Origin of the sequence: Sphingomonas gei (assembly GCF_004792685.1) — a bacterium.
GTDB classification, from domain to species: Bacteria; Pseudomonadota; Alphaproteobacteria; order Sphingomonadales; family Sphingomonadaceae; genus Sphingomonas; species Sphingomonas gei.
Genome location: NZ_SRXT01000005.1, coordinates 1 through 115,343, shown reverse-complemented (window position 1 = coordinate 115,343; position 115,343 = coordinate 1). Strand labels below are relative to the sequence as shown.

Here is a 115,343-nt window from a genome sequence, read left to right as displayed (position 1 = left end):
CGTGGGGCAGTGGCGGCGGAAGCGGCGGCAATGGCGGCGGCTCCGGCAATGGCGGCGGCTCCGGCCCACGCAATCCCTGGTCCTTCCCGCCCGGCGGCAAGCGCCCCCGCCCCGGCGCATCGAGCCTCGACGAATTGCTCAAGCGCGCCCGCGGCGGCGGCGGCGGCGGCCCGGGCATCCCCGGCCTGCCGAGCGGCACGCGGTTGTGGTCCTTGGTGATCGGCGCGCTGCTGCTCGTCTGGGTGCTCTTTACCAGCATCCATCCGATCGGCCCGCGCGAGCGGGGCATCGTCACCACGCTCGGCAGCTATTCGACCACGCTGACCCCCGGCGTGCGATTCACCCTCCCCGCCCCGCTCCAGCTCGTCGACGTGATCGACGTCGCCAATATCCGCACCGAGAATTTCCCGACCGGCGGCGAAAATCTGATGCTGACCGGCGACCAGAACATCGTCGACCTCGCATATTCGGTGCGCTGGGACATCAGCAGCGCGGTCGACTACAAGTTCCAGATCGCCAAGCCGGAGGACACTGTCCGTGCCACGGCGGAGAGCGCGATGCGCGCGATCGTGGCGACCACCAGCTTGAACGAGGCGATCGGCCAGGGCCGTTCGCGGATCGAAGGCCAGGTCCAGGCCTCGATCCAGCAGATCCTCGATCAATATCACTCGGGTATCCGCATCCAGGGCGTCGCGATCCAGAAGGCTGCCGCGCCCCAGGCCGTCGATGAGGACTTCAAGCAAGTCACCGCCGCGCAGCAGGAGGCCCAGGCCAACAAGAACAACGCCAATGCCTATGCCCAGCAGGTTCTCGCCGCGGCACAGGGCGAAGCGGCCGAGTTCGACAAGATCTACGAGCAGTACAAAGCGGCACCCGAAGTGACCCGCCGCCGGCTGTATTACGAGACGATGGAGCAGATCCTGTCCCGCACCAACAAGACGATCGTCGAAGCCCCGGGCGTGACGCCCTACCTCCCGCTGCCCGCGATGCGTGGCGGCGGCGGGACGCCAGCGGCTGAGGCTCCGGCCCAGCCCCGCGCCCAGACGGGAGCACCGCGATGACCGCCAGTTGGTTCCGCAGCCCGATCGGCATCGCCGTCGCCATCATCCTCGCGCTCGTCGTGCTGATGAGCACGGTCGCGATCGTCCCTGAGAGCAAACAGGCAGTGATCCTGCGGCTCGAGCAGCCCTATCGCACGATCAACGCCTACAAGCCCAACGAGCAATATGGCCGCACTCAGGCCGGGCCGATCTTCCGCATCCCGTTCATGGATCGCATCGTCTGGGTCGACAAGCGCGTGCTCGACATCGACTTGCCCAACCAGCCGGTGCTGTCGACCGATCAGCTCCGCCTCGAAGTCGATGCCTATGCGCGCTTCCGCGTGGTCGATCCGCTGCGCATGGTGGTGACGGTTGGCTCCGAAGAGCGCGTCCGCGACCAGCTCCAGCCTTTGTTCGGCTCTTCGCTGCGCAACGAGCTCGGCAAGCGCACTTCGGCGATCCTGCTCAGCCCCGAGCGCGGCGAAGTGATGGACAATATCCAGAACTCGCTCCAGCGGCTCGCCAGCCAGTACGGCGTCGAGATCGTCGACGTCCGCATCAAGCAGACCGAGCTGCCGAGCGGTTCGCCGTTGGAAAGCGCGCTTAATCGCATGGCGACCGCGCGCCGCCAGGAAGCCGCGACGATCAAGGCGCAGGGCCTCAAGGAAGCGCAGATCATCCGCGCCACGGCGTCGGCCACGGCCGCGCAGGTCTATGCACAGGCGTTCAACAAGGATCCGGCTTTCTACGATTTCTACCGCGCGATGCAGTCGTACCGGACGACCTTCCTCGCCCAGGGCGACGGCAAGGGCGACACGTCGATCATCCTCTCGCCCCAGAACAGCTATTTGCGCGAGTTCATGGGGCAACGATGATCCTGCAGCTTCGTTCATATTCAATCAGCGTTCAGCAATCGCGCGCAACAACGTCGCGCGACCGCTTACTCGTCCTTTGAGAGGATTCGCCCACGTGCGTTACGTCTACGCTCTTACCACTGCCCTTGCCCTTGGTGGCGCCGCCACTGCCCTGACGCTGAACTACCCTGCCGGTGCGCAGACCGCGCAGAACGAGCCGGGCGCGATCCAGGCAGCGGTGCCGCGCGGCGGCGCGCCGATGAGCTTCGCCGACATGGTCGCCAAGCTGCAGCCGGCGGTGGTCAACATCTCGACCACCCAGCGCATCACCGCCAACGCCAACCCGTTCGCCGGCACGCCGTTCGAAGCATTCGGCGGCCCGGCGCGGCCTTCGACCCAGCGCGCGGAGTCGCTCGGCTCGGGCTTCATCATCTCGGCCGATGGCTATGTCGTCACCAACAACCACGTGATCTCGGCCGGCACCCGCGGCGCAGTGGTCGAAACGATCACCGTCACCCTCGCCGACCGCAAGGAATACAAGGCCAGGCTGATCGGCCGCGATCCCGCTTCGGATCTCGCGGTGCTCAAGATCGAAGGCGCCAACTTGCCCTTCGTCCGCTTCGGCGATTCGCGCCAGGCGCGCGTCGGCGACTGGATCGTCGCGATCGGCAATCCGTTCGGCCTCGGCGGCACCGTGACCGCGGGCATCATCTCGGCGACGCACCGCGTCACCGGCGGCGGCGCCTATGACCGCTTCATCCAGACCGACGCCTCGATCAACCGCGGCAATTCGGGCGGCCCGATGTTCGATCTTCAGGGCAACGTCATCGGCATCAATTCGCAGATCCTGTCGCCCACCGGCGGCAATGTCGGCATCGGCTTCGCGATTCCGGCCGAACAGGCCAAGCCGATCGTCGACACCTTGATGAAGGGCGGCGCAGTCAGCCGCGGCTATCTCGGCGTTGGAACGCAGGATTTGACTTCAGACACCGCCGACGCACTCGGCCTTCCAAAGGATCGCGGCTCGCTCGTTTCGCGCCTCGAGCCGGGTGAAGCCGCCGAGAAGGCCGGAATCCGGCAGGGCGACGTCATCGTTCGCGTGAACGGCCAGGACGTCACTCCGGAACAGTCGCTGAGCTATCTCGTCGCCAACATCGCGCCGGGCTCGCGGGTCGCGCTCGACTTGATCCGCGACGGCCGCCCGCAGACGGTAACCGCCACGATCGGCAAGCGTCCGCCCGAGGAGCAGCTCGCAGGCTTCAACGCAGACGACAACGATGCTCCCGTGCCCAACGACGAGGATGGCGGCGCGACCGGCAACGCGTCGATCGGCGTCGCGGTGACGCCGCTGACGCCGCAGATCGCGCGCAGCATCGGCGCGGATCCAGCGGCGCGCGGCGTGGTCATCACGGCGGTGGATGCGTCGAGCGATGCCGGCACCAAGGGTCTTCGCCGCGGCGACCTGATTGTCTCGATCAACCGCACCCCGGTGGCCAGCGCGGCCGACATTGCCCGCCTCGTCGGTCAGGCGAAGAGCGCTGGGCGCAAGAACGTATTGCTCTTTGTCCAGCGTGGTCCGCAGGGATCGTTCATCCCGGTGCAGATCCCGAACTGATCGGCAACGCTTTCGAACCGAGCCTTTTAGGCTGACGAAATGCCCGTTTCTCCCTAGAACCGCGCTCTGGAACAGGAGTTCGGTAATGGCAGGAGAAACGGGCATTTTCGTGGGCAGCGCCGACGGCGTGCGGCAGGAGCTGGTGCTGCGCCGCGCCAATCGCCACGGGCTGATCGCCGGCGCCACCGGCACCGGCAAGACCGTCACGCTGCAGGTCCTTGCCGAAGGATTCTCGGCGGCAGGCGTGCCGGTGTTCGTGTCCGACGTGAAGGGCGATCTCTCCGGCCTCGGCATGGCCGGCTCGCCGACTGCCAGGACCCACGCCATCTTCGCGGCACGCGCGCAGGAGATCGGCGATACCGAGTGGCGCTATGGCGAATTGCCGGTGCAGCTGTGGGACCTGTTCGGTGAACAGGGCCATCCGATCCGCGCGACGATTTCCGAGATGGGGCCTTTGCTCCTCGCCCGGTTGCTCGATCTCAACGAGACCCAGGAAGGCGTGCTCAACGTCGCCTTCCACGTCGCCGACGAGGAGGGCCTGCTGCTCCTCGACCTCGACGATCTCCAGGCGATGCTCGCGCATTGCGCCGAGCGCGCGAGCGAGCTGTCGACCAAGTTCGGCAACATCACCAAGGCCAGCGTCGGCACGATCCAGCGCCAGTTGCTCCAGTTGCGCACGCAGGGCGCGGCAAACTTCTTCGGCGAACCCGCGCTCGATATCAGCGAGTTCATCCGCACCGACGACCGCGGCCGCGGCGTGGTCAACATCCTCGCGGCGGACAAGCTCATGGCGTCGCCCAGGCTCTACGGCAGCTTCCTGCTGTGGATGCTGTCCGAATTGTTCGAGACGCTTCCCGAGATCGGCGACCCCGACAAGCCGGTGCTGGTCTTCTTCTTCGACGAGGCGCATCTGCTGTTCGACGATGCACCCAAGGCGTTGCTCGACAAGATCGAACAGGTCGTGCGGCTGATCCGCTCGAAGGGCGTCGGCGTCTATTTCATCACCCAGAACCCGATCGACATCCCCGAGGACGTCGCCGGCCAGCTCGGCAACCGCGTCCAGCACGCGTTGCGGGCGTTCACCCCGAAGGACGCCAAGGCAGTCCGATCGGCCGCGGAGACCTTCCGCGCCAATCCCAACCTCGATGTCGCGACCGCGATCACCGAGCTGAAGGTCGGCGAGGCTCTGGTGTCGGTGCTGCAGGAGGACGGTTCGCCCTCGCCGGTGCAGCGCACATTGATCCGCGCACCGGGTACCAGGGTCGGCCCACTCGCGCCCGACGAACGCGCTCTGCTGATCACCACCGACGCAGTGGCCGACAAATACGATACGCTGATCGATCGCGAGTCCGCCGAGGAGATGCTCGCGGCCAAGGCCGATGAAGCCGTGGCGGCGGCGGCGGAAGCACAGGCGGAGAATGCGGAGGACAAGGCCTCGGCGGCGCGCGCGAAGGAGCAGGCGCGGATCGCCAAGGAGGCCGAGCGCACCCGCCTCGCCACCGAACGCGCGCAGGCGACCGCGACATCGCCCTGGGCCAAGGTTGCGACCTCGGCGGCGCGCTCCGCTTCCTCCTCGCTCGGACGCCAGGTCGCCAACGAAGTCGGGCGCGAAATCTTCGGCAGTCGCGGGCGCCGCTCGTCCAGCCTCGGCGCGCAGCTGGTACGGGGCGTGCTGGGCGGGCTGTTCAGAGGCTGACAAGCGCGCCATAGTCTCGTTCGATACTTTGGGGAGATCAGGACTTGGCGACCGACGCCGCGGCCCGCGCGCCGCTCGAACTCACGCTTCGCGGCGTTCTGCTCGGGGCTGCGATCACATTGTTGTTCACTGCGGCCAACGTTTACGCCGGTCTCAAGGTCGGGCTGACCTTTGCCACTTCGATCCCCGCGGCGGTCGTGTCGATGGCGATCCTCCGCTTCTTCCGCGGCAGCACGATCCTAGAGAACAACATCGTCCAGACGATCGCCAGCGCGGCGGGCACGCTGGCGGCGATCGTGTTCGTGCTACCGGGACTGATCATGGTCGGCTGGTGGTCGGGCTTCCCGTATTGGACCACGGTCGCGGTGTGCATCACCGGCGGTGTGCTCGGGGTGATGTTCTCGGTACCGCTGCGCCGCGCGCTGGTGACCGGAACCGACCTTCCCTACCCTGAGGGCGTCGCGGCCGCCGAAGTGCTCAAGGTGGGCTCGAACAGCCGCGCCGGCGACATCGAAAACGCCAGCGGGCTGCGCGTATTGGTCCTCGGCGCGCTCTTCTCGGGCGGCTTCGCGCTGCTCGCCAAGATGAAATTGGTCGCCGAGGAAGCCGGCAAGAATTTCGCGGTCGGCGGCACCGCCACCGGCTTCTCGACCAGCTGGTCGATGCTGCTGATCGGCGTGGGGCATCTCGTCGGCATTTCGGTCGGCGCGGCGATGTTCTTCGGGATGCTCATCTCGTGGACCGTGCTCGTCCCCTATTTCGCCTCGAGCGGCGATTTGTCGGCGGGCATCGACGCGCTGGTCGGCGGCACCTTCCGCGGCCAGGTGCGCTTCATCGGCGCGGGCACGATCGGCGTCGCGGCGATCTGGTCCTTGCTCAAGATCATTGGCCCGATCATCGCCGGCCTCCGCTCGGCGCTCGCCGCATCGCGCGCCCGGGCCGGCGGCGCGACGCTCGACATCACCGAGCGTGACTTGCCGATCGGCGTAGTCGCGCTGGTGTCGGTGGCGACGCTGTTTCCGATCGCCTGGCTGCTGTGGAGCTTCTCGGCAGGCGGGCCGGTGCACGATTACCCCGTCGCCGTGATCGGCGGCACGCTTGTCTATCTCCTCGTCGTCGGGGTCCTGATCGCCGCGATCTGCGGATATATGGCGGGACTGATCGGCGCGTCGAACTCGCCGGTCTCGGGCGTCGGTATCCTCGCCGTGCTCGGCGCGTCGCTGCTGCTCGTCGCGGTGTTCGGGCACGAGGCAGATCCGACCCGGACCAACGCGCTGATCGCCTATGCGCTGTTCACCACTGCGATCATCTTCTCGATCGCGACGATCTCAAACGACAATCTCCAGGATCTCAAGACCGGCCAGCTCGTCGGCGCGACGCCGTGGAAGCAGCAGGTCGCACTGGTGATGGGCGTGGTGTTCGGCAGCCTCGCGATCCCATTGGTACTCGATCTTCTCAAGGACACGCTCGGCTTCGTCGGCATGCCCGGCGCCGGCCCCAACGCGCTCTCCGCACCGCAGGCCGCGCTGATCTCGTCGATCGCCAAGGGTGTGCTTGGCGGCGACATCGACTGGGGGCTGATCGGGATCGGCGCCGCAATCGGCGCCGGCGTGATCGTGCTCGACGAACTGCTCGGCCGCTCGGGCAAGATGCGCTTGCCGCCGCTCGCGGTGGGCATGGGCATTTACCTGCCGATGGCGCTCACCTTGCTGATCCCGGTCGGCGCGGTGATCGGCTATTTCTACAATCGCTGGGCCAAAAGTAGCGGCAATCCCGAATTCGCCGAGCGGATGGGCGTGCTCGCGGCGACCGGACTCATTGTCGGTGAGAGCCTGTTCGGGGTGGCGTTCGCCGGAGTCCTCGCCTGGGCCAATCGCAATTCGCCGATCCCGCCCAACGACGCCCCGCTGGCGCTGATGGGCGAGAGCTTCGAAACCGTTGCCCTGTGGATCGCGCCGTTGCTGTTCTTCGGGCTGATCGCGCTGATCTACGCGCGCACCCGCAGCATGGTGCGGCGCGCACCGCCGGCTTCCGAGCCGCCAGTGGATCAGGACATCGCGACCTATCGGTGAAAACTAGGAGCCCCTCCCTGCCAGCAGGGAGGGGCGTAAGATCAATCCATCTGCTCGAGCAGCGCCTTGATCGGCACGAACGCGAACGCCACCGAGCTGTCCGCAACGCCGTACGGAATGAAGATCTTCTCGCCGTGGCGGATCGCGCCGCAGGTATAGACGACGTTGGGCACATAGCCCTCGCGGTCCTGATCCGCCGCAGCCAGCAAAGGCTCCTTCGAGCGCGCGAGCACCTTCGACGGGTCGTTCTTGTCGAGCAACGCCGCACCGATCGAATACTTCCGCATCGCGCCGACCCCGTGGGTCAGCACCAGCCAGCCCTCGGCCAGCTCGATCGGCGGGCCGCAATTGCCCATCTGGACGAGCTCCCACGGATATTGCGGCTTGATCAGCAGCTCGCCGCCTTCCCAATGGGTGATGTCTTCCGACGTGTGGAGGAAGATGTTCTCGCCGTCCTGCCGGCCGAGCATCATGTACTTGCCGTCGATCTTGCGAGGGAACAGCGCCATGCCCTTGTTGCGCGACGCGCCGCCGCTCATCGGCACCAAATCGATCGCACGCCAGTCGCGCGTGCGCATCAGCTCGGACTGGATCACCGAGCCGTTATAGGCGGTGTAGGTCCCGATCCATTCCTCGCTGCCATCGTCATGGTGGAAATGGCAAATGCGCAGATCCTCGAGCCCGTTCGACTGCGCCTTGGTGATCGGGAAGATGACCGTGCCCGACAGCGTCGAATCGCGATGCCGATACACCGTCACCGGCCCCTCGGGCATCGTGTCTTCGTCCTCCTCGCGCGCATCGGCAGCGGTGGCGAAGGGCGGCTCGGGGGCGAGCACCAGTTCGTTATTGTCGGTGATGATGCCTTCGCGAAACGACACCGACGAGATGTGCCCTTCGCCCACGGCGCGCAGCGACATCAATATGCGCATGCTGCCCTTGGGCATCCCCGACTGGTCGTAATGCGGCACTGCGCTGGGGTTCATCAAAGCTGCGGCGGCATAGCTATATTCGTGGCAGAAATAGGCGCCGAGCAATTGACGCTTCTCGTCACCGATCGCGCTGCCGTCGAGCTTGAGCATCGTCTCGATCTCGTCGTAGCGCGTCATGAACACGCGACGCGTCTGCCAGTGCCGCGCCTCGAAATCCTTGAGCACGATCTCCAGCTGCGCGCTCGCTTCGCCCGGAGACATCGCCAGCACTTCACTGACGATGCGTTCCGAACGGCTCGGCCCCGCGCCGTTCTGCGCCCAGGCGATATGGAACGGACGAACCACCACGCGCGAGGGATCGGCGCGAAGCCGCAGCGTGTGATTGAACAATTCGTGCATTAGTCCCCCAACGTCCCGGATTGCCGGCGCGCAGGGCTACGCGACGGCGGTGCGGGGGGTGCTTTCCACGTTTTCGGCCGGCTTTGAAAGTACGGAAATCGCGCAATTCGCCAATTGCAGCGCCAGAATCGACTCGGCGCCCTGATTTCGGTTCAAACCGGTCGGCATCAGCCCGTCGAAACAGCCGCCATCCTGCGCGGTCGCGAGCGGGAGCTCGAGATCGTTGGCGCCGAGATACCAGCGATAGGCTTTCATCGCCTCTTCATACCAGCGCTTGTCGCCGGTAACTTCATACGCCGCCACGCAGGCGTCGACCGTAGCCTGTGCCTCAAGCGGCTGCTGGTCAAATTGCAGCGGCTCGGAATAAGGCGGGCGGCCGAAGCTCTCGCTGCCGACGGCGCGGAAGCGCCCCTCGGGCGAGGTCTGGCGTCCGACGATCCAATCGAGCGTCTCGAGCCCGACCTGGATGAAGTCCTGCCGGCCGAGCACCTTGCCTGCGTGCAGCAGCGCTTCGGGCAAACGCGCATTGTCGTACGCCAGCACGATCTCGAACCATTGCCATTCGGGCCGGCGCGCCTGATCAAGCAACGTGATCAGCTCGTCGCCATAGCGGGTGAGGATGTCGCGCGACAGTGCGTGGCCCGGATGCGCCTCGATCATCGCGGCGGCACCCAGCATCGCGAAGGCATGGCTGCGCGGCGCATCGAGCTCGAGCGCGATCGACGCGGTAGTGTCGAACATCATCGACGCCCAGTCGCGATGCTTCTGCGCCCGCGCGTCGCGCGCCGTGACGCCCAATGCCCAGATCGCGCGGCCGTTCGAATCCTCCGACCCGATATCCTCGCACCACGTGCGATCGAAGTTCATGAAGTTGCGGAAGCGGCGCTGGTCGGGGTTCCACGCATATTGGACGAAGGACGCATAGATGCTCGTCCATTTGTCGCGGATGACTTCGTCCACGTCGTTGATCTTGCACATCAGAATCAACGCGCGGGCATTGTCGTCGATGCAATAGCCGTGGCGACGATCGGGCACCGAATAGATCGAATGCTGGAGCATGCCGGTGGAGTCGCTCATCCGCTCCACAGCCGCAATATCGGGCTTGAGCGTCGCCAGCTCGGCCGTGGGCTTTGCGAACCGGCGCGGCTTGGCGGCGATGATCGCGCCTAACTCGGCCATCGCATTCTCCGCGAGGCGCGGCCAGATCATCGTACGGCCGCGGGCATAAGCTCGCTGCCCCAGAGCAAGCCGTTCGTCTTTGTCGGTCAACAAACGGTCGATTTCGCGGGCAAATGCCGCGCTGTCGCCGAAATCAACGAGCACGCCGTGATCGTCGGCGAGGATCTCGGTCGCATGGATATAGGGCGTCGAGATCACCGGCTTGCCGACGCCGACGGCATAAGAGAGCGTGCCCGACGTGATCTGCGCCGGATTATTGTACGGCGTGACGTAAAGGTCGGCCGCCTGAAGATAATCGATCAGTTCGTCATGCTCGACAAACGCGTCGACGAACTGGACGTGCTCGGCGACACCCTTCTCGGCAGCGAGCGCCTTCAGCCGGTCGCGATATGCCTCGCCCTCGTGCGCAACGAGGTTCGGGTGCGTTGCACCCAGCACCACGTACAGCGCCTCCGGATGATGCGCGACGACCTGCGGCAGCGCCGCGATCATCGTCTCGATGCCCTTGTTGGGGGCGAGCAAACCGAACGTCAGAACGACCTCGCGGCCTTCCCAGCCGAATTGCGGCTTCATGCTGTCCGGATCGGCAAAGGCGCGCTCGGGCACGCCATGAGGGATCATGACGATGTTCTTACCGTTCGCGCCGTGAATGCGCTTGAGGATGTCGCGGCCCTTCTCGGCCATGACGATGATCCGCGACGAGCGCCGCAGCAGCAATTCCATAACGCGGCGTTCGTCGACGCTCGGCTTTTCGAGTATGGTGTGAAGCGTCGTGATCACCGGGATCGACAGGCGATCAATCAGCGCGATCAGGAAATCGCCGGCGGGGCCGCCATAGATGCCATATTCGTGCTGGATCCACAGCGCCTGCGCGCCGCTCGCCTCAATCGCGCGCGCCGCGTCGAGATAGGCGGCGCGTTCGTCCTGCGGGATCGCGCGGGTGACAGCATCGGGATAATCGTAGCGACCGGGATGGTCGTCCATCGCATAGACGTCGACTCGAAGCTCCGGGAAACGCTGCTTGAGCGCGTTATAGGTGTCGGTCGTGTAGGTCGCGAGTCCGCACTTGCGCGGGAGAAAGTTCCCCAGAAGTGCAAGGTGGGTGATCCCAGGACCAATCATGAACGGCGCCATCCCTGTTCCTTCGCTACTGCAAACAATCAGGCTGTCGAAAACCTGTTTCGTGTCTCCCAACTCTCGCAAAGCTATATGGTTTCATTCTTGTTGCAATGCAACATACGCGAATCGACGAACCGTGCCGTAAATGTGAGGTTCAGCCGCGGCCGCGATATCCGGGCACGTCCTGGGGCGGGATCCACACCCCGGAAGGGGCCAGGCCGGACTGCCAGAATATGTCGATCGGGATGCCGCCGCGCGGATACCAATAGCCGCCGATCCGCAGCCATTTCGGCTTCATCTCCTCAAACAATCGCTCGCCGATGCCGACGGTGCAGTCCTCGTGAAACGCGCCGTGGTTGCGGAAGCTGCCGAGGAAAAGCTTGAGCGACTTGGATTCGACGATCGTGTCGCCGGGCACGTAATCGATCACCAAATGCGCGAAATCGGGCTGGCCGGTGATCGGGCACAGCGACGTGAATTCCGGCGCCGCGAAGCGGATCATGTAGCGGCTGCCGGGGCGCGGATTGGCGACGTAATCGAGTACCGCTTCTTCCGGGGTGGCGGGAAGCGCGGAGGTCTGGCCGAGATGCTTGGGTTCCATCGCCGCGATGTAGGCGTTTGCCGAGCGCTTTGCATCCTTCTAGGAGCAGAGGATGGATGCACTCGTAACGACAGCATGGCTCGCCGACCAACTCGGTGCCAATGACCTGGTGGTGCTCGACGCCACCTATACCTCGACCTTGCCGGGGTCGGCGAAACAGGATCCGCGTGCGGAATATGCCGCGGGGCATATCCCGGGCGCGCTGCTGCTCGATCTCGACACTCTGGTCGATGCGGAGGACCCGCTCCCTTCGATGCTGCCGCCGCGTGACCTGTTCGAGGCGCGGATGGCGGAGCTGGGCGTATCGGTGCACAGTCGGGTGGTGCTCTACGACAGCAGCCCGCACCATACCTCGTGCCGGGCATGGTGGGTGCTCGGCCGCTTCGGGGTCGAGGCGGCGTTGCTCGATGGTGGCATCGCCAAATGGCAAGCGGAAGGTCGGCCGCTCGAACACGACGCCCCCTCCCCCGTCCGCAGCAATTTCGAAGCGGGCATGCCGCGGACCCAGGTGCGCAGCCTCGCCGAGATGCAGGCCACCGACGAGCAGATCGTCGACGCCCGCTCGGCGGCACGCTTCACCGGCGACGAGCCCGATCCGCGCGCCGAATGCGCGCCCGGCCACATTCCGGGCTCGAAGAACGTCCCGCAGGGCCGCTTTTTCGAGGCCGACGGTAGCTGGAAGCATCCCGACGCGATCCGCACCCTTTTCGCCGATGCCGGACTTGAGCCGGACAAGCCGCTGGTCGCCACTTGCGGCTCGGGAATCACTGCCTGCGTCGTCGCCTTCGCCGCGCATCTCCTCGGCCGGGACGCGCCGGTCTATGACGGCAGCTGGTCCGAATGGGGCGCGGATCCCGCGACGCCCAAGGCATTGGGGCCGGCATGAGCGAGAAGAAGGACGCAACCAGGATCGTCCAGGCCGGGCGGCGCGACGAATGGACGCAGGGGGTGGTCAACCCGCCGGTGTGGCGCGCCTCGACGATCCTCTATGATTCGGTCGCCGAGCTGCGCGCGCGCGGCGCGGCCGACACCCACCATAAACTATTCTACGGCCGCCGCGGCACGCCGACCCAATGGTCGCTCGCCGACGCGCTGACCGAGCTCGAGCCCGGCGCCGAGGCCACCCTGCTCTATCCCTCGGGCGTCGCCGCGATCGCCTCGGCATTGCTCGCGATACTCGAACCCGGCGACCAATTGCTGCTGACCGACAGCGCCTATGACCCGACCCGCAACCTCGCCAACGGCCTGCTCAAGCGATTCGGGATCACCACGACCTTCTACGATCCCTTGATCGGCGCCGGGATCGCCGAGCTCTGCACCGAGCGGACCAAGGCGATCTTCATGGAAAGCCCGGGCAGCCTGACCTTCGAGGTGCAGGACATTCCGGCGATCGTCGCCGTCGCCAAGGCGCGCGGGATCACCACTTTGCTCGACAATACCTGGGCGACGCCGCTGCTGCTGCCCGCAATCGGCATGGGCGTCGATTATTCGATCCTCGCCTGCACCAAATATATCGTCGGCCATTCGGACGTGATGCTCGGATCGGTGACCGCCGCCGAAGGCCAGTATCAGCGGCTGCGCGCGGCGACCTATCAGCTCGGTCAGACCGCCAGCCCCGACGACGCCTGGCTCGGCGCGCGCGGCCTGCGGACGATGGCGGTGCGGCTCGATCAGCACGGCCGCTCGGCGCTGAAGATCGCCGAATGGCTCGAGGATCGGCCCGAAGTCGCGCGCGTGCTCCATCCGGCACTGCCCGACTGCCCCGGCCACATGATCTTCGCGCGCGATTTCCGCGGCGCCTCCGGCCTGTTCTCGTTCGTCCTCAACGGCGGCGGCGAAGCGGCGCGCGCCGCGCTGATCGACGGGCTCGCGCATTTCGGCATCGGCTATAGCTGGGGCGGGTTCGAGAGCCTCGCCATCCCGGTCGACCCGCAGCTTCATCGCACCGCGACCAAATGGGAAGCCGAAGGACCGGTGGTGCGGCTGCAGATCGGGCTCGAGGATTGCGACGATCTGATCGCCGACCTCGAAGCGGGCCTCGCGCGCTTCGCCGAGGTGCGGGGATGATGGAGCGGCTCGGGGCCTGGCTGGCGGGACATAATCTGCCGGGCGCCCCCGAGCTTTCGGAGGCCGCGATCGCAGGCGGGCTCGCGGCGCTCGCGCTCATCCTCGGCTGGATCGCCGGGCGCTACATCGGCACCCGCATCGCCGCCGCCTGGGCCGAGCATGTCAGCGGCAATGCCGCGCGCTTCCATCTGCGGGTGCGCGCGATCGTACGCTGGGGTGCCGCCGCGATCCTTCTCTCGATCGTCGCGGTGAGCTGGCCGTGGGGCCCGCTCGCCGCTTTGATCCTCGGGCTGCTCGAGGGGTTTGCCGTCGCGATGCTCGTCGGCGGCGTGCTGCGCGGGCTCAATTTGCCGCGCTGGGCCGCCTGGACGCTGGCGGCGCTCGCCTTCACCGCGATCCTCAGCAACGCGATCGGCGGGTTCGCGATGGTCGAGGCGACGCTCGACCGCGTCGGCATCCAGATCGGCCAGCGGCGCCTGTCGCTGCTGTCCGGTTTCACCCTCGGCATCACCGTGCTCCTGCTCTTCGCCGGCGTCCGGCTGGTCAATCGCGTGCTCAGCCATTCGATCGCCACCGCCCGGGGCTTCGACGCTACCCAGAAATTGCTCGTCCAGAAGCTCGCCGCGATCACGGTGGTGGTGCTCGCCTTCTTCATCGGCGTCGACCTGCTCAAGATCGACCTCACTGCCTTCGCCGTCTTCTCGGGCGCATTCGGTCTCGCAGTCGGTTTCGGGCTGCAGAAGACGATCGGCAATCTGATCGCCGGGATCATTCTGTTGATGGACCGCTCGATCAAGCCCGGCGACGTCATCGTGGTGGGCGACAGCTTCGGCTGGGTGAATAAGATCGGCGTCCGCGCCGTCTCGGTGATCACCCGCGACGGTAAGGAGCATCTGATTCCGAACGAGAATCTGATGACGCAGGAAGTCGAGAACTGGTCGTACACCGATCGCAACGTCCGCGTCCGCATTCCGGTGACCGTCGCTTACGACTGCGATCTGAAGCTCGCACAGGAGTTGATGCTGCGCGCCGCCGCCGACAGCCCGCGCGTTCTCGACAATCCCCCGGCCAACGTATGGCTCACTGCTTTTGGCGAAAAGGGCGTCGAGCACGAAATCCTGGTCTGGATCAACGATCCGGAGAGCGGCGTCGGCAGCGTCAAGAGCGACGTGCTCAATCGGCTATGGCTGCTGTTCAAGGAGCACCGGATCGCCATCCCCTATCCGGTTCGGGACGTGCGCGTGACCGCATGGCCCGCGTTGGAGCGCGAAACGCCATCATAAACGCACAGCGCCCCTCCCGCTTCGCGCCCGCCGCGCCTATCTTGAACTGGTGAGTTCCCAGCCCGTTACCGCCCGTATCGCCGATGGCGTCGCCTCGATCCCCTCGGCGGAGTGGGACGCCTGCGCCGGCATCGGCAACCCGTTCGTCACGCACCGCTTCCTGTCGATCCTCGAACGCTCCGGCTCGGTGACGGCGCATGCAGGCTGGCAGCCGCTGCCGATCCTGGTCGACGGCGCCGATGGCCGCGCCGCGGCGATCGCCCCGGCCTATGTCAAGGCGCACAGCCAGGGCGAATATGTCTTCGACCATGGCTGGGCCGACGCATGGGAGCGCGCCGGCGGCGAATATTACCCCAAGCTTCAGGTCGCAGTGCCATTCACCCCGGTGCCCGGCCCGCGGCTGCTGCTACGCGACGACGCCGCCTCCCCCGCGCTGATCGCGGCGATCGAGGCAGTGACCGACCAGAACCAGCTGTCCTCGGCGCATGTGACCTTCGTCGATGCGGCGCAATTGCACTGGTTCGAAGCGGCCGGCTGGCTGGTCCGCGCGGGCACCCAGTTCCACTGGCAGAACCACGATTACGCTGGATTCGACGATTTCCTCGCCGCGCTCTCCAGCCGCAAGCGCAAGGCGATCCGCAAGGAACGCGCGGCGGCGCTGGAAGGGCTGGCCGTCCGCCATCTGACCGGCGGCGAGATCGGCGAAGCGCATTGGGACGCTTTCTGGGAATTCTATCAGGATACCGGCGCACGCAAATGGGGCCGGCCCTATCTGACGCGCGCCTTCTTCTCGCTGCTCGGCGCCGAGATGGCCGACGAAGTCCTGCTGATCCTCGCCGAGCGCGACGGCGTGCCGATCGCGGGCGCGCTCAACCTGATCGGCGGCGATGCGCTGTACGGACGCTATTGGGGCGCAGTCGAGGAAGTGCCGTTCCTCCATTTCGAGCTCTGCTACTATCAGGCGATCGACGCCGCGATTGCGCGCGGGTTGGCGCGGGTAGAGGCCGGCGCGCAGGGCGAGCACAAGCTCGCGCGCGGCTATGCCCCGGTGACGACCTGGTCGGCGCATTACATTCCCAATCCCGGCTTCCGCCAGGCGGTCGCGGATTTTCTCCACCGCGAACGCGAAGCGGTCGAACGCGAGCAGGAATGGCTGGGCGAGATGATGCCGTTCAAGCGCGAGGGGTGAGCTGGCGCGGCCACGGTGCGCAGGACAACCCCGCCCCGTTCGTGCTGAGCTTGTCGAAGCACCGTTCTTCTTCGCTGGCCGGCCAAAAGAAGAATGCCCTTCGACAAGCTCAGGGCGAACGGAGATTGCGCACCGTCCTTACTACTCCACCACCGGCGAAGGCGAAGCCTCGGGCTCGGGCAAATTGCTGGTGAACTGGCGCCCGTCGTTGAGGATGATCTGCCGCTCCCATTTGGGCAGCGGCAATTCGCCAGGCAGGATGATCGGCGCGGCGACCTTGTGGTCGACCTTGTAGAGCCCGCTATTGCTGTGGCCGTCGACATAGACCGGCACCAGCCCCTGCAGGAACTTCGCCGGGAATTGCGGCGGGCGGATCATCCAGACATAGTCGAACGCGTCGCGCGGGAAGCGTGACAGTGCCCAGGGAACCGGCCGCCACCATTCGCGCGGGCATTGCACGTCGGTGACGATCTGCGAGGGATCGTGCGCAAAGCGCTTGGCGGCGGCGTAGCGCACCGTGAGCAATTGCGCCCCCGGCATCGACCATTGATCGTTGGTATATGCCAGCCTGCGTTCCAGCGCGAGCGCGGGGACGTGCTGGAGCCGCGTCATCTTCCATTCGTTGTAACAGGTCTCGCCGACGAAGCTGATCAGCCGCGCGCCGACCGGCAGATGGTCGAGCGCCTTCAATTCGCGATCATAGGATTTGTCGTAGAGGAAGAAGCTCCACGTCGTCGACACGATCCGCGCCGTGAAGAACGCCATGCCGAGCGCCGCGACCAACGCCGCACCGCGCATCGACATGCCGGGCTTGGGCCGGATCGCAATGATCCCGATCGCCATCAGGAACGGCACCAGCCGCATATCGGCATAGGCCGATCCGAACACGATCCGCGGCAGCAGGATGTAGACTGCGGCGAGGAACAGGAACGACAGCCCGAGATTGCGCGAATATTGAAGGTTCGGGTCGCGGATCGCCTTGAACAGCAGCAGGAACAGCACGCCGACCGAGGCGATGTCGAACAATTGCCAGCGATCGCGGAACACCTGGGTGATCCACAGCATCTTGGCGCGCCAGTTGAACCAGTCGGCGGTCTGCCCGGTGACGTGCCCGCCGCTGCGCCACATCAGCATCAGCAGCGCCGGCGGGGCGAGGACGAGGCACTGGATACCCGCCTTGAACCACGGCAGCAGCCAGGCACGGGCGAAGCCTTCGCGGCGATGCGCATCGTGATGGCGGACCAGTTCGGCCGAGAAAGCCAGCACGCCGAGCACCCCCCAGCCGAAGGTATGGGTGATCCAGATCAGCACCGACAGCGGCAGGAACACCAAGGATCGGAACTGGAACTTGCCGAGCCTTGCCAGCCGCAGCCACCAGCCGAAGGCGAGCAACGCCATTCCCATCGACAGCGCGAAATTGACGAAGCCGAAATGGAACGGGAAGGCATATGCCAGCGGCAGCGCGAACAAGGCCGTGGCGGGGATGCGCCCATGCACTTCGCGCGCGATCATCAGCAGCCCGGCGACGGTCATCGCGGGAATCGAGATGACGATCAATTTGACTGCGAGTTCGAGCCCGAACAGCTTGGAGAGCGGGATGACCAGAAGATCGACCCCGAGATTGCCCATCAGGCTCCAGTTGAAATTATACCATTCGTGGAGATGCGGAAACTGCTCCCAGACGAGCTGGACGCGGTAGCGCCCCATATGCCCGGGCAAGTCGACCAAAGGCGGGATTTCGGGCCATAGCAGCGGCACGATCGCCATGAATGTGGCCAGCGCCACGAACCACCGCGTCTGCCACCAATGCCGTACTTCGCCCCTGTCCATTGCGCGGCTTTAGGGGAGCAGCCCCCCCCGCCGCAAGCCGCCGCTCACCGAACCGCGTAGAGCGCCGATACGTTGTTCGCCCAGACCAGCACGACATCGTCCGCCAATGCGGGTTTTGCAGGGAAATCGAGCGTCCAGACATAGCGGAAGGTGCCGCGATCGAAGCCCTGCACCGCCTCGCCGAAATGCGTGGTCTTGTATTCGCAGCTCGCCGGATAGACGAGTTGCGATGGATCGGCGCGATAGGGCTCGGCCTGCGGATGGCGCGGTCGCAGCAGCTGCTGGTCGGCAAGTGCCCATTGGCCGTTCTCGAAGGCGTCGCGCCGCGCCACGGCGATTCCGGCGATGTGGCCGAGCCGGTCGCTATGCCATTGCGACGAGCAGGCCTCGTTGACCAGCACCAGCACCGTCGTTCCGCGCGGGATATGCGACACCGCCTCGAGTGCCGCCTGCTGCGTGCCCGCAAAGAGCAGGAACGCGATCGACGAAGTCGCCATGCGCAGGACGAAGAAGCTCGTGCCGGCAATCGCCAGCGAAGCCTCGAAGCGCGCATGTCCCGGCTGCACCCGGATCGCGACGAGCGCGAGCGCGACCGCGGGCGCCAGCATGCGCATGTCGACATAGGCGCCGCCGACGATCAGCCGAGGCAGCGCCACGAACGCGATGAGGCAGAGCAACGCCGCGGTGCCGGTCAGCGGATCGAAGCGCAGACGCCGATCCCGTACCGCGGCCCAGAGCAGCCCGAACAGCAGGATTGCGCAGCCGACATCGTACCATTTCCAGCGTTCGCGCAGCAGCGAGGGAAGCCAGCTCACTTTGGCCTTCCAGTCCCACAGCGCGCCATCGCCCGGCGCAGCCCCGACCATCAGCGCCGCCGGCCAGGCGAGCGGCAGGCACCAGCCGATCGCACGCGCCAGCGACTCTCGGTGGCCGTGTCCAGCCTCCCGCAGGCGTACCCATTCGGCGGCGAAGGCGAGCAGTCCGAACATCCCCCAGCCGAAGCTGTGCGCGATCCAAAGGACGAACGCGATCGGCAGGAACAGCAGCGCACGCACCACGGGTCGATGCGCCAGCGCCACCCAGAGCAGCAGCGCATGCAGCGCCAGTCCTCCGGCCAGCATGAAATTGACGAAGCCGAGCTGAAAGGCATAGCCATAGACCAGCGGAAAGGCGAAGCCGGCGGCGGGTGACAGCGTCCCCCCTGCCCGGCGCGCGAGCAGGATCAGCCCGCTCACCCACAGCGGCGGGATCAGGATCACCACCAATTTGGTCGCATGCTCGGCGGTCAGGATCGGCGACAGCAATTGGACGATGAGGTCCACCCCGAGATTGCCGACCAGCCCCCATTCGAAGGTCCAATGCTGCTGGAGATCGGCCGATCCACGAAGCGCCGCGGCGATATGATAGCGCCCGATATGTCCCGGCAGATCGGCGAGCGGCGGCAGGCCGGGTGCCAGCAGCGGTACGCAGGAAAGCAGGATCGCCGCCACGGCGAACCACCGCGTCTCCCACCAGGCGGTCTGGGTGCGGCTCATTGGCGCGCCACCGCGAACAATGCAGGTGCCTCGCCGGGGGCGGAGATCGGTCGGAGCCATGCGGGTGGCCGGCCGGCGGCAAGCGCGCCGCTCAGCCGCGCCGGATTGCCTGCCTGCGCGCCGAGTTCGGCGAAGTCGCCGGGGCAGAGCGCGACGTAATCGACGTGCCATTGCCGTGCGATCGCCTGCGCGTTGCCGGTCGGGCCGAGGAAAAAGCGGTACATCGCCAGATTGCCGGCAGTGTTGCGATGATAGGGCGCCGCGACCACCCGGTGCGGTGTCGCGGCGAGCGTCCAGGCGCCCATATCGATCGGCGCCATGAGAGTGCCCGGGGCCAATGCGGCGAGGTGGGCGAGCGCGGCGGGACCGCTGCAGCTCGCGGTGGCGGGGCCAATGGCGGCTGGCGGCGCGAGTGCGTCCGCGGCGAGCGGGTAGAGCAAGCCGGCCGAGACGAGCCATGCCGGAAGCAATGCGATCAGCCCCTTGGCGCGCGCCGCGGTGATCAACGCGGCGAGCGCGGGAGCGGCAAACAGCGCCCCGGCATAGGCACCGCGGAGCTGGATCAACGCCAGGCCAAGCGCGGCCAGCTGGAGCGCGAGCAGGACCAGCCAGCGCCCCTCGCGCGTGCCGCGCCATGCCCAGCCCGCCGCGGCGATTCCAACGAGCATCGATCCGGCATAGCCTATGGCATGCGCCAGCGGCGCGCCGAACAGCGGCTGCGCCTCGGCGACATTGGCAAGCCAGAGCCGCGCTAGCAGCGGATCGACCTGACGATAAGGCCGCAGGCAGCCGGGCGAGAGCGCAAGGGCTCCCACTATCGCAACGGAGGCAGCCACCAGCACGGCGATCCCTCGTGCCTTGGATGACTCGGCTGCGAAGCCGAAAGCAACCAGCGCCAGCGGTGCCAATGCGGCAAGCTGCGCCGCGCGCCAGAGTTCGGCCGTAAAGCCGTCGCAGCCCGGCCAGTTCCAGCCGCTGGTGCGCAGCAGCGCGGATGCGGCGGCGAGCGCGAGGACCAGCGCCACCGCATAGCCGGCAAGCCGCGCCTGCCCTTCTCGGCCGTCAAGCGCCCAGCGAACCACGATCGCTGCCCCGCCGACTGCAAGCAAAGGCGCGGTCTCGATACCGATGACGAGCGAGGCCGCACTGGCGATTCCCGCCGCGGCGCCCGCGACGAGCGTGCCCCGCCCGATCGCGGTGCGCGCGACGACCAGCAGCAGCACCATCTGGAGCCCGTGATGGTCGATCCGCCCCGGCATGAACAATGTCGTCGCAGGATAGGCCAGCGCCGCGACCAGCGCGGCGAGCGGGCCGGAGGTGCCAAGCGTGCGCGCGATGCCGGCCACGAGCATCAGCGCCGCGGCGAACAGCAATGCGGGCCAGAGGATCACTGCAGTCAGCTCGGCGGCATGCGCCCCGACGAGCGGCGAGAGCAAGGCGATCAGCGCGCCGGGGACAAGATCGGGCAGCCGCGACCAGTGCATCTCCAGCCCCGGCTGCGCACCCAGCCGGTGCTGGGCAAGGTAACCGAACGCCTGCCCACCCAGCCAGTCGCGGATCTGCTGGAGGCGGACCACATCGTCGGTGTCGGGAAGCCGCAGCGCCGAAAGGTTCGTCCAGCCCTGCACCGTCCAGGCGACACTGAGCAGCCCCGCGAGGAGCAGGGCGACGCCAAGCTCGCCCCAATGCCGATCCTGCTGCTGCGCGGGCATGGCACTTGCCTAACCGCGCATGGTTAAGGCGGCGTTAGCCGTCCCGGCGCCCCAGCAAACGCAGCCGCAACGCGTTGAGCTTGATGAAGCCCGCCGCATCGCGCTGGTCGTACGCGCCCTGATCGTCCTCGAAGGTAACGACCTTCTCGCTGTACAGGCTGTGCGGCGAGCGCCGGCCGGTGACGATGACATTGCCCTTGTAGAGCTTGAGCCGGACCGTCCCGGTCACCTTCGCCTGGCTGTGGTCGATCGCCGCCTGGAGCATCTCGCGCTCGGGGGCGAACCAGAAGCCGTTATAGATCAGCTCGGCATAGCGCGGCATCAGCTCGTCCTTGAGATGCGCGGCGCCGCGGTCCAGCGTGATCTGCTCGATCCCGCGATGCGCGAGCTGATAGATCGTGCCGCCCGGCGTCTCGTACATCCCGCGGCTCTTCATCCCGACGAAGCGGTTCTCGACCAGATCGAGCCGGCCGATGCCGTGTTTGCGCCCGAGTTCGTTGAGCGCGGTCAGCAGCGCCGCGGGCGACAGCGCCTCGCCGTTGAGCGCAACGCCGTCGCCACGCTCGAAATCCACCGTGATCGTCTCGGGCGCGTCGGGCGCGTCCTCGGGATTGACCGTGCGCGAATAGACGTAATCGGGTACCTCGTCCCACGGGTCCTCGAGCACCTTGCCCTCGGACGAGGTGTGCAACAAGTTGGCGTCGGTCGAGAACGGCGCCTCGCCGCGCTTGTCCCTGGCGACTTCGATCTGGTGCTGCTCGGCGAACTCGATCAGCCGGGTGCGGCTGGTGAGATCCCATTCGCGCCACGGCGCGATGACCTTGATGTCGGGGTTGAGCGCGTAATAGCCGAGCTCGAAGCGGACCTGGTCGTTGCCCTTGCCGGTCGCGCCGTGGCTGACCGCGTCGGCGCCGACTTGGCGGGCGATCTCGATCTGGCGCTTGGCGATCAGCGGTCGCGCGATCGAGGTGCCGAGCAGATACAGCCCCTCATATTGCGCATTGGCGCGCATCATCGGGAAGACGAAGTCGCGGACGAATTCCTCACGCAGATCGTCGATGAAGATATGCTCGGGCTTGACCCCGGCGCGCTCGGCCTTGCGCCGTACCGGCTCGAGCTCCTCGCCCTGGCCGAGATCGGCGGTGAAGGTCACCACCTCGCACTGATATTCCTGCTGGAGCCATTTCAGGATCACGCTCGTGTCCAGCCCGCCCGAATAGGCAAGGACGACGCGGTTGATCTTGTCGGACATGGGGCAGGCAACTCCAGTGCGGGAAACCGGGGCGCTCTAGGGTTCCATGCCCGGTCGTGCAACCATTGTGCTGTCGCGGCGGGAGAGTTGGCTGGCTCAGCCCGCCTCGCGCAGCGCCTCGGGCGCGTCGGCACGCAACGCCATCTCGCGCTCGACCATATAGTCCCGCGTAATCGGCAGCGCCGTCCGCGAGCGCGAGAACTGGAGCTGGTAATTGACCAGCCCGCCATTGAGGAACCCGACATACGAGCCGGCCAGATAGAAGGTCCACATGCGGAAGAACCGCTCGTCATAGAGCGCGACGATCTCGTCCTTCGCCGCGACGGTGCGATCATACCAGGCCTTGAGCGTGTGCGCGTAATGGAGCCGCAGCACTTCGATGTCGGTCGGGAACATGCGCAGCCCCTCATAGCCCTGCGCGATTTCCGAGAGCGCCGGGATATAGCCGCCGGGAAAGATATATTTGAGCGTGAACGCATCGGTGACTCCCGGCGCGCCGGCACGGCCGATCGTGTGGAGCAGCATCACGCCTTCGGGGGTGAGCAGCTCGCGCACCTTGCGGAAGAAGGTGCGATATTGTGGCGTGCCGACATGCTCGAACATGCCGACCGAGACGATCCGGTCGAACTGCCCCGTCATCGCGCGATAATCGATCAGCTCGAAACGCACCTTGCCGTGCACTCCGCGCGCGGCGGCGCGTTCGCGGGCGACCTTGAGCTGTTCCTCGGAGAGTGTGATGCCGACGACTTCGGCGCCGGTCTTCTCGTGCAGATAGAGCGCCATCCCGCCCCAGCCACAGCCGATATCGAGCACGCGCATCCCCGGCTCGATCGCCAGCTTGGCGGCGATATGCGCCTTCTTATCGAGTTGCGCCTGTTCGAGGCTGTTGCCCGGATCGGTGAAATAGGCGCAGCTATATTGGCGGTCGGCGTCGAGGAAGAGATCGTAGAGCCGGCCCGAAAGGTCGTAATGGTGCGCGACGTTGCGCTTGGCCTGCCGCGCCATGTTGTAGCGACCGATGCGGTGCATGACATTGTTGAGCAGCCGGCTGAACGGCTTGGGCTCGAGCGCGGCGGTGGCATCCTCCCAGCGGTTGTTGCCGGTCATCAGCGCAAGCAGGTCGAGCACATCGCCCTGCTCGATCACCAGCCGGCCGTCCATAAAGGCTTCGGCGGCGCCGAGGCTCGGATCGCGCAGAATCGCCGAAGCGGCGCCCGGGCCGAACTGGATCGTCACGGGCTGCAGCGCGGGATCGGGTGCACCGAAGTCGCGGTGCGTGCCGTCGGCATGGATCACGGTAAGTTCGCCGCGCTTGACGGCACGTTCGAAGAAGCGGTCGATCAACGCCATAGCTCGTCCTGCACACAGCCCCCGCCGACCCGCTAAATTAGGTGCGTAACGAGTTTCCGCAATGCGGAAAAAATCGAAACGCAGCCGATCATCGTCATTCCGGCGAACGCCGGGACCCCAGGCGGAGGCACGATGCGCCACGGAAGCGTAGGCCGTAGACATTCAGCCCTTTACTTCCCTCGCCCCCTGAAAGGGGGAGAGGGTTGCGCAGACTTAGTCTCTGCGCAGCAGAGGCTTAGTCGGAGCTGGGGGAGGGGGTGCGGCCGCAAAGCGGCCGCGCGGAGCAAAGCTCCGCACTACCCCTCACCAAGCTACGCTAGGCTGCAAGCTGCGCTATCCTCTCCCCTAGCTAGGGGAGAGGAGTTTAAGCTGAATGTCGATGCCGCCTAGATCCCCGCATACCATTCATAGCCGTTCGAATCCTCCCAATAGCCGCCCTTGCCCGCCCCGATCCCGGCAAGGCTGGCCACCGCTTCGATCCGCATGACGTATTTCGCTTGCTTGTAGCCGAGCTGACGCTCGACCCGCAGCCGCAGCGGCGCGCCGTGGCCGACCGAGAGCGTGGCGTCGTTCATCGCCCAGGCGAGGATCGTCTGGGGATGGAAGGCGTCGATCAAGTCGACCGATTCGTAATAAGGCGTGCCGCCGAAGCGATCTGCGCAGTGAAACACGATGTAGCGCGCGCTGTCGCGGATCCCGGCAAGCTGCAGTACCGTCTCCAGCCGCGGCCCCTGCCATTTGCCGATCGCGCTCCAGCCCTCAACGCAATCGTGGCGCGTGATCTGCGCGCGCTGCGGCAGCGACTGGATCTGCGCGAGGCTGAGGCTCAGCGGGCGCGCGACGAGCCCGTCGACGCGCAGCCGCCACTCGGCGAAGCGGTTCGCCGCCAGCGCATTATATTCCGGGGTATTCGGATTGCCGGTGCCGTTGACGCGAAAGATCGGGCTGCGCTGCTCGGGCCGGAATTGCCGCGCGAGCGCCGCGCGGCCGGTGACCGAGCGCTGGAGGAAACGATGCGCATCCTCCGCGCGCAGCAGCGCCGGACTATCGGTGAGCGAGTCGCAGCCGGCGAGCAGGCTCGCGCCGGTACCAACGAGCAAGGTGCGCCGAGTGATCATCGGTCCTCCTCGGGCACGCGCCACCAGCCGGTCACCATCGCGCGCACTTCGTTGATCGGGCCGGCTAGGATCACCAGCGTCAAGTGGACGACGACGAACAACGTCATCCCCGCCATCGCAAGAAAGTGCACCGAGCGCGCCGATTGCCGTCCGCCGAAAAGGTCCGCGAGCCACGGCCACATCCCCGGCGAAATCGCCAGCCCCGAGACGATCAGCAACGGGATCAGCCCGAACACTATCCCGGCATAACTGAGCTTCTGGAAGATGTTGTACGCCCGCGGGTGTTCGGAATCGTGGAAGCGCAACGCGAGATGCGCCTTGAAGTCGGTCCACAGCGCCCGCGGCGCCAGCTCGCGGCGGCGGATTCGCAGGTCGCGCTGGATGTGCCGGTTGATAAGCCCGACGATCACGTACGCCAGCAGCCCGAAGCCGAGCACCAGCGCAAAGAACAGATGCCAGTGCCGCGCGCCGGCAAGGCTGTAGTGGCTCGGGATCGTCGCCCAGCCGGGAAAGCGCGGCAGCTCGAGCCAAGCGTGATCGAAGTTCGCGCCGTAATGCCCCCAATAGAGCCGCGGATGCGCGTTGAAGATCATCAGCCCGCTCGGGATCAGCACGAGGATCGCGAGCGCATTGAGCCAATGCCAGACACGCGTGAACAGCCGGTGCCGATAGACCGTGCGGGACTGAGAGCCATCCATCGCGTCGCCATAGCGCATCAGCTATAAGCGCGCACGAAGAAGACGACGGTCGTCGCACCCGTCACCAGCAAGGTCCAGCCGCGCACCACGCCGGGCGACAGGCGCTTGCCGATCACTGCGCCGAGCCACCCGCCCAGGATCGACCCGGCGAGCATGGGGAGGGCCGCCCACCACCACACCATCGCGAAGCCGATGAACACGAACGCCGCCGCGAAATTGGCGACCGCGAGCATCAAGGTGCGGATCGCGAACAGCTCGCGCGGGCGGATATTGGCGAGCAGGCCGTACACCGCGGTGGTGATCAGCCCCACGCCGCCGCCGAAATAGCCGCCATAGATGCCGAGAAACGCCTGCGTGACGAGCAGGGTACGCCGCCCGATCGTGACTCGCGCATGGAGCCAGTCGGCCGCGCCTTTGCCGAACACCATCACCACGAAGGCGAACAGCAGCAGCCACGGAATGATGACGTCGAAAGTCTCGCTCGGCGTGAGCACCAGCAACAGGCTGCCGACCAGCCCGAAGCCGAAGGTGGTCGCCGCGAGTAGCTTGACCGACATGCCCGCCACCGGCCCCAACTCGTCGCGATAGGCCCAGGCGCTCGTCGCCGCCCCGGGGAGCAGCGCGACGTTGGAGGTCGCGTTGGCGATATTGGCAGGGAGTCCCAACGCGATCAAAGCCGGCAAGGTCGCGAAAGTGCCACCACCGGCGAGCGCGTTCATCGCACCGCCAAGAATGCCGGCTGCGGCGGCGAGCGCTGTCGAAGAATAATCCAAACCTTGATCCGTTCGCCCTGAGCTTGTCGAAGGGCCGTACTTCATTTTCCAGCGGTGAAAAGGCAGAGCGGTGCTTCGACGAGCTCAGCACGAATGGAAGAGAGGAGCGCAAATGAACGAGGTGCTCGCCGATTATGCCGCGGCAGCCACCCCGGCGTTGATCGCCGGCTACGACGCGCTTACTTCCGCGCAGATCTATGCCTCGGTACATGACTGCCTGCCGCGCGAGCCCGCCCGGATCGCTGATATCGGCGCCGGCACCGGCCGCGACGCGGCGTGGTTCGCCGAGCAGGGGCATCGCGTCCTGGCAGTCGAGCCGGTCCGCGCGTTCCGCGAAGCGGGGATCGCGCTCCACGGAGACCGGATCGCGTGGCTGGACGATCAGCTTCCTGATCTTGCCAAGCTGCGGACCTGTGAGCCGTTCGATCTGGTGACGCTGTGCGCGGTCTGGCATCATCTCGATGCCGCCGGCCGCGCACGCACGATGCCGAACCTGGCGCGAGCCACCGCGCCTGGTGGCAGATTGATCCTGTCGTTACGCCACGATCCGGATCCACCTGGCTGCGGCACCTTTCCGGCGCCGCCGGAAGAAGCAATCGCCCTCGCGCGCGCGGCGGGCTTCGCTCTGACTCGCCGGGCCGATGCCGAATCGGTGCACGCCGAGAGCCGCGCCAAGGGAGTCCGCTGGACCTGGCTCGTTCTGACGAAAAGCGGGCGCGACTCGACTGGGAAATGAAAGAAGCCTGCGGTTACTCTCCGTTTACGCCCGTCGCCTAGTTTGGTGGCAGCAAGGGAGCGCAGGATGCCCGGAAAGCTAGTGATCGCCATCGGCGCGATGTTGCTCGCCGCGAACGGAGCGGCAGCGCAAGTGCCGACCGCGGCCGCCACCGTGGCGGAGCTGAGCAATTCGGCCTGTTACGCGCTGGCGAGCGGCGCCGTCGCGATGCCAGCGGGTCCGGACGCGCTGGATCGTACGATCAAGACCGTCGAATCGTTCGGCCTGAGCTTCGGCGTGCCCAACGACGCCACGGCGCAGGGCCCCGCGGTCACCACGCTGATTTCCCGCGCGACGCTCGGCTCGAAGACATTGCCGGATGGCCAGATCCTGTTTGCGGACGGTGGCGCTGCCGGTTGCCGCATCATCCTGCTCGCCGATCCCCGGCCCGACCTGACCGACGCCGTCGCCGCCGGGCTGGCGGCAGGCGGGTGGCGCGCGATTCCCGAGATGACGGCGACGCGCGGCACGATCGAACGGCGCGCGTTCCTCCGCCGGGACAAGGCCGGCACACCCTATCTGCTGAACCTGATGACCGTGATCGGTCAGCCCGGCAGGTTGCGGCTGTTCACGACCGTGGCGCGCATCCCGCCCAACGTGACGCTTCCCGCCGGCTATTGAGCTTCAGCCGAGCGCCGTCATCTTCTCTTCGGCCAGCCGGTCCATCTCGGCGCGGCTCTTCTTCTCCGACGCGGTCTTGAGCTGGCCGCACGCAGCGTCGATGTCGCGCCCGCGCGGGGTGCGGATCGGCGCCGAATAGCCCGCTTCGAAGATGATCGTCGAGAAGGCGCGGATCCGCTCGGGCGCCGAGCATTCGTACGGCGCGCCGGGCCAGGGGTTGAACGGAATCAGGTTCACCTTGGCCGGAAGCTTGTACTTCCTGATCAGCCGGACCAGCTCGTGCGCCTCGGCATCGCTGTCGTTCTTGTCCTTGAGCATGACATATTCGAAGGTGATCCGGCGGGCATTGTTCGCGCCGGGATAATCGGCGCAGGCCTGGAGCAGTTCCTCGATCCCGTATTTCCGGTTGATCGGCACGATCTCGTCGCGAACTTCCTTGGTCACCGCGTGGAGCGAGACCGCGAGGTTGACGCCGATCTCCTCGCCCGCCCGCGCCATCATCGGCACCACGCCCGAGGTGCTCAGCGTGATTCGACGCTTCGACAACGCCAGCCCGTCGCCGTCCATCACCAGCTTGAGCGCGTCGCGGACATTGTCGAAATTGTAGAGCGGCTCACCCATTCCCATCATCACGATGTTGGTCAGCATCCGCCCCTCGGGCTGGCTCGGCCATTCGCCGAGTGCGTCGCGCGCGAGCATCACCTGGCCGACGATCTCGCCCGGAAGCAAGTTGCGCACCAGCCGCATCGTGCCGGTGTGGCAGAAGCGGCAATTGAGCGTGCAGCCGACCTGCGAGGAGACGCAGAGTGTGCCGCGGTCCGCATCGGGGATGAATACCATCTCGTAGTCCTGGCCGTCGTCCGAGCGGAGCAGCCATTTGCGCGTCCCGTCGGTCGAGACCTGCGCCTCGACGACTTCAGGACGTGAGATCACGAAGCGCTGCTCGAGCCAGGGCTGCATCACCTTCGAGATGTCGCTCATCAGCGCGAACTCGGTGACGCCGCGGTTGTACATCCAGTGGAACAGCTGCTTGGCGCGCAGCTTGGCCTGCTTGGGCTCGAGCTGCGCGGTCTCGAGCGCCATGCGCAGATCGGCCTTGGACAGCCCGAGCAAGTCGATGCGGCCATCGGCGCGCGGCTTGAATTCCCGCGGTACGGGCACGGGATCGATGTGCCCCGGGATGGGCATGAGGGCGGCCGACTCTGTCTGCATGCCCGCCATGTAGGCGATTTCGCGCCGCTTTTCCACTCCCGCGCGTGTGGGACGCGAACCGGCCGCAAGCGCTGCCTTATCCCGCGAATCGAACGACGCATCGCGCAACGGGTTGCCACTCGGGACCCCGACTGCCCAGCTTGCGTTCAACAGGGGCAACAATTCGGAGTGACCTATGAAGTTTCGCAATTCCACGCTGATCCCCGCAGTGGCGCTGCTCGCGACGCCTGCGGCTTTCGCCCAGACCGCGCCGACCCAGGCTCCGGCGCAAACCAGCCCGGCGCCCACCGAGGCGCCTGCAGCCCCCGCATCCGGCACGACCGGCGCAGGAACCGCGGCAACCGCCACGGTGACCGATTCCGAAGTCTCGCAATTCGCCACCGCGGCGCTCGCGATCGGCAAGATCCGTGACGATGCGGCGGTTCCCGAGGCCGACAAGAACGCAAAGTCGGTGACCGCGATCACCTCGACCGGGCTCACCGCGGTGCGCTTCAACGAAATCGCGCAGGCGATGGCAGCCGATCAGACGCTCAACAAGCGGATCCAGGCTGCCGCCGCCAAGCAGCAGCCCGCGGCGGCAGCGGCCCCCGCGCAACGCTGAGCTTTCGGGGCGGCGGTGCGGTCGCCGCCCCAGCCTCTCGATCAGGCGCCGATGCCAAGCGCAGCGAAGCTCGCAACCAGCGATTCGACGAGCGGGGTGTGCGGCTCACTACCCAGCAATTCCACCAACTCGCGATTGTCGAGCCGGACCGGGTGCTGCCAATAGGGTCGCATCTCGATCAATTCGCGCATCGTAGGATTGAACGGCGCGATCAGCGGCAATGCCCACCACGGCAGGCTGCCGACCGGCAATTGCTTGCCCAATGCCTCCCGGATCGCCGCGACGAAGCGCGTGCCGTCCGCGTCCCAATGCCCCCCGAAATGATAGCGCGCGAAATGCGGCAATTCGCGCTCGCGATCCAACAGCCGGGCAAAGGTCTCGCCGACATCGGGTAGATAGGCCCAACCATGGCCGGCTCCCTTCGCCCCCGGATACACGATCGAGCGCGCCTGCGGCTTGACCATGCCCTGTGTCAGCCAGCTATTCCCCGGCCGCGGCCCATAGAAATCCCCCGCACGCAGGATCAGCGCCGGCACCCCCGCCGTCTCCAGGCTTTGCTCCATCTCGACTCGGATGCCGCCCTTGCGGGTCCGCGGCTGCTGGGGCGAATCCGGCTCAGCGACCGGCGTGGCGGCGGGATCGTAATTGTAGATCGTGCCGGGCAGCGCCAGCCGGGCACCGTTGGCGCGCGCCGCCGCGATGCTGTTGGCCAGCATTGCCGGCACCTTATCCGGCCACCCCCGATATCCCGGCGGATTGACCGCGTGGACGATCGCCGAAACGCCCTCTGCCGCGCGCAGCACCGCGGCCGCATCCAGCGCATCGCCTTCGAACCAGGCGATGTCCGGATCGAGGTGCGGCCGCAGCATGCGTGCCAGCCCGCGCACCCCCCAGCCGTGGCGGACCAGCGCCCGCGCCGTCTCTCCACCCACTCCACCAGTCGCCCCAAGTATCAAGGCCGTCTTCGTCATTGTCCGTCTCCGTGTTTGCCCGGCAAGAGATGCAGCGCCCACGGCTCGAATGAAATTGTCGCGCATGTGTAGCTCGCCTATACAAATTTGATGAGCGCGCTCGACACCGGGATCGATTGGGAGCGTCAGCGCGCGTTCCTCGCTGTAATCAGCGAAGGCAGTCTCTCGGCCGCGGCGCGGCGGATCGGCGTGGCACAGCCGACCGTGCGGCGACGGATCGAAGAACTCGAGACCGAGATCGGCACGCCCTTGTTCACCCGCAGCCCGAGCGGCCTCCTCCCGACCGCGCAGGCGGAGGCGCTCGCCGAGCATGTCCGCGCGATGGCGCTGGCCGCGGAGGCGTTCGTGCGTTCGGCGTCGGCGGAGGCGCGCGAGATCGCCGGACGGGTGCGGATCACCGCGAGCGATGTCGTCGCGATCGAAGTGCTGCCGCCGATCCTCGCCGCTCTATCGCGCCGATATCCGGCTCTGGTGATCGCGCTCAGCCCGAGCAACCGCAACGAGGACGTGCTCCGCCGCGAAGCCGATATCGCAGTGCGGATGGTGCCGCCGCAACAGGAAGCGCTCGTCGCCCAGCGCATCGGTGCGATCCCGCTGGGGATGCATGCGCATGCCGACTATCTTGCGGCGCGCGGCACGCCGCGCTCGCTCGACGAAGCGCGCGGGCATGTTCTGATTGGGGTCGAGCACGACACGCCGGCGCTCCGCATGCTGCAGGCCGACGGGCTGCCGATCGGCCGCGACGATTTCGCCTTCCGCAGCGACAGCGACCTTGCCCAGCTCGCCGCGATCCGCGCGGGAATCGGCATCGGCTTCTGTCAGGTCCCCCTCGCCGCGCGTGACGGGCTGGTGCGGCTGCTGCCCGACGCGTTTGCCTATGATCTCGAGACCTGGGTCGTCTGCCACGAGGATTTGCGCAACGTCGCCCGCGTCCGCGCGGTGTTCGATGCGCTGGTGGCCGGGTTGCGGGAATATATCAATTTCCCTCTCCCACCGGGAGAGGGAGCGTAACCTAACCCCGCCCCGCGCACCCCAAAGCCGCCGCATCGATCGCGGTCGCCGCGCCCTTGAGTGCGTAGGTATCCGCGAACGCCGCGCCATTGGTGGCGATCGTCTCGACGCTCATGCTGCGGCCGTCGCGGATCGCCGCCACCACCGCCGCATCGGTGCGCGCATCGGGCGCCCAGGCGTCGGCATCGCCGGCGCGCAGATCGAAGCGGCGCTCGCCGATCGCGAGAGTCACGCGGGCATTGGGCGCCCGCACCCGGCTCAGGCGAATATGAAGCTGGTTGCGTACGCCCTGCCCCGGCCAGCCGGCGATGCTGGCAAAGGGCTGGCCGCTGCCACCCACCGGCTTGGCGATCGCGAAGCAGCGCAAGGGCGAGGCGTCGCGAAACGCGCCCCAGCTGCCGAAGATGCCGAGCACGTCGCGCGGCGGCATCGCAAGAAGCAAGGCCAGCGCGATCATGCCGGCGCGGCACCGTGCCCGGTGCCGCGATGGACGACGCGCTCCACGCCCTGCTCGATCAGCACCACCGATCCCTGCGGCAGATCGGGCGCCACCGGTGCGCCGAATTGCGGCATGACGTCCGCGCCCGTCATCACCCCGCGCAGGATCCGGCTCGACATGCCGTGCATGATCACCAGCCGATCGCCGGGGTCCTCGTCCGTGTCGGCGAGCCAGCCCGAAACCCGTTCGGCAATCGAATCATACCATTCGCCGCCTTCGGGCGGGCGGCTGTACAGCCCGTGCTCGAGATCGAGAAAGCTGCCGACCTCCTGCTGCAGATCGGCATAATAACGCCCGCTCCACGCCCCCATCCCGATCTCGACGAGGCGATCGTCGGTCTTCGCCTGATGCCAATCGAGCTCGAGATGTTCGGCGATGATCGCCAGCGTCTGCAGCGCCCGGCCGGCGCTCGACGACCACAGAGTCAATTTCGGCTTGGCTCCCAGCAATGCGCGCAACGCCGCCCCCATCGCATCGGCCTGCGCGAAGCCCGCGCGCGTGAGCGGCGTGTGCGGATGATCGCCCTGCATCCGGCGCGCGATGTTGAACACCGTCTCGCCGTGACGGGCGATGAAATCGCGTCCCTTGCGGTTGCTCGTTGGCATAGACGTCTCCTCAGCGCCTCCCGACGCCGAAGGCAATGGCCAAGTTCCATCGGCCACGATTTAGCCTCGTTTCATTCATGCAACGAACAGGTGCGTTACGTCATCAGTACACCGCTCGGCAACGGGCTCTTACCAGTAATCGGGAGTATCATATGCGTAACCTCATCCTCGCCGCGCGTACGGCGCCCGCCGAGGCGCCCCCGTCCTCGCGAACGACGCCAGTTCGCTTCTGAACTGATCTACGTGCCCCTGTTGCAGAAATGCCACGATTCTCGCTGTTTATGTGGCGTTCATGAAACTCGGGACTCCAATCCCCAGTTATGCCCCGGCCCGCTCGAACAAGCGGGTCGGTACCCAAGGAGTAGTTATGCGTAAGCTTGTTTTCGTCGCCGCCCTCGTCGCTTCGTCGGCCCTGTCCGCTCCCGCCTTCGCGCAGGACGAGGCCCCCAGCGCCCCCAGCGGTTTCCGCGTCGGCGTGGTCGGCGGTCTCGATATCCTGCGTCCGGGCAGCTCGGAAGACACCGACATCGACGGTGACGACCAGAGCACCGAAGGCTTCCTCTACGGCGTCGAGGCCGGTTACGATATTCCGCTCGGCGGCGCCGTGCTCGGCATCGAGGCCGAACTCACCGACTCGACCGGCAAGACCCGCGTCAACCGCGCCGATCCGAACACCTTCGGCTATGGCTCGGTCGCTGCCGGCCGCGACATTTATGTCGGCGGGCGTCTCGGCTTCGAAGTGAGCCCAGGCACCCTGGTCTATGCCAAGGGCGGTTACACCAATGCGCGGCTGAACGTGCTCGCCTCCGACGGCGCGACCGAGCTCGAGGACCGCAACTTCCAGCTCGACGGCTGGCGTGCCGGCGCGGGCGTCGAGAAGTCGATCGGCCGCAACACCTATGCCAAGGTCGAGTATCGCTACTCGAAATACACCGACGCCGACTTCCAGTTTGCGAACGGCACGACCACCGACACCTTCTCGGTCGACACCGATCGGCACCAGATCGTGGCGGGCGTCGGCTTCCGCTTCTGAAGCCTGCCGCACCATTTAGGTGTGCATGAGAGGGTCGGGGCGCTTGCCCCGGCCCTTTTTGCCGTTAGACACTATGTTCGAGCCAATTCGCCAGCGCCCGGATTCGTGCGCGGCACCGGGGGTTTTTGAGTGATGAAGGCGACGATCGAACGCGCAACTCTGTTGAGGGGCCTCAGCCACGTCCAGTCGGTGGTCGAGCGGCGCAACACGATCCCGATCCTGTCCAACGTGCTGATCGAGGCGCAGGCCGGCGGCACGATGCGGCTGATGGCCACCGATCTCGATCTGCAGATCGACGAGACCATCGCCGCCGCGGTCGACCAGCCGGGCGCGATCACGCTCTCGGCGCACACCTTGTTCGACATCGTCCGCAAACTTCCCGAGGGGTCGCAGGTCGAGCTCGCCGCTGCCGAGGGGCGCATCACGGTCAATGCCGGTCGCGCCAAGTTCACGTTGTCGACGCTGCCGCGCGACGATTTCCCGATGATCGCCGAGGGCGAGCTGCCGACGACGTTCGAGCTGCCGGCGGAGACGCTCAAGCAGATCATCGACAAGACCCGCTTCGCGATCTCGACCGAAGAGACGCGTTATTATCTCAACGGCATCTTCCTCCACGTCACCGACGACGCCCAGCCGCTGCTCCGCGCCGCGGCGACCGACGGCCACCGCCTCGCCCGCGTCACCGTCGCGCGCCCCGACGGTGCCGACGGCATGCCCGACGTTATCGTGCCGCGTAAGTGCGTCGCCGAGTTGCGCAAATTGCTCGACGAAGTCGATGGGTCGGTCGGCGTGTCGCTGTCGGCCTCGAAGATCCGCTTCGATCTCGGCCAGGCGATCCTGACTTCCAAGCTGATCGACGGCACCTTCCCCGATTACAGTCGCGTCATCCCGACTGCGAACGACAAGATCCTCAAGATCGATCCCAAGAGCTTCATGCAGGGCGTCGACCGCGTCTCGACGATCGCCACCGAAAAGACCCGCGCGGTCAAGATGGCGCTCGACCGCGACAAGATCATCCTTTCGGTGACCAGCCCGGAGAACGGCGCGGCGGCGGAGGAAGTACCCGGCGAATATGCGGCGTTGCCGTTCGAGATCGGATTCAACAGCCGCTATCTGATGGACATCCTCGCCCAGATCGAAGGCGACCTGGTCGAGGTCCACCTCGCCGACGCCGCGGCACCGACGCTGATCCGCGAGAATGACAGCTCGCCGGCGTTGTACGTGCTGATGCCGATGCGTGTCTGAATCGCGACGAGCGACTCCGACTTATCCACGTATTTCCGCGAGTCGCATCAATACGTAGGACTTTATTTGCCGGTCAAATGCTATGGCGTCGTCCATGCAGGGATTGGAAGCACTGGTAGCCTTCAACGACCGCCGCGCGCGCGAAGAGCGCGAGCGCGCGGAGCGCGCGGCCAATGCGCGCGACCGCGCATTGCATCTCGAAATGGCGTCGATCTTCGCGCGCCGTGCCGAGATCCGCAAACGACTGGTCGCATGATCACTCCGCCTTGACGGCGCTCACATCGGCCCGCGCACGATCGCGTACCGCCTGAACCTTCGCTTCGGCATGCTGCTCGACGATCTTGGCATCCGCGCGCAGTGCCTCGGCCTTGGTCCGCAGCCGCTCGGCATCGAAGCCGTTGGCGATTTCGGCCTGCTGCGCCAGCGTGTCGCCTTCCGCACGGATCTGCGCGATCTGGTTCTTGGAAGCCGATTCGATCGCTTCCGCCTCGGCCGTTGCCGCGCCCTGTATATTGTCGATCCGGGCCTGTTCAGGCGTTCGCGGGCCGCAACCGGCGAGCGTCAGGCCCAGCAATGCGACGGGCGCGATCCAGCTTCGCATTACATTTCTCCCTGTTTCGTTGGGGCAACAGCCTAGCGCCCGCTTTGGTTGCGCGCGATCCGGATTGAACTTTGCTCCGCCATCTGCTATTTACACTCATGTAAGTAGCACGAGCAGGCAGATCATGGCGACTCAGGCACAACCGCCGTTCAACCCCGGGATCCCGATGAAGCGCGAATGGGGCACTGCCCTTTCCGCACTCCGCCGGCTGCTCGCCAATGGCGACGACACCGAGCAGGTGTTCCGCATCATGCGCGCGTTGAACGGCGACGTCACTCAGAAGAATTACCGCAAGCTGCTCACCGTCCCCGGCGGCGGCAAGCTCGCTTATCATCGACTCGAGCTGGCCGAGCGGCTGTCCGACCGCGGCTGGATCGACGGTTTCGCCCCGGGCACCGTCGGCGGCACGTATCGCAGCTTCCTCGATGCGACCGGCTATACCGCCAAGGGACTCGAACAAGTCAGCCTCGATGCGATCGGCGTCGACGCCCTCGCGGTCGAGCATCCCTATGCCTGGATGGGCCGCCGCGAACGCGACATCCACGATCTGTGGCACGTGCTCACCGGCTACAAGGCCGACGAGCATCTCGGCGAGGCGTGTCTCGTCGCCTTTTCCTATGCCCAGACCGGCGGGCTCGGCTGGGCATTCATCGCCGCCGGCGCGGCGCTCAAGAGCATCCGGATCACCGGCAAGCTCGATTTCTTCCGCGCCGTGATCGAAGGCTATCGCCACGGCAAGGCGGCGCGCTGGCTGCACGGCGAGGATTATGAGGCCTTGCTCGCCGAGCCGATCGAATCGGCCCGCCGCCGGCTCAACATCGCCCAGCCCCAGGCTTATCGCGTCGCCCAGGCCAGCCTTGCGGCAGCGGGACTGAGCGGAATCTGACGCTTCAGGGCAGCGGCGGCGCCTCCGGAACCATGCTCGTCGTCGCATCCGTCGCGCCCGGAAGATCGAGCAAGGCGCTGTCGAGCACCGGGCCGGGAAGTTCGAAGCGTTTCGGATCGATCTCGGCAGTATTCACCGAACGCAGCACGATCAACGGTGCCGCGCTGAGCGGAGTACCGCTCTCGAACAGCCGGCGAACCGTGGCGACGAAGTTCGATTCGGCGCCGAACTGGCCGGCGGCCAGCCCTTCGACACGCTGCTCGAGCGCCCGGAACACCGCGCCGATCGGCGCAAGCGCCGGATCCTTGCTTGTCACGACAGCGAGGCTGGGTCCGTTCGGATCGGCCTTTTCGGGGCCGAAATTCCAGCGAACCCCCTTATAGCCGGCGACTTCGCTAGCGCCGCCATCGGTCAGTGCGAACCTGGCCGTTGTGAACGGATCCGAAGGCTTGTGCGCGCCGAACAGCTTGGGCTTGGCCAGCGCGATCAGATCGTCCAGCTTGAAGACCGTGGTCTCCTTGTCCTGGACGAGCACGATATAGTCGAGCTTGTCGCGGCGGATCAGCGAAAACTGTCCGGGCACCTCCACCCGCCAGTCGCCGCCATCGTCCGCCTCGATCGACAGCCCATCCTTGCCGACCGCGTAATGCGCGGTGACATCGGCGAGCGCCGGCAGCGGGACCAGCGCCAGCGCCGCCGACAATAACAGCCTTGGCAGCATCGCGGTGTTCACTTCGCCTTGGGTGCGGGCGTCGGCGCGGGCGCAGCCGCCCCGGGTGCCGGCGCGGGCTGCCCCTGAGTCGGACCGCCCGGCATCGCCTTCGCCGCGGCCTGGGCGCGGTCGCGCTCGGCGGTCATCCGGCCCTTGAGCCCGGCCTTGTCGACCAAGGTCGGCAGTTCGAAGTTCTTCGGATCGATCGCCCCCTTCTCAACCTTGTCAAGCTTGAGCGCGTCGGCGAAGCGCAGCACCATGCCCTTGCCCAGCATCTCCTCGACGCGCTTCTCGAGATTGCCTTGCCCGCCCTGGATCTCCTTGGCCTGGGCGGCACCGAGATTGGTCTGCATCTCGAGCGCCTTGCCCACGCCTGCATACGTGGGATCGCCGCTGATCACCGCTTCGAAGCTCTGTGCGGCGGGGGTCTTCTTGGCGCTGACTTTCCAGACATCGCCCTTGATGTCGGCGATCGTCTCGCTGCCCCCCTTGACCAGGTCGTATTCGCTCTGCGGGGGCATGCCCATCGGCTTCATCCCCGCTTCCTTCATCATTTCGCCCATCACCGCGACGAAATCGCCCATCTTGGCGGCGAACCGTCCCTTGCTGTCGGTCAGCACGACATAGTCGGTGCCGCCCTTGCGGACGAGCAATTGCTGCCCGGCCTCGACGCGCGCGTCGCCGTTTCCGGCGGCCTGGACGGTGATCGTCCCCGCGCCGCCGCCCAGCGTGTAGCGGGCGGTTACATCCTCGGGCGCCTTCGAGCAGGCGGCGAGAGCGAGTGCCGCGACGGCGGCAAGACACATACGGATCATGGAATCTCCTTTGCGCCACCATCGGCGAAGCGCTGTCCGGCGGCAAGTGCCTGCGCTAGAGGTCAGGCAAATGACTGTCTCGCGTTTAGTCCTGACCGATTTCCGCAACCATGCCGACGCCGTCCTCGTCGCCGGTCCGGGTTTCGTCGTGCTCACCGGCGAGAACGGCGCCGGCAAGACCAACATCCTCGAAGCGGTATCGCTGCTCGCCCCCGGGCGCGGCCTGCGGCGTGCACCGCTCGGCGAGATGGTCCGCCAGGGCGCCGCCGGCGGCTTCGGCGTCGCGGCCACGATCGGTGATGTCGAAATCGGCACCGGCACCCTGGCCGACGCGCCCGAACGCCGGCTGGTGCGGATCAACGGCGCCGCCCACGCCGCGGCCACCCTCGCCGAATGGCTGACCGTGCTGTGGCTCACTCCGGCAATGGACCGGCTGTTCGCCGAGGGGCCCGGCGAGCGCCGCCGCTTCCTCGACCGGCTGACCCTAGCGCTGTCCCCCGGCCACGCCCAGCATTCGACGCGCTACGAAGCCGCGATGCGCCAGCGCAACCGGCTTCTCTCCGACGACGCGCCCGCCGATCCCGAATGGCTGTCGGCGCTCGAGGCGCGGATGGCCGAGCACGGCACCGCGATCGAAGCCGCGCGCCGCGACACGGTGACGGCGCTCGCAGATCGGATCCACGCCCAGGCCGAAAGCGTCTTCGCCCGCGCCGGGCTGGCGATCGACGGCTGGCAGGGCGACGCGGCGAGCCTCGCGCGCGAACTGCGCGACGGCCGCCGCCGCGATGCCGCCGCCGGCCGCACGCTCACCGGTCCGCACCGCGCCGATCTGCTCGTCACCCATCTCGGCAAGCAGCAGCCCGCGCATCTCTGCTCTACCGGCGAGCAGAAGGCACTGCTGCTCGGGTTGGTGCTGGCGCATGCCGAACTTGTCGCCGACCGCATCGGCCGCCCCCCGATCCTGCTGCTCGACGAAGTCGCCGCGCATCTCGATCCGGGCCGCCGGGCGGCGTTGTTCGAGCGGCTCGCCGGGAACGGCCAGGTGTGGATGACCGGCACCGAGCCCGAATTGTTCGACACGGTCCCCGGCGCCGCGACGCGCTACCGCGTTACCAACGGCACGATCGAGGCCTGACCTCCACTAGCCAATTCCCATCCCGGCGATTAGCGTAGCGAAGGGTGGTTCGGACAAGGAACCGAACGTCCGGGTCTTTTCCGCGCGCCTGCCGGGAAGCCTTGGGGGTTTGCTGGGGGGAGCCGTTCGATGCGACGCGCGCTGCTGTTGATGCCGTTCACGATTCTCCTCGCCCAGCCCGCTTCTGCCGGCTGTGTCGGGGCTCCTCCACCAGCCGGCTCGCGCGAAGCGGCTTTCGTGCGGCAAGTCGTCGAGCGCACGCCGAATTATCTGAAGGAATTCAGCGTGCCCGGCGGCGCAGTCGCCGTGATCGAGAACGGCAAGGTCGTCCTGGCGCGCGGTTTCGGGATGGCGGATGCCGCTCGCGGAAGCGCCGTCACCGGCGAAACGCTGTTCAACATCGGATCGACGTCCAAGTCGATCGCCGCATGGGGGGCGATGCGGCTCGTCCGCGAAGGCAAGCTCTCGCTGGACGACCCGGTCGACGCGAAGCTCAAGCGATGGCATCTGCCCGCATCGACCTATCCGGTTGCCGGTGTGACGCTACGGCGCCTGCTCAGCCATACCGCGGGCCTGTCGGTATCCGGCTATCGCGGCTGGGGTCCTGACGACATCATTCCCACACTCGAACAGTCGCTGTCGGGGCAGACCAACGGCGCGGGCGCGCTGACGCTGGTCGCGGTGCCGGGCAGCCAGATGTCCTATTCGGGCGGCGGCTACACGCTGGTACAACTGCTGGTCGAGGAAACCGCCGGGGCTCCGTTCGCCGGCTATATGCGGGATAGCGTCCTGCGCCCGCTCGGCATGAATGACAGCAGCTTCAGCCTGACGCCCTCCGTGCTGGGGCAAGCCGCGCGTGCCTATGATGAACTTGGCGAGGAGACCCCCACGCCGCGCTTCGCCGAAGTCGCCGCCGCCGGCTTGTATACAACCATTGGCGATATGGCCTGCTACGCGCTCGCCTCGATCGGAAACGATCGATCCGCGGCCGTGGTCGGCGCAGGGACGCTCGATCTGATGACGTCACCGGCACCTGCCACCGACGGGCAACGCGGCCTGGGATACGCCATCCAGCCCGCGGGCCAAGGCTATCCGGACGGCGTCGCGCGGGTTGGTCACGATGGTGGCAATCGCGGCTGGCAGAGCTTCTTCTGGGTCGGCCGCGGCAATCGCGATGGGCTGATCGTCCTGACCAATGGCTCCAATGGCTGGAACGTCTCCAACCAGATCGTCGCCGACTGGATGGAATGGAAGATGGGCAAGCGGCTGCCGATACCCCGGTCTATCGCCGCGACCCTGCTCCAGCCGCTGCACGGCGGCGGAGTGGAGGCTGCGATCGCGCGATACAAACAGCTCGAGACGACTTCCCGGCCGGACTATATCTTCAACCCGAACGAGCTCAACAAGCTCGGCTATGCGCTGCTGCACAAGGGCCGCGTGCGCGATGCGGTCGCGATCTGGGAATTGAACGCGGCGGAATATCCGGCAGACTGGAACGTGCATGACAGCCTGGGCGACGGTTACGCTGCCGCCGGGCCGGCTTATGCCGATAAAGCTGTCGCGAGCTTCAAGCGGTCGCTTTCGCTGAACCCTTCGAATGCCCACGCACGCGACATGATCCCGCGCGTGGAGCACGGGGATGCCTTCACTTTCTAGGCATATCGGGCTGGGAAGGTCGACAAAGCGGAGGCGATAAATTCGCTGGAAATGTAGGATTTGTTCTGCTTCCGTTCGAGCATGACCCAGCCTTCAGCCCTGCCCGTCGCGCCCCCGCAAAGCAGCCCGAATCTTGACTCGCGAATCCGCAAACGAGTCAATCTTTTGACTCCCGGTAGCGGCACCGCACCCGGCAAAGCCTGCGAAAATCATAAGCTTACCCATCCAACCGAACGGTTGGGTCCCGCCCACGCCGCCGCCATTGCCAACCTGATGGTTGGCTATCGGCTTGACTCGACCTTTGGCGCGCTCGCCGATCCCACCCGCCGCACGCTGCTCGCCCGGCTGGGCGAGGGCGAGCAGTCGGTCGCCGAGCTGACCCGCGGCCTGGCGATGAGCGACACCGGGGCCGCCAAGCACCTTGCCGTGCTCGTCGCCGCCGGGCTGGTCCGTCGCCGTCGCGACGGCCGCTACAGCCTGTGCGCGCTCGATGCCGACCCGCTCGCCGAAGCCGCTCTGTGGCTCCGCCGCTGGCAGCGTTTCGAGGGGCCGCGCGTCGCCCGGCTGCGCGCCATGCTCGACGCCGCCGACGACGCGCCGTGATCCGGCACCCCCGCTCCATCCCGCGGCGCGCCATTTTGCTTCCGTTTCGTGACGCGCGACCCTATATGCTGGGCATGGCATCCAACGACGATCAGACCCCCGAAAATCTTCCCAACGCGAACGCCTATGGCGCCGACTCGATCAAGGTCCTCAAGGGCCTCGACGCGGTCCGCAAGCGCCCCGGCATGTATATCGGCGACACCGACGACGGCTCGGGCCTCCACCATATGGTGTTCGAGGTCTCGGACAACGCGATCGACGAGGCGCTCGCCGGCCATTGCGACAAGATCATCATCCAGCTCAACGCCGACGGATCGGTCTCGGTCGAGGATAACGGCCGCGGCATCCCGACCGGCATCCACACCGAGGAAGGCGTCTCGGCGGCCGAAGTCATCATGACTCAGCTCCACGCCGGCGGAAAGTTCGAGAACACCTCGGACACCAACGCCTACAAGGTCTCGGGCGGCCTCCACGGCGTCGGCGTGTCGGTGGTCAACGCGCTCAGCGAGTGGCTCGATCTCAACATCTGGCGCGACGGCGAGGAGCATTACATGCGCTTCGCGTTCGGCGACGCGGTCGCCCCGCTCAAGGTCCTCGGGCCCGCGCCCGAGGGCAAGAAGGGCACGCGCGTCACCTTCCTCGCCTCGCCCGCCACCTTCAAGATCACCGAATACGACTTCGAGAAGCTCGAGCACCGCTATCGCGAGCTGGCCTTCCTCAATTCGGGCGTGCGGCTGTTCCTGCGCGACGCGCGGCACGAGGAAGTCAAGGAAGTCGAACTCTATTACGAAGGCGGGATCGCCGCGTTCGTGAAGTATCTCGATCGCAACAAGGTGCCGCTGATGCCCGAGCCGGTGGCGATCGCCGGCACTCGCGACGACGTCACCATCGACGTCGCGCTCGAGTGGAACGACTCCTATTACGAAAACGTCCTCTGCTTCACCAACAACATCCCCCAGCGCGACGGCGGCACCCACCTCGCCGCGTTCCGCGCCGCGCTGACTCGCACGCTCAACAATTATGCCGACAAATCGGGCGCGCTGAAGAAGGAGAAGGTCACTCTCACCGGTGACGACATGCGCGAGGGGCTGACCGCGATCGTCTCGGTCAAGCTGCCCGATCCCAAGTTCAGCTCGCAGACCAAGGACAAGCTCGTCTCGTCCGAAGTCCGCCAGCCGCTCGAAAGCCTGATGGCCGACAAGATGGCCGAATGGCTCGAAGAGAACCCGGCGATGGCCCGCGCGATCATCCAGAAGGTGATCGACGCCGCCGCCGCGCGCGAGGCCGCCAAGAAGGCGCGCGAGCTCACCCGCCGCAAGGGCGTGATGGACATCGCCAGCCTGCCCGGCAAGCTCGCCGACTGCCAGGAGCGCGATCCCGCCAAGTCCGAGCTGTTCCTCGTCGAGGGTGACTCGGCCGGCGGCTCGGCCAAGCAGGGCCGCGACCGCCATTTCCAGGCGATCCTTCCGTTGCGCGGCAAGATCCTCAACGTCGAGCGCGCGCGCTTCGATCGGATGCTCGCCAGCCGCGAGATCGGCACGCTGATCCAGGCGATGGGCACCGGCATCGGCCGCGACGATTTCAACGTCGAGAAGCTCCGCTACCACAAGATCGTCATCATGACCGACGCCGATGTCGACGGCGCGCATATCCGCACCTTGCTGCTGACCTTCTTCTATCGCCAGATGCCCGAGATCATCGAGAAGGGGCATCTCTACATCGCCCAGCCGCCGCTCTACAAAGCGAGCAAGGGTCGTTCGGAAGTCTATCTCAAGGACGACAGCGCGCTCGACCAGTATCTGGTCGATGCCGGCGTCGGCGGCAATGTGCTCGAGGCGCCGGGCGGCGCACGCAGCGGCGACGATCTGCGCGATCTGGTCGAGCATGCCCGCCGGATGCGCACGCTGATGCGCTACGTGCCGCGCCGCTACGATCCGATGATCATCGAGGCGCTGGCGCTCGGCAACGGGCTCGATCCCAATGCCAGCCGCGAGCAGCGCGCGGAAAGCCTGACCTCGGTGGTGACTCGGCTCGACGCGGCGGATGCCGATGCGCGCTGGTCGGGGCGCGTGACCGAGGATGGCGGCTATCATTTCGAGCGGCGCTGGCGCGGGGTGACCGATCACCACATCGTCGAGGCGGCATTCCTCGTCTCGGCCGAGGCGCGCAAGCTCCACGCACTCGCAGTCGAGCAGTCGGCGAGCTATCTGCTCCCGTCCAAGCTGGTCCCGTCCAAGGCGATCCCCGCCACCGAGATCGAAGCCGCGGCTGCGCTCGAGGGCGAGGAGGCCGAGGAACCGGTCACCGTCGCCAAGGGCCAGTCTTTGGTCTCGCGGCCGAGCCAGTTGCTCGACGCGATCCTCGCGGCGGGCCGCAAGGGCCTGTCGATCCAGCGCTACAAGGGTCTCGGCGAGATGAACGCCGAACAGCTCTGGGAGACCACGCTCGATCCGACCAACCGCTCGATGCTGGTGGTCCAGGTCGACCAGGCCGATGTCGCCGACGCGATCTTCACCCAGCTGATGGGCGACGTCGTCGAACCACGCCGCGAGTTCATCCAGGAGAATGCGCTGAGCGTCGCCAATCTGGACGTCTAGCGCGAACGCGAAAGCGGGCTCGCCAAGCTATTCTTAGCTAAATAAATCTATGTTACAAATACTTGGCTATCTCGTTAAGGCTATTTTAACCTTTCTACACTAGGAGTCATCGAAGCGATCGTAAAGTAAGACTCGCGTTTATCGAGTGACGAGGCGACCCGGCTCAAGCCGACTATCAGAACTTGCTACGTGTGCACCCGCCGCTGCGTGGGTGCGTCACGCTCTGATGCGCCAGCACTCGAGAACATGATGTTCAAACCAAGCCATGTCGCGTTTGCCTTGCTCGCAATACCTGTGGCGGCGCAAGCGCAGCAGGTGCCCAATGTCGGTACCCAGCTCCAACAGCTCCCACAGCCCCCCGCGCCGGTGCGGCCGACACCCCAGCTGGTCATCGATCCCGCCGCGCTCGCCGCCGATCCGCCGGGCGGCCCTTCGATCCAGGTGCATTCGCTCCGGATCACCGGCCAGACGCGATTCTCCGAGGCCGAACTGCTCTCCGCCAGCGGGTTCACCCCCGAACGGTCGCTGACCTTCGCCCAGCTCCGCGCGCTCGCCGCGCGCATCTCCGACTTCTATCACGCCCGCGGCTATATCCTCGCCCAGGCCTACCTCCCCGAGCAGGACGTCCAGAACGGCGCACTGACGATCGCGGTGGTGGAGGGCCGCTACGGCAAGATCGACCTGCGCAACACGGCCCCGATTTCGAACGGCGTACCCGCCCGCGTTCTCCGGGGCCTGGATTCCGGCAATCTCGTCTACAACGATCCGCTCGAACGCCGCCTGCTGCTGCTCTCCGATATTCCCGGCGTGCGGGTGAAGGCGACGCTGGCGCCCGGCAGCGAAGTCGGCACCTCCGATCTGATCGTCGACGTGGCCCGCGGCCCGCTGATCAGCGGCAATGTCGAGGCGGACAATGCCGGTAGCCGCTATACCGGCGCCTATCGTTTCGGCGGCACGATCAACGTCAACAATCCGGCGGGCATCGGCGACCTGCTCAGCGTACGCCTGCTCGCATCGGATGGGGGGCTCGGCTATGGCCGGATCTCCTACCAGGCCCCAGTCGGCAACGCGACGCTCGGGATCGCTTACGCCCATCTGCGCTACACGCTGGGTCGCGAATTCGAGTCGCTCGACGGTGAGGGAACCGCCGACATCCTCAGCGCCTATGCCAGCTATCCGGTCGTCCGCTCGCGGCGCGCCAACCTCTATGCGCTGGCCGCCTTCGACGCCAAGATGCTTCGGGACGAGATCGGCCTGGTCTCGAGCGAATCACGCAAACGCATCCATGCCGGGACGCTCGGCTTCTCCGGCGACTTTCGCGACGACCTAGGCGGCGGAAGCTCCAACGTCTTTTCCGCCGGCTGGACGATCGGGAACCTCGACATCCGGAGCGCGCCCGAACGCGCTATCGACGCAGTCACCGCGCAGAGCGACGGGGGCTACAACAAGCTCCAGGCCAGCTTCGCGCGGCTGCAGACGATCGCCGGCCCCTTCTCGCTCTACGGCGCCATCCGCGGCCAGATCGCTTTCGACAATCTCGACAGCTCGGAGAAGATGGAGCTCGGCGGCGCTTATGGCGTGCGCGCCTATCCTGAGGGTGAGGCGTTCGGCGACATCGGCTATCTCGCCACCGTCGAGGCCCGGCTGCGGCTCGGCCAGTGGACGGGCAAGCTTCCGGGCGAATTCGAGCTGATCGGCTTCGTCGACACCGGTCGGGTGCGCTACGCGCAGGACCCCTGGTTCATCGGCTCCAACCATGCCAGCCGCAGCGGCTATGGCGCCGGCCTGAACTGGTACGGGCCCGAGGGCATCATCCTGCGCGGCAGTTATGCCCGCAAGCTGGGCACTGGCCCGGCGACGTCCGCGCCCGACCGCGACGGGCGCTTCTGGTTCCAGATCGTGAAGCTGTTTTGACGAGCGCCCGAGATTTGCTGGGCGCCTCGCCCGTACGCGTAAAGGATTGCACAATGCCCAGCACCGATCGCCGCAAGAGCCTGTTGTTCGGATCGACGTCCCTGGTGAAGTTCGTCGGCCTAGCCGCGCTCGGCATTGCCGCGCCTTTGGCTTCGGTACAAGCCCAGACCCTGCCCAGCGGCGGCACGGTGGCGGCCGGCAACGCGACGGTGACCACCAGCGCCAACACGCTGACGGTCAATCAGGGCAGCCAGAACGCCGTGCTCAACTGGCAGAGCTTCTCGATCGGCAAGACCGAGACGGTGGTCTATGTCCAGCCCAACAGCGCTTCGGTCGCGCTCAACCGCGTGACCGGTCCCGATCCCTCGGCGATCCTCGGTTCGCTGTCGGCTAACGGCAAGGTCTTCCTCGTCAATCCCAACGGCGTGGTCTTCGGCAAGGGCGCCAACGTCAATGTCGGCGGCCTCGTTGCATCCACGCTCGACCTTTCCGATGCGGACTTCATGAACGGGCATTATGCCTTTTCCGGCAGCGGCGGCGCGGTGCGCAATGACGGCTCGATCACCGCCGACGGCGGCTATGTCGCGCTGCTCGGCGGGCGCGTCGACAATCAGGGCGTGATCCGCGCCAATCTGGGTACGGTAGCGCTTGCCGCCGGCACCGCCATCACGCTCGACGTGGCGGGCGACGGTCTGCTCAACGTCGCGGTCGACAAGGGCGCGGTAAACGCTCTCGTCCAGAATGGCGGCTTGCTCCAAGCCGATGGCGGGCGGGTGATGATGACCGCACAGGCGGCCGGCGCCTTGCTGCGCACCGCAGTGAACAATAGCGGTGTGATCGAGGCACGCAGCCTGCAGAGCCGCGACGGCAGGATCATGCTGCTCGGCGATATGCAGAGCGGCACGATGAGCGTCGGCGGGACTTTGGATGCCAGCGCGCCGAATGGCGGCAATGGCGGCTTCATCGAAACCTCCGCCGCGACCGTCAACGTCGCGAGCAATGCGCGCATCACCACCGCCGCCGCGTCCGGCCTCACCGGCACCTGGCTGATCGATCCGGCCGACTTCATCGTCGGTGCCGGCGGCAACATCTCCGGCGCGACGCTGTCGACTCAATTAGTGACCAACAATGTCGTGATCAGCACGATCCCGCTGCCCGGAGACGCCAGCGGAGGCAATGGCGACATCATCGTCAACGATGCCGTCGCCTGGACCGCATCGGGCACCCCGACGACATTGACGATGAACGGCTATCGCGACGTGATCATCAACGCGCCGATCAGTGCGACCAACGGCAACATCGTCGCGTGCTGCGGTCGCGACGTGATCGTCAATGCGCCGCTGACCACGGTCAACGGCAGCATCTCGCTGAGCGCCGGCCAGAACATCCAGGTCTTCCACGCACTCACCACCACCGACGGCAATATCCGCCTGTGTGCGGGGCATGACGTGCATATCGACGACGCCATCACCCTGACCCGCGGCTCGACCATTCCCGCGCAGAGCCTCGGCCTGCCGGTCGGGCTCACGCTGATCGCAGGCGCGGACGGGAGCGGCCCCGGGCCGGCAGGCGGGACGATTATCTTCGCTCCGCTCGCACCGCCCACCACGGTCACCGTGGCGCCGGCGAACCTCTTTTATAATCCGGTCTCCTATGCCGCGCCGACCGACTTCCTGCCCAACTTCGTGCTGACCGAAGGCGCGACGCTGACCCAGCGCATGCTGGTCTTCCCCAATGGCGACAAGGTGTTCGATGGCACCAACAACGCGACGCTGTCGGGCTTCAACACCAACGCGGCGTCCGGGCTTCCGGTCGGGGTCGTATTGATCCAGGAGCCGGGCGCAACGGCGGTGTTCGATGATTCGGCGGTTGGAACAACCGGGATCACCTTCGCCGGCTATAGCCTCGGCGGCGCCAATGCCGACCAATACGCGCTCGCTGCCAATTGCTGCGTAGCCGGCTCGCGGACGCGCGGGACGATAAGCCCCGCCGCCACGCCGACTCCCACGCCCGCCCCGACACCCACCCCCACGCCGACGCCCGTGCCGACGCCGACGCCTACGCCTACGCCTACGCCGGCTCCCACGCCGACGCCGACGCCTACCCCGGTGCCGACCCCCACGCCAACACCGGCACCGGCACCGACGCCCACGCCAACGCCAGCACCGACACCCACGCCAACGCCGGCACCTGCGCCGACTCCGACACCAACGCCCGCGCCGGCCCCCGCCCCAACGCCTACGCCTACGCCGTCGGCCAACCTGCCCGCCATTCAGCAGCCTCTCACCGGGCTCGGCCCAGAGGTAAGGCTCGTGCCGATAGCGCCCGGCCTCGCCGTCGCCGGCAACGGCGTCCGCATGCCCGGCACCCAACTCGCATCGTTCGAGGCGCCGACCGTCGCCGACCAGCGCCCGATCAGTCGCGTCGGCAGCGAAAAGGCGGGGAACTCTTTCCTCGAGAGCCCCAAGCCCAAGGCCCCGGCGGTGCCGGTCTATCGCCGAAAACAGGCGCGCCACTGATCTGGCCGGAATCGTGCGCCACGACAGGACCCGCCGCCCTATAACGCAGCGCCCGGCTGTGCCGGGCATGCTGCTGGCGATGCTGATCGGCAGCCTGGGATTTGCCATGCCCGCGGTGGCGCGCCCGCCTGCCGACACGCCCGGTGTCGACTTCGGAGCGGAAGCCGCTTCCAAAGAGGCGCGCCGAATCGCCAATTGGATCGTGGATTCGCACGACAATCAGGCACTGCCATTCATCGTCATCGACAAGGTCAGCGCGAAGGTCTTCGTCTTTGATGGCGACGGCCGCATCCGGGGCGCGGCGCCGGCGCTGCTCGGCATGGGCCGCGGAGACGATACCGTCCCCGGCATCGGCCAGCGCAAGCTCGCGACGATTAAGCCGGCAGAACGCACTACCCCGGCGGGGCGGTTCGAAGCTTCGCTGGGGAACGACTTCGACCAGGACATTCTATGGGTCGATTATGACAGCGCCTTGTCGCTCCATCGCGTGATCCAGGGCAATCCCAAGGATCGGCGGCATGCCCGCCTCGCTTCGCCGACTCCGCTCGACAATCGCATTTCCTATGGCTGCATCAACGTGCCCGTGCATTTCTACGACGCGATCGTGGCGCCCGCGTTCCAGGGGACGGTCGGGATCGTCTATATCCTGCCCGAAACCAAGTCCCTCGAAGCGGTATTCGCCCTTGGCCGCAAGCCCTAGCCCTTGGGGATGACGCCGGGTTCGCCGCCGCGCCTGACGTCGGCGATCGCGGCGCGCAGCAGCGAAAGGCGTCGGGACAGATCGGGATGTGTCGCAGCGGCGACATTGCTCTGGCCCATCAGCCTGCCGATAAATACTTCGGCGCCCGACAGATCATAAGCCGCCGCCGTCGCAAGGCCCACGGCCAGGCGATCGGCCTCTTCCTCGGCGGCGCGAATCTCGGCGGACGCCGCGGCCGCGGGCAGCATGGTGTTTGCAGAAGCGCCTTGGGCTGCGAGCCGCTGGCGATGATGCAGCAAATTGTGCGCCATCTCGTGCCCGATTACGAGAGCAAGGTCGTCGTCGGTCGCGCAACGACCGAGCAGCCCGTCGCTGATCATCACACGCTTCCCATCTGCCCAGGCATTCACTTCGTCGCCCGGGATGAATTCGACGTTGGAAGGGCAGCCGCGCTCGGCCACGAAGTGAATTTCGCGCTCGCCGCTGGCCGACGACACCCGCAGCGTCACGGCCCCGCGCCGCATGTGCTCGACGAGAATCTGCTCCGCGCGGTCTAGGGACCGGCGGCTCTGATCGCCGTTTGCGGCGGGCTCGCCCAGATCGTGCCCGTTGATCGAGAGAAGCTGGTCGCCGGGGAGAAGCCCGGCCCTGTCGGCTGGGCTATCGCCGACAACCGCCATGACTCCGACATGCACGCCGAGTCCGAAGCTGTGCGCCGCTTCCTGTCGGTCCGCCGGTCCATATTGTTCCAGCCTGTGAAGAACGAAACCCAGTTGCGGCGTGAGAACGGCCGCGCATTGTGCCTGGTTCGCGATCGCAAGCCTGTACGTCACGCGCGCCACCCGCAGATCCTGCCCGCGCAATTGTTCGAAGCGTCCCATCGCCGGGGTGCCCGCCGACGCGGCACCATTCGCGCCGATCGCCAGCGCCGTCAGCAAAAGTGCGAAGCATGTGCGTAGAAGAGGCGCCAACGAAGCTGGTAAATGCATTCGTAACATCTACGTCGGCGGGCGCGGCCGAAATACAGCGCAGCAAGCACCAGAACGGGACGTGCCGAAACGACACCGTGCGCAAGCCCGTTAACACCCGTGCCAGATCGTTACGAAGTCGGGGTCCCGGGGTCGATTCCGATCGAAGAGCCTGCCTCGGCGAGTGCGGCCGCCGACCTGCGCAATGCCTCGGCTTCCGCACTCGACAGGTCCGGGATCAGCACGCGTTCGATGCCGCCCGCGCCGAGGACACAAGGGAGGCTCAAATACAGATCCCCAATTCCCAGCTGCCCCGTCAGCAAGGTAGAAACGGGGAGAACCGCGTGTTCGTCGCGCACGATAGCTTCGCAGATTCGGACGATCGCGGTCGCCACTCCGAACGACGTATAGCCTTTGCCGGATGCGATCTCATACGCGGCTTCGCGAACCTTCCGTGCGATTTCGCTACGATCGGGCTCGGGCGAAGGAGAAGCGAACGCCTTCATACTCAAGCCGCCGACGCGCAGGCTCGAGAAAGCGACGACTTCGCTGTCGCCATGCTCGCCGAGCACAAATCCTTCCACCGCCCACGCGGAGACCCCTAATTTGACCGCGAGTTCCTGCCTCAGGCGGTTGGTGTCCAGCAAGGTCCCGGTGCCGATCACGTGCGATGACGGTAGTCCGGAGCGGCGAAATGCCACCAGCGACATCAAATCCACCGGATTGGCCGCGACTAGAATGATGCCGGCGAAGCCGGCGCCTATCAATTCATCTACACACGACGTCACGATCTTCGCACTTTCGCCAGCAACGGAGAGGCGGGACTGCGAACCGTGCGTGGCCCCTCCGGCGGTCACCACGGCAATGCTGGCGGTGCGCGCATCCGCATAGGTGCCGGCCCAGATCCTCGCCGGCCGCGCCAGCGCATTGGCGTCTTTGAGATCGGCAGCTTCGGCCCGGGCGAGATCCGCGTTGCTGTCGATCAGAACGATTTCTCTGAACAATGCCCGGAGCATCAGGGCATAAGCAGCGGTCGCGCCGACATGGCCGGTGCCCACGATGGCAACGCGACTTCCGGAAGGGTTTGGGCCGGTCACGATCTGGTCTCCGATGTCGGATATTGCGCAGCGCTCATCTGCCGAGCCGGCGGTGCCGGCCGCGCATGGTCGTGTCGGGCCTATACTGGTTCCCCGCGCAATCCTAAACAGCTTATACTTTGGCGGTGGCTGGGTGTTGGTCGCCCCAGTCGCACAATCATGCACCCCGGCTACCCGCACGCGCGTTGTCAGCGCGTGGGGGACGGTTGGTTAGCCCCGGGTGCTTTGGGAGCATGATCATGGCCGGCACGGCATTGGTAGTGGGCGCAAGCGGCATCGTCGGCAGCGCGAGCGCCGACCTGCTTCTGAGCGAAGGCTGGACGGTGTACGGGCTGTCCCGCGGCCGCCCCGCGCAAGCCGGGGTTCGTCATGTCGCAGCCGATCTTCAGGACAAGGCCGCGACGGCCGCCGCCTTGACGGATGTTCGTCCCGAAATCGTGCTCATCACGACATGGCTTCGGCAAGACAGCGAGGCGGACAATATCCGCGTCAATGCCGCCATGGTCCGCAACTTGCTCGATGCCTTGCGCGCGAATGGGGGCACCCGCCATGTCGCGTTGGTGACGGGTCTGAAGCATTATCTCGGGCCGTTCGAGGCGTATGGAAAGGGCGCGTTGCCGCAGACTCCTTTCCGCGAGGATCAGGGCCGGCTCGACGTCGAGAATTTCTATTATGCGCAGGAAGACGAGGTTTTCGCCGCGGCCGAGCGCGATGGTTTTTCGTGGAGCGTGCATCGTCCGCACACCGTGATCGGGATGGCCGTCGGAAACGCCATGAACATGGGCACCACACTTGCCGTCTACGCCAGCCTCTGCCGCGAGACCGGCCGCCCTTTCCGCTTTCCCGGGTCCGCAGCGCAGTGGAACGGGCTAACCGACATGACCGACGCGCGGCTGCTGGCGCGGCACCTGCTCTGGGCCGCGACGACGCCCGAGACACGCAACGAAGCGTTCAACGTCGTGAACGGCGATGTCTTCCGCTGGAGCTGGATGTGGGGGCGTCTCGCGGCATGGTTTGGCGTGGAGCCGGCAAGCTTCGATGGCTCCGTCGAGCCGTTGGCGGTGCAGATGGCCGGTGACGAACCGCGTTGGCGGGCGCTTGCCGAACGTGAAGGATTGGTCGAGGCGGACCTGGCGCGGCTGTCGTCGCCCTGGCACACCGATGCCGATCTGGGCCGGCCGATCGAGGTGGTTACCGACATGAGCAAGAGCCGCAGGCTCGGCTTCACCGAATACCAGCCGACCGATGACGCGTTCTTCGATCTGTTCGCGCGCCTGCGGGCGGAACGGATCATCCCCTGATCGGGACTTAGTCCCGACTTGACGACGATCGGAACGCCCAGCGCATCGTGCTGGCAATGCCGCCGGTGCCCAGCCGCACCGCGGGCGTGGCAAGGCCGGGGCCGGAAAGCCCGTGCATCCGCCGGGCCCAATCGGGGAGGAGGTCTACCGCCGCCTGGAAGGCCAGCATCTGGAACGGTTTGACCGCAAGGTTGGGCGCCGGCTGATCGAGCACCATCCGCGCCACTTCGCGGGTGCGGGCATCGACCAGCAATTCTGGCCGCATTTCGGCGATCAGAGCGTCGGCTTCGGCGCGGCTGCGCGGGATCGGGTCGGCACCCAGCGCTTCCGCCACTCGGGCGAACTCGGCGAAATAGCGGTCCTGATCGCTCGCCGACATGCCGGGCTCGGCATAGCGCCGCCAGGCGTCGAGGAAGCTCACCGCCTCGGTGACGTGAACCCAGGCGAGCAGGCGCGGATCGTCTGCGGCATAGGGCGTGCCATCGGCCAGCACGCCGCGAACGCGGGTGTGGACGTCGCGCACCTTGGCGATCGACACCTCGGCCTCTTCGGCGGCGCCATAAGTCGTCATCGCGATGAAGCGCGCCGTGCGGCGCAGCCGGCCGAGCATGTCGCCGCGAAAGCTCGAATGGTCCCACACCCCGGCGAGCACCGCCGGATGGAGCATCTGGAGCAGCAGCGCAGTCACCCCGCCGACCATCATCGTAGTGACGTCGCCATGGACGCGCCACACCACCGACCGGGGGCCGAACATGCTCCTCTCGGGATTGCGCTGAACCGGCTTCTCGCCTTTCGCCTTGTCGTTGAATACCGCGCGCACCTGGCCGATCAGCGCGGATTTGAGCGAGCGGGCGGCTTGGGTGGCGGGACTCATCGTTCCAAGCTAGGGCTCGAAGCCCCCATCGCAACCCGCAACGGCTTCACGCCGACAAATCAGGCCCGAAAGCGGTCTTTGTCGCAGCGCGACAAAGCGTGGATTGACCGGGGGCTTCTTGCAGTGCAGCAACACCGGCCATGGCCAGTCTCGCGATCGCAAACAACCCGGACATCCGCTTTCTGGGTCGACTCCTCGGCGACGTGATTCGCGCTTATGGCGGTGAGGAGCTGTTCAAGCGCATCGAATATATCCGCGCCACGTCGGTCGACCGGCATCGCGGCGTCGCCGGGGCGGCAACAATCGATTCGGGGCTCGACCGGCTGAGCCTCGACGAGACGCTCGATTTCGTCCGCGGCTTCATGCTGTTCTCGATGCTCGCCAACCTCGCCGAGGACCGCCAGGGCGTCGAGACCGAGGCGCATGCCGACATGGCCTCGGCGCTGGCACGGCTGCAGGAACACGGCATCGGCCACGATGCCGTGATGGCGCTGCTCGATCACGCCTTGGTCGCCCCCGTGCTGACCGCGCACCCGACCGAGGTGCGCCGCAAGTCGATGATCGACCACAAGAACCGGATCGCCGAACTGATGGCGCTCAAGGATCGCGGCGTCGAGGAAACCGAAGATGGCGACAAGGTCGAAGAGGCGATCCTGCGCCAGATCGCGTTGCTCTGGCAGACGCGCGTGCTGCGCCGCGAAAAACTGGGCGTCGCCGACGAAGTCGAGACCGCGCTGTCCTATCTGCGCGACGTGTTCCTGCCCGTCCTGCCCGCGCTCTATGCCCGCTGGGACCGCGCGCTCGGCGAGCGCGCGCCGAGCTTCCTGCGCGCCGGCAGCTGGATCGGCGGCGATCGCGACGGCAATCCATTCGTCACTGCGGATTCGATGAAGCTCGCGCTCGCGCGTTCGGCCGAGACGGTGCTGGCGTATTACATGGAGTCGGTCCACGCGCTCGGCGCCGAGCTGTCGATCTCGACCGAGCATGCCAGCGTCAGCGCGGCGGTGATCGCACTCGCCGAGGAAAGCCCGGATACCGGCAAGAGCCGTGAGGACGAGCCCTATCGCCGCGCGCTCACCGGGATCTATGCCCGGCTCTCGGCCACGCACGAGAATCTGACCGGCAAGCGCGCCGCACGCCCGGCCCCGCTGCGCGCCGAGCCCTATGCCGAGCCCACGCAGTTCCGCGAGGAGCTGGTTGCGATCGCGCGTGGTCTCGCCGCCGAAGGTGCCGGGCCGCTCGCCAGCGGCGGCGCGCTGGGCCGGCTGATCCGCGCGGTCGAGACCTTCGGCTTCCACTTGGCCACGCTCGACATGCGCCAGAACAGCGCGATCCATGAGCGCGTGATCGCCGAATTGCTCAAGGCCGGCGGGGCGTGCGACGATTATCTCGCGCTCGACGAGGACGCCCGCGTGGCGCTGCTCCGCCGCGAGCTCGAGAGCGTGCGGCCGCTGACCAGCCCCTATGCGGTCTATTCCGAAGAGACCGCGTCCGAGCTGGCGATCGTCCGCGCCGCTGCCGAGGCGCACACCAAATACGGGCGCCAATGCATCACCCATTATATCGTCTCGATGGCGCAGTCGGTGTCGGACCTGCTCGAAGTCCATGTGCTGCTCAAGGAAGCCGGGCTCTACATCCCCGGCGCCCAGCCGCAGGCGCATATCATGGCGATCCCGCTGTTCGAGACGATCGCCGACTTGGAAGGCGCGCCCGCGATCATGGAGGCATGGCTGAGCCTGCCCGAAGTCGCCGCGATTGCCGCGAAGCGCGGGCATCAGGAAGTCATGATCGGCTATTCCGATTCGAACAAGGACGGCGGCTATCTGACTTCTACCTGGCAATTGTCGCGGGGGTCGACGGCGCTCAAGCCGGTGTTTGAAAAGGCCAACCTCGCGATGCAGCTGTTCCACGGCCGCGGCGGCGCGGTCGGCCGCGGCGGCGGATCGAGCTTCTCGGCGATCCTCGCCCAGCCCCCGGGCACGGTGCAGGGCCGCATCCGGATCACCGAACAGGGCGAAGTGATCGCCGCGAAATACGGCACCCGGGCGAGCGCGATGACCAATCTCGAAGCGATGGCATCGGCGACCCTGCTCGCCAGCCTCGAGCCCGAGCAGCTTGCCCCCGCCGATGCCGAGCGCTTCGCCGCGGCTATGGACGAACTCTCGGCGACGGCGTTCAAGGCCTATCGGGGGCTCGTCTACGGCACCGAGGGCTTCACCAGCTATTTCCGCCAGGCCACGCCGATCGCCGAGATCGCCGGGCTCAAGATCGGCTCCCGCCCGGCCAGCCGCAAGAAATCGGACGCGATCGAGGATCTGCGCGCGATCCCCTGGGTGTTTAGCTGGGCGCAGGCGCGCGTGATGCTGCCGGGCTGGTACGGCGTCGGCGCGGCGATCGACGCGTTCGCGGACAAGGGCCTGCTGCGCGAGATGGCCACGGGCTGGCCGCTGTTCGCGTCGACCCTGGCGAACATGGAGATGGTGCTCGCCAAATCGGACATGGACGTCGCGCAATATTATGCGGCTCTGGTCGAGGACAAGGATCTGCGCGACGGCATCTTCGGCCGGATCCGCGACGGCTGGAATGCAACGCATGACGGGCTGCTCGCCGTGACGCGCCAGACGCGGCTGCTCGAGAAGCACCCCGGGCTCGAGACTTCGATCCGGCTGCGTACCCCGTATATCGAACCGCTCAATTTGCTCCAGATCGAATTGCTCAAGCGCCACCGCGCCGGCGAGGAGGATGCCCGGATCGGCGAAGGTATCCTGCTGTCGATAAACGCGATTGCGACGGCGCTGCGGAACAGCGGCTAGGCCAGAAACGGGGCCGCCACTTCGTCCGGCACGCGTACCAGCCGGCCCGTGGCGCGGTCCAGGATCGCCCAGGTGGTCTTGGCCTCGACTCGCACCTTCCCGTCGGCGCCGGTGAATTTCATATAGCGATTGAACCGCGCGCCCTTGGGTGGTTCGCTCACCCAGGTCTCCGCGGTCACCGTCTCGCCCTCGACCACGCTGCCGCGATAGTCGATCTCGTGCCGGGTGATCACCCAGATATAAGCCGCGTGATGTTCGGGCGCGGCGATCGCGTGCCAATGCGCCACGGCGACATCCTGGATCCACTTTACCCAGACCGCATTGTTGACGTGGCCGAGGATGTCGATGTCCTCGGGACCGGCGGTGATCGTGCTGATGTAAGGCGTCATCGCCGAACCTTAGCGCAACTGACGGTCGAAGGTCAGCCTCCGCGGTATCGATCAACGATGACGGTGCAGGCGATCGGCGGCAAGCCGGGCGCCGTGAAGGTCATCGCATCGCCCTTGCCCCGCAATTCATATCCCTTCGCGGTGTAGCGAGTGTCCGAAGCGGCCCGTTCGCCGCGCAACGTCGCCAGCGCCTTGCCCCCGCGCGAAACGGTGACTCGATCCCCGTCCGGTTCGAAGGCAGCGACGAGGCGCGATCCGTCCATGCAGCGATAGCGCGCGGTCGAGCGATTGTGCTCGGTGGGCTGGGCCGAGGGCGTCGCCTCCCCAGGACGCGGCTTGATGTCGGGACTGTGGATTCGCCAGCGCCGCTGCTCTGCGGTGGCACCATCCACATCGCCGGTGCGGTGCAAGGTCAGCGAGACGCGCAGGTTGAACGGGCGAGCACCTTCCTTGAGCCGGCCATAGACTTGCACCGGCACGGTCACGTAGCGCTGGCCCGCCCCCGCATCGATCCGGCCCGGCGCGCCGACATTGGCGTGATATTCCGAATAGCGCGCGAAGCTCGCAGCAAAGGCACGCGCGTCCATTCCGGCGGCGCCCGGCTCCCAGAGCCGATAGGCCTGGCCATATTTTGCCTCCCCGAGCAGCGCATAATAGGTCTGCACGACATTGGCGGCGCCCTGCGCGCTATCCTCGGTGAACGGCGCCTCGCTGACCGGCGTGCGGTCGTCGTCCAGCCCGCCCGGTTCTCCCGGCGCCGGCGGATTGAGCGGCGCCGGCGTCGCCGAAGCTATGGCCTTCGGCGCGGGGGCTGGAGTTGCCTCCGCAGCGGGCGGGTCGAAATCGTCGGCGGCGGTCACGACGTTTTCGCTCGGCTGGGACGAACAGGCGGCGAGCGCCAGAAGCAGCGGCAGAGACAGGCGCATCGGATGATCCAGCTTGGGCAACGGGTGACGAACGCGCCCGTTGCCACGCTGTTCCTCAATCTTCGAGCGGGCGGTTGCCGACAAAGCCGAGCCGTTCGACGCCCGCATGCTTGACCACCGCCAGCACCGAATCGAACCGCTCGTAGCGCGCCTCCGGATCGGTATTGATGTGGAGCACCGCCGCCGTGTCGCGCTGCATCACCGCGAGCAATCCGAGCAATTCGGCATCGGCGATCCGCCGCCCGTCCCAGAACAGGCCGCCAACGCGATCGATGCCGAGCTGGTGCGGTCGTTCGATCCGGGTGCTCGGCTTCGGATCGCTGGGGAGGTCGATCGGCACCTTATGCGTAGCGATGGGAATGCTGAGGATCATCACGATCAGCAACACCAGCATCACGTCGATGAACGGCGTGACGTTGATCGCGCTGAAGGGCACCGGCTCGGGGACACGCGCGACTTTGACCATTGCACCTCTCCTTATTGTTATGATGCAACGTATCATTTGAAATAGGGTTGTCCAGAGCCGTATACCACCGTCATCCCGGCGCATCCCGGGATCTGATGCCGGCCCTTCCAGCTGAAATGGTCACCGACCATTGGTCGATTCTTCGATAGCCAGACAGGCAGCATGGACCCGCTGGAGCGGCCGGGCGAATTTCACCCGGCCTGCAATATAGGTGTCGATGCGCGCGGCCCGCGGCATGGCGCTTCTCCTCTGACCCGCGGGACGCGGGTCCAGTGCGGGCGTGGGTCAAGCGTCAGGGGGCGAGTGCGATTTCGTCGCCGTCGTCGAGATCGTCCTCGTCGACATCCTCGTCGTCGAGATCGGCCTGGATATCGTCCTCGCGGAGATCGTCCTCGTCCTGGTCGGCATCATCGTCCTCTTCGCCAATCTCGCCGTCGACCATGGTCAGTTCGTCTTCGCTGGCGATCGCATCGGGGTCGTCGAGACCCAGCGGGATGTCGGTCATGATCGTGCCGTTGCTCGGGCCGTCCTGCGTCGCCTCGATGATTTCGGCGCCCTGCGCCTCGTCATAGCCTTCGGCGGACCAATTGTCGGTGGAATGCGGGGGAACCTGATTGCCGCCCATAAGTGATCCTCTTCGCTGGAGGGGGCGCGAAAATGTCCCCCGTCACGGGTCGAACGGCAATCGTGCCACATCCGTTCCGTCACGGCGACGCGAACCTGTCAGCTTGGTCGGAAAAGTCGTCCTTTTTCGGCGACCGCCACTGCGACGAACGCCAGCACTCCCATTGCGAGGAAGCCGGTGTAGAGCGGCACGGTGGTGCCATCGAACGCCTGGCCGATCTGTGCGCCGATCACTGCGCCGCCGAGAGTCGCGACGAAGCCCTGCAGGCTCGACGCGGTGCCGGCGATCTCGCCCATCCGCTCCATCGCCATCGCCGAGAAGTTCGAGTTGGCGAGGCCGAAGCTCGCCATCATCAGCGCTTGCAGGATCGCGAAGCTCCACAGATTCTCATGTCCCGAAAAGGCGATTGCGAGATGGATTGCCGCGAACAGGATCAGCGCCAGAAGCGCGGTGTGCGAAATCCGCCGCGTGCCGATTTTCATCACGATCCGCGAATTGAGGAACGAGCCCATCGCCATTGTGCTGGCGACAGCGGCGAATACCACGGTAAGCAACTCTGGCCGGTGGAACACCCCTTCCATGATCTGCTGCACCGAGCCGATGAACCCGAACAGCCCGCCCGAAAGCAGGGCCGCGGCGATCGTGTAGCCGACGGCGCCGCGATCGCGCAGCACCAGCGCATAATCGGCGGCAATCCGCGCTGGCTTGAGGCTCTGGCGCGAATCGGAGTCGAGCGTCTCGGGCATCCGCAGCCAGAACCACGCCACTACCAGCGCAGAGACTGCTGCAACACCCCAGAAGATCACCCGCCACGATCCCCCCGCTGCGAGCACGCCTTGGCCAAAGGCCGGCGCGAAGATCGGCGCTGCCATAAAGACGATGAAGGCCAGGCTCATCACTCGCGCCATTGCTCGTCCAGCAAAGCAGTCGCGCACCAGCGCCACGGTCACCACCCGCGCCCCCGCCGCCGACGCGCCCATCGCCACGCGCGCGACCAGCAACAGCACGAAGCTGCCCGAGATCGCCGCCAGCGCGCTGGTGAGCACATAGCTGACCAAGGCGATGATCAGCACCGGCCGCCGCCCGAACCGATCCGACAGCGGGCCGTAGATCAGTTGCGCGAACGCGAAGCCGAGCAGGAAGGCGGTGATCACGAATTGCCGGTGATTGGGCTCGGCGACATCGAGGCTGGCGCCGATCGCGGGCAGCGCCGGCAGCATCGAATCGATCCCGAGCGCCGTCAGCGCCATCATCGCCGCGATCAGCGTCACGAACTCTCCGAAGCGGAGCGGCGCGCGATCGGCGGACTGTGTGGTTAGATGGGGGTCGGGCATGCGGGGCCAATGGCGGATCGGCGCGCGGGCGTCACCCCCTTGTTGCCCGACGCGCAACGTCGCCCGCTTGTTCGGCGGGGGGCTGCGGGTCTAACTGGGCCCAACATACGGAGACTCGCATGCTCGACACTCTCGCCGAAATTCCGGCGCTTTCGCTCGCCGATCAGCAATCCGATCCCGAAGGCTTCGCGCAGCAATTCGGTCGATCCTTCCAGCGCTTCGGCTTTGCGGTGGTACGCGATCACGGCGTCCCAGCCGCGCTGATCGAGCGCGCCTGGGCGATGACCAAGGCGTTCTTCGACTTGCCCGAGGCCGAGAAGCGCAGCTATTTCGTCGAAGACGGCGGCGGCGCGCGTGGCTACACCCCGTTCAAGACCGAGATCGCCAAGGGTGCCAGCCATGTCGACCTCAAGGAATTCTGGCACGTCGGCCGCGAGCTCGCGCGCGATCACCGCTTCGCCGACAAGATGCCCGCCAACATCTGGCCTTCGCAGCCCGAGGGCTTCCGAGAGACTTTTCTCGAGCTTTTCCAGGCGTTCGACGAAGCTGGCGACCGCCTGCTCTCCGCCATCGCCCGCTATCTCGGTCTGGCGCCCGAATGGTTCGACCCCGCCGTAAGGGACGGCAATTCGGTGCTCCGCCTGCTCCATTACCCGCCGGTAGCTGTCGACGCACCCGAGGTCCGCGCCGGCGCGCACGAGGACATCAACCTGATCACCTTGCTGCTCGGCGCCGAGGAAGCCGGGCTCGAATTGCTCGATCGCGACGGCAAGTGGCTGCCGGTCAAGCCGCCTCAAGGCGCGATGGTGGTCAATGTCGGCGACATGCTCCAGCGGCTGACCAACCATGTCCTGCCCTCGACCACCCACCGCGTGGTCAACCCGCCGCCCGAGCGCCGCGGCAATTCGCGTTATTCCATGCCGTTCTTCCTGCATCCCGCGCCGGATTTCCTGATCGAGACGCTGCCCGGCTGCATCGGCTCCGAGCGGCCCGATCGCTATCCCGTGCCGATCAGCGCGCACGACTATCTCCACGAACGTCTCGTCGAGATCGGGCTGATCAAAAATTAATATCTTGAACGCCCCTCCCCTTCAGGGGAGGGGTTGGGGGTGGGGCCTGGCCGTCTCACCGAGACCTCCGCCTGCCGCACTGCCCCACCCCAACCCCTCCCCTGAAGGGGAGGAGCTTATTCGTGAGATACCAATGACCGAACCGCTTCGCATCGCACTCGCCGGCCTCGGAACCGTGGGCGCAGGCGTGATTCGCCTGCTCGATACGAATGGCGAACTGATCGCGCGACGCGCGGGGCGGCCGATCGTCGTCACGGCAGTTTCGGCGCGCGACCGGACCAAGGATCGCGGCGTCGACATCGCGCGCTTCGACTGGGTCGACGATCCCGCCGAGCTGGCGCGGCATCCCAAGGCGGATGTCGTGGTCGAATTGGTCGGCGGCTCGGACGGCCCCGCGCTCGCGCTCGCGCGCGCGACGCTGGCCGCCGGCAAGAGCCTGGTTACCGCCAACAAGGCGATGATCGCGCATCACGGGCTCGAGCTCGCCCGCGCCGCCGAATCCGCGAACCTCGCGCTCAAGTTCGAGGCCGCGGTCGCCGGCGGTGTGCCGGTGATCAAGGGCCTGCGCGAAGGCGCCGCGGCGAACGTGATCGCCCGGGTCTATGGCATCCTCAACGGCACCTGCAATTTCATCCTGTCGAAGATGGAGGCCGAAGGCCGCGACTTTTCGGAGATCCTCGGCGAAGCGCAAGCGCTCGGCTATGCCGAAGCCGATCCCAGCTTCGACATCGACGGCGTCGATGCCGCGCACAAATTGTCGATCCTTGCCAGCGTGGCATTCGGCACGCAGCCCGCGTTCGGCGACGTGGCGATCACCGGCGTGCGCCACCTCCTCGCGGCCGACATCGCCGAAGCGGCGGCACTCGGCTATCGCATCCGCCTGCTCGGTGTTGCCGATTCGGGGCCGCACGGGCTATTCCAGCGCGTCCACCCGCATCTTGTCCCGCTCAGCCACCCGCTCGCGCATGTCATTGGCTCGACGAACGCCGTGGTTGCCGAAGGCAATTTCGTCGGCCGGCTGCTGTTCCAGGGCGCCGGCGCGGGCGATGGCCCGACCGCCAGCGCAGTCGTCGCCGACCTGATCGACATCGCCCGCGGCGAATTCGGGCCGCCTTATGCGATGCCCGCCGACGCGCTCGCCGCGCAGCACGCCGCCGACAGCGGCGAGCGCCGCGCCCGCGCCTATGTCCGGCTGACCGTGGCCGACAAGGTCGGCGTGCTCGCCGAGATCGCCGCGGCGATGCGCGACGCCGGCGTCTCGATCGAGAGTCTGATCCAGCGCGGCGCCAACCCTGACGGCAGCGTGCTCGTCGCGATCGTCACGCATGAAGGGCCCGAGCGCAGCGTCGCCCAGGCGCTCGAGAAATTGCGCGGCTCGCAGAGCCTGGTTGGTGAATCGATGTGGATGCACATCCTGGGCGAGTGATCAGGGGGCGAGCGGGCGCTCGTTCCAGCGCATGCCGCGGCCGTTGCCCATCGTCGCGCTGACGCCGACCGAGCCGCAATGCGCCATGAATGCGCCTTGCCCGCATTCGGGTTCGGTCCGCTGCCCGACGAGCCGGGTGACTCGCTGATCGGGCAGTTCCTGGTGAGCCGGTGCGACGAACGGGACGCGATAGCGATCGGCGTGTCGCAGCGCGCAAACGACGACTTCGTCCCCGTCGCTGGCAGCGCGGCACGACACGTCGCCGGCGGTCTTCGCGCGATATTCGGCGATCGCAGCGGCAACGGCCGGCGCGTCCTGGACCAGCAACAGCAAGGGTAACAGCATCCATAGTTCCTACGCTTGCGACCAAGCGAGGCTGAAGCAGGGTTGTGGCGAAAATGCGATTGCGCCTGACAGCGCTAGCAGCCTCGACAGTGCAACACGCGCCGCCTATCGCCACCACAGTTCTGCCAAGAGGATTACCAGCCGATGACGACCGCCAGCAACGTTCTCGATCGCGTTCTCGTGCTCGAAATGGTGCGCGTCACCGAAGCCGCCGCGATCGCCGCGTCGAGCCTGGTCGGGCGCGGCGACGAAAAGGCGGCCGATCATGTCGCGGTCGAGGCGATGCGCGAGGCGCTCAATTCGCTCTACATGGACGGCACCGTCGTGATCGGCGAAGGCGAGCGCGATGAAGCGCCGATGCTCTATATCGGCGAAAAGGTCGGCTCGGCGATCGGCACGGGCCCCAAGATCGACATCGCGCTGGATCCGCTCGAAGGCACCACGATCTGCGCCAAAGCCGGGCCCAACGCGCTCGCAGTGCTCGCGGTCGCCGAGCATGGCGGGCTGCTGAACGCGCCCGACGTCTATATGGACAAGATCGCAGTCGGCCCCGGCTATCCGGAGGGCGTAATCGACCTGGCAAAGTCGCCCACCGAGAATGTCACGGCGCTCGCCGCCGCCAAGGGCGTCGAGCCCCATGAGATCATCGTCTGCGTGCTCGATCGCCCGCGCCACGAAAAGATGATCGCCGAGCTGCGCGCGATCGGCTGCGGCATCGTGCTGATCGGCGACGGCGATGTCGCCGGCGTGATCGCCACCACCAATCCCGACACCACGATCGACATCTATATGGGATCGGGCGGCGCGCCGGAAGGCGTGCTCGCCTGCGCCGCGCTCCGCTGCGTAGGCGGCCAGTTCAAGGGCCGGCTGGTGTTCCGCAACGACGACGAGCGCGCTCGCGCACGCAAATGGGGAATCGAGGATCTCGACAAGATCTACGATCTCACCGAACTCGCCAAGGGCGACTGCATTTTCGCGGCGACCGGCGTGACCGACGGCTCGCTGCTCGAAGGCGTAAAGCGCGTCCGCGGCAAGATGACCACCGAGAGCGTCGTGATGCGCGCCAGCTCGGGCACGGTGCGCTGGGTCAAGGGCGAGCATCGGCTGGGCTGATCGTCCTCCCGGCCACGTCGGGATGATGCGCTAAAAATCCCCGTTCGCCCTGGGCGTGTCGAAGGGCGGCTATCCACGAGCGCATCGCTCGCCGCCGTGCTTCGACAAGCTCAGCACGAGCGGGGGGAACGCTTGCCCCGCTGCCGCCTGCGCCTTACCCCTTGCCGGCATCATTCAAAAGAGGTCGACAATGCGCAGGTTGATGGGTTTCGTGGCACTCGCAGCCTTTATTACGCCGCTTGCGGCGCACGCACAGGCGGCTGCCCCAGCGGCGCCCCAGGGATCCCCCTTCACCTACGAGGAAGTGATGGTGCCGATGCGCGACGGCGCGAAGCTCCAGACCGTCATCATTCGCCCGAAGGGAAAGGCCGGCAAACTGCCGATCCTGCTCCAGCGCACGCCTTATGGAGTCCCCGATCAGCCGCCAGGCAGCGTGCCCGCCTCGATGCGGTTCCTGATGGAGGACGGCTATATCCTCGTCTTCCAGAACATGCGCGGCCAGTTCAAATCGGGTGGCGACTTCAAGATGTCGATGGCGCTCGACGCCAAGGGACCCAAGGCCGTCGACGAGGCCACCGACGCGTGGGACAGCATCGACTGGCTCGTGAAGAACGTCGCCGGCAACAATGGCAAGGTCGGGATGTGGGGCGTGTCGTACCCCGGTTATGCTTCGGCGGTGGCGCTCGCCATGCCGCATCCCGCGCTCAAGGCAGTGAGCCCGCAGGCGGCGTGGAACGACTGGTGGATCAACGACGATCTCCACCGCTACGGCGCGATGCGGCTGTCCTACGCCACCGACTGGCTGTTCAGCCTGCAGAACAACGGCCAAGGGAACGACTTCGACTATGGCGGCAAGCCCCTGGTCGACAGCTATGACTGGTTCCTCAAGCTCGGCCCGGTCGCCAATCTCGACAAAATCTACTTCAAGGGATCGGTCCCCCAGCTCACCGCGATGATCGAGCATCCCGATTACGACGATTTCTGGAAGCGCCAGCGCTGGACCGAGAAGCTCGGCCGCACGACGGTGCCGACGCTCCATGTCGCCGGTTTCTGGGATCAGGAAGATCCGCTCGGCACCTGGAAGATCTACGACAAGATGGAGGCGCAGGACCCCGACGGGCTCAACATGATCGTCGCCGGCCCCTGGGCGCACGGGACGTGGCATTCGCCCGGCAGCGACGTCGGCTATGTCAAGCACGGCAAGGAGAGCGGCACCGAATTCATGCGCGACATCGAAGCCCCGTTCTTCGCGCACTGGCTGCACGGCAAGGGCAGCAAGCCCGCGTTCGAAGCCAGGATGTTCCAGAGCGGATCGTGGGAGTGGAAGTCCTATGCCAAATGGCCGGCCCCGGGCGCGACGCTGACCAACCTCTATCTGCAGAGCGACGGCACGCTTTCGTTCACCCCGCCCGCCGATGCCGGCCAGTGCCGCGAATATGTCTCCGATCCGGCCAATCCGGTGCCGTTCCGCGAGCGCCCGATCTCGCGCACTTATCCCTCGCAGGAATGGCGCTGGTGGGAAGCCGCCGACCAGCGCTTCGTCGATCACCGCCCCGATGTGCTCTCTTACACCAGCTCGCCGCTCGAGACCGACCTGACCGTGACCGGCGAAGTTGCCGCCAAGCTGATGGCGTCGACCTCGGGCACCGACAGCGACTTCGTCGTCAAGCTGATCGACGTGCTTCCCGACGATTACGAGCCCGCCCGTCCCGGCACGCTCGGCGAATATCCTCGAACGATGAATGGCTATCAATTCCCGATCGCGATGGAGGTCCGCCGCGGCCGCTATCTCGCGAGCTTCGAGAAGGCGACCCCGCTGACGCCCAACCAGATCATCGCCTGGGACGTGCCGCTGCGCAGCCACGACCATGTCTTCAAGAAGGGCCACCGGATCATGGTCCAGGTCCAGTCGAGCTGGTTCCCGGTGATCGACCGCAACCCGCAGAAGTTCGTGCCCAATATATACAAGGCGGCGCCCGAGGATTTCGTCAAGGCGACCCAGCGAGTGTGCGGCGGATCGCTGGTGGCGCTGCCGGTGATCAAATAAGCACTGCGCCGAGCATCAGATAGGCGTCCGGGCCGTAGGACGGATCCTCGTCACCCGGGGCATAGGCGAAGCCCTGCGCGGCCCAATAGCGGTCGGCGCCGCCCACCGCCATCAGCGCGATGTCCGACAGCCCGAGCGCGCGGGCCTGCGCCGTGACGAGATCCAGCGCCTCGTTTCCCGCGCCGGTCCCGCGCGCCGCGGGGAGCAAGGCGATGTCATGGAGATAATATGCGTCGGCATCGGGCGGGATCGCGCCGAGCATTGCCCCGAGCTTCGGCGGAACGTCACGATGCCAGGGGTGCGCGATCAGATAGCCGGCGACTGCATCGTCATGCTCCAGCACGCGGCACCCGGACGGGTATAGCGCCAGCCTTTCGGCATAGACCGCCACCGGCTCGGTGAAGCGCCCATGCACGGCATCCGAGATCGCCGACACCGAAGCGAGATCGGCTTCGCGCATCGCTCGCCATATGCCGGGCATCGGATCAGTTCTTCAGCCGATACCCCGTGCGGAAGATCGCGATGATCAGCCCGAGGCACAGCAGCAGGAACAGCCCCGTCACCCCGAGGCTCCAGCCGATACTGACATCGCCCTGGCCGAAGAAGCTCCAGCGGAAGCCGCTGACCAGATACACCACCGGATTGAACAGGCTCACCGTGCGCCACGGCTCGGGCAGCATATCGATCGAGTAGAAGGCGCCCCCGAGGAACGTCAGCGGGGTCACCAGCAAAGCGGGCACGATGTTCAATTGCTCGAACCCCTTGGCCCAGATCCCGATGATGAAGCCGAACATGCTGAACGTGACCGAAGTCAGCACGAGGAACGCCAGCATCGCCGCCGGATGATCGATCCGCAGCGGGACGAAGAACGCCGAAGTGATCAGGATGATCAGCCCGATCACGATCGACTTGGTCGCCGCCGCGCCGACGAAGCCGATCACCATCTCGACCGCCGAGATCGGCGCCGACAGCAATTCGAACACGGTGCCGGTGAATTTGGGAAAATAGATGCCGATCGAGGCGTTGGCGATGCTCTGGGTTAGTAGAGATAGCATGATCAAACCCGGAACAAGGAAGCTGCCGTAGTTGACACTCCCGATCGAATCGATGCGACTTCCGATCGCCCCGCCGAAGACGATGAAGTACAGCGAGGTGGTGATCACCGGAGTCACCACGCTCTGCCACAGGGTACGCAACGTGCGCGCCATCTCGAACTTGTAGATCGCCCAGATGCCGTGGAAATTGACGCCGGTCATGCCACGGCTCCCTCGTTCGATGCTTCCTTGTGCTCGACCAGATCTACGAAGATGTCCTCGAGGCTCGACTTGCTGGTGTCGAGGTCCTTGAACCCGATGCCCAGGTCGGCGAGTTTCCGAAGCAGCGACGGGATGCCGGTGCGCTCGGCCTGCGCGTCGAACACGTAGCGCAGGCGATGCCCCTCATCCTCGAGGCTGAGATGCCATTCGTTGAGCTCGACCGGGACCGCGGTCATCGGTTCGACCAAGGCAATGTCCATCTCGCGCTTGCCGAGCTTCTTCATCAGCACGGCCTTTTCCTCGACCAGCAGCAATTGGCCCTTGTTGATCACCCCCACCCGGTCGGCCATTTCCTCGGCCTCTTCGATATAGTGCGTGGTCAGGATGATCGTGGTGCCCTGCTCGCGCAATTTGCCGATCATCTTCCACATGTCGCGGCGCAGCGAGACGTCGACGCCGGCGGTGGGTTCGTCGAGGAACAGGATCTCGGGCTGGTGGCTGAGCGCCTTGGCGATCATCACCCGGCGCTTCATCCCACCCGACAATTCCATGATCTTGGCATCGCGCTTGTCCCACAGCGACAAATCCTTGAGCACCTGATCGAGATACGCCTGATCGGGCTTCTTGCCGAACAGCCCGCGCGAGAAGCGCATCGTCGACGCCACCGTCGAGAACATGTCGACGGCGATTTCCTGCGGCACCAGCCCGATCCGGCTGCGCGCTTCGCGCGGGTGGCGGATCGCGTCATGGCCGTCGACGAGGATCGTGCCCGTACTGGGGGTAACGATCCCGCAGATGATGCTGATCAGCGTGGTCTTGCCCGCCCCATTGGGACCGAGCAACGCGAAAATCTCGCCGCGGCGGATCTCCAGATCGACATGGTCGAGCGCCTTGTGGCCCGACCCATAGGTCTTGCTGACCTGGGAAACCGAAAGAATGGATTGCATGGGGGACCCCGGACCGGAACGGATCCGTTACGTAGGCGCGGGGGTGGGGTTGGACAAGCAGTCCAGCAGAAATCCTCCCCGCCAGGGGGAGGATAGTGGATCATTTCCCCGCCCGCGCCTCGGCGACCGCCCGCGCAAGCCCGGCATAATCGCGTGCGCCCGAAAGCAGCTTTCCGCCGACGACCCACGCCGGCGTTCCGGTCATCGCGAGTTGCTCGCCGAGCTTGTAGTTGGCAGCGATCTCCTGCTCGACCGGTTTCGACTGAACGGTCTTCATCGCGATGCTCTTGTCGAGACCGGCCTTGTCCGCCGCGATCGCGATGCTCTCCGCACCCGGTTGGCCGGCGGCATAAAGCGCATCGTGAAACGCGCGGAACTTGCCTTGCTCAGCCGCCGCCAGCGCCCAGCGCGCCGCGGCGACGCTCTCGGGCCCGAGCACCGGATATTCGCGATAAACCACGCGGACGCCCGGATCCTTCGCCAGCAGCGCGTCGATGCCGGGCAGGCTGGCGCGGCAATAGCCGCAGGCATAGTCCATGAAGGCAACGACCGTGACGTCGCCGTTCGGATTGCCCGCCCAGGCACCCGCATAGGGCTTTTGCAGCTGGGCGAGATGCTGCGGCACCATTGCTTGCGCACCCTGCTGCGCCTTTTCGTAGCGCGCCGCTTCGCGCGCCTGGAGCCGGTCCATGGCCTCGGGCAGGATTTCGGGATGCTCGAGCAAGTAACCGCGGACCGCCGGTCCGGCGAGGCCCGGCATCCAGCTGAGCAGCAGCGCGAAGGCACCCGCGCCGAGCAACGCGGATGCGAGCATCGCGCCGGCAAGCGCCAGCGGGTTGCGCAACAGTCTTTCGCTCATCGGCGCTTGCGCTTCTCTTCGTCCATCGCATTCTGCGCGACCATCGAAATGTCCTGCGCGCGGACCCAGTCGATCGAACCCTGCGGCAGATTCGCCATCGCCGAGCGGGCACTAACCAATGCCGTGCGCATATCGCCCATCAGATGCGCGCGCTCGGCAGTGGCGAGCGCCGTGCGCGGCTCGTCGCCCTTGCGCTCATAGACCGTGCCGAGCTGCATCCAGGCGAATGGGTTCTCCTTGTCGCGCGCGACCGCCGTACGCAGCACCGATTCGGCTTCGACCAAGTTCGCCTTGTCCTCGGTCGCGAGCAAGGCATGGCCGAAGGTCGCGGCGATCAGCGGCTGGTTGTTCGAGCGCTGGGTGGCTTCGCGCAGCGGCGCGATCGCCTCGACCGGCTTGCCCGATTCGAGCAGGATCTGGCCTTCGAGCTCGAGGAAATAGGGATCGTCCGGCGCGCTCTTGACCAGAGCTGCGGTCTCCGCCGCCGCCTGATCGGGATAGCCCGATTTGTGATAGGCGTAAGCGCGGGCATAATGCGCGGGCGCCGATTGGTCGGTCGCCGGATAGCGCCGCAACGTCGTCTCGGGCTCGGCGACATAGCCGCGCAGCTTCGCCTGGACCCGCTTGAAGCGCCGTTCGATGTTCGGGTCGATCGGCTTGCCCCATGACGGTGCGGTTTGCAGGTCCGCCTTCAGATTTTCGACGCGATCGGCCGACATCGGGTGAGTCTGCGCGAACGGGTCGACTTCCGGATTGGTCGAGTAATAGCCGTAGCGGTGCATCTGCGCGGTGAGCTTGTCGAAGAAGCTGAGCATGCCCTTGCCGCTGATTCCGGCGCCGTTGATGAAACGCACGCCCGCGGCGTCGGCCGAGGATTCCTGGACGCGGCTGAAGGCGAGATATTTGCCGATTGCAGCGCGCTGACCCATCATCAGCAGCCCGGTGCCTGCCTCGCCCGCCCCGGCCGCCATCGCCGCTGCGCCGAGCAACAGGCTGAGGATCGAAATGTTGGTGTAGCCGCCGTCATTCTGGAACACCGCGTGGCCGCCGACGATGTGGCCGATCTCGTGCGCGATCACGCCCTGGACTTCGTTGGCAGTGTCGGCCGCGTCGATCAGCCCGGAATGAAGATAGACGATCTGCCCGCCGGCGACGAAGGCATTGATCGACGGATCGTTGATCAGCACGACGCGGACATTGTTCGGCGACAGCCCGGCGGCGATGATGATCGGGCGCGACATGTCGGCGAGCAGCGACTCGGTCTCCGCGTCGCGCAGGATCGACTGCGCCATTGCCGGCCGCGCGGCGAAGCAGCTCAGGCAGAGCAAGGCGAGCAGGGCCGCAAAATGCTTCATGCGCGGCATCATCGGGGCAAACTCCACGGGGCGCAACGCTGTCGGGTATCCACGATGAACATGTCGTGAAGCCAGGCGAGCGTGCGGTCTTTGGCCCCGCACGCTCGCTTGTGCATCAGGCGCCGAAGGTCCGCTGCCACCAGCCGCGGCGTGGTTCGCCATCGGGATTGGTGTCGTCGTCTGCGTCGCTTCCCTCGGGCGCGAGGTCCTGCGCGACCGGTTCGGCTTCGGCATCGGCCGGGGCTTCCGCCGCAACCTCGGCGGGTGCCGCGGCATCGGCCTTCTTGCGCCGGCTGCGCTTGGGCTTCTCAGCCGCTGCTTCGGCTACGACGGGCTCGGGCTCGGGCTCAGGGACCGCGACGGCCTCGACCGGCGCTGCCTCGGCATCGGCCTTCTTACGGCGCGAGCGCTTCGGAGCCGGCGCGAGCGCCGCCTCGGGCTCGGGAGCCGCTTCGACTGCCGGCGCTTCTGGAGCCGTCTCGGCAACTGCCTCGACGGGAGCCTCGGCGTCGGCCTTCTTGCGGCGCGAGCGCTTGGGCTTGGCCGGCGCCTCGACTTCGGCGACGGGCTCAGCTTCGGCAACCGGCTCCGCTTCGGTCACGTCCGTCGCTTCGGCGACCGTATCCTCGGCATGGCCCGGACCGCGACGGCCACCGCGACGGCCGCGACGGCGGCGCTTGCGGCTGCTCTCGCTCTCTTCGCCGTCATGCTCGACGCGCTCACCAGTCTCGGTCTCGACGGTCGCGACGGGCGCATCGCCCTCGTCTTCGGCCTCGCCTTCGCCGTTCTCGTTCTCGTTCTCGCCGGCTTCGCCCTCGCCATTCTCGTTCTCACGACCGCGACGGCCCCGGCCACGACGCCGACGACGGCGCTTGCCGCGGCCCTCGCCTTCGCCTTCGGCTTCGGCTTCGTCGCGCTCGCGCGCTTCGCGAGGCGGGCGGGCGGCGCGAGGGGCTTCGGCCTCGGCGACCTCTTCCTCCTCGATCTCGTCCTCTTCGACTTCCTCGACATAATCGTCTTCGGGCTCTTCGATCAGGCGCTCGATGCGCGGCGCGTGCGCCGGCGGCGGACCGCCAGCCTCGACCGTCATCCGCGCGCCTTCGAGTTCACCGTCGGGCGCGACTTCGATCATCACGCCGTAGCGGTCCTCGATCTCGGCGAGTTCGAAGCGCTTCTTGTTGAGCACGTAGAAAGCGGCTTCGGCGCTGGCGCGGAGCAGCAGCTGCGAGCCGCGGCCACGGGCGGCCTCGTCCTCGATCATGCGCAGTGCCGACAGGCCTGCCGACGATGCGGTACGGACCAGACCGGTGCCTTCACAATGCGGGCATTGGCGAGTCGATGCCTCGAGCACGCCGGTGCGCAGGCGCTGACGGCTCATTTCCATCAGCCCGAATGCGCTGATGCGGCCGACCTGGATGCGGGCGCGATCGTTCTTGAGCGCCTCCTTCATCGCCTTCTCGACCTTACGGACGTTGGACCCGTGATCCATGTCGATAAAGTCGATGACGACGAGGCCCGCCATGTCGCGCAGCCGCAGCTGGCGCGCGATTTCCTGCGCGGCCTCGAGGTTGGTCTGCGTCGCGGTCTGCTCGATATTGTGCTCGCGCGTCGAGCGGCCCGAGTTGATGTCGATCGAGACCAAAGCCTCGGTCGGGTTGATCACCAAATAGCCGCCCGACTTGAGCTGGACGACCGGATTGTACATCGCCGAAAGCTGGTCCTCGACCCCGGCACGCTGGAACAGCGGCACGGCATCGGCATATTGCTTCACCTTCTTGGCGTGGCTCGGCATCAGCAGGCGCATGAATTCCTTGGCCTGGCGATAGCCGTCCTCGCCCTCGACGATGACTTCGTCGATATCCTTGTTGTAGATATCGCGGATCGCGCGCTTGAGCAGGTCGCTGTCGCCATAGACGAGCGCCGGCGCCGAAGACTTGAGCGTCTCCTCGCGAATCCCGTCCCACAGGCGGGCGAGATAATCGAAGTCGCGCTTGATTTCGGTCTTGGTGCGCTGGAGCCCGGCGGTGCGGACGATGCAGCCCATCGACGGCGGCAGCTTGAGATCCGCCATGATCGTCTTGAGGCGCTTGCGATCGGCAGCCGAGCTGATCTTGCGCGAGATGCCGCCGCCATGCGCGGTGTTGGGCATCAGCACGCAATAACGGCCGGCGAGGCTCAGATAGGTGGTCAGCGCCGCACCCTTGTTGCCGCGCTCTTCCTTGACGACCTGGACCAGCAGCACCTGACGGCGGCGGATCACATCCTGGATCTTGTAGCGGCGGCGCAGGTTCATCCGGCGCTGGCGCAGTGCCTCGGCCTCGTCGTCCTTGCCGCCGCGTCCACGACGACGGCCACCGCCGCGGCTGCCGCGGTCATGACCGTCCGCGCCGCCGTCATTCTCGGACGCTTCGGAATCCTCGTCATTCTCATCATGCTCGTCGTCGTGCGAACGCTCGAGCACCTCGACGCCGTCCTCGCCATCGAGATGATGATCCTCGTCGTCGCCGTCATCCTGCGCACGTAACGCGGCTTCCTCGGCGGCGTGCTCGGCCTCCTCGCGGAGCAAAGCTTCGCGGTCTTCCTTCGGGATCTGGTAATAATCCGGGTGGATTTCGCTGAAAGCGAGGAAGCCGTGGCGATTACCGCCATAGTCGACGAACGCCGCCTGAAGCGACGGCTCTACCCGAGTAACCTTGGCGAGATAGATATTGCCCTTGAGCTGCTTGCGCTCGGCGGACTCGAAATCAAATTCCTCGATCCGGTTCCCTTTGACGACGGCCACCCGGGTCTCTTCCCGGTGGCGTGCGTCGATCAGCATACGCATGGTCATTTATTATTCTCCGGGCGCGCCGGCCTGGACCCCTGAAGGCGGTAAGCCTGAAGGGCGGGAGCGCGAGCGCGCGATATAAAGTGCGGCCTGGGCCGGCGGCGCCGGCTGTGGTCTCGCAGGTTTCGAAAAATGCTGCTGCTGGCAGGGCACGCCCGGACGCGTGGTCCGGAAGCTCCGCCATCGTCACGCGGCCGGCCACTGGGGCCTGGCGGGTGGGACGATGGGGAAATTGCCTCATGCAAGCGTCAACCTGAACTGTCGCGGCAGATGTGGCCGCGAATACCGTCCGATACAAGGATCGGAGCAGGCTCTTGCTAGCACCCCCCGCGCGACGCGGCAACTGCACCGGATACGAATAAAGCGGCGTAATCATCGGCAGCCAATTGCCGGGTGCCGGCAAATTTATGCCGATTAACCAAGCTGTTTCACTTCGGTTTGAGAGCCTCTGCCTAGGAAGGACGCGTCAGGGATTACGCGTCTCAGAGTTAGGTATCATGCATTTGGGCTGGACCCCTTATGGCCCGGCGCGGCATATCGCGCGGGTGCTATTCCTGCTTGCCCTTCTCTCCGGCTGGTTGACCGGGGTGCCAAGCTGGGCGGGCGTCGTGCAGGACGTACGCGTGCAGGGCGACCGCATCGTGATCCGCTTCGACGCGCCGGTCACGCAGGCGAGCGCATTCCTGCTCTCCGGGCCGCAGCGCATCGCGCTCGACCTGGCCGGCACCGAGCCCGGCCGCGTCGCGGTCGCCGGCGGCGTCGTCGCCAATATCCGTCAGGGCGTGCAGGCCGACGGCGCGCGCGTGGTGTTCGATCTGGCGCGGCCGGCGATCGTCACCGAAGGTAGCTTCGGCCAAGATGGGCGCACGCTGACGCTCCAGCTCAAGACGGTCGACGACGAACGATTCGCGCGCGCCGCGGCCGAGCGGCGGATGCGCTTCCTGCCGCCATTCACCTATCTCCAGCCGGCGCGGCGGCATCCGTACAGCGTTTCGATGGCGCTGCCCAAGCGCGTGTCGCGCGCGGCGCTGCCGCGAGTCTATGGCGAGGCCGGCCGGCCGCTGGTGGTGATCGATGCCGGGCATGGCGGACACGACCCCGGCGCGCTGTCCACCGACGGAGGACTCCGCGAAAAGGAAGTCACGCTCGAGGTCGCCGAGGCGATCAAGGACGCGTTGCTCGCCTCGGGCCGGGTCCGCGTCGCGCTTACGCGGGAGGACGATCGCTTCCTGGTTCTCCAGGAGCGCTACGGGCTTGCGCGGCGATTGAAGGCCGACCTGTTCATTTCGGTGCATTGCGACAGCGCCGGCAACCCCGAAGCGACCGGCGCCACCGTCTATACCCTGTCCGAAATCGCATCCGACAAGGAGGCCGCGCGACTCGCTGCGCGCGAGAACAAGGCCGACATCCTCGCGGGAGTCGATCTCGGCGTCGCCAGCCCCGACATTTCGTCGATCCTGATCGACCTCACTCAGCGCGAGACGATGAACGCCAGCGCCAATTTCGCCCGGTTGCTCGGCCGCGAGGCGCAGCCGCTGATTCCGATCAAGGCCAATTACCACCGCATGGCTTCGCTGATGGTATTGAAGGCGCCCGACATGCCGTCGGTGCTGTTCGAAACCGGCTATATCTCCAATCTGGCCGACGCCGCCTTCCTCGCTTCGAACGAAGGGCAGCAAAAGGTCGCGCAGACCGTTCGCAAGGCAGTGGAAATCCACTTCGCCACGCGGCTGGCGTCGCGCTGAGCGCCTCTTTTCCCGCCCACGCATGCGATCATTATAGAGGCGAAACGGACGAGTTGATTTCGCAGGCGTTTTGATCGGGTTTCATCCCCCGAGAAACTTGCTACACCGCACCCCGCATGGCGGACGGCAGCATTTCCAGCGAGAAAGTGACGATCAAGCGCGGGGCGGGCGGAGTCCGCGGCTGGTTCGGCCGTATCCGCCGCCGCTGGTGGTTCCGGATCCTCGCCTGGCTGGCGTTGCTCGCCGGGCTGTTCTGGTTGCTGATCTGGGCCTTGGTCGCGCGCAACCTGCCCTCGGTCGACAGCCTGCGCGCCTATGAGCCGCCGCTGCCGACCAATGTCCGCTCGGCGGACGGGCTGCCGATCCACTCTTATGCCCGCGAGCGCCGCGTCCAACTGAGCTACGCCGAATATCCCAAGCAATTGGTCGAGGCGTTCCTCTCGGCCGAGGACAAGACCTTTTTCAGCCATCACGGCGTCGACATCCCCGGCACCGCCGGCGCAGTAGTCGATTACATCACCAAGATGGGCAGCGGCCAGCGCGCACGCGGCGGATCGACGATCACCCAGCAGGTCGCCAAGAATCTGCTGATCGGCAACGAATATTCGGCGACGCGCAAGCTCAAGGAAGCGATCCTCGCCTACAAGATCGAAAGCACGCTCTCCAAGGAGCAGATCCTCGAACTCTATCTCAATTCGATCGAACTCGGCCGCAACGCCGGCGGAGTCGAGGCGGCGAGCCAGGCCTATTTCGGCAAGGAGCTCGATCGGCTCAGCCTGCCGCAAATGGCCTATCTGGCGATCCTGCCCAAGGGCCCGGCCAATTACGATCCCGATCGCTACACCGAGCGCGCGCTGGAGCGCCGCAACTGGGTCCTCGGCGAGATGCACGACAATGGCTTCATCACCGCCGCCGAGCGCGACGCGGCGCGCGCCGAGCCGCTGGGCGCGGTGCCGCGACAGACTCCCAAATATGAGCGCGTCGGCGGCTATTTCGTCGAGGAGGTCCGCCGCCAGCTGATCGACAAATTCGGCGAGAAGTTCGAGGACGGTCCCAACAGCGTCTATGGCGGCGGACTGTGGGTCCGCACCTCGCTCGACCCGCGGCTCCAGCAATATGCCCAGAAAGCGCTTCGCGATGGCCTGCTCCGCTACGATCGCGGGCGCGGCTGGTCGGGGCCGATCAATCATGTCGAAGTGGCGGACGGCTGGCTCCAGCCCTTCCTCAACACCAATATCGGCGTCGATTACGAGGACTGGCGCGCCGCGGTGGCGATCGCGCGCAGCGCCGGCGGCTGGGAGATCGGCTTCGACAACGGCCAGACCGGCACTTTGCCGCGCAGCCTCGCGACGATGCCGGTACGCGGCAAGGGCGGCGAGGCGTTCTCGGCGATCGAGGCGGGCGACATCATTGCCGTGGCGCCGGAAGGCAGCAATTGGGCGCTCCGCTCGATCCCCAAGGTCTCGGGCGGCATGGCGGTCGAGGATCCGCGCACCGGCCGGGTGCTGGCGATGCAGGGCGGGTTCGATTCGCGAATCTCCTCGCTCAACCGCGCGACGCAGGCGTTCCGCCAGCCCGGCTCGACGATCAAACCTTTGGTCTATGCCGCGGCGATGGAGCAGGGCCTGACCCCGGCGACGATCGTGGTCGACGGCCCGTTCTGCGTCTGGCAGGGCGCCAATCTCGGCCAGAAATGCTTCAAGAATTTCGGCAATATGCGCAGCGCCGGCCCCAAGACATTGCGCTGGGGCGTCGAACAGTCGCGCAATTTGATGACCGTCCAGGTCGCCAATCAGATCGGGATGGACCATGTCGTCGACCTGATCCAGCGCGTCGGCGTCTCGCGCCAGAAATTCCCGCCCTATCTCAGCTATGCGCTCGGCGCCGGCGAGACGACGGTGCTCCGCATGGTCAATGCCTATTCGATCCTGGTGAATCACGGCCGGGCGCTCAACCCGACGGTGATCGATTTCGTCCAGAACCGCCGCGGCCAGGTGATCTTCCCCGAGAATTGGCGCGCCTGCGACCGCTGCAACGCGCGCGAATACGACGGCGGGGCGATGCCGCGCCCGATCACCCGCGCGCGCCAGTTGATCGATGCCCAGAGCGCCTATCAGATCGTCCACATCACCGAAGGCGTGATCCAGCGCGGCACCGCGGTAGTGCTGCGCGATCTCGGCCGGCCGATCATGGGCAAGACCGGCACCACCAACGGGCCGACCGACGTGTGGTTCGTCGGCGGCACTCCGCAGATGATCGGCGGGCTCTATCTCGGCTATGATTCGCCGGTGAACCTCGGGGGTTATGCCCAGGGCGGATCGATCGCAGCGCCGATCTTCAAGCAGTTCGCGATTCCCGCCTTCAAGGACATGGAAGTGCTCCCCTTCACTGCCCCCGCCGGCATCCGCATGGTGCGTATCGATCGCGGCAGCGGGCGCAAGGTGACCGGCGGCTGGCCGACCAGCGACCCATTGGCCTCGGTGATCTGGGAAGCCTTCAAGCCCGAAGTCGAGCCGCAGCGCCGCCGCCGCACCGGCAACGAAGAAGAGGCCGAGACCAAGGCCGTCCAGAAGAAGGCCGCGCCGAAGACCCAGTCGCCGAGCGACAGCGATTTCTTGCAACGCGAGGGCGGAATCTACTAGCGGCGGCAAAGCACCCTATATTCGTCATCCCGGCGAAGGCCGGGATCCAGCGCCACCGGCGATTTGGCTTGGGGCTCTGGTCCCCGGCCTTCGCCGGAGTGACGGCAAGTTTTCGAAAGGTACTATCCATGCGCGCCGAAGCGCAGGCTCATGTCGACAAGATCAAGGCGGCGCTGGCGCTGCTGCGCCGGTTCCTCGATTGGGACCGCGCACTGCGCCGGCTCGACGAACTCAACGCGCGCGTCGAGGATCCGACTCTGTGGAACGACGCCAAGGCCGCGCAGGACGTGATGCGCGAACGCCGCCGGCTCGAAGAAGCAGTCAGCGCCACCCGCGCGATCGAGACCGAGCTCAACGACACCGCCGAGCTGATCGAGATGGCAGAGGCCGAAGGCGACGAGGAAATGGCGAGCGACGGCACCGCCGCGCTCGGCGCACTCGCCGCGCGCGCCGAGATCGACAAGGTCAAGGCGCTGCTGTCGGGTGAGGCCGATCCCAACGATACCTATGTCGAGATCAACTCGGGCGCCGGCGGCACCGAGAGCAACGACTGGGCGGGCATGCTCCTGCGCATGTACACCCGCTGGGCCGAGCGCCACGGTATGAAGGTCGAGCTGATCGACTATCACGCCGGCGAACAAGCCGGGATCAAGTCGGCGACTTTGCTGATCAAGGGCGAGAACGCCTATGGCTATGCCAAGACCGAGAGCGGCGTCCACCGCCTCGTTCGCATCTCGCCCTATGACAGCGCCGCGCGCCGCCACACCAGCTTCTCGAGCGTGTGGGTCTATCCGGTGATCGATGACGACATCAACGTCGAGTATAACGAGAGCGACCTGCGCATCGACACCTATCGCGCCTCGGGCGCGGGTGGCCAGCACATCAACACCACCGATTCGGCGGTGCGCATCACCCACATCCCGACCGGCATCGTGGTGCAGTGCCAGAACCAGCGTTCGCAGCACAAGAACAAGGCCGAAGCCTATAACCAGCTGCGCGCCCGCCTGTACGAGCGCGAGCTGCAGATCCGCGAGCTCGCCGCCAGCGCGGAGAACGCCACCAAGACCGATATCGGCTGGGGCCACCAGATTCGCTCCTACGTCCTCCAGCCGTATCAGCTGGTGAAGGATCTGCGCACCGGGGTCACCTCCTCCGCCCCTTCCGATGTGCTCGACGGGGATCTCGACTCGTTCATGGCCGCTGCATTATCCCAGCGGGTGACCGGCGAGACGGTCGAAGTGGAGGACGTCGATTGAGGTCAGCCCTCGCTTTGGGCATAGCATTGCTGCTGCTCGCCGGCTGCGACGGCGGCGCCGCGGTTCCGCGCGAACGCAAGGCGCCGGCCAAGAATACCGGCTTCCCCGCCGCCGATCGGCCGGTCGCGACGATCGTCTCGGCGCGCTGGTCGACCGAAGAGGCGCGCGACCGGCTCAACGAAGCCGAGAAGGTGATGGGGCTCGCCGGGATCAAGCCGGGGATGACCGTCGCCGATATCGGCGCCGGCGAAGGCTATTACACGATCCGGCTCGGCCAGCGCGTCGGCAAGGAGGGGCGCGTCGTCGCCGAGGACATCGTCCCCGACACGATCGAGGCGCTGGGCAAGCGCGTGCTCCAGCAGCGGCTCGACAATGTCAGCGTCCGGCTCGGCCTTCCCGCCGATCCGCGGCTGCCCGAGGCGAGCTTCGATCGCGTGCTGATGGTCCACATGTATCACGAGATCGAGAGCCCCTACGAGTTCCTGTGGCGGATGCGTCCCTCGCTGACTCCCGACGGCCAGGTGATCGTAGTCGACGCCGACCGCCCGACCGAGCATCACGGCACCCCGCCCGATCTGCTCAAATGCGAGTTCACCGCGGCGGGCTATGCGCCGGTGTCGATGCGGCCGATGCCGTCGGCGGGCGGCTATATCGCGATCTTCCGCGCCGCGGGCGAGCGCCCCGAGCCTGGCATGATCAAGGCATGCAAGAGCGGCGCGCGCGCCACGCCCGTGGCGGTCCAGTCCGGCCAGGGGTCAGAGTAAGCCGAGCCGGCGAAAGCTGGTGACTCCGCCGCGCGCCACGATCAGATGGTCGGCCAGCCGGATGTCGAGCGTGGCGAGCGCGCGCGCGAGCAGCCGCGTCGCCTCGCGGTCGGCGCTGCTCGGCGCCGGATCGCCGCTGGGATGGTTGTGCGCCATCACGACGGCCGCCGCGCCGAACGCCAGTGCGTCGGCAGCGATGTCGCGGATCGGCAACACCAGCCGGTCGACCGAGGCCGAACGCGCGTGACGCATCCCCAGCACGCGCTCGTCGGCCGCCAGATAGACGAACGCCATCACTTCGGTCGTCTCGTCGGCCAGGCAAGCGAACAGCGCGACCGCGGCGGCGGGATCGTTCAGGCGGCGCGGCGCATCGAGAGCCTCGAGCGGCATTGCCGACAGCTGCCAGTGCGGCGGCTATCGCCGAAGCGGATCCGGGTCCGATCCGGTGCGATGGTTCATCCGAAATGACACGAACCTTCAAGTTGGTCATCCCGCTACGTCGGGATGACGGCAATTAGCGATAGCAGGCCTTCTCTTCGGGGTGTGCCGCAAGGTACCGCTTCCGTGCCGCCGCATCCGCGTCGCGACGACGCTTGCCCGGCATGCGCATCTGGCGCTTGACCGTGCCGGTAACCGCCACCCCGTCCTGCAGCACGGGCTCGTACTCGCCGTCCTTCATCATCGCGTTGCAGAACCAGAAACCGAGTTCGTTCTTCAGATTGCCCTTGGCGATGCGGCAGCGAAGCGGTTTCCCCTTGGCATCGAGGTCGATCAGCATGTCTGCCCAGAAGTCGCCGGGCATGAGCTCGTTCGTCTGCCAGGGATAAGCCTGGCCTGGGCTAAGCTTGGGGCAATGCTGGCTTGCCGCCACGGGTCCGGAGATCAGCATTGCGGCCAGGCCAAGCGAGAATAGCTTCTGCATAGCGGCAGGCTAGCGATCCGCCGCCGCGGTGCAAGCCCGTCCGCGCTGCTACCAGGAAGCTCCATTTTCGATTAAACCGCCAGCCTGCATCGCGCAGTCGACAATTCGGCAGGCCCGGCTATTCCTCCGTTTCGCGGCCCCGCCGCGCGTGAGAGGCGACGAGAATGCGACATCCCGAATATCAGTATCTCGATCTTCTCGAGCAGGTCCTCGAGCGCGGCGACGAGCGGCTCGACCGGACCGGGGTCGGCACCCGGTCGATCTTCGGGACTTTGGTGCGATTCGATCTGTCCGACGGCAGCGTGCCGATCCTCACCACCAAACGCGTCTATTGGAAGACTGCGGTCAAGGAGATGCTGTGGTTCCTGACCGGCGGGACCAACATCCAGCCGCTGGTGCGCGACAATGTCCGCATCTGGACCGACTGGCCGCTGGCGACCTATCGCCGCGAGACCGACGCGGACATCAGCCAGGCCGATTTCGAGCGACGGATCGCCGAGGACGATTCGTTCGCGGCGCGCTGGGGCGAGCTCGGCCCGGTATATGGCAAGCAATGGCGCCGCTGGATGGGAGCCGACGGGCGCGAATATGACCAGATCGCGGGGCTCGTCGACACCCTCAAGACCAATCCGGCGAGCCGACGCATGCTGTTCCACGGCTGGAACGTCGCTGAGCTCGGCAGCATGGCGCTGCCGCCTTGTCACATGGTGTACCAATATCATGTCACTTCGGACGGCCGGCTGAACTGCCTGTTGTTCCAGCGCTCGGTCGATCTGCTGCTCGGCGCGGCGTTCAACTTCGTCGGCGCCGCGGCGCTGCAATTGATGCTGGCGCAGCAGGCGGGCCTTGCTCCCGGCGAGCTGGTCTGGGTCGGCGGCGACGTCCACCTGTATCTGAACCATCTCGATCAGGCCCGCGAGCAACTGACCCGCGCGCCGCGGCCGTTCCCTACGATGCGGCTGGTCCGGCGCCCCGCCAGCATCGACGATTACCGGATCGAGGATTTCGAGGTTTCGGACTATGCGCCGCATGCCTCGATCAAGGCCGAGGTGGCAGTCTAGGCGGGCGCCATCGTTCGATCGGCCGGGATGACAAGCGCCTTCCGATGCCGCAAAGTGCCGCTGCCTTCGCGATCGAGTCGCATCTTCGGCGAGGCGGATAGGCCCCGCTTTTTCGACTCCCGCGCGAGACAGCAGCGCCGATCCTGACGGTCGGCACCTCTTGCAGTCCGGCGCGAGAATGCATGACGCCCGCGTCTCGGACGAGGAGACGATCATGACGCAATCAGGAACCACCGCTCCGCCGCAGCCCGACATCGCCCGGGCCCAGCCATCGCCCATCGGCGATCCCATGACCGAGATGCTGATCGTCGCGCCTTCCGATCCGGTGTCGATCTGGCCGTTCGAATACCATGCCTCCGACGAGGAACTGGCCGATCTCAAGCGGCGGATCGAAGCGACGCGGTGGCCGAGCAAGGAGCTGGTGGCCGATGGGACGCAGGGCGTGCAGCTCGCGACGATGCGCAAGCTCGCCGATTATTGGGCGAACCATCATGACTGGCGCGCGTTCGAGGCGCGGCTCAACGCGCTGCCGATGTTCGTGACCAACATCGACGGAGTCGACATCCACTTCATCCACGTCAAATCGCCGGAAGCCGGCGCGCTTCCGCTGATCGTCACGCATGGCTGGCCGGGATCGGTGGTCGAGGAGCTGAAGATCATCGATCCGCTGATTAATCCGACGGCATTTGGCGGCAGCGCCGCGGACGCGTTCGATATCGTCATTCCGTCGCTGCCCGGCTACGGATTCTCCGGCAAGCCCACCGAACTCGGCTGGGATCCGGTGCGGATCGCGCGCGCCTGGACCGAATTGATGCGCCGGCTGGGCTATGCCGAGTTCGTCGCCTCGGGCGGGGACTGGGGCGATCCGGTGACCGAGCAATTGGCGGTACTGTTCCCCACCCAGGTCCGCGGCATCCACTTGAACATGCCGTCGGCGGTGCCGCCCGAGATCTTCCAGGCGCTGCAGTCGGGTCCGCCCCCTGCCAATCTTTCCGCGGACGAGAAGCGCGCTTTCGACCAGCTCGCTTTCTTCTTCAAGACGGGGCTGGCTTACGCGCAGGAAATGACCAACCGGCCGCAGACCCTGTACGCGATCGAGGATTCGCCGGTCGGGCTTGCCGCCTGGATCCTTGATCATGATGCGCGCAGCTACGAGCTCATCGCGCGGGTTTTCGACGGATTGGAAGAAGGCCTGACGCCCGACGATGTGCTCGACAACATCACGCTCTACTGGCTCACCGCCACCGGGGTCTCCTCGGCGCGGCTATATTGGGAGAATAAGCTGCCCTTCTTCGCGCCGCAGGGAGTGACCGTGCCGGTCGCGGTCAGTGCGTTCCCCGACGAGCTCTATCAGGTGCCGCGCAGCTGGGCCGAGCGCAGCTTCCCCCAGCTGATCCACTATAACCGCCTTCCCAAGGGCGGTCATTTCGCGGCGTGGGAGCAGCCCGAGCTCTTTGCGCAAGAGGTCCGCTCGGGCTTCCGCTCGCTTCGGCATTGAGGAGGAACACCATGCACGCGCTTCCTTCGGCTTTCGCGACACTTGCCTTGGTCGCGCTGGGGAGCGCGTCGCCTCTCCCGCAGGCGCGCCCTGCCGGCACGACTCGCACCGACCTGCAGCGCCACGATCTCGGCGTGCCGGGGCGCGAGGTGCTGCAGGCGCGGGTGGACTTCGCCCCGGGCGCCACCTTCCCGCGCCACAGGCATCCAGGCGAGGAGATCATCTATGTCCTCGAAGGATCGCTCGAATATGAAATCGCCGGCAAGTCTGTCGCGCTCAAGGCGGGCGAGGTGCTGTTCGTTCCTGCCGGAACGATTCACGCCGCGCGCAACCTGGGCAGTGTAAAGGCCGCCGAGCTGGCGACCTATGTGCTGGAGAAAGGCAAGCCGCTCACTACGATCGTCGAGTGATCGAGTGCGGCCAGGCGGCGGGCGTATAAAGCCGCGCCATAACCGGGCGGATGCCGGGGCTCGACGGGTGTGAACAGCCCGGTGCGATCGAGCAGTTCGACGAATGCCTCGCGGACGAACTGCTGCTGCGACAATACCCCGCCCGACCAGGATATCGGAACCGACACGTCTTCGGGAAAGCCGAGCCGGCTCCGCAGCGCGGTCGCCAGCTCGAGCAGCTCGCCGGCCGCGGCCTGCAGTATGGCGCGCGCGGCAAGGTCGCCCTCCCCGGCCGCCTGCGAGACGAGATTGGCCAGACGGGCGATCTCGCCGCGCGCCATGCCGTGCCGGCCCATGATATGCTCGCACAATTCGAGGTCACTGCGCAGCGTAAACGCTTCGGTCACCCGATCGTGGAACGGGCCCTTGGGTGCGCGGCCGTCGCTCATCCGCGAGAACAATGCGAGCCCCTGGATCGCGATCCAGTGCGCCGAGCCCTCGTCGCCGAATATTTCGCCCCAGCCGCCGACGCGCGCACCGACGCCCTGGCGCTCGCCATAGCCGATCGACCCGGTGCCGGCGACGATGTTGATCCCGTCCTCACAGCCGAGCGAGCCGGCCCAGCCGCATACCATGTCGTTGCCGCAGGCGAAGCGATCATGCCCGAGCAGCCGCGCGCAGGCGGCGTGCAACTGCGGATCGACTTCGCTGTCCTCGCCATACGCCGGCAATCCGAAAAAGGCGTAGTCGAGCGCGGCGGGGGCGATGCCCAGCTCCCCGCATACCGCGCCCAGACCCTCGCCCAGCCGGCGCACCGCTTCCTCGGCGCCGACTTCGAGATGATAGGTCGTCCCGGTCAGTGCGCGGGCGACGATTTCGCCCGAGCCATCCATGCAGACGAATTCGGTCTTGGTGCCGCCGCCGTCGACGCCGAGGAAATACGCCGTCATGCGGGCGTCGCGTGGATCCGCACGCCCTGGACGACGCGGTTGACCGTGCCGCTCGCATTGGGACGGTCGGGAGTCAGGCCGAGCAGCTCGGAGACGCGCAGACCCAGCAATTGCGCCGGGACGACGAACGGGAACAGCAGGTCGACATCGGCCGCCTGCGTCATCCCCGCGATCGTGATCTCGGCACCGTCGGCCGGCTGCGCCGATATCACCACGACTTCGCCGCAGCGCGCGTCTCCGCGCAGTTCCTCGATGATGTCGAGATCGTAGAGCCGGGTGAGCGGATCGTTGGCGACGAACACGACGACCAGCGTCTCCGAATTGACGATCGTCTTGGGGCCGTGGCGGAAGCCGAGCGCGCTGTCGAAGCACGTGACGACCGCGCCGTCGCTCAGCTCCATCATCTTGAGCGCCGCCTCGCGCGCCAGCCCCTGGAACACGCCGCTGCCCAGATAGGCGACGCGCTTGAAGTTACGACGGGCGAGCCGCTCGATGACCGGCTCGGCGCGAGCGATCGAGTCGCTCACCGCAGCCGCGATCGCCGACGCGCGCGCGTCGAGCGCCTCGATCCCGCCGAGGATCGACAGCGCCGCGAGCATCATCGCGCTGAAGCTCGAGGTCATCGCGAAGCCGCGATCATGCGTCGCCTCGGGCAGAATGACCACCTTGGTGTTGGCGTTGCTGCGTTGCGCGAGATCGCCCTCGGCATTGCAGGTTATGACGAGGTGGTAGGCCTCGTCGACATGGGCATCGACCAGATCGACCGCGGCGACGCTTTCCGGGCTGCTGCCCGAGCGGCCGAACGACACCAGCAAGGTCGGCGTTTCGCGGCGCAGATTCTGCAGCGGCGCGCTGACGATGTCGGTCGTCGCAACCGCCTCGACACAGCGATCGAGCAGCTTCGACAGCCATGGCGCCAGGCACTCGCCGGCAAAGGCCGACGTGCCCGCGCCGGTCAGCACGATGCGCAGGTCCGGCCGCGCCAGCAAGGGCGCGACGAACGCCTCGATCCCGGTGCGGTCTGCGGCGAGCAAAGTCTGCGTCGCCTGCAGGGTTTCAGGCTGCTGTTCGATCTCGCGTCGCGTCCAGGGCACGGTGTCGAAATCTCCATTGTCCGTCGCGAGGAGAGTGTCAGGCATGAGGATAGCAAGCTCCGTGATAGGCATCGAGCGTCGCGCCGACATGGGCGATGACGAGCTCGGCAGGGTCGAGATTGGCCTGGCCGGACCGCAATGCGGCATAGGCCAGAGGCAAATATTGGCTGATCAGCGGCAGCGACGGCGGCGTGTCGCGCAGATTGGCGAACAACCATTCCTGGGCTGCGGCGATTTCGGGATCGGGCCAGTAATAGCGGACGCGGTCCGACAGGCTGTATTGCAGCTGCTGGGTCAGCGCCTCGCCGCTGGCGTGATAATATTTGGCCCAGTTCTTCGGCTCAGCGCGCATGCGTTCGAGGGTAACCTCCCGAAGATTGGCGCGGTTGCCCGGCGCCACGGTTTCCGCCTCGATCGCGTCGAGCGCCCACAAGGCCTCGCGCAACGCGAAGGTGACGCCGGGACCCACTTTGAGGATGGCGAAGTGATCGCGCACCAAGGCGGCGAGTGCTTCCGCGGTCTGATAATCGGTCGAATGCGCTTCGAACACGAGGTGATTGACCGGCTCGATCGCGCGGCTGAGCGCGACGGCGCGCTCGGGGCGATAATCGACCACCTTGTCATGATCGAACTCGACTCCCGGCTGCACCACCGTCGCGATCACGCGCTCCCACGCATCGGCGAGGCCGAGGTCGCCGAACAAGGCGCGGTGCATGTCGACCGTCGCGATCGCCGCGTCGGGCGTGGTCAGCGCCAGTTCGTCCAAATCCTCCGCCGCGCCGCCCGGCACCGGCACTTCGGTGCCGATCACATAGACCGGCGCGTCGGCGGCATCGCCCGTGAAGGCGTCCTCGGCCGCCCGGCACAGCCGCGCCGCGCGCTCGGCGATCGTGCGCTCGGGCAGAGGCACCGGATCGTCGGCACAGCTCATCGAGCAATCGAGATGGATCTTGCCGAAGCCGGCGCGGACATAGTCGGCGACCATGATCTCGGCCTTGTCCATCGCCTGCGCGGCAGGAAGCGCGGTCCAGGCATTGGGGCCGAGATGATCGCCGCCCAGCACCAACCGGTCTAGCGGAAATCCTGCCTTGGTGGAGATCGCTTCCACGAAGCTCCGGAAGTCGGCGGGCACCATGCCGGTATAGCCGCCATCCTGGTTGACCTGGTTCGACGTCGCCTCGATCAGCACGATCGGCTGGCGGGTGCGCAGCGCATGCCGGAACGTCGCTTCGATCACCAGCGGATGCGCGGAGCAGACCGACGTGACCCCGACCGGTTCACCCGCTTTGTGCCGCAGCACGATATCTCGAATCAAATCCACTTCAGCTCCTTCCGGACGGATGATAACGCTGTCCGCCGCGAAACACAATAAAGCGCAATATAACGAAACTACGCGGTTTCGGTGGCTTGCTTGTCTTCGGCATCGGGCTCGATCGCGAGCAGCAGCGACGCCACCAGCGCCAGCACAATGCCGAGCGTCTTGAGCGGACCGGGCACTACGCCGAGGATGACGAGCGAGAGCAACGCAGTGGCAAGCGGCGCGCCGGCATTGGCGAGCGGCGCGACGATGATTGCCTTGCCGTAGCGAAACGCGAAGACCAGGGTCAGCGCACCGATCGCGTTGAGCATCTGGATGAGCACCGCGAGCCCCGGACCGCTCAGACCCCAATTGATCGGCTTGGCAAAGTCGGTCATCGCCCACGCAACCGGAACCAGCACCAGCCCGGAGAGCATCATGTAGACGAAGATGCTCTCCGCCGACGTGACGTGGTTGGCCGCCTTCATGAAATAGGCCTGGAGGCCCCAGCAGAGCATCACGATCAGCGCCGGTATCAGCCAGGTCAGCGACGACCCGCCGGCGCTGCCCGGCGCGAAATCGAAGGTCGGCAGCGCGAGCAGGGCCAGCACGATCCCGATCGCGCCGAGCCGGCCGGTCCGCTCGCCCATCAGCAGCGCCGACAGCGCGATCGTCACGACCGGCGACAGCGAGATCACCGGGAAGATCAGATAGGCAGGCCCGCGCGCGACGGCGTAGAACAGCAGCATCTGGCCGCCCGCGCCGAGCAGGCCGATCGCGAGGCCGTAGCCGATCGCCTTGGGCGAACGGTCGAACCTCCACCCGACCTGCGCCAGCACCACCAGAGCGGGCGGGATCATCGTCAGCGCCCACACGCAATAGACCAGGGTCTCGGGAAAGCCGTTCTGCGGCGACAGCCCGGAAAACGCGCCCCAGATGCCCCACAGGACGACGGTGATCAGCGCATTGACGAGCCAGGCGCGGCTCGAGATCGCGCCGCTCATGCTGCGCTTCCCGCCGCCGGCGTGGCGCGGACCAGCAGGAAATGCTCGAACGACGCGCGGAGTGTGCCGCCGCGGCTCGCGGTGCCGAGCGCAGCGCCGGTGAAGCCGTCGGTCAGCGTATAGCGCCCCTCGCCGAGTCCGCGCAGCGCGATCGGCCCGTCCCATTTGTCGGCATAGAAGGCGTAGTGCAGCGCGCCGTCCTTCTCGATCGCATGGCCCTCGGGCTTGTCGAAGCCGATGTCGTAGAGCCCGCCGAGATACTCGCCCTTGGACAGCATGTTGGCGCGATACAGGTCGATCCACTTGCGCCAGAGCGCTTCCTTTTGCGGCGTCAGCACATAGCCGCCGGGCGGCAGCTTGTCGGTCGGACGGGTGGTGTCCGCCGGCCAGGTGAATTTGGTCGAGGGGATCGCGCCGATGCCATAGGTCGAGGCGAAGTCGTTGCGCCCGTCGCTGAGCTCGACATGGTCGCCGGCATAGGGCGCCGACGGCCCCATCAGCGCCTTGAAGGTCTTGCCCTTCGAGCGAACCTGCCACGACGAGGTCGGGTCCGACGCAGGGGTGTTGTTCATTGCCGGGATGTTGTGAAACGCGAAGCTGTCGCCGCACGGGCAGATCTCGACGACCGCTTCCGGATTGATCGACAATGCCTCGTCGTAGATCGCCTTCCAGAAATCCTGGAGCTTCTCGAACGATTCCTCGGGCCGGCCATGGTTGTGAGCGGGATTGTAGCAAGGCGCGACGGCGTTGAGATGCTGGCCGTCGAGCTTGAGCCCGTCATAGCCCCAGTCGCCGATAATCCGGCGCACCAGCGCGCGGTGATAGTCGATCACCGGCGGATAGGCGGGGCACAAGGTAAAGGCGTCCCACCAGGTCACCGTCTGCCGCGCGCCGCTGCGATCGAGCAGCAGCATGTCGGGATGATCGCGCAGCAGATCGGTGCCCGGGTCGACCGCGAGCGGCGCCAGCCACAGCCGCGGGCGCATGCCATCCGCCTTGATGCGGTCGGCAAAGGCCTTCATGTCGGCATCGCCGCGCGGGAATTTGGTGCGATCGACTTTCCAGTCGCCCTCCGAGGTCTGCCAGCCGTCGTCGAGCACTGCCCATTCGAAGCCGAGCGCCTTGGCCTTGGGCAAGGTCCCATAGACCTGCTCGGTGGTGAAATTGCGCTCATAGCCCCAGGCGCACCAGATCGGCGCGTAGCTCGATTCGGGGATCGCCGCCGGCGCCGCCAGCCCGCGCTCGGCCATGATCCGGCGATAGGCGTCGAGAGGACGGAAATGATCGCCGGTGTGCGCCATCAGGAAGGTGGCCGGCAGCTTCAGTGTCGCGCCGGGGGCGAGCACCGTCTGTTCGTCACCCGAAATCCCGACACGCGTTCCGCCCGGCTGCGCAGTGACCGGCAGCGAGACCAGCCGCGGCACGGTCTCGACATGCCCGACCGCGAGGCCGACATCGCGGCGCCAGACCACCGACACCGGGGTGCCGCCGCCATAATCCGAGCTGTTCATTCCCATGAAGTTGCGCTGGTCGAACCCCGGCTTGACGCGCTGCACCCAGTCGCGCCGATCGGGATGCGACGCGCCGGCGAAGGTCCAGGCGCCTTCGGGCCTGGCGAGCAGATCGTGGGTGGCGAGCCGCCAGCCGGCGACCGGGATCGGCGTGGACCCGGTGTTGCGGAAGCCGGCCTCGTACAGCGCCAGTCCGGGATAGCGATCGAATAAAGTGACGCGCAGATCGAGTTCGAGCTTGCCCCCGGCAGTGGCGCGGATCCGGTGCTGGCGGCCTGGGCCATGCGGCCCTTTGGCGGCCGCCGTCTCGGCATGATCGAGCAGCAGGAAGCGATCGATCGCGCCGCCGCCGGTCAGCAATGCAGCGCCCGCGGCGGATGAGGTCACCGGCTTGCCCGCGTACGACACGCGCGATTGCATTGCCGCGTCGAAATCGATCGTCAGCGTGCCGTCCGAAATGCGAACGCCCTTCGGCGCGGCGGCCCAGGCCCTGGCGCCCGTGGTCGGCGCGGCGATCATTGCGCCGCTCGCCATCAGCGATTTCAGCATCGTGCGGCGGGTGGCGAAGCTCGATGGCATCTTGGTCTCTCTCCAGCACAGGCCCCGCTATGGGCGGCAGCCGTTCGGAAAGAGCTTGCACCAAGCCCGGATGCGGCGCAAATCAAAACGCAACAAAAAAGAACGTTACGTTTCGATTTGCATCGATAGGGAGCTAGGAATGCGCATTTGGGGAATGATGCTGTTGGTTGGAGCGTCGGCGCTGGCGACGGGCGCGACGGCGCCAGAGCGCGGCTATGGCGAGGCCGACTTCACCAAGGTCGCCAAGTTCGACGCGCATGTCCATGCCAATGTGAACGACCCCGCCTTCCTCGAAGTGGCACGGCGCGATCGCTTCGAATTGCTCGCGATCAACGTCGATTATCCCGATTTCCCGCCGGTGCCGCTCCAGGCGACGATCGCGCATGCGATGCGCGCCAGCGACCCCAAGCACCTCCAGTTCGCGACGACCTTCTCGATGAAGGGGTTCGGCACGCCGGACTGGACCGAGCGCACGATCCGCGCGATCGACCGGGAAGTCGCCAAGGGCGCGGTGGCGGTCAAGATCTGGAAGAATATCGGCATGGTCGAGAAGGATGCGCAGGGCAAACGCGTGTTCATCGACGATCCGCGCTTCGATGGGGTGATGGCGCATCTCGAACAGCGCGGGATCCCGCTGATCGCGCACCAGGCCGAGCCCAAGAATTGCTGGCTGCCGCTCGACCAGATGACGACCGAGAACGACCGCAGCTACTTCCGCGCGCATCCCGAATATTACATGTACCTCCACCCCGAGGAGCCGAGCTACGAGGCGCTGATCGCCGCGCGCGACCGCTTCGTCGCCAAGCATCCCAAGCTCGCCTTCGACGGCGCGCATATGGGGAGCCTCGAATGGAGCGTCGACGAACTCGCCCGTTTCCTCGATCAGCATCCCCGTGCCGTGGTCGATCTGGCCGCGCGGATGTCGAACCTGCAGGCGCAGTCGACCGCCGATCTCGACCGGGTGCGCAATTTCTTCGTCAAATATCAGGACCGCATCCTCTACGGCACCGACCTGACCGACAGCCCGCCCGACCCCGCGGCGCGCGCGCAGAACCCGCCGGCGACGAGCGATTTCCCAGCCGAGGCCGATCGGGTCTGGCGTGCGGACTGGCGCTATCTGGCGACGCCGCTGAGCCAGCGCGTCGACGCGATCAACGCGGATGCCAAGGGGCTGGCGCTGCCGCGCGGAGTGATCGACAAGATCTACTATAAGAACGCGCGGCGGTTTTTCAGCCGAGTGCGGTAGGTCGCACCGCCCGCGATCGCATACTTATTCCGTCACCCCGGCGAAAGCCGGGGCCCAGAGCCGAAAGCGGTGTCGCCTGTGACCCTGGGTCCCGGCTTTCGCCGGGATGACGAAGAAGGGGCCTTACTGGCAGCATTCGGCGATACTGGGTCCCAGCCTTCGCGGGAGAGCAAACAGGCTTCTCGACGAAGCCCCACTCCTCAAACCAAATGCAGCCGGAACCCCGCACGCTCCGCCGCCGCCTGGATCCCGTCCGAATCGTCGGCGTCGGTGATCAGGTCGTCGATCTCGCCGACACTGAGGATGCGGTGCAGGCAGACCTTGCCGAATTTCGACTTGTCGGTCACCGCGATCACCTGGCGCGCCGCCTTGGCCATCTTGCGGTTGAGCATCGCCTCGGGCTCGAAATGGGTGGTGATGCCACGCTCGAGATCGAAACCGTCGACCCCCAAAAACAGCTTATCGACATGCAGATCCTCGAGCGCGCTTTCGGTCTGCGCACCGTAAAAGGCGCGGTTGCGGCGGCGCAGCGCACCGCCGAGCATGACCACGCCGATCCGCTCCTTGCGGGCAAGCGCACAGAGAATGTCGAGATCGTTGGTGAGGACGGTGATGTCCTCGTCGTCGGGCAAATGGTGTGCGATCTGGAGCGTCGTGGTGCCTGAATCGAGCACGATCGAATCGCCGGGGCGCACCATCGACGCCGCCAGCGCGCCGATCCGCGCTTTCTCGTCGATATTGCTCGCGCGCTTGGCCTCGAGCGGCGGCTCGGCGACGACATTGACGGCGTCGGCGGAAATCGCGCCGCCATAAGAGCGTTCGGCGACGCCGCGCTTCTCGAGATAATGCAGGTCCTTGCGGATCGTCTGCATCGACACGCCGAACCGCGCGGCGAGCGGCGCGACCTGCACGCTGCCCCGCTCGCGCACCAGCGCGCTGATCTGCTGGCGCCGTTCGCTGGTGTCTCGGATAATGACGGACATAAAACCTCCCGAAACGGGCTTACCAGCGACATAGAGCGGCGACAACAAACAGAATGCGTTTCGTTTCTTTTGTATTTGACAGTATCACGACGCTAGCATTACCAAACGCAATATATCGCGCGGCCGTGGTTTGTGGGCGTTGCGGCCATGATCGAGGAGACTGGCAATGACCCGACAGCGTTTCTGGCTTAGCCTGGCAATGGGCAGCGCAAGTGCGACCGCGCTTCTCGCCGCATCGGGCGCCGCTGCCCAGACCAGCGATCCGGTCGCCGAGCCGGCGCCGGCGATGCAGGCCGAGCCCCAGACCGATGCGGCGGACGACGATGTCGATACCGTCGTCGTGCGCGGCGTCCGCGGCAGCCTGTTGCGCTCGATCCAGGCCAAGCGCAACGCCGATACCATCGTCGACGCGATCTCCTCCGAGGAGCTGGGCAAATTCCCCAACCGCAACGTCGCCGAGGCGCTGGCCAACATCCCCGGCGTGACCGTCGGGCGTGACGGCCGCGGCGAGGGCCGCGACATCACCATCCGCGGGCTCGGCGAGAATTTCGCGATCACCACGTTCAACGGCCGCATCCTGCCGACCGACGGGTCCGATCGCTCGTTCGCCTTCGACGTGCTGCCGTCGGAGATCATCTCCGGCGCCGAAGTGCAAAAGGCGGTCCAGGCCTCGGCGCTCGAAGGCAGCATCGGCGGCAATGTCGATCTGCGCACCGCACGCCCGCTCGACAATCCCGGCACGCATGCCTCGGTCGCGATCGAAGGCCAGTATAACGATCTGGTCGAGAAGGGCGGCTACAAGGTCTCGGGTGTATTCAGCACCAGCTTCGCCGATGGCACGATGGGGATCATGTTCGGCGCGAGCTACAACAAGTACAAGTTCCGCACCGACAATCTCGGCGAATATTCGATCACCGACGGCACCGAGGCGGCGTACGGCGTCGACTTCGACGGCAATGGCCAGATCAACCCCGATGCGAACGGTCCGGCCTTCATCTGGCCCGATTATTACAGCGTCGGCACGGTCAGCGGCGAGCGCGAGCGGATCGGCTCGGCCGGGTCGTTCCAGTGGAAGCCGTCGAGCAGCTTCGAGCTGACCATCGACGGCGTCTACAGCCATTACGACGTCACCCAGCACAATTATCGCTCGTCCAACTATCTCAATCCGCTCGGCGACGACGGTTCGCTGCGCTGGGATCCGGCATCGATCAAGGCCGATGCCAACCATGTCATCACCAATTTCGCGCTCGACGATCTGGTCTCCGAAGTGCTCACCACCGACGAGCCGCGCAAGAGCCAGACCTATCAGATCGGCGGCCATATCGACTGGCGGGCAAGCGAGAGCCTGAAGTTCGCGCTGGACGGCTATTTCGGCAAGGCGCGCGACAATGCCGGCGGCAGGAACCGCTTCGTCGTCGCCGGCATCCCCGGCGCCTCGGCGGAATTCGCGGCGCGCGACAACGGCATCCCCGACCTCGCCATCACCCTTCCCGGCGGCCGCACGCTCGACCAGGCGACCAACGACGATTTCCGCGCGCATTATATCGGCATCCAGGGCCAGGACATCGAGGACCGCACCAAGGGCGTGAAGCTCGACGGCGAATTGTCGCTCGGCGGAGTGTTCAAGTCGGTCAGCTTCGGCGGCGCCTGGACCGATCGCACCAAGACCGTCTCGACGATCGACAACCAATATACCACGTCGTGCAATTATTGCGGCTATCCGTTCACCTTCGGCCAGCTCGGCGCCGACGTGGTCCGTCCCGGCAATAGCGACGGCATCCTGAACAAGCTCTCGGGCAATTTCCCGCGCAACTTCCCGTCGTTCGACATCGACACCTATCTCGCCGCTCTGCCCAAGGCAGATGCCAACCCGGCGATCCTCGATCCGAACAGCTGCCTCGACGCCACCGGCGCGACGATCCCGGGGTGCACGCTGTCGCCCTATCCGGCGGGCTATTCGACTCAGGTGATCGAGCCCGATCTTCCCGCTTCGTATCGCATCAAGGAGCGGACCTGGGCGGGCTATGCCCAGATCAACTTCGCGGGCAGCCGCTGGCGCGGCGACATCGGCGCGCGGCTGGTCTCCACCAAGGTCTCGTCGACCGGCTATGGCGCGACCATCGCGAGCATCATCCCGCGCGCCGGCACCCAGGACAACGACGTCGACTTCAACCCGGTCGACGCGATCAACGGCGGCGGCGACTATACCCGCCTGCTCCCCGCCGCCAATTTCGCTTATGACCTGACCGACGGGCTGCGCCTGCGCCTCGCCGCCTCGCAGGCGATTTCGCGGCCGACCTTCGGCGAGCTCTCGCCCGCCAAGGACGCGACGTCGGCGCAATCGGGCACCTACATCATCTACGATGCCGGCAATCCGAACCTGAAGCCGACCGAGGCCGACCAGCTCGATGCTTCGCTCGAATTCTATCCGTCGAACCGCCTCGCGCTGACGCTCGCGGGCTTCTACAAGCACATCACCAACTTCGTTTCGACGGTGCCGGTCGACGTCACGATCACCCCGACCGCGCAGCCGGCCAACCAGCAACAGGCCTTCCCCTTCGTCGAATATCAGGTGGTCAACGGCGACGCGGCCGACGTCTACGGCGTCGAATTGGGCGGGCAGTATTTCCTCGACAACGGCTTCGGCGTCCAGGCCAATTTGACCTACAACCATTCGCGCGCCAAATCGGGGGATGTGACCACCGATCTGCCGGGGGCGATCCCGTTCTCGGCAAATGCCAAGCTGTTCTACGAGAAGAACGGTTTGGGCGCGCAGGTCTCGTACAGCTATCAGTCGCGCTACGTGTACGCCCAGTCGGGCAATCTGGGGTACCTCCCGGTCAAGGAAGATCCCTATCACGAAGTGTCGGCGAGCATTTCGTACGACGTGACCAAGAATCTGTCGGTCTATGTCCAGGGTTCGAACCTGCTCGGCTCGGACATCCAGCGGTTCAACACCTATCGCAACGTGCCGAACTTCTACGAATATTCGGGCCGCTCGTTCTTCGCCGGGATCCGCGCGCGGCTGTAGAGCCCCACCGATCAGCCTGACCTGATGCGCTCCGGATGGAGCGTCGCGGCCGAGGCGGCGATGTTCGGAGCCGAGCCTTATCCTGCTGTCTTGATTCTGTTCTCCGGCGAAGGCCGGGGCCCAGTTGCAGGCGTCCAGAAACACCAGCACTCCCCTACGACTTCGCAGTAGGCAGAAGCGGGGCCCGGCCTTCGCCGGGGGACCGGCGCTGTCCGTGCACGGATCCAAAATCGAGAATCGGCACCCTCGGCCCAACCCGCACACGCATAAATTTCCTTTTGTTTCGTTTTCGCGATTTATGCGAATTTATCAGATAATTCCTCCTTGCGAAGGCGACAGAATCATGCGTACAACTGCAATACCAATGTAACGAAACGTTAGATTTCAGCTACAAATCGGGGGAAAAAATGGTCAAGAGACGTGCGCGCTTTCGCAATGCCCTTGTCGCGGGAACCGCGCTCTGGCTGCTCGGCAATGCAATCCCCGCGCTCGCGCAGGACGCCGCGGGCGCCCAGGCCGAGACCCAGGAGCCCGAAGATGCGGGCGACATCATCGTCACCGGCCAGCGCCAGGCGCTCGCGACCGCCGCGCGGCTCAAGCGCGATTCGGACACGGTGGTCGATTCGATCACTGCCACGGACATCGGCGCCTTCCCCGACAAATCGGTCGCCGAGGCGCTCCAGCGTGTCCCCGGCGTCACCGTCATCCGCTCGGCCGCCCGCGACGACGTCATGCATTATTCGGCGGAGCCCTCCGGCGTGGTCATCCGCGGCCTCCAGCAGGTCCGCTCGGAGTTCAACGGCCGCGACACCTTCTCGGCCACTTCGGGCTATGGCCTGAGCTGGAGCGACGTCTCCCCCGAGCTGATGGCCGGAGTCGATACCTATAAGAACCAGACCGCCGAGATGATCGAAGGCGGTATCGCCGGCACGGTCAATCTGCGCACCCGCCGGCCGTTCGACCAGACCGGCCAGGTCTTCACGGTGAGCCTCACCCAGAATTACGGCGACATCTCGCAGCGCGTGACTCCCGACGCTTCGGCGCTCTATTCGAACCGCTGGACCACCGGCATCGGCGAATTCGGCGTGCTCGGCAATGTCGCTTATTCGCAGGTGATCACCAATTCGCGCGGCGTCACCTTGCCGCGGATGATGCCGTTCGCGCCCGGCGTCTATGGTCCGGGGACGACCTATATCCCGTCGGGCATCGCCTTTTCCGAAACCGAATATGACCGCAAGCGCTTCGGCATATCGGGCGCGCTGCAATGGAAGAGCAACGACGGCAGCCTGGTCGCGACCGGCCAGTATAACCGCTCGCGCTATGAGAATACGTGGGTCGAGCATCAGCTGCTGAGCTATTGGGCATGGGTCGATCCCGCGAATTCCAACCACTCATCGGTGTGGACCGATGGCAGCCTGCTCGCCCCGCCCGACGCGCCCGGGCTCGGCTTCAATGAAGCGGGCGGCGGCACGCCGTTCACCTTCCGCGACGACGGCCTGTTCCAGACCGGCGTGATCACCGGATCGCGCGGCGGCTGGGGCTACGGCCTCCCCAACGCGACGAATACCGGCTATCTTCCCGGCTCGACCGACCAATATGGCGTGCTCGAGAACGGGCTGCCTTTCTACCAGCCGTGCCTCAATTCGGATTTCAGCCACGCCAACCAGCCGTGCCGCGCCGGCGACCCGCTTGACGTCGCGACGCGCTATTCGAGCGAGAAGCGGCTGGTCGAGGACGCGTCGTTCAACCTCACCTGGCAGGCGACCGACAAGCTGCACTTCAACTTCGACTATCAGCACGTCCGCGCGACCAATTACAATTACGACATCACTCTCAACTTCCGCTCCTATGCGAACATCGCGCTCGATCTGACCGGCGAGCTTCCCCGGGCGACGTTGCTCTCGCCGTCCGGGTACAACCAGATCGGCAGCCAGCCGCTCGCCGATCCGCGCAACTATTCGCCCGCCTCGGTGATGGACCATGTCACCGACAGCACCGGCAAGATGGATGCCTTCCGCCTCGACGGCGGCTATGAATTCAATTCGCCCTGGCTCGCGGAGATCCGCTTCGGCGGCCGCTATGCCGATCGCCGGCAGGAGCATAACTGGTCGCTCTACAATTGGGCGAGCATCACTTCGGACTGGCAGACCAACCCGCGCGATTCGGTGTTCCTGACCAGTCCGCGCACCTATGTCGACGGCAAGGTCAATTTCGAAGGCTATGCCCCGGGTTATTGGGAAACGCGGGAATATGGCCAGGACATGCTCGGCGGCGGCCTGCTCAACGGCTCGCCCTTGGTGTTCATGCGCTCGGATATCCTCGCCAATCGCGACGAGACCTATCGCCGCTTCAGCATCGGCGGGCAGACCGACGAAGGCGGCATCGCCTCCTCGCTGTGGAACCCGATCTGTCACCGTCCGGACGAGATGGATGATAGCTGCTTCACCGCAGGCGAGGTCCTCAAGGTCAGCGAGCGGACCAAATCGGCCTATGCGATGGTCAAGTTCGGCGGCGACGAGGCGCGCATCGGCGGACTGAACGTCACCGGCAATATCGGCCTGCGCTGGGTCAATCTTGGCGTCGAAAGCGCGGGCGCGCTCAACTACGCAATCAAGTTCACGCCGGAAGAGACTGTTTGCGTACCGCTCGCCCCCGACGTGATCGCCGGTCTGCAGCCCGGCCAATATGCGATCTCGCCGGGGTGCCTTGCGAAGAATTCGCTCGAGGATCAGGCCTTCGCCAGCGGCGGCAGCACGCCGTCGACAGTGCGCAACAACAGCAATTACTGGCTGCCCAGCCTCAACATCCGCTTCGGGCTAGGCGACGACTGGTTCGTCCGCTTTGCCGGATCGCGCGCGATTTCGAAGCCCGATATCGGGCTGCTCAAGAACTTCATGGCGGTGCAGCGCTCGTTCGTGCCGCAATCGGACATCCGCGTCGGCAACCCGGCGATCGTGCTCGACGCCGCCGGCAATCCGGTGAGCCTGCGCTACGGCTATACCGCGCAGATGGGCAATCCGCGGCTCAAGCCGATCCAGGCCGACCAGTTCGACCTGACGCTGGAGAAATATAGCGGCACGCTCGGCTCGTTCAGCGTTGCGGCCTTCTATAAGAAATTCCACGATTATATCCAGAACGGCACCTTCTCGATCCCGATCACCAACAATGGCGTCACCCGCGACGTGATCGTCACCGGCCCGGTCAATGGCGACGGTGCCTCGATCTACGGCTTCGAAGTCGCCTTCCAGCGCTATTTCGACTTCCTGCCGGCGCCGTTCGACGGCCTCGGCGTCCAGGCCAACTACACCCGGATCAAGAACAAGGGCGTCAAGAACGCCAATCTGGTGGTCGACACCACCGGCGGCAGCTCGGTGGCGCGCTCGGCGCTGGCGGGCAACATCCAGGTCGATCGGCTGGAGAATCTCTCCGACCATTCGTTCAACGCGATCCTGATGTACGAGAAGAACTGGTTCGGCGCCCGGCTCGCTTACAACTGGCGCTCCAAATATGTGAACTCGGTCAACGATTGCTGCCTGGGCTTCCCGGTGTGGAACGAGCCCGAGGGCTATCTCGACGGCTCGATCCGCATCGCGGTGACGCCGCAGCTCGAATTCAGCTTCCAGGGCTCGAACCTGCTCAACACCCGTATCAAGATGCGCGCGCAAGTGAGCGGCCCGACCGAGGAGGATCCGGATCGCGAAGTGAAGTTCCTGCCCGGCGGCTCGTTCGAATATGACCGCCGCTTCCAGTTCGGCATCCGCGCCAAGTTCTGATGGCCGGCGCGCCGGGGCCGCTGCAAGAGAGGCAGCGGCTCCGGCAGCAGAAGAGGAGGGCGCGATGCAGCGGATCGTGATTCTGGGCGGCGGCACCGCGGGGTGGATGGCGGCCGCCTGCCTCGCCCGCACCCTCGGCACCAGCCGGCAGACGATCACGCTGATCGAATCCGAGGAGATCGGCACCGTCGGCGTCGGCGAGGCGACGATCCCTTTGATCGAGACCTTCCACCAGATCCTCGGGATCAATTCGATCGACGTGCTGCGTGCCAGCGAAGCGACGTTCAAGCTCGGCATCGAATTCGTCGACTGGCGAAAGAAGGGCCACCGCTATCTGCATCCGTTCGGCCCGATCGGCGCCGATCTCAACGGCGCGGGCTTCCTTCAGCATTGGCTGCGCCACCGCGCCGATGGCGGCGAGAGCGACCTGCTCGTTTACAATCTGGAGAGCCAGGCAGCGATGGCGGGGCGCTTCGGCATGGCGCAGCTTCGCGCGCCCGGCGACCGCCAGCTCCATTTCGCCTATCATTTCGACGCCTCGCTCTATGCGGCGATGCTCCGCCGCTATTCCGAGCGTCTGGGGGTCGAGCGCGTCGAGGGAATGGTCGGCCATGTCCAGCGCGATGGCGCGACCGGCGACGTCACGGCGCTGGCGCTCAAGGACGGGCGCGAAGTCGCCGGCGATTTCTTCCTCGATTGCTCGGGCTTTCGCGGGGTGCTGATCGAGCAGACGCTCGGCGCGGGCTATGACGATTGGAGCCATTGGCTGCCGTGCAACCGCGCGGTCGCGGTGCAGAGCGGCCGGCTCCCGGAGCTTTCGCCCTATACGCGCTCGACCGCGCTCGACGCCGGCTGGCAATGGCAAATCCCGCTCCAGCACCGCACCGGCAACGGCCATGTCTTCTGCGACGCCTTCATATCCGAGGATCAGGCGACCGACGCGGTGCTCGCCCGGCTCGACACCCCCGCGATCACCGATCCGCGGATGCTGCGCTTCGTCACCGGGCGGCGGCGCAAGAGCTGGGACCATAATGTCGTGGCGCTGGGCCTCGCCGGCGGCTTCGTCGAGCCGCTGGAGAGCACGTCGATCTACATGGTCCAGTCCGCGCTCGCCAAGCTGCTCACTTTGTTCCCCCGCGGCGACCGGGTGAACCCGCTCGCGGCCGACCAGTTCAATGCGTCGATGGCCACCGAATGGGAGCGCGTCCGCGACTTCATCGTCGCGCATTACAAGGTCACCGAACGCGACGACACACCGTTCTGGGCGCATTGCCGCAACATGCCGATCCCCGACAGCCTGACCGAGCGCCTCGCACTGTTCGAGGAAGAGGGGCTGTTCGTCGAACAGCCGCACGATCTGTTCAAGGAAGGCAGCTGGGCAGCGGTGCTGATCGGCCAGGGCATCCTGCCCAGGCGCCACCATCCGATCGCCGATGTCGCCCCGCGCGCGGCGCTGGAGGAACAGCTCGGCAGCATGCGCGCGGCGATCACCGCCCGGCTGGCGGAATTGCCCAGCCACGCTGCCTATGTCGATCTCTGCATGGGCCGCGCGGCGGCATGATCCGATCGCAACCAACCAAAGGCAGTTCTTCGATGCTCAAGCGTGCCGCCATCGCCCTAGCACTGAGCGCGGCGCCCGCTGCCGCCCAGACCGCCGATCCGATCGCGCCGACCGGGCGCTGGACCTTGCCTGAGCGCAAGCAGGCACAGACGCCGCCGATGGGCTGGAGCTCGTGGAATGCCTTCCGCACCGAAGTGGACGAGGACAAGGTGCTCGGCGCCGCGCAGAAGCTGGTCGACAGCGGGCTGGCGAAGCTCGGCTATGTCTATGTCAATGTCGACGACGGCTGGTGGCTCAAGCGGCGCGCGACCGACGGCCGCATGCAGATCCGCACCCGCATCTTCCCTTCGGCGAAGGTCGGCGGGCGCGATACCAGCTTCCGCCCGTTCACCGATCGGCTCCACGCGATGGGGCTCAAAGCGGGTATCTACAGCGATGTCGGCCGCAATGCCTGCTCGCAGGCCTACGACTTGCATTCGCCCAACCTGCCCGAAGGCACCACTGCCGAGCGCGAAGTCGGGCTGTTCGGCCATGTCGATCAGGACATCGCGCTGTATTTCCGCGAATGGGGCTTCGACTATATCAAGGTCGATGCCTGCGGGATCAACGTCTATGCCCCCCGCAGCGCGGTGGTGCGTGAGAACAAGTATCGCCCGATGGTCCCGCTGATCGACCAGGCTTCGATCAACCGCACCGACATCGCCGCGGTCCGCGCGCTCTACGAAAACGTCGCGCAGGCGCTCGAACGCAACAACCCCGATGGCGATTACATCTTCTCGCTCTGCGCCTGGGGCAGCGCCGACGTGCGCAGCTGGGGCGGCCAGGTGGGCCATTTGTGGCGCACCAGCGGCGACATCACCCCGAACTGGACGCGGATGCTCCACAATTTCGACAGCGCCTCGACTCGCGCGCTCTACGCCAAGCCCGGCGCGTGGAACGACCCCGACATGCTGTTCATCGGCCATGGCGATTTCGACGCGAACCACCTCACCGAGGCACGCAGCCACTTCGCGCTATGGGCAATCATCAACGCGCCGCTGTTGATCGGCTATGATCTGCGCAATGCGCCGCAGAGCCTGCTCGACATCTGGGGCAATGCCGACCTGGTCGCGGTCAACCAGGACAAAGGCGGGCACCAGGGCGTGATCGCCTATGACACCGACGACGTGCAGATCATCGTCAAGACGCTGGCCGGCGGCCGCAAGGCCGTGGCACTGTTCAACCGCGGCCTTGCGCCGGCGCAGGTCAATCTCACAGCCGCGCAGCTCAAGCTTTCGGACAGCGCGCCGATCCGGCTGCACAACCTGTGGGATAAGACCACCCCTGCCCCGTTCAAGGGCGAAGCGACCTTCTCTCTCGCGCCGCGCGAGACGCTGATCTTCGAAGCCACCGGCGAGCGCCGGCTGGCCGACGGCGTGTACCTTTCCGAGATACCCGGCGACATCAACGTCGCCGCCGATGGCATTACCACCCCGGAGCCCGATCCGCTGGTCCACCGGATGATCGGCCAATGGAGCGGCACCCGCGACAGCGGCGAGCGGCCGACCTATGCCGGCTGGGGCGGCGCGCAGGCCGACGCGACGCCTTATGGGCAGAGCCTCCAGATCGCCGGGCGCCGCTTCGACACCGGCATCGGCATCCTCGCCCAATCGCGGCTCGAAATCCGCAACCGCGACGGCCGTTCGCAGTTCGAGGCTTTGGTCGGCGTCGATGACTCCACGCGCAACCGCAAGGACAAGGTCCGCTTCCGCGTCTATGGCGACGGGCGCCTGCTCGCGGAGAGCGCGGCGCTCGGCTTCGGCGCGGCTGCGCAGCCGCTGAAGGCCGACATACGCGGCACGAAGCTGATCGAGATCGTCGTCGCGGCCGACGGCACGGCCAGCGACTTGCCATTGGTCGTCACCTGGGCCGAGGCGGCGCTGCGATGATCCGCATGATTGTGATGAGCCTCGCGCTGCTCGCGAGCGCCACCGCCGCGCAGGCGCAAGACACCGTGACTGCCCGCTTCACCCAAACCGCCGAGCCGCTGGCAAACCCCGAGCGCGGCTTCTATCGCGCGGGGCAGGGAAATCTCGAACAGCTCGACGCCGCTTTTCTCGATACGGCCTACAAAGACGGCTACCGGCTGATCTACGCGCGGATCAACCTCGAGCCCTATCGCGACCGTCCGCTCCCTGCCGCCTATCTCAGGAAGCTCGACGCCGGTTTCGCCGCGGCCCGGCGCGCCGGCGTCAAGTTCATCGTGCGCGCGGTGTACAATTATCCGCGCGGCGAAACCGAATATCGCGACGCCAAGGACGCATCCCTGGCGATGGTCCGGCGCCACCTCGCGCAACTCAAGCCGGTCTGGCACGCCAATGCCGACGTCATCGCCTATGTCCAGGCCGGCTTCGTCGGCGCGTGGGGCGAATGGCACACCTCGTCCAACGGCCTGACCGAGCCTGTCGCGCGCACCGCGATCAAGGATGCGCTGCTCGACGCCGCGCCCGCCGACCGCTTCGTCCAGTTCCGCTACCCGCCTTATATCCGCGATTGGGCGCCGAATTTGCCCGGCGTCGCCGCGTCGATCGCCGACGGTTTCCGGATCGGCTTCCACAATGACTGTTTCCTCGCCAGCCAGACCGATGTCGGCACGTTCAGCGAGGATGCCAAGGTCCGCGGGGCCGAGCAGGACTATCTCGATCGCCTGGGCGACCTCGCCCCGTTCGGCGGCGAGACCTGCAATCCCGCCGACGATCCCGGTGCCGCGCCGCGCACCACCTGCGCCGACATCCTGCGCGAAGGCGCCGCGTACAACCTCACCTATCTGAACGCCGATTATTACCGGAAGCTGTTCCACGATTCGTGGAAGGCCGGCGGCTGCTCCGACGAAGTAGCCGCCAGGATGGGCTATCGCCTGCGCCTGCTCGACATTGCCCACGATCGCCAAATGGCGCCGGGCGGCAAATTGCGGATGACCCTGAAGATCCGCAACGACGGCTGGGCGCGGCCCTACAATCCGCGCCGGCTCGTGATCCTGCTTCGCGACCGGAGGAGCCAGGCCGTGTTCCGCTTGCCCGCCGCCGGCATCGATCCGCGGCAATGGCAGCCCGGCATGACGCTGTCGCTACCGCTGGACATCGCGCTACCGCGTCCTCTCAAGCGGGGCAGCTATGATGTGCTGGTTGCGCTTCCCGATCTCAGCCCCCGTCTCGCCGCCGATCCGCGCTACGCGATCCGCCCGGCAAATGCCGATGATCCCACCACGGGGCAGGGATGGGATGCCGCGCTCGGCGCGTTCCGAACCGGCACCAGCGTCCGCACCGCGCCCTGATTCGCGCGCTCAGATCGGCAGCTCGGTGGTCGCCTTGATCTCGGACAGCGCGACCGTCGAGTTGATTTCCTGCACGCCGGGCAGCTTGCTCAACTGATCGAAGAAGAAGCGCTCATAGGCGTCGATGTCGCGCGCGACGATGCGCAGCATGAAGTCCATCGATCCCATCAGCACATAGGCATCGAGCACTTCGGGAAACGCGCGGATCGCCTCGCTGAACTCGTCGAGGTTCGATCGGCCATGGGCATTGAGCTTCACCTGCGCGAAGATCTGCGCGTTGAGCCCCACCTTGCGCCGGTCGACCAAAGCCACCCGGCGCTGGATCACCCCCTCGCGCTCGAGCCGGTCGATCCGCCGCCAGCAGGGTGAGGGCGAGAGCCCGACTCGCTCGGCGAGCGCGGCGGTGGTCAGGCTGGCATCGGCCTGCAGTTCGCGGAGGATTTTGCGCTCATAGGAGTCGAGGTCGGTCATAATATCCGCATTTTGCAGTTTATCCGATCAATGTCACTCCGTGTCCGCGGGTTACCTCGAACCTTAGGTCAGACATTCCCGACGTCCTGCGCCAGATTCGGTCTCAAGGGAGATACGGGATGTTCGAAGCCGTGAACGGAACCAATTTCGAAGAGCTGGTGCGCCTCGACGAACCGCGGTCGGGGCTGTCGGGGGTGATCGCCATCCACTCCACTGCCTTGGGCCCGGCCGCGGGCGGCTGCCGCCTATGGCAGTATCCGAGCGACGACGCGGCCTTGGCCGACGCCTGCCGGCTCGCCGAAGGCATGAGCTACAAGAACGCGCTCGCGGGCCTGCCGTTCGGAGGCGCCAAGGCAGTGCTCCGCCTGCCCGAGGGGCCGTTCGACCGCGATGAATTGTTCCGAGCCTTCGGACGCGCGGTGCGCGCGCTCGACGGCCGCTATGTAACCGCCGAGGACGTCGGCACCCGCGTGCGCGACATGGAAGTCGTCGGCGAGGAGACGCGCCACGTCGCCGGCCGCACCGCGCGCGGCGGCCTCGCCGGCGGCGACCCCTCGCCCTGGACCGCGCTGGGCGTGTTCGAGGCGATGACCGTCGCCGCGCGGCATGCGCTGGGCGCCGACCTGTCCGAACTGACCGTCGCCGTGCAGGGAACCGGCAATGTCGGCGGGATATTGTGCCGCATGCTCGCCGACGCCGGGGCGCGCCTCGTCCTGGCCGACATGGACCCCGCGCGCCGCGACCGGCTCGCCGCGATCCACGGTGCGAGGATCGTCGACGTCGCCGATATCGCCGCCGCCGAGGCCGACATCTTCGCGCCCTGTGCACTGGGCGGCGTGCTGGACGCGCAAAGCATCGCCGCGATGCGCGCGAAACTGGTGTGCGGCGCCGCCAACAACCAGCTGGCCGGCCCCGAAGCGGCGGCCCTGCTGCTCGAGCGGGGCATCGCCTATGTGCCCGATTATGTCGCCAATGCCGGCGGCATCATCAACGTCGCGGCGGAATATCTCGGCGAAGGCCCGCTCGACGCCGAGGCGCGGGTGATGGCGATCGGCCCCCGTGTCGCGACGATCCTCGCCCAGGCGGCACGCGAAGGCCAGCCGCCGTCGCGCGTCGCCGACCGCATGGCGCAGGACGTGATCGCCTCTGCCGCCAGGCTCGCGGCCTGAGTGAGTACCAGCCTCCACATCCGCGCGGACGCCGATCCGCAGACGCTCCCGCGCATCCTGGGCCTGTTGTCGCAGCGCTGGCTGGTGCCGAGCCTGTTCTCCGCGCGGCGCAACGGGGAGATGCTCGACGTGCATTGCGTCGTCCCCGACCTGGACGCGCCGGCGGCCGCCATCGTGGCGGCCAAGATCGCGCAGATCGTGCTCGTCCACGGCGTGCAGGTTCGCTAGCGAGCAGACCTGAGTGCAAGTCAGTTCCCTGCGAAAGCAGGGGCCCAGGAGCCCGGAACGCGCCGCTTGTGACTCTGGACCCCCGCCTTCGCGGGGGAACAAGACTCGGTCGAATCTAGGCCGGGGAACCGGATTCCACCACCCGAAGCGTGCCGTCTGGCTCCGATCGCGCAGTGAGGCCGCGATAGTCGCGAACGCGCAGGCGGACGGGATCACTCTCGCCGTCATGCGTCGCTTCCACCACGATCACGCTCGCGCCCGCGGCCTCCCCCGCGGCGATGCCGGCGGGCGCATCTTCCCAGACCAGACAGTCCGAGGCGGGCACCCCCAAAGCCCCCGCCGCGGCCAGGAAGCAGTCGGGCGCGGGCTTGCCGTTGCGCACATCCTCGGCGCTGACCAGAATTGGCGGGGTCGGCAGCCCGGCGGCTTCGAGCCGCCGCATCGCGAGCGCGCGCGGCGCCGACGTGACGACCGCCCAGCGCGCGCTCGGCAGCGATTCCAGAAACGCCCGCGCCCCGGCGATCTCGACCACGCCGTCGACATCCGCCACCTCGGCCGCGGTGATCGACGCAGCCTCATGCGCGACATCCATTCCTTCGGTGGCGAAGCGCCGCACTGTCGCCGCCACCTGCACCCCGTGCAGCACGTCGATGATCGCCGCGGCGTCGAGTCCATGCCTCTCCGCCCAGCGCGTCCAGATTCGATTGGCGGCGGCGATGCTGTTCACGATCGTGCCGTCCATGTCGAACAGGAACGCGGCAAAGCTTCGGTCCGGAAGCCGGTGGTCCGTCATCAAATTCTCCGTTTGGTAGATCGCAGGCCGGTCGCGCCGCGCTAGACCAGCCGCAGGGGCTAGAACAGCTCCCAATCGGTGTCGGGATCGGCATCGCCGGTCTCGAGGAACCAGGCGATCGCTCGGTGCGCCTCGGCGGCCGACACGAACCGTTCGGGCGGAAGCTCAATGCGCTCACCGCCCCACCAGATCAGCCCCGGCCCAGGTCCGGCAGGAACCGCCGCGGTCGCATAAATGCGGCTGCGGTCGGTATATTCGAGCAGCAGATAATAACCGAGCGCGGGATCCAGCGAGAGATACAGCGTCTGATCGAGCTTGCCCGCGCGATAAGTGAATGCCGACATCCCCGTGACGCCGTTCCAGAAATCGGGATCGGCAGCCTCGATCAGATAGGCCAGCCGCGCGCCCTCCGGCACGATTTCCTCGTCGACGCCGCCATGCGAAAAGGCGATCATCGCCGCCGGGCCCGATAGATGTCGGGACCCCAGCCCCGCTGCTGCTCGTAATGATACACCCGGAGCTCCTTGATGCCGAAATAGGCGGCGACTGCGTCGAGATTGCCTTTGCACGAGTCGCACGTCGCGCGATCGACGAACAGCTCGACCACGTCGGGAAACGTGCCCAGCTCGCGATGCGCGAGATACAATGCCTCGAACTCGGCGTGGGAGAAATGCTGACGCTTGTTGGAATCGGCAGGGTCGGTTGAGGCGAGGCCGAGATGCTGCAGGACCGCGAGCATCGCGGCGCGGTCGGCCGAGGTCATCGTCGGCCCGTCCCTGAGCTTCATCGTCGAGTTTGTCCCGGCGAAATGCTCGTCGCCGATGCGCGCGACGGCTACCGTGCCCGTGTCGCCGTTGTTGCCGACATAGGGACCCACGCCCTGCTCCGCGCGATAGTCGCGCAGCCGCTGGAATTCACTCTGGAGCTCGCCGTCGACTCGAACCGGGATGATAGGCAGCTCCCCGCCGGTCATCGGATCGCGCAGGCGGAACAACGTGCCGAATTCGAGCGGCACGAAGGTAGGGATCGCCTTGGACGGATTGCTGCTGGTGAACTTGACCTCCGCCAATCCATGGGTGACGGCCACTACGGTGCCCTCGCCATAGACCGGGTGGATCACGCGGGTGCCCAGCTCCAGTTGCTCGGTCGGCTGGATCGGGGGGTGCCGGGGATCGAGCAGGTCGACATGCGGGCCGATCGGCAGGTCGCCCGAACCATGGCGATCGCCCGGGTCGTAGCCGAGCATCTCCGTCGTGCCGCGCGCGACGCCCGTCAGATCCTGCCGAAGGCCCGACCGCGCAACGCCGCCGACAAGCCACGGGAAGATTTCGCCGAGCCGGGCGCGCGCCTGCGGGTCGAGCCCGGTCTTGCGGAGCCGTTGTTCGATATGCGATTCGAACTCGACTGCCGTCGCCTTGCGGAAATTGGCCAGCAGCGGGCCGACCAGATGGCCCTCGGTCCGCACCAGATGCAGGATCAGCGGCGATTCGAGCATGAAGCGCTGCAGCCGCGCCTCCGCCGCGGGGGTTAGGCCGGGCACCGTCGGCAATCCGATCTCGTGCAACTCGGCGAGATGCTCGACCGTCGCCCGGAAAGGCGCGCCGACGAACTCGCCGAGGAACGTCAAGCGGCGCGTCAGATTCTCGAACTGGCTCGCGCCGCCGCGCACGTCGCGCAGCGCCCGCCGCTCGCGCTGCAGGATCTGCTGGCGCTCCGCCTGGGTGCGCGCCGACAGATATTCCACGATCAGCCCATGCTGCGGCTCCATCGCGTTGAACAGGCCGCGCAGCTTTTCCTGCACTTCGGGGATGGGCGTCATCGCGATCGCGCGCTCGATCGCCTGGCGCGCGCGCCCTTGCGGCGTGTCGGCAATATGCAGCGGGTTCTGGGCAAGCTGTTCGGGCGATCCGGGAATGAGCGGCGGCGGCGACGGAGCCGGCACCACCGCCTCCGGGGTTACCGCGGCATGGACGAGCGCAGTTTCCTCGGCACTCGGGGTATCGGTGAGCGGCTTGGTCGCGACCGGCACTTCGTCGGCGGTGCGCACCGCCAGCGTGCCCGCCTCGTCCACTGCGTCCGCGCCGGTGCGGCGGAAGCCGAGCTGCGCATTCATGATGTCCATGATGCGCTGGCTGCGGATCGCCTGCTGGTTGCCCGAGCCGGTGCCGGTGGTGAACGGCCCGCCGAGCTCGCCGAGCACCAGATGCGGCGCGGCCAGCTCGGGCCGGCCGGTCTGCGCCGCGAGATGCTGCAGAAAACCTTCGAAAACCACGCCGCGGTTCGCGCTGGCGTCCATCACCCCGAACGCCTGCTGGCGCCGCGTGAAGTCGTAGCCGGGACCGCCGGGCATCATGCGCGGATCGCCGAACTCGTTGAAATGCTCGACCACATAGCGCTCCCACAGCGCGCGGTGCGCGCCGCCCGGCGTGACGTCGACGGTCGGGCCGAAATCCCGGCCGCGCAGCACGAAGGGGAACACTTCGCCGCGCGGCGGATCCATATGCGCGCGGCTCCGCTTGACTGCATAGGCCTCGGCCGCCTCCACACGCGTCGTGGTGTAGAAAGCGCGCGCGAAATCGTCGCTCGAGCCGCCCTGGATGTGCGAATATTGGATGCCGTGCTGGCGGATCAGTGCGCCGCGGGTGTCCGAGCCCGAACCCGGCGTGACACCCGGAGCGCCGTGCAGGAGCAGGATCAGCGGCTCGTCGTGCGCCAGCGTCCCCATCGCGATCATATGCTCGCGCGTCGCCGCGATCACGGTGTCGGCGAGCAGCTGCCGGATCGGCTCGGACAGACTGAGGTCGTTCATCACCAGGTGCAGCCGCGCCATCGAATCGGGCTCGCCGACCAGCCCGAGATCGCGGACCATCCGCCGCGACTGCGTTTCGGCGGCGTCGAGCCGAGTGCCGGCATGCGCGATCTCGGAGTCGGTCGACCCCGCCGCGCGCAAGCCGGCCAGATGCATGCGCTGCTGGTCGTTGAGGCCGAGCTGCTCGCCCAGCGCGCGGATCACCGGGCGATCGGCATCGGTGAGCGCCGTCTCGGTCGAACCGCGCTCCAGCGCGCGGCGGGAGCCGGCGGGATCGAGCGCGTCGTGATCGGCGGTGCGCACCGCGGTGCCGCCGGCGGCCGCGCGCACGTCGTCGCCGGTCAGCTTGACCATCGCGCGATGATAGTCGCCCAGCGTGGCGAAATGCTCGGTGACTCGCAGCCCGGTCGCCGGATCGGGGTAATTGACCCACAGCGGGCCCTTGGGATGGCCGGGGCTGACACCGAAATCGGTGAAATTCGGCGTGCCGTTATCGTCGAAATGGATCCGCGACGAACGCGCCCCGAAGCCCATTATCTCGGATTCGACGAGGACCACCTGCATGTCGCCGCCGAGCGCGCTCGGCATCCGCCGCGACAGCCGCGTGCCGCTCTCGCCGGGCCGGTTGGGATGGAAATGCTCCTGCAGGATCCATGGCCGCTGCCCGCGCACCAGCCCGCCCTGCCCGACCATCCGGCCCTGCGCGCCGACCCCGGTCATCTCGCCATCGGGGCGGATCGCAGTGACCGCTCGGGGTCCGCCCTGGATCACGACATATTCGTTGGTGTCGGGATTATGGTAGATCGCCGCCTCGCGCGTCGGGTCGGCGGCGAGCAGTCGGCGGAAATTGGCCTCGGCACCGGCATAATTGGTGGGATCGGGATGGACGATCACCGTGCCTTCGGTGACGCGGCCGATCAAATTGGGATCCGCGGTGCTCAAGTCGATCAGGACATGCGTGGCGACGAGCGGATTGTCGTTGGCGGCGACCGCGCGGCGCGGCGCCTTGCCGTCGTCGTCCATGGTGCGGACGGCGAGCTCCTCCTCGGGCGCGGCCCCGCGACGGCGGGCAGGCGCGCCTTGCTGTTCCTCGGGCGGTGCGCGGCTCGGCGGGCGCACCCCCGCTTCGTCTTCCGGCGGTGCACGGCTGGGCGGGTGGACCCCCGCTTCCTCCGGCGGCGCGCGCGGCGGCGGACGGCCGCCGGGCATGCCGGGCTCGGGCATGCCGTTCTCGCGCCAGCGCTGGAGCCGCGCGCTCGAATCGGCGGCATGTTCGAACGTGCCTTCGAGGAAGCTCTGGATCCCGCCTTGTGCCGCCGCGCCCCAGATCTCGTCGGCCGCCTGCGCGCGCGTGCCTTCGTAACGGCCGGCATGGCGGTCATAGTCGATCTCGTACGCGCGCGACCCGGCATTGCCGATCGCGCCGCCCAGCGTGCGGCTGATCAGCCGCGTGCCGAAATTGTTGCTCCAGGCGTGCGCGCGCATCGACCCCATGCGCGTGGCGACCTCGCCGACCCGGCCACGCCCCAGCGCCTCGCGGGTGCCCGACAGCCGCCCAAGCCCGCCCGTACCCAGGCTTATCGCACGCGAGGTCAGCCCCGTGGCGAGGCTGCTCACCACGCCCCCGCCGAAGCCGCGCTCGACACCGCGCCCGATATTGGAAAGCCACTCCCCGCGGTCCCAGGCGCGGTCGTCGAACGCCGCGTTGCCCGCCCCGCCGAGCGCGCCCGCCGCGCCGCCAATCAACACTTCCTCACCCAGGGTAACGGCGCGCAAGCCCGCAGTCGAAACCATGCGAGAGGTCATCGCGCCGCGCAGCAAGCCCATTCCGCCGGTGCGCGCGATGGTGAGCGCCGAGGCCAGCCCCGCGGTCGCCGCCTGCACTACCGCCAGTCCGAAATCGCGCCCGGCATCCTCATAGCCATAGCGCCCGCCCTTGATCGCCCAGCTCGCCGCCATGCCGAGCACGCCGGCGCCCAGAGTGGTCAGCACCGGGATCCAGAACGACGCCGCCGCGCCGCCGGTCAGCGCGGTCGACAGCACCGCCGCGGCGACGACCAGTGCCGTGGTGATTGCGTTGGCGATATTGTCGGTCGCAGTGCGATACGCCTGGGCGTTCGACTGGTTGGTCGCCATCAGCGCGCCGAACCCGACCACGCTGTCGCCCTCGGCGGGAGCGAAATTGCCGCGCTCGTCGAAGCGCCCGGCGCGCACCATCACGCCTTCGCGATTGCGGAAGCGCAGATTGCCGCGTGCGTCGAAATCGCTGACATGCGCCGCGTCGCCTTCGCTGACTCCCATCACCCGCATCAGCCGGTTATGCGATGCCTCGAGCCGGCGATATTCCTCGCGGGCGAGCAATTGTCCCGCCCAGCCGGCATTGTCGAGCTGGAGCCGCGAGGTCATCCGGCTGACTTCGGCGCGCTCGCGCGGATTGCGCGGCTGGCCCATTGCCAGGACCTGCATCTCGATCCGGTCGTCGCCTGATAATTCGGTAAAATAGTCGTCCGAATGCTCGAACAGCCCGAGCCGCTCGTACAGGCCGGGGCTGTGGGTGCGGTCATATTCGGCCACTGCAGCCTGAATCTGGTCGCGACTCATCCGGCCGAAAGTGCTGCGCAACAGGCCCTCGTCAGTGCCCCAGCGGTCGACGGCGTGCTCGAAGGCGAGTGCGGCCACGCTCGGGTCGGTGAGCCCGCGAGTGACTTGCGATTCGATCAACCGCCCCTCGCGTTCGTCGCTCGCGCCGCGCCGTAGCCGTCCGCCCAGATCGGCGCGGATCTCGGTCAGGGGCCGCCCGGTGTCGCGCCCGCCATTGCGATAGCGATCCCATACCCGGTACATCTCGGCCTCGCGCGCCTGGGCGCGTTCGAGCCGGCTCGGTTCGGCCGCGGGATCGCGCGGGTGCGACATCCGCGAATTCGGATCGTCGGGATTACCCATGTCGTCGTTGAGCTCGGGATCGTCGAGCGCGCGCTCGACTCGTTCGCGATCCGCCCCGCCCGGCCGGCTGTCCTCGACTGCGAGCTGCATCGCGCGGGTGTCGGCAGTGCCCGCGCCGGTGCGCGCCAGCGTGGTCAGCAAGTCGACCTGCTCGGTGCGCAGCGAGGCGGTGTAGAGATAGTCGCCGTCGCTATAGGTGCGCTCGCGGCTCGCCAGTTCGCGCAACCATGCCTCGCCCCCCGCCGCGCCGTCTGCGCGCACTGCGCCGTCATTGCCCAGCCGCGAGACGGTATTCGCCCAGGCGGCACGGCGCCGCGCTTCGCCCGCCTCGGCACTTTCGAACTCGCCGGTGGCAGTGAGATTGAAGTCTCGCGCGCCTTCGAGCCGGCTCGTCCCCGCCTGGCGCGCGAAGCGCTCCATCGCGTCGAAGGCATTGTCGCCGCCACGTGTGGCATTTTCGTCGAGCGCCGTCGTCACCGCCGCCTCGGCCCGCACCGCGCGCGCCGCCGCGACGCAATCGGCGGCGTTATTTTCGTCGGCGGTGCGCAGCAGCTGGAACATACGCCGATCGGCGCCCTCGAGATCCTCCTCGACCGAATTCATGATCTCGGTAGCGCCGGGCAGTCCGCGCATCGCCGCCATGTCGGCCGGGCTGAGCGAGGTCATCGCCGCCTGGACCTGATCGGCGTTGTTGGTCCATTCGGTCGCCGCCTGGATCTCGGCCAGCGCCCCCGCCGCGCGATTGCCGAGCAGGTAATTATACACCGCGTCGCCGCTGTAGAGCCGCGAGTTCACCCCGGTCACCAGATTGCCGAAGCTCATATAAGTGGCGACGTCGTCCCACAGATTGCCGGGGCGGACTTCGTTGTAATATTTGATCACCGCCTGGCCGCGGCGATAAGTGAGCCCGCGCACCAGATCGAGCGTCTGCTCGGGATTCTGGCCGAGCAAAGTCATCTGGGTCATCAGCCCGTTGCCGCGGCGGGTGACGTCGCCGACCACGCTGTCGGAGATCGAGCGCGTGAGATCGAAGATTTGCTGCTCGCTCTCCGGCGCGGCGCTATAGTCGTCGGAAAGATCGACGAATTCCTTGGGGCTCGATCCGGTGCCGGCGGGCGGCTGCGGGCTGGTCGAGGCGGGCGGCGGAGTGCTGGCATTAGCCTCGCCGGTGCTGCCGGGCCCCGGCGTTCCCATATAGGCCGCCACCGCCTGTGCCTGCGCGTCGCGCAGCGCCGACCACAGGGCATTCTCCATCGTGTCGAGCTCGGCCTTGGCCGGAATCGGGAAATTGTCGATCGATTGCGCCACCGGATCGGCCATCCGCCGCAGCGACTGGTCGAGCGCGATTATCTGGGCGGACATCTGCGCGCCCGAGCCGCGCGCCGACTCGCGCAGCTGGCTATTGAGCTGTGCCATGCCCTTGTCCGCGCCTGCTGCGATCTGCGCCCCGCGCGTCGCGAACTGGCGGCGCATCCGCTCGGCCGCGCCACTCGACTGGCCGAGCCGGGCGTCCACGGCTTCGCGCTGGAGCCGGCGAGTGCGCTCGCCCGAATCGATCACGAAGCGCGCGAAATTGTCCGGCGGCTGGGCGCGCTGCGCCGCGATCTGCTCGTGGAGCGCGAGGATCGCCGCGCCCTGGCCGCTGGCGAGGCTGGTATAGCCCTTCCACTGGCTGTCGCCGGCGCGCGCCGTGCTCGTGCGCTGCGCCTCGGCTGCCCGCGTCGTCTGGCTGACAATCTGCTCGCGGCTGCGGTGGTGGCGGTCGACCAGCCCGATCTCGATCGAATTGCGGCTGCGGCGCACGCCGTCCGCCGAGTTGCGCTCGGTCGTGTCGACTTGCTTGACCGCATTGTCGCGCATCCGCGCGATCTGCGCCGGCGCCTGGCCGAGCCGATCGACATAGCTCTGAAACGGCTGGAACGCCTGGGTCGCGGCATTCATAAAATTATTGTGCGCGGTGTTGAGATTGTCGGCGAACACCGATGTGCCGTCGGTGAAGGCGGTCGCGCGATTGCCGGCGCGCACCGGGATCGCAACATCGATATCCTCATTCTCCGCCGCCTGCATCTGCGGCGATTGATCCTCGTAATCGGCCGCAGTGTTCGGCGCATGGCCGAGCGAGGGATCGGCCTGCAGCCCGCTGAACGCGGCCGAGGCGGCGGCGCCCGCGACATCGACTGCAGTGAGATAGTCGCCGAGCGTCACTTCGACGGCCTGTGACGCTTCGCGCGCCGCGGTCATCCGCGCCTGGATCGCCGCGCGCCGCGCCGCCACCGTCCCCATCGCGCGCCGCGCGGCGACGCGGATCATCGCACGGGCATTATCCGCCTGCAGCCCCAGCCGGAACACCGCATCGGACTCGGCCTGGTCGAGGTCCGAGCGCGCATCGGCCAGCGTGTCGCGCAATTTATCGAGCGAATCGTCGAGCTGGCGCTGCGCGTCGGCCTGGAGATCGGCGTAAAGCGAGCGCAGCCGCTCATGCTCGTTGCGGCCCGCGGCGACGACTTCGTCATAGCTGCGCGCCGCGGCTGCCGCCGCTTCCTCGAATGCGATCGGATAGCGGCGCACCGCCGGCGACATGTCCTTGGTCCCGCCGTCGGGCACCACCGACAGGCCGTGCGGCATCGCCAGCGGCGCCGGCGTGGCGGTGCGATCGAGCGGCTGGCGGCCGATCTGGACCTGATCATTGGCGGGTTGCGGTATCGGCAGCGGCACGAACGGCGGCTCGGCGCGCGGCTCGTGCGCGGCCGCGCCGGCGCGGCGACCGCCGGCCACGGCCGCCCCACCACCACCGCCGCCATGCGCGGGAGCCGTACCCCCCGGCCCGCCGGGCGCCGCCGCAGGACCGCCCGATGCCGGCACCGCAACCGTCGCGCCGTCCGCCGCAGCGCCGTCGGCAGGCGCGGCAGGAGCGCTTGTGGAGCCGGCGCCGCCAACGGTGCGTGGGGCGGCAGGCGCAGCGGGCCGCGTGCCCGTCGGCGGCATCACGATCGGGGTTGCGGCCACGCTCGACATCAGCGGCGCGGGCGGCGGCGCGACGCTGACCAGATCGTCGGCCGAACACACCATCGCGCTGTACGAAGTGAGCGCGCTCGACGCGGGATCGACATAAGCCGGGCTGCTCATCGGTCCGTCGCGCATCGCCGGACTGGTGCTGCGCGCCGCCGCTGCCCGCGCGTCGCGCGCCGCGCGCCGCTCCTCGGGAGTCGAGCGCGCGGACGGCATCGCGTCGAGCCGGTGCGGCACCCGCG

Annotated in this window: 90 protein-coding genes (1 of these 90 running past the window's edge); 45 read left to right on the top strand and 45 right to left on the bottom strand. The window is 66.6% G+C overall.

Features of this window, described 5'->3' with window-relative positions:
• The 5 genes from hflK to E5A73_RS13285 form a co-directional block, all read left to right on the top strand.
• Positions 1 to 1,061: the 3' portion of a protease modulator HflK gene (hflK, locus tag E5A73_RS13305; RefSeq protein ID WP_135964338.1), read on the top strand. 64 nt of this gene lie to the left of the window's left edge; the window shows 1,061 of its 1,125 coding nt (coding positions 65–1,125); its start codon lies off the left edge, out of view; the stop codon is at positions 1,059 to 1,061.
• A complete protein-coding gene (gene hflC, locus E5A73_RS13300; protein WP_135964337.1) occupies positions 1,058 to 1,915 on the top strand; it encodes a protease modulator HflC in 858 nt (285 codons plus the stop codon). Before hflK ends, hflC begins: the two co-directional genes overlap by 4 nt.
• A gap of 94 nt (positions 1,916 to 2,009) precedes the next feature.
• A complete protein-coding gene (locus tag E5A73_RS13295) occupies positions 2,010 to 3,509 on the top strand; it encodes a Do family serine endopeptidase (protein ID WP_135964336.1) in 1,500 nt (499 codons plus the stop codon).
• 85 nt (positions 3,510 to 3,594) lie between these two features.
• Complete coding sequence (locus E5A73_RS13290) at positions 3,595 to 5,205, top strand: helicase HerA-like domain-containing protein (RefSeq protein WP_135964335.1); 1,611 nt, start codon at positions 3,595 to 3,597, stop codon at positions 5,203 to 5,205.
• A 44-nt stretch (positions 5,206 to 5,249) separates the two neighbouring features.
• Positions 5,250 to 7,277 carry an OPT family oligopeptide transporter gene (locus E5A73_RS13285; protein ID WP_135964334.1) on the top strand — a complete coding sequence of 676 codons (2,028 nt, stop codon included), beginning with the start codon at positions 5,250 to 5,252 and terminating at the stop codon, positions 7,275 to 7,277.
• A gap of 41 nt (positions 7,278 to 7,318) precedes the next feature.
• Here the strand turns inward: E5A73_RS13285 and E5A73_RS13280 are convergent, their stop codons facing one another.
• The 3 genes from E5A73_RS13280 to queF form a co-directional block, all read right to left on the bottom strand.
• On the bottom strand, positions 7,319 to 8,605 hold the full coding sequence (locus E5A73_RS13280; RefSeq protein ID WP_135964333.1) for a glycoside hydrolase family 130 protein: 1,287 nt from the start codon (positions 8,603 to 8,605) through the stop codon (positions 7,319 to 7,321).
• A 36-nt stretch (positions 8,606 to 8,641) separates the two neighbouring features.
• A complete protein-coding gene (locus E5A73_RS13275; RefSeq protein ID WP_135964332.1) occupies positions 8,642 to 10,918 on the bottom strand; it encodes a glycosyltransferase family 4 protein in 2,277 nt (758 codons plus the stop codon).
• A 139-nt stretch (positions 10,919 to 11,057) separates the two neighbouring features.
• Entirely contained in the window at positions 11,058 to 11,504 is a 447-nt protein-coding gene (queF, locus tag E5A73_RS13270) for a preQ(1) synthase (protein ID WP_135964331.1), read from the bottom strand.
• A gap of 52 nt (positions 11,505 to 11,556) precedes the next feature.
• Between queF and E5A73_RS13265 the strand changes: the two genes are divergently transcribed.
• Genes E5A73_RS13265 through E5A73_RS13250 form a run of 4 tightly spaced genes read left to right on the top strand, consistent with a single transcriptional unit; the run spans position 11,557 to position 16,043 of the window.
• Positions 11,557 to 12,390, top strand: a complete 834-nt coding sequence (locus E5A73_RS13265; protein WP_135964330.1) for a sulfurtransferase — start codon at positions 11,557 to 11,559, stop codon at positions 12,388 to 12,390.
• Entirely contained in the window at positions 12,387 to 13,571 is a 1,185-nt protein-coding gene (gene metC, locus E5A73_RS13260) for a cystathionine beta-lyase (RefSeq protein WP_135964329.1), read from the top strand. The genes E5A73_RS13265 and metC overlap by 4 nt, the downstream gene beginning before the upstream one ends.
• Positions 13,568 to 14,854, top strand: coding sequence for a mechanosensitive ion channel family protein (locus E5A73_RS13255; protein WP_135964328.1), 1,287 nt, complete (start codon positions 13,568 to 13,570; stop codon positions 14,852 to 14,854). Before metC ends, E5A73_RS13255 begins: the two co-directional genes overlap by 4 nt.
• 49 nt (positions 14,855 to 14,903) lie before the next feature.
• Positions 14,904 to 16,043: a GNAT family N-acetyltransferase gene (locus tag E5A73_RS13250; protein WP_135964327.1), complete on the top strand. Its 1,140-nt coding sequence runs from the start codon at positions 14,904 to 14,906 to the stop codon at positions 16,041 to 16,043.
• Positions 16,044 to 16,184: 141 nt separating this feature from the next.
• Here E5A73_RS13250 and E5A73_RS13245 read toward each other — a convergent pair whose 3' ends face one another.
• The 8 genes from E5A73_RS13245 to E5A73_RS13210 all read right to left on the bottom strand — a co-directional run bounded on the left by E5A73_RS13245 (position 16,185) and on the right by E5A73_RS13210 (position 26,356).
• A complete protein-coding gene (locus E5A73_RS13245) occupies positions 16,185 to 17,873 on the bottom strand; it encodes a hypothetical protein (protein ID WP_240700174.1) in 1,689 nt (562 codons plus the stop codon).
• Between the two features lie 44 nt (positions 17,874 to 17,917).
• Complete coding sequence (locus E5A73_RS13240; RefSeq protein ID WP_135964326.1) at positions 17,918 to 19,408, bottom strand: hypothetical protein; 1,491 nt, start codon at positions 19,406 to 19,408, stop codon at positions 17,918 to 17,920.
• A complete protein-coding gene (locus tag E5A73_RS13235) occupies positions 19,405 to 21,120 on the bottom strand; it encodes a hypothetical protein (protein WP_135964325.1) in 1,716 nt (571 codons plus the stop codon). The genes E5A73_RS13240 and E5A73_RS13235 overlap by 4 nt, the downstream gene beginning before the upstream one ends.
• A 34-nt stretch (positions 21,121 to 21,154) precedes the next feature.
• Entirely contained in the window at positions 21,155 to 22,372 is a 1,218-nt protein-coding gene (locus tag E5A73_RS13230) for an argininosuccinate synthase (RefSeq protein WP_135964324.1), read from the bottom strand.
• A gap of 96 nt (positions 22,373 to 22,468) precedes the next feature.
• Positions 22,469 to 23,722 carry an SAM-dependent methyltransferase gene (locus E5A73_RS13225; protein ID WP_135964323.1) on the bottom strand — a complete coding sequence of 418 codons (1,254 nt, stop codon included), beginning with the start codon at positions 23,720 to 23,722 and terminating at the stop codon, positions 22,469 to 22,471.
• 386 nt (positions 23,723 to 24,108) lie between these two features.
• A complete protein-coding gene (locus E5A73_RS13220; protein WP_135964322.1) occupies positions 24,109 to 24,840 on the bottom strand; it encodes a molybdopterin-binding protein in 732 nt (243 codons plus the stop codon).
• Entirely contained in the window at positions 24,837 to 25,538 is a 702-nt protein-coding gene (locus E5A73_RS13215; protein ID WP_135964321.1) for a cytochrome b/b6 domain-containing protein, read from the bottom strand. The genes E5A73_RS13220 and E5A73_RS13215 overlap by 4 nt, the downstream gene beginning before the upstream one ends.
• A gap of 17 nt (positions 25,539 to 25,555) precedes the next feature.
• Positions 25,556 to 26,356 carry a sulfite exporter TauE/SafE family protein gene (locus E5A73_RS13210; protein ID WP_135964320.1) on the bottom strand — a complete coding sequence of 267 codons (801 nt, stop codon included), beginning with the start codon at positions 26,354 to 26,356 and terminating at the stop codon, positions 25,556 to 25,558.
• A 67-nt stretch (positions 26,357 to 26,423) separates the two neighbouring features.
• On the opposite strand from E5A73_RS13210, the gene E5A73_RS13205 reads away from it, so the two are divergent.
• The gene (locus E5A73_RS13205; protein ID WP_135964319.1) at positions 26,424 to 27,047 is read left to right on the top strand and encodes a class I SAM-dependent methyltransferase; all 624 of its coding nucleotides are present in this window, start codon (positions 26,424 to 26,426) and stop codon (positions 27,045 to 27,047) included.
• A 66-nt stretch (positions 27,048 to 27,113) separates the two neighbouring features.
• A complete protein-coding gene (locus E5A73_RS13200) occupies positions 27,114 to 27,707 on the top strand; it encodes a hypothetical protein (RefSeq protein ID WP_135964318.1) in 594 nt (197 codons plus the stop codon).
• Positions 27,708 to 27,710: 3 nt separating this feature from the next.
• On the opposite strand, the gene rlmN is transcribed toward E5A73_RS13200, so the two are convergent.
• Positions 27,711 to 28,895 carry a dual-specificity RNA methyltransferase RlmN gene (rlmN, locus tag E5A73_RS13195; RefSeq protein WP_135964317.1) on the bottom strand — a complete coding sequence of 395 codons (1,185 nt, stop codon included), beginning with the start codon at positions 28,893 to 28,895 and terminating at the stop codon, positions 27,711 to 27,713.
• 199 nt (positions 28,896 to 29,094) lie between these two features.
• On the opposite strand from rlmN, the gene E5A73_RS13190 reads away from it, so the two are divergent.
• A complete protein-coding gene (locus E5A73_RS13190) occupies positions 29,095 to 29,520 on the top strand; it encodes a DUF4168 domain-containing protein (protein ID WP_135964316.1) in 426 nt (141 codons plus the stop codon).
• Between the two features lie 41 nt (positions 29,521 to 29,561).
• On the opposite strand, the gene E5A73_RS13185 is transcribed toward E5A73_RS13190, so the two are convergent.
• Positions 29,562 to 30,491: an NAD-dependent epimerase/dehydratase family protein gene (locus E5A73_RS13185; RefSeq protein ID WP_135964315.1), complete on the bottom strand. Its 930-nt coding sequence runs from the start codon at positions 30,489 to 30,491 to the stop codon at positions 29,562 to 29,564.
• A gap of 90 nt (positions 30,492 to 30,581) precedes the next feature.
• On the opposite strand from E5A73_RS13185, the gene E5A73_RS13180 reads away from it, so the two are divergent.
• Positions 30,582 to 31,502: a LysR family transcriptional regulator gene (locus tag E5A73_RS13180; RefSeq protein WP_135964314.1), complete on the top strand. Its 921-nt coding sequence runs from the start codon at positions 30,582 to 30,584 to the stop codon at positions 31,500 to 31,502.
• Between the two features lies 1 nt (position 31,503).
• Here the strand turns inward: E5A73_RS13180 and E5A73_RS13175 are convergent, their stop codons facing one another.
• Complete coding sequence (locus E5A73_RS13175) at positions 31,504 to 31,959, bottom strand: hypothetical protein (protein WP_135964313.1); 456 nt, start codon at positions 31,957 to 31,959, stop codon at positions 31,504 to 31,506.
• A complete protein-coding gene (locus E5A73_RS13170; RefSeq protein ID WP_135964312.1) occupies positions 31,956 to 32,606 on the bottom strand; it encodes a histidine phosphatase family protein in 651 nt (216 codons plus the stop codon). The genes E5A73_RS13175 and E5A73_RS13170 overlap by 4 nt, the downstream gene beginning before the upstream one ends.
• Before the next feature lie 367 nt (positions 32,607 to 32,973).
• On the opposite strand from E5A73_RS13170, the gene E5A73_RS13165 reads away from it, so the two are divergent.
• From E5A73_RS13165 to E5A73_RS21405, 3 genes are all read left to right on the top strand, one after another.
• On the top strand, positions 32,974 to 33,639 hold the full coding sequence (locus E5A73_RS13165; RefSeq protein ID WP_135964311.1) for an outer membrane protein: 666 nt from the start codon (positions 32,974 to 32,976) through the stop codon (positions 33,637 to 33,639).
• A 132-nt stretch (positions 33,640 to 33,771) separates the two neighbouring features.
• Positions 33,772 to 34,884 (top strand): DNA polymerase III subunit beta, encoded by a 1,113-nt coding sequence (gene dnaN / locus E5A73_RS13160; protein ID WP_135964310.1) that lies wholly within the window; start codon positions 33,772 to 33,774, stop codon positions 34,882 to 34,884.
• 94 nt (positions 34,885 to 34,978) lie between these two features.
• The gene (locus E5A73_RS21405; protein WP_168355931.1) at positions 34,979 to 35,140 is read left to right on the top strand and encodes a hypothetical protein; all 162 of its coding nucleotides are present in this window, start codon (positions 34,979 to 34,981) and stop codon (positions 35,138 to 35,140) included.
• On the opposite strand, the gene E5A73_RS13155 is transcribed toward E5A73_RS21405, so the two are convergent.
• Entirely contained in the window at positions 35,141 to 35,485 is a 345-nt protein-coding gene (locus E5A73_RS13155; protein ID WP_135964309.1) for a hypothetical protein, read from the bottom strand.
• Positions 35,486 to 35,609: 124 nt separating this feature from the next.
• Here E5A73_RS13155 and E5A73_RS13150 point away from each other — a divergent pair, with 124 nt between their 5' ends.
• Positions 35,610 to 36,371 (top strand): Coq4 family protein, encoded by a 762-nt coding sequence (locus E5A73_RS13150; protein WP_135964308.1) that lies wholly within the window; start codon positions 35,610 to 35,612, stop codon positions 36,369 to 36,371.
• 4 nt (positions 36,372 to 36,375) lie between these two features.
• Here the strand turns inward: E5A73_RS13150 and E5A73_RS13145 are convergent, their stop codons facing one another.
• Together E5A73_RS13145 and E5A73_RS13140 are read right to left on the bottom strand one after the other, a co-directional pair.
• Positions 36,376 to 37,092: a hypothetical protein gene (locus E5A73_RS13145; RefSeq protein ID WP_206366492.1), complete on the bottom strand. Its 717-nt coding sequence runs from the start codon at positions 37,090 to 37,092 to the stop codon at positions 36,376 to 36,378.
• An 8-nt stretch (positions 37,093 to 37,100) separates the two neighbouring features.
• Positions 37,101 to 37,898 carry a hypothetical protein gene (locus tag E5A73_RS13140; RefSeq protein ID WP_135964306.1) on the bottom strand — a complete coding sequence of 266 codons (798 nt, stop codon included), beginning with the start codon at positions 37,896 to 37,898 and terminating at the stop codon, positions 37,101 to 37,103.
• A gap of 70 nt (positions 37,899 to 37,968) precedes the next feature.
• Between E5A73_RS13140 and recF the strand changes: the two genes are divergently transcribed.
• The 7 genes from recF to E5A73_RS13105 all read left to right on the top strand — a co-directional run bounded on the left by recF (position 37,969) and on the right by E5A73_RS13105 (position 49,022).
• The gene (gene recF, locus E5A73_RS13135; RefSeq protein ID WP_135964305.1) at positions 37,969 to 39,033 is read left to right on the top strand and encodes a DNA replication/repair protein RecF; all 1,065 of its coding nucleotides are present in this window, start codon (positions 37,969 to 37,971) and stop codon (positions 39,031 to 39,033) included.
• A gap of 129 nt (positions 39,034 to 39,162) precedes the next feature.
• Positions 39,163 to 40,689 carry a serine hydrolase domain-containing protein gene (locus E5A73_RS13130; RefSeq protein ID WP_135964304.1) on the top strand — a complete coding sequence of 509 codons (1,527 nt, stop codon included), beginning with the start codon at positions 39,163 to 39,165 and terminating at the stop codon, positions 40,687 to 40,689.
• 273 nt (positions 40,690 to 40,962) lie between these two features.
• The gene (locus E5A73_RS13125) at positions 40,963 to 41,292 is read left to right on the top strand and encodes an ArsR/SmtB family transcription factor (protein WP_135964608.1); all 330 of its coding nucleotides are present in this window, start codon (positions 40,963 to 40,965) and stop codon (positions 41,290 to 41,292) included.
• A 74-nt stretch (positions 41,293 to 41,366) separates the two neighbouring features.
• The gene (gene gyrB, locus E5A73_RS13120) at positions 41,367 to 43,889 is read left to right on the top strand and encodes a DNA topoisomerase (ATP-hydrolyzing) subunit B (RefSeq protein ID WP_420822576.1); all 2,523 of its coding nucleotides are present in this window, start codon (positions 41,367 to 41,369) and stop codon (positions 43,887 to 43,889) included.
• 249 nt (positions 43,890 to 44,138) lie between these two features.
• Positions 44,139 to 45,803 (top strand): ShlB/FhaC/HecB family hemolysin secretion/activation protein, encoded by a 1,665-nt coding sequence (locus tag E5A73_RS13115; protein WP_135964302.1) that lies wholly within the window; start codon positions 44,139 to 44,141, stop codon positions 45,801 to 45,803.
• 53 nt (positions 45,804 to 45,856) lie between these two features.
• A complete protein-coding gene (locus tag E5A73_RS13110) occupies positions 45,857 to 48,322 on the top strand; it encodes a two-partner secretion domain-containing protein (protein ID WP_135964301.1) in 2,466 nt (821 codons plus the stop codon).
• Positions 48,323 to 48,335: 13 nt separating this feature from the next.
• A complete protein-coding gene (locus E5A73_RS13105; protein ID WP_240700172.1) occupies positions 48,336 to 49,022 on the top strand; it encodes a L,D-transpeptidase in 687 nt (228 codons plus the stop codon).
• Here the strand turns inward: E5A73_RS13105 and E5A73_RS13100 are convergent.
• Together E5A73_RS13100 and E5A73_RS13095 are read right to left on the bottom strand one after the other, a co-directional pair.
• A complete protein-coding gene (locus tag E5A73_RS13100) occupies positions 49,019 to 49,960 on the bottom strand; it encodes a M48 family metallopeptidase (RefSeq protein WP_168355930.1) in 942 nt (313 codons plus the stop codon). The two genes, E5A73_RS13105 and E5A73_RS13100, sit on opposite strands and share 4 nt — an antisense overlap.
• Before the next feature lie 161 nt (positions 49,961 to 50,121).
• Positions 50,122 to 51,087 (bottom strand): L-lactate dehydrogenase, encoded by a 966-nt coding sequence (locus E5A73_RS13095; RefSeq protein ID WP_135964299.1) that lies wholly within the window; start codon positions 51,085 to 51,087, stop codon positions 50,122 to 50,124.
• 239 nt (positions 51,088 to 51,326) lie between these two features.
• Between E5A73_RS13095 and E5A73_RS13090 the strand changes: the two genes are divergently transcribed.
• Positions 51,327 to 52,388 (top strand): SDR family oxidoreductase, encoded by a 1,062-nt coding sequence (locus E5A73_RS13090; protein ID WP_135964298.1) that lies wholly within the window; start codon positions 51,327 to 51,329, stop codon positions 52,386 to 52,388.
• A 7-nt stretch (positions 52,389 to 52,395) separates the two neighbouring features.
• Here E5A73_RS13090 and E5A73_RS13085 read toward each other — a convergent pair whose 3' ends face one another.
• Complete coding sequence (locus tag E5A73_RS13085; RefSeq protein ID WP_135964297.1) at positions 52,396 to 53,262, bottom strand: oxygenase MpaB family protein; 867 nt, start codon at positions 53,260 to 53,262, stop codon at positions 52,396 to 52,398.
• Positions 53,263 to 53,402: 140 nt separating this feature from the next.
• Here E5A73_RS13085 and ppc point away from each other — a divergent pair, with 140 nt between their 5' ends.
• Positions 53,403 to 56,075, top strand: a complete 2,673-nt coding sequence (gene ppc, locus E5A73_RS13080) for a phosphoenolpyruvate carboxylase (protein ID WP_135964296.1) — start codon at positions 53,403 to 53,405, stop codon at positions 56,073 to 56,075.
• Here ppc and E5A73_RS13075 read toward each other — a convergent pair.
• The 5 genes from E5A73_RS13075 to E5A73_RS13055 form a co-directional block, all read right to left on the bottom strand.
• Complete coding sequence (locus E5A73_RS13075; RefSeq protein WP_135964295.1) at positions 56,072 to 56,464, bottom strand: acyl-CoA thioesterase; 393 nt, start codon at positions 56,462 to 56,464, stop codon at positions 56,072 to 56,074. The two genes, ppc and E5A73_RS13075, sit on opposite strands and share 4 nt — an antisense overlap.
• Before the next feature lie 32 nt (positions 56,465 to 56,496).
• Complete coding sequence (locus E5A73_RS13070) at positions 56,497 to 57,390, bottom strand: MliC family protein (protein WP_135964294.1); 894 nt, start codon at positions 57,388 to 57,390, stop codon at positions 56,497 to 56,499.
• Positions 57,391 to 57,445: 55 nt separating this feature from the next.
• The gene (locus tag E5A73_RS13065) at positions 57,446 to 57,856 is read right to left on the bottom strand and encodes an ExbD/TolR family protein (protein ID WP_135964293.1); all 411 of its coding nucleotides are present in this window, start codon (positions 57,854 to 57,856) and stop codon (positions 57,446 to 57,448) included.
• Positions 57,857 to 58,148: 292 nt separating this feature from the next.
• Positions 58,149 to 58,481, bottom strand: coding sequence for a DNA primase (locus tag E5A73_RS13060; RefSeq protein ID WP_135964292.1), 333 nt, complete (start codon positions 58,479 to 58,481; stop codon positions 58,149 to 58,151).
• A 98-nt stretch (positions 58,482 to 58,579) separates the two neighbouring features.
• Positions 58,580 to 59,815 (bottom strand): multidrug effflux MFS transporter, encoded by a 1,236-nt coding sequence (locus E5A73_RS13055; RefSeq protein WP_135964291.1) that lies wholly within the window; start codon positions 59,813 to 59,815, stop codon positions 58,580 to 58,582.
• Between the two features lie 119 nt (positions 59,816 to 59,934).
• Between E5A73_RS13055 and E5A73_RS13050 the strand changes: the two genes are divergently transcribed.
• Both E5A73_RS13050 and E5A73_RS13045 read left to right on the top strand, forming a co-directional pair.
• The gene (locus E5A73_RS13050; protein WP_135964290.1) at positions 59,935 to 60,885 is read left to right on the top strand and encodes an isopenicillin N synthase family dioxygenase; all 951 of its coding nucleotides are present in this window, start codon (positions 59,935 to 59,937) and stop codon (positions 60,883 to 60,885) included.
• A gap of 133 nt (positions 60,886 to 61,018) precedes the next feature.
• Positions 61,019 to 62,311 carry a homoserine dehydrogenase gene (locus E5A73_RS13045; RefSeq protein ID WP_135964289.1) on the top strand — a complete coding sequence of 431 codons (1,293 nt, stop codon included), beginning with the start codon at positions 61,019 to 61,021 and terminating at the stop codon, positions 62,309 to 62,311.
• Here E5A73_RS13045 and E5A73_RS13040 read toward each other — a convergent pair whose 3' ends face one another.
• Positions 62,312 to 62,656, bottom strand: a complete 345-nt coding sequence (locus E5A73_RS13040; protein WP_135964288.1) for a hypothetical protein — start codon at positions 62,654 to 62,656, stop codon at positions 62,312 to 62,314.
• 144 nt (positions 62,657 to 62,800) lie between these two features.
• Here E5A73_RS13040 and glpX point away from each other — a divergent pair, with 144 nt between their 5' ends.
• Both glpX and E5A73_RS13030 read left to right on the top strand, forming a co-directional pair.
• The gene (gene glpX, locus E5A73_RS13035; RefSeq protein ID WP_135964287.1) at positions 62,801 to 63,769 is read left to right on the top strand and encodes a class II fructose-bisphosphatase; all 969 of its coding nucleotides are present in this window, start codon (positions 62,801 to 62,803) and stop codon (positions 63,767 to 63,769) included.
• Positions 63,770 to 63,959: 190 nt separating this feature from the next.
• Complete coding sequence (locus E5A73_RS13030) at positions 63,960 to 65,816, top strand: CocE/NonD family hydrolase (protein WP_135964286.1); 1,857 nt, start codon at positions 63,960 to 63,962, stop codon at positions 65,814 to 65,816.
• Here the strand turns inward: E5A73_RS13030 and E5A73_RS13025 are convergent.
• The 6 genes from E5A73_RS13025 to E5A73_RS13000 form a co-directional block, all read right to left on the bottom strand.
• Positions 65,809 to 66,276, bottom strand: coding sequence for a GNAT family N-acetyltransferase (locus E5A73_RS13025; RefSeq protein WP_240700171.1), 468 nt, complete (start codon positions 66,274 to 66,276; stop codon positions 65,809 to 65,811). The two genes, E5A73_RS13030 and E5A73_RS13025, sit on opposite strands and share 8 nt — an antisense overlap.
• 25 nt (positions 66,277 to 66,301) lie before the next feature.
• A complete protein-coding gene (locus E5A73_RS13020) occupies positions 66,302 to 67,072 on the bottom strand; it encodes an ABC transporter permease (protein ID WP_135964284.1) in 771 nt (256 codons plus the stop codon).
• Entirely contained in the window at positions 67,069 to 68,019 is a 951-nt protein-coding gene (locus E5A73_RS13015; RefSeq protein ID WP_135964283.1) for an ABC transporter ATP-binding protein, read from the bottom strand. The genes E5A73_RS13020 and E5A73_RS13015 overlap by 4 nt, the downstream gene beginning before the upstream one ends.
• Before the next feature lie 100 nt (positions 68,020 to 68,119).
• Positions 68,120 to 68,878, bottom strand: a complete 759-nt coding sequence (locus E5A73_RS13010; RefSeq protein ID WP_135964282.1) for a DsbA family protein — start codon at positions 68,876 to 68,878, stop codon at positions 68,120 to 68,122.
• Positions 68,875 to 70,242 (bottom strand): M48 family metalloprotease, encoded by a 1,368-nt coding sequence (locus E5A73_RS13005; RefSeq protein WP_476712831.1) that lies wholly within the window; start codon positions 70,240 to 70,242, stop codon positions 68,875 to 68,877. The genes E5A73_RS13010 and E5A73_RS13005 overlap by 4 nt, the downstream gene beginning before the upstream one ends.
• A 106-nt stretch (positions 70,243 to 70,348) precedes the next feature.
• Entirely contained in the window at positions 70,349 to 73,063 is a 2,715-nt protein-coding gene (locus E5A73_RS13000; protein ID WP_240700170.1) for an Rne/Rng family ribonuclease, read from the bottom strand.
• A 494-nt stretch (positions 73,064 to 73,557) separates the two neighbouring features.
• Between E5A73_RS13000 and E5A73_RS12995 the strand changes: the two genes are divergently transcribed.
• From E5A73_RS12995 to E5A73_RS12980, 4 genes are all read left to right on the top strand, one after another.
• Positions 73,558 to 74,805: an N-acetylmuramoyl-L-alanine amidase gene (locus E5A73_RS12995; protein ID WP_135964280.1), complete on the top strand. Its 1,248-nt coding sequence runs from the start codon at positions 73,558 to 73,560 to the stop codon at positions 74,803 to 74,805.
• 116 nt (positions 74,806 to 74,921) lie between these two features.
• Entirely contained in the window at positions 74,922 to 77,447 is a 2,526-nt protein-coding gene (locus E5A73_RS12990) for a penicillin-binding protein 1A (protein ID WP_135964279.1), read from the top strand.
• A gap of 128 nt (positions 77,448 to 77,575) precedes the next feature.
• Positions 77,576 to 78,703, top strand: coding sequence for a peptide chain release factor 2 (gene prfB, locus E5A73_RS12985; protein WP_135964278.1), 1,128 nt, complete (start codon positions 77,576 to 77,578; stop codon positions 78,701 to 78,703).
• The gene (locus tag E5A73_RS12980) at positions 78,700 to 79,467 is read left to right on the top strand and encodes a class I SAM-dependent methyltransferase (protein WP_206366491.1); all 768 of its coding nucleotides are present in this window, start codon (positions 78,700 to 78,702) and stop codon (positions 79,465 to 79,467) included. The genes prfB and E5A73_RS12980 overlap by 4 nt, the downstream gene beginning before the upstream one ends.
• Here E5A73_RS12980 and E5A73_RS12975 read toward each other — a convergent pair.
• The gene (locus tag E5A73_RS12975) at positions 79,459 to 79,857 is read right to left on the bottom strand and encodes a JAB domain-containing protein (protein WP_135964276.1); all 399 of its coding nucleotides are present in this window, start codon (positions 79,855 to 79,857) and stop codon (positions 79,459 to 79,461) included. The genes E5A73_RS12980 and E5A73_RS12975 overlap by 9 nt on opposite strands.
• Positions 79,858 to 79,981: 124 nt before the next feature.
• On the bottom strand, positions 79,982 to 80,356 hold the full coding sequence (locus E5A73_RS12970; protein ID WP_168355929.1) for a hypothetical protein: 375 nt from the start codon (positions 80,354 to 80,356) through the stop codon (positions 79,982 to 79,984).
• Positions 80,357 to 80,553: 197 nt separating this feature from the next.
• Here E5A73_RS12970 and thyA point away from each other — a divergent pair, with 197 nt between their 5' ends.
• From thyA to E5A73_RS12955, 3 genes are all read left to right on the top strand, one after another.
• Positions 80,554 to 81,450, top strand: a complete 897-nt coding sequence (thyA, locus tag E5A73_RS12965; protein WP_135964274.1) for a thymidylate synthase — start codon at positions 80,554 to 80,556, stop codon at positions 81,448 to 81,450.
• 178 nt (positions 81,451 to 81,628) lie between these two features.
• Positions 81,629 to 82,948 carry an epoxide hydrolase family protein gene (locus E5A73_RS12960; RefSeq protein ID WP_135964273.1) on the top strand — a complete coding sequence of 440 codons (1,320 nt, stop codon included), beginning with the start codon at positions 81,629 to 81,631 and terminating at the stop codon, positions 82,946 to 82,948.
• A gap of 11 nt (positions 82,949 to 82,959) precedes the next feature.
• Positions 82,960 to 83,358, top strand: coding sequence for a cupin domain-containing protein (locus E5A73_RS12955; RefSeq protein ID WP_135964272.1), 399 nt, complete (start codon positions 82,960 to 82,962; stop codon positions 83,356 to 83,358).
• Here E5A73_RS12955 and E5A73_RS12950 read toward each other — a convergent pair.
• The 5 genes from E5A73_RS12950 to E5A73_RS12930 all read right to left on the bottom strand — a co-directional run bounded on the left by E5A73_RS12950 (position 83,313) and on the right by E5A73_RS12930 (position 89,772).
• Entirely contained in the window at positions 83,313 to 84,287 is a 975-nt protein-coding gene (locus E5A73_RS12950; RefSeq protein ID WP_135964271.1) for an N-acetylglucosamine kinase, read from the bottom strand. The genes E5A73_RS12955 and E5A73_RS12950 overlap by 46 nt on opposite strands.
• Entirely contained in the window at positions 84,284 to 85,426 is a 1,143-nt protein-coding gene (locus tag E5A73_RS12945; protein WP_135964270.1) for an SIS domain-containing protein, read from the bottom strand. Before E5A73_RS12945 ends, E5A73_RS12950 begins: the two co-directional genes overlap by 4 nt.
• Positions 85,419 to 86,702, bottom strand: coding sequence for a D-tagatose-bisphosphate aldolase, class II, non-catalytic subunit (locus E5A73_RS12940; RefSeq protein WP_135964269.1), 1,284 nt, complete (start codon positions 86,700 to 86,702; stop codon positions 85,419 to 85,421). Before E5A73_RS12940 ends, E5A73_RS12945 begins: the two co-directional genes overlap by 8 nt.
• A 68-nt stretch (positions 86,703 to 86,770) precedes the next feature.
• Positions 86,771 to 87,682, bottom strand: a complete 912-nt coding sequence (locus E5A73_RS12935; RefSeq protein ID WP_135964268.1) for a DMT family transporter — start codon at positions 87,680 to 87,682, stop codon at positions 86,771 to 86,773.
• Positions 87,679 to 89,772 carry a glycoside hydrolase family 36 protein gene (locus tag E5A73_RS12930; protein WP_135964267.1) on the bottom strand — a complete coding sequence of 698 codons (2,094 nt, stop codon included), beginning with the start codon at positions 89,770 to 89,772 and terminating at the stop codon, positions 87,679 to 87,681. Before E5A73_RS12930 ends, E5A73_RS12935 begins: the two co-directional genes overlap by 4 nt.
• A gap of 139 nt (positions 89,773 to 89,911) precedes the next feature.
• On the opposite strand from E5A73_RS12930, the gene E5A73_RS12925 reads away from it, so the two are divergent.
• Positions 89,912 to 91,018, top strand: a complete 1,107-nt coding sequence (locus E5A73_RS12925) for an amidohydrolase family protein (RefSeq protein WP_135964266.1) — start codon at positions 89,912 to 89,914, stop codon at positions 91,016 to 91,018.
• 200 nt (positions 91,019 to 91,218) lie between these two features.
• Here the strand turns inward: E5A73_RS12925 and agaR are convergent, their stop codons facing one another.
• Entirely contained in the window at positions 91,219 to 92,001 is a 783-nt protein-coding gene (gene agaR / locus E5A73_RS12920) for a transcriptional repressor AgaR (RefSeq protein WP_135964265.1), read from the bottom strand.
• A gap of 166 nt (positions 92,002 to 92,167) precedes the next feature.
• Between agaR and E5A73_RS12915 the strand changes: the two genes are divergently transcribed.
• The 5 genes from E5A73_RS12915 (at position 92,168) to E5A73_RS12895 (ending at position 103,679) form a co-directional block, all read left to right on the top strand.
• Complete coding sequence (locus tag E5A73_RS12915; protein ID WP_135964264.1) at positions 92,168 to 95,032, top strand: TonB-dependent receptor; 2,865 nt, start codon at positions 92,168 to 92,170, stop codon at positions 95,030 to 95,032.
• Positions 95,033 to 95,439: 407 nt separating this feature from the next.
• The gene (locus E5A73_RS12910) at positions 95,440 to 98,805 is read left to right on the top strand and encodes a TonB-dependent receptor (RefSeq protein ID WP_135964263.1); all 3,366 of its coding nucleotides are present in this window, start codon (positions 95,440 to 95,442) and stop codon (positions 98,803 to 98,805) included.
• Between the two features lie 64 nt (positions 98,806 to 98,869).
• Positions 98,870 to 100,366 (top strand): tryptophan halogenase family protein, encoded by a 1,497-nt coding sequence (locus E5A73_RS12905; RefSeq protein WP_135964262.1) that lies wholly within the window; start codon positions 98,870 to 98,872, stop codon positions 100,364 to 100,366.
• 32 nt (positions 100,367 to 100,398) lie between these two features.
• The gene (locus E5A73_RS12900; protein ID WP_135964261.1) at positions 100,399 to 102,294 is read left to right on the top strand and encodes an NPCBM/NEW2 domain-containing protein; all 1,896 of its coding nucleotides are present in this window, start codon (positions 100,399 to 100,401) and stop codon (positions 102,292 to 102,294) included.
• Positions 102,291 to 103,679, top strand: coding sequence for a DUF4832 domain-containing protein (locus E5A73_RS12895; RefSeq protein ID WP_135964260.1), 1,389 nt, complete (start codon positions 102,291 to 102,293; stop codon positions 103,677 to 103,679). Before E5A73_RS12900 ends, E5A73_RS12895 begins: the two co-directional genes overlap by 4 nt.
• A gap of 9 nt (positions 103,680 to 103,688) precedes the next feature.
• Here E5A73_RS12895 and E5A73_RS12890 read toward each other — a convergent pair whose 3' ends face one another.
• Positions 103,689 to 104,150 carry an Lrp/AsnC family transcriptional regulator gene (locus E5A73_RS12890; protein ID WP_135964259.1) on the bottom strand — a complete coding sequence of 154 codons (462 nt, stop codon included), beginning with the start codon at positions 104,148 to 104,150 and terminating at the stop codon, positions 103,689 to 103,691.
• Between the two features lie 119 nt (positions 104,151 to 104,269).
• On the opposite strand from E5A73_RS12890, the gene E5A73_RS12885 reads away from it, so the two are divergent.
• Both E5A73_RS12885 and E5A73_RS12880 read left to right on the top strand, forming a co-directional pair.
• On the top strand, positions 104,270 to 105,319 hold the full coding sequence (locus E5A73_RS12885; protein WP_135964258.1) for a Glu/Leu/Phe/Val family dehydrogenase: 1,050 nt from the start codon (positions 104,270 to 104,272) through the stop codon (positions 105,317 to 105,319).
• Positions 105,320 to 105,547 carry a hypothetical protein gene (locus E5A73_RS12880; RefSeq protein WP_135964257.1) on the top strand — a complete coding sequence of 76 codons (228 nt, stop codon included), beginning with the start codon at positions 105,320 to 105,322 and terminating at the stop codon, positions 105,545 to 105,547.
• A 115-nt stretch (positions 105,548 to 105,662) separates the two neighbouring features.
• Here E5A73_RS12880 and E5A73_RS12875 read toward each other — a convergent pair whose 3' ends face one another.
• Genes E5A73_RS12875 through E5A73_RS12865 form a run of 3 tightly spaced genes read right to left on the bottom strand, consistent with a single transcriptional unit; the run spans position 105,663 to position 115,317 of the window.
• Positions 105,663 to 106,340, bottom strand: coding sequence for an HAD-IA family hydrolase (locus tag E5A73_RS12875; protein WP_135964256.1), 678 nt, complete (start codon positions 106,338 to 106,340; stop codon positions 105,663 to 105,665).
• A gap of 59 nt (positions 106,341 to 106,399) precedes the next feature.
• Positions 106,400 to 106,795: a hypothetical protein gene (locus tag E5A73_RS12870; RefSeq protein WP_135964255.1), complete on the bottom strand. Its 396-nt coding sequence runs from the start codon at positions 106,793 to 106,795 to the stop codon at positions 106,400 to 106,402.
• Entirely contained in the window at positions 106,792 to 115,317 is an 8,526-nt protein-coding gene (locus E5A73_RS12865; protein ID WP_206366490.1) for a hypothetical protein, read from the bottom strand. Before E5A73_RS12865 ends, E5A73_RS12870 begins: the two co-directional genes overlap by 4 nt.
• Between the last annotated feature and the right edge of the window lie 26 nt (positions 115,318 to 115,343).

Excerpts from the sequence above, each read along its gene's own strand:
- prfB (WP_135964278.1), top strand. The coding sequence starts at position 77,576 with ATGCGCGCCGAAGCGCAGGCTCATGTCGACAAGATCAAGGCGGCGCTG.
- E5A73_RS13115 (WP_135964302.1), top strand. The coding sequence starts at position 44,139 with ATGTTCAAACCAAGCCATGTCGCGTTTGCCTTGCTCGCAATACCTGTG.
- E5A73_RS12895 (WP_135964260.1), top strand. The coding sequence starts at position 102,291 with ATGATCCGCATGATTGTGATGAGCCTCGCGCTGCTCGCGAGCGCCACC.
- E5A73_RS13255 (WP_135964328.1), top strand. The coding sequence starts at position 13,568 with ATGATGGAGCGGCTCGGGGCCTGGCTGGCGGGACATAATCTGCCGGGC.
- E5A73_RS13265 (WP_135964330.1), top strand. The coding sequence starts at position 11,557 with ATGGATGCACTCGTAACGACAGCATGGCTCGCCGACCAACTCGGTGCC.
- E5A73_RS12990 (WP_135964279.1), top strand. The coding sequence starts at position 74,922 with ATGGCGGACGGCAGCATTTCCAGCGAGAAAGTGACGATCAAGCGCGGG.
- E5A73_RS13155 (WP_135964309.1), bottom strand. The coding sequence starts at position 35,485 with ATGCGAAGCTGGATCGCGCCCGTCGCATTGCTGGGCCTGACGCTCGCC.
- metC (WP_135964329.1), top strand. The coding sequence starts at position 12,387 with ATGAGCGAGAAGAAGGACGCAACCAGGATCGTCCAGGCCGGGCGGCGC.
- E5A73_RS13275 (WP_135964332.1), bottom strand. The coding sequence starts at position 10,918 with ATGGCGCCGTTCATGATTGGTCCTGGGATCACCCACCTTGCACTTCTG.
- E5A73_RS12870 (WP_135964255.1), bottom strand. The coding sequence starts at position 106,795 with ATGATCGCCTTTTCGCATGGCGGCGTCGACGAGGAAATCGTGCCGGAG.
- E5A73_RS13070 (WP_135964294.1), bottom strand. The coding sequence starts at position 57,390 with ATGCGCCTGTCTCTGCCGCTGCTTCTGGCGCTCGCCGCCTGTTCGTCC.
- E5A73_RS13170 (WP_135964312.1), bottom strand. The coding sequence starts at position 32,606 with ATGCCAACGAGCAACCGCAAGGGACGCGATTTCATCGCCCGTCACGGC.
- E5A73_RS13210 (WP_135964320.1), bottom strand. The coding sequence starts at position 26,356 with ATGAAGTACGGCCCTTCGACAAGCTCAGGGCGAACGGATCAAGGTTTG.
- E5A73_RS13175 (WP_135964313.1), bottom strand. The coding sequence starts at position 31,959 with ATGATCGCGCTGGCCTTGCTTCTTGCGATGCCGCCGCGCGACGTGCTC.
- E5A73_RS13130 (WP_135964304.1), top strand. The coding sequence starts at position 39,163 with ATGCGACGCGCGCTGCTGTTGATGCCGTTCACGATTCTCCTCGCCCAG.
- E5A73_RS12960 (WP_135964273.1), top strand. The coding sequence starts at position 81,629 with ATGCATGACGCCCGCGTCTCGGACGAGGAGACGATCATGACGCAATCA.
- E5A73_RS13040 (WP_135964288.1), bottom strand. The coding sequence starts at position 62,656 with ATGCTGTTACCCTTGCTGTTGCTGGTCCAGGACGCGCCGGCCGTTGCC.
- E5A73_RS13055 (WP_135964291.1), bottom strand. The coding sequence starts at position 59,815 with ATGCCCGACCCCCATCTAACCACACAGTCCGCCGATCGCGCGCCGCTC.
- E5A73_RS13020 (WP_135964284.1), bottom strand. The coding sequence starts at position 67,072 with ATGACCGGCGTCAATTTCCACGGCATCTGGGCGATCTACAAGTTCGAG.
- E5A73_RS12945 (WP_135964270.1), bottom strand. The coding sequence starts at position 85,426 with ATGCCTGACACTCTCCTCGCGACGGACAATGGAGATTTCGACACCGTG.
- E5A73_RS13085 (WP_135964297.1), bottom strand. The coding sequence starts at position 53,262 with ATGAGTCCCGCCACCCAAGCCGCCCGCTCGCTCAAATCCGCGCTGATC.
- E5A73_RS13235 (WP_135964325.1), bottom strand. The coding sequence starts at position 21,120 with ATGCCCGCGCAGCAGCAGGATCGGCATTGGGGCGAGCTTGGCGTCGCC.
- E5A73_RS13140 (WP_135964306.1), bottom strand. The coding sequence starts at position 37,898 with ATGATCCGTATGTGTCTTGCCGCCGTCGCGGCACTCGCTCTCGCCGCC.
- E5A73_RS13220 (WP_135964322.1), bottom strand. The coding sequence starts at position 24,840 with ATGATCACTCGGCGCACCTTGCTCGTTGGTACCGGCGCGAGCCTGCTC.
- agaR (WP_135964265.1), bottom strand. The coding sequence starts at position 92,001 with ATGTCCGTCATTATCCGAGACACCAGCGAACGGCGCCAGCAGATCAGC.
- E5A73_RS13280 (WP_135964333.1), bottom strand. The coding sequence starts at position 8,605 with ATGCACGAATTGTTCAATCACACGCTGCGGCTTCGCGCCGATCCCTCG.
- E5A73_RS13060 (WP_135964292.1), bottom strand. The coding sequence starts at position 58,481 with ATGGGCGGCAATCAGGTTCCCCCGCATTCCACCGACAATTGGTCCGCC.
- E5A73_RS12950 (WP_135964271.1), bottom strand. The coding sequence starts at position 84,287 with ATGACGGCGTATTTCCTCGGCGTCGACGGCGGCGGCACCAAGACCGAA.
- E5A73_RS13230 (WP_135964324.1), bottom strand. The coding sequence starts at position 22,372 with ATGTCCGACAAGATCAACCGCGTCGTCCTTGCCTATTCGGGCGGGCTG.
- E5A73_RS13125 (WP_135964608.1), top strand. The coding sequence starts at position 40,963 with ATGGTTGGCTATCGGCTTGACTCGACCTTTGGCGCGCTCGCCGATCCC.
- E5A73_RS12970 (WP_168355929.1), bottom strand. The coding sequence starts at position 80,356 with ATGCTGATCTCCGGACCCGTGGCGGCAAGCCAGCATTGCCCCAAGCTT.
- thyA (WP_135964274.1), top strand. The coding sequence starts at position 80,554 with ATGCGACATCCCGAATATCAGTATCTCGATCTTCTCGAGCAGGTCCTC.
- E5A73_RS12995 (WP_135964280.1), top strand. The coding sequence starts at position 73,558 with ATGCATTTGGGCTGGACCCCTTATGGCCCGGCGCGGCATATCGCGCGG.
- E5A73_RS12935 (WP_135964268.1), bottom strand. The coding sequence starts at position 87,682 with ATGAGCGGCGCGATCTCGAGCCGCGCCTGGCTCGTCAATGCGCTGATC.
- E5A73_RS12915 (WP_135964264.1), top strand. The coding sequence starts at position 92,168 with ATGACCCGACAGCGTTTCTGGCTTAGCCTGGCAATGGGCAGCGCAAGT.
- E5A73_RS21405 (WP_168355931.1), top strand. The coding sequence starts at position 34,979 with ATGCAGGGATTGGAAGCACTGGTAGCCTTCAACGACCGCCGCGCGCGC.
- gyrB (WP_420822576.1), top strand. The coding sequence starts at position 41,367 with ATGGCATCCAACGACGATCAGACCCCCGAAAATCTTCCCAACGCGAAC.
- E5A73_RS13200 (WP_135964318.1), top strand. The coding sequence starts at position 27,114 with ATGCCCGGAAAGCTAGTGATCGCCATCGGCGCGATGTTGCTCGCCGCG.
- E5A73_RS13090 (WP_135964298.1), top strand. The coding sequence starts at position 51,327 with ATGGCCGGCACGGCATTGGTAGTGGGCGCAAGCGGCATCGTCGGCAGC.
- E5A73_RS12875 (WP_135964256.1), bottom strand. The coding sequence starts at position 106,340 with ATGACGGACCACCGGCTTCCGGACCGAAGCTTTGCCGCGTTCCTGTTC.
- E5A73_RS12925 (WP_135964266.1), top strand. The coding sequence starts at position 89,912 with ATGCGCATTTGGGGAATGATGCTGTTGGTTGGAGCGTCGGCGCTGGCG.
- E5A73_RS13025 (WP_240700171.1), bottom strand. The coding sequence starts at position 66,276 with ATGCGCGAAGCCGATCTCGCTTCGGTGTCGGCGATCTCGGATGCCGTG.
- E5A73_RS13030 (WP_135964286.1), top strand. The coding sequence starts at position 63,960 with ATGCGCAGGTTGATGGGTTTCGTGGCACTCGCAGCCTTTATTACGCCG.
- E5A73_RS13245 (WP_240700174.1), bottom strand. The coding sequence starts at position 17,873 with ATGGACAGGGGCGAAGTACGGCATTGGTGGCAGACGCGGTGGTTCGTG.
- E5A73_RS13290 (WP_135964335.1), top strand. The coding sequence starts at position 3,595 with ATGGCAGGAGAAACGGGCATTTTCGTGGGCAGCGCCGACGGCGTGCGG.
- E5A73_RS13165 (WP_135964311.1), top strand. The coding sequence starts at position 32,974 with ATGCGTAAGCTTGTTTTCGTCGCCGCCCTCGTCGCTTCGTCGGCCCTG.
- E5A73_RS12885 (WP_135964258.1), top strand. The coding sequence starts at position 104,270 with ATGTTCGAAGCCGTGAACGGAACCAATTTCGAAGAGCTGGTGCGCCTC.
- E5A73_RS13185 (WP_135964315.1), bottom strand. The coding sequence starts at position 30,491 with ATGACGAAGACGGCCTTGATACTTGGGGCGACTGGTGGAGTGGGTGGA.
- E5A73_RS12930 (WP_135964267.1), bottom strand. The coding sequence starts at position 89,772 with ATGCCATCGAGCTTCGCCACCCGCCGCACGATGCTGAAATCGCTGATG.
- E5A73_RS13150 (WP_135964308.1), top strand. The coding sequence starts at position 35,610 with ATGGCGACTCAGGCACAACCGCCGTTCAACCCCGGGATCCCGATGAAG.
- E5A73_RS13145 (WP_206366492.1), bottom strand. The coding sequence starts at position 37,092 with ATGCTGCCAAGGCTGTTATTGTCGGCGGCGCTGGCGCTGGTCCCGCTG.
- E5A73_RS13050 (WP_135964290.1), top strand. The coding sequence starts at position 59,935 with ATGCTCGACACTCTCGCCGAAATTCCGGCGCTTTCGCTCGCCGATCAG.
- E5A73_RS13065 (WP_135964293.1), bottom strand. The coding sequence starts at position 57,856 with ATGGTCAAAGTCGCGCGTGTCCCCGAGCCGGTGCCCTTCAGCGCGATC.
- ppc (WP_135964296.1), top strand. The coding sequence starts at position 53,403 with ATGGCCAGTCTCGCGATCGCAAACAACCCGGACATCCGCTTTCTGGGT.
- rlmN (WP_135964317.1), bottom strand. The coding sequence starts at position 28,895 with ATGCCCATCCCGGGGCACATCGATCCCGTGCCCGTACCGCGGGAATTC.
- E5A73_RS12890 (WP_135964259.1), bottom strand. The coding sequence starts at position 104,150 with ATGACCGACCTCGACTCCTATGAGCGCAAAATCCTCCGCGAACTGCAG.
- E5A73_RS13000 (WP_240700170.1), bottom strand. The coding sequence starts at position 73,063 with ATGACCATGCGTATGCTGATCGACGCACGCCACCGGGAAGAGACCCGG.
- E5A73_RS13240 (WP_135964326.1), bottom strand. The coding sequence starts at position 19,408 with ATGAGCCGCACCCAGACCGCCTGGTGGGAGACGCGGTGGTTCGCCGTG.
- E5A73_RS13045 (WP_135964289.1), top strand. The coding sequence starts at position 61,019 with ATGACCGAACCGCTTCGCATCGCACTCGCCGGCCTCGGAACCGTGGGC.
- E5A73_RS13190 (WP_135964316.1), top strand. The coding sequence starts at position 29,095 with ATGAAGTTTCGCAATTCCACGCTGATCCCCGCAGTGGCGCTGCTCGCG.
- E5A73_RS12955 (WP_135964272.1), top strand. The coding sequence starts at position 82,960 with ATGCACGCGCTTCCTTCGGCTTTCGCGACACTTGCCTTGGTCGCGCTG.
- E5A73_RS13205 (WP_135964319.1), top strand. The coding sequence starts at position 26,424 with ATGAACGAGGTGCTCGCCGATTATGCCGCGGCAGCCACCCCGGCGTTG.
- hflC (WP_135964337.1), top strand. The coding sequence starts at position 1,058 with ATGACCGCCAGTTGGTTCCGCAGCCCGATCGGCATCGCCGTCGCCATC.
- queF (WP_135964331.1), bottom strand. The coding sequence starts at position 11,504 with ATGGAACCCAAGCATCTCGGCCAGACCTCCGCGCTTCCCGCCACCCCG.
- E5A73_RS13005 (WP_476712831.1), bottom strand. The coding sequence starts at position 70,242 with ATGCCGCGCATGAAGCATTTTGCGGCCCTGCTCGCCTTGCTCTGCCTG.
- dnaN (WP_135964310.1), top strand. The coding sequence starts at position 33,772 with ATGAAGGCGACGATCGAACGCGCAACTCTGTTGAGGGGCCTCAGCCAC.
- recF (WP_135964305.1), top strand. The coding sequence starts at position 37,969 with ATGACTGTCTCGCGTTTAGTCCTGACCGATTTCCGCAACCATGCCGAC.
- E5A73_RS13015 (WP_135964283.1), bottom strand. The coding sequence starts at position 68,019 with ATGCAATCCATTCTTTCGGTTTCCCAGGTCAGCAAGACCTATGGGTCG.
- E5A73_RS12910 (WP_135964263.1), top strand. The coding sequence starts at position 95,440 with ATGGTCAAGAGACGTGCGCGCTTTCGCAATGCCCTTGTCGCGGGAACC.
- E5A73_RS12865 (WP_206366490.1), bottom strand. The coding sequence starts at position 115,317 with ATGCCGTCCGCGCGCTCGACTCCCGAGGAGCGGCGCGCGGCGCGCGAC.
- E5A73_RS13225 (WP_135964323.1), bottom strand. The coding sequence starts at position 23,722 with ATGGCGTTGATCGACCGCTTCTTCGAACGTGCCGTCAAGCGCGGCGAA.
- glpX (WP_135964287.1), top strand. The coding sequence starts at position 62,801 with ATGACGACCGCCAGCAACGTTCTCGATCGCGTTCTCGTGCTCGAAATG.
- E5A73_RS13010 (WP_135964282.1), bottom strand. The coding sequence starts at position 68,878 with ATGAGCGAAAGACTGTTGCGCAACCCGCTGGCGCTTGCCGGCGCGATG.
- E5A73_RS12975 (WP_135964276.1), bottom strand. The coding sequence starts at position 79,857 with ATGCCGCTCGAGGCTCTCGATGCGCCGCGCCGCCTGAACGATCCCGCC.
- E5A73_RS13180 (WP_135964314.1), top strand. The coding sequence starts at position 30,582 with ATGAGCGCGCTCGACACCGGGATCGATTGGGAGCGTCAGCGCGCGTTC.
- E5A73_RS13110 (WP_135964301.1), top strand. The coding sequence starts at position 45,857 with ATGCCCAGCACCGATCGCCGCAAGAGCCTGTTGTTCGGATCGACGTCC.
- E5A73_RS12905 (WP_135964262.1), top strand. The coding sequence starts at position 98,870 with ATGCAGCGGATCGTGATTCTGGGCGGCGGCACCGCGGGGTGGATGGCG.
- E5A73_RS13075 (WP_135964295.1), bottom strand. The coding sequence starts at position 56,464 with ATGACGCCTTACATCAGCACGATCACCGCCGGTCCCGAGGACATCGAC.
- E5A73_RS12900 (WP_135964261.1), top strand. The coding sequence starts at position 100,399 with ATGCTCAAGCGTGCCGCCATCGCCCTAGCACTGAGCGCGGCGCCCGCT.
- E5A73_RS13215 (WP_135964321.1), bottom strand. The coding sequence starts at position 25,538 with ATGGATGGCTCTCAGTCCCGCACGGTCTATCGGCACCGGCTGTTCACG.